Raw genomic sequence first — 84453 nt, 5'->3', positions numbered from 1 at the left:
ATGCGGCGGGGTGCTGCACACGTGGAATACAATACAGGGTTACCTTTTGAACCGGAATTCCCATGTCCCAGTCCGCCGTCCCTGTCGTCACCCCTTCTTCCTACCTGACCCTCCATTACCGGCTGGCGGGAGTCGACGGTAATAACATTGTTAGTACGTTTGACGAAAACCCCGCCACACTGCAACTCGGCACCGGCCAGCTGGCACCGTTTCTCGAGGAATGCCTCCTCGGTCTGCAGGAGGGTACGCAGACCGTGTTCGAGCTGCCGCCCGAAAAAGCCTTCGGCCCGCGCAATCCTGACCTGATCCAGCGTATTTCCCGCGCAACGCTCGATGAAAATTCGGGCGGTGGCGAAGAATATGTTGTCGGTGACCTGATCGAATTCAATGCGCCGAGCGGCGGACAGTTTGCCGGCGTCCTGCGCGCCATCGATGCCGACAGTGCGCTGTTTGACTTCAACCATCCCCTGGCCGGTCAGACGCTGAAGTTCGAAGTCCGGATCATCGGTATCCTGTAATTTTTGCCCTTGCAGCCAGACCATGGATAAGGAAATCCTGCTTGCCCAGCCGCGCGGCTTCTGCGCCGGCGTCGACCGTGCGATCGAAATCGTCGAGCGCGCCATCGCGGAATTCGGCGCGCCGATTTACGTGCGCCACGAAATCGTGCACAACGCCTACGTCGTCAATGACCTGCGCGCCAAGGGCGCAATCTTCATCGAAGAGCTTGAAGAAGTCCCTGCCGGAAACACCGTCATCTTCTCTGCACACGGCGTGTCGAAGGCGGTCCAGGCAGAAGCCGAGGCACGCGGCCTGCGCGTCTTCGATGCCACCTGCCCGCTGGTGACCAAAGTGCATGTCGAGGTTGCCAAGATGCGCCGCGAAGGGCGCGAGATCATTATGATCGGCCACGATGGCCATCCCGAGGTCGAGGGCACGATGGGGCAGGCGGAAGAGGGCATGTACCTCGTCGAAAACGTCGCGGACGTCGATAAACTGAAGGTTGCCAATCCGGACATGCTGGCCTTTGTCTCGCAGACCACGCTGTCCGTCGATGACACCGCCGATGTCATCGCCGCCCTCAAGCGCCGCTTCCCGAACATCTCTGAGCCGAAGAAGGGCGATATCTGCTATGCCACCACCAACCGCCAGGAAGCGGTGAAGTTCATGGCGCCGCAAGTGGAAGTCGTGGTTGTGGTCGGCAGCCCGAACAGTTCCAATTCCAATCGCCTGCGCGAAGTGGCGGAGAAGAAGGGCGCGGCCGCCTACATGGTCGACAGTGCTGACCAGATCAATCCCGCCTGGATCGAAGGCGCCTCCCGCATCGGCGTCACTGCTGGCGCCTCCGCGCCCGAAGTGCTGGTCGAGGCCGTCATCAACCGTCTCAAGGACCTCGGCGCAAAGAGCGTCCGTCCGCTCCCCGGCGTTGAGGAAAACGTGACTTTCCCCATGCCAAAAGGTTTGACGGCTGCTCGCGCAAGCTGAGCATTGCTGCGGCTCAGCGCCGAAAAGCGGCCGGAATTTAATTCAGGCCGCGTCTGAAATTTCCATCAATTGTTTTTTGCGTTCGTCGTTATGATGCAGCCTGCAATGACAGTGTCATTGCAGGTGCATGCGGCGCTGCTCCAGCCATGGCGGCAGTGACTGCAGGGCGCAGCCGATGAAACAGGCAGGACGGCTACCGCAAATATTCAGGAAGTTTTTTGCAGTTTTGAATATAAAGTAGATAACACGTGTCGCGAATTGATAAAGGCGCGGGTGTTGGCGGAGCGTACTACGGCGGCAGGGAACGTCGATCGTTGCAAGTGTTCCAACAGTTCGAAGGAATTGTTGTTGCTTTCGCAGCGAATGACGTGAAGATGACGCAAAAATGTTTCATATGAGAACAGGTTCGGTATAATGCCGCCCGGTTCAGGTGCGCTCAAAAGGCAACACTAAACTAAAAAAGTTTTTTACCGAAGACGGCATAGGAGACACGATCATGCGCATCCAGACCACCCACGCTATTCGCATTTTCGCTGCAGTTCTTTGCAGATAAACAATGAATTCTCCAGGCGGCACCTCGAGGTAACTCCCCGGGTGCCGTTTTTGTTATCTGAATCGAATTGCTGCGTTTGCACATTGCTTTCGCAATGAAGTTGCAGACCGATTTGAACGATCTTTCATAGAGAGTAGGTAAACCATGGATACATTTATCCAACAAATCATCAACGGACTGGTGCTAGGCAGTATGTATGCGCTGGTCGCGCTCGGGTACACCATGGTGTACGGCGTTCTGAATCTGATCAACTTCGCGCATGGCGATGTGCTGATGATTGGTGCCATGATGGGTGTCACCATCCTGCAACTGCTGCAAAAGGTCGCCCCCGACCTGCCCGGCATCGTCAAGCTGGGTATTGCGATCGTCGGCGCGATCCCGGTCTGTGTGCTTGTCAACATCATCATCGAACGCGTCGCCTATCGCCGCCTGCGCAATGCGCCGCGTCTCGCTCCGCTGATCACCGCGATCGGCGTGTCCATCCTGCTGCAAACCTTCGCGATGATGATCTGGGGCCGCAGCCCCATCCCCTTCCCGCAAGTGATGCCGTCCGAGCCCTTCACCATCGGTGGCGCGCTGATTTCGCCGACCCAGGTCATGCTGCTCCTGCTCGCCACCGCCGCCATGGTTGGCCTGGTGCTGCTGGTCGAGCGCACCCGTATGGGCCGCGCCATGCGCGCCACTGCGGAGAATCCGCGCGTTGCGGGCCTGATGGGTGTCGATGCCAACAAGGTCATCGTGATGACCTTCGCCATCGGTGCCGCACTCGCTGCGGTTGCCGGCGTGATGTGGGGTGCCAACTACTCGTCCGCCCAGTTCGCGATGGGCTTCGTGCCCGGCCTGAAGGCATTCTCCGCCGCGGTGCTCGGCGGTATCGGCAACATCTACGGCGCAATGGTCGGCGGCATCCTGCTTGGCCTGATCGAAAGCCTTGGCGCCGGTTACATCGGTGACCTGACCGGCGGCTTCCTCGGCAGCCACTACCAGGACATCTTTGCATTCATCGTGCTAATCATCGTACTCACACTGCGTCCGTCCGGCATCATGGGTGAACGTGTTGCGGACCGTGCGTAAGCGCAAGTAGAGGAGAGCTTCATGTCAACACTATTCGACGTCAAACACAATCCGCGCAAGGCCTTCACCAGCTTTGCCATCCTCGGCATTGCGCTGGCCGCATTCCCGTTCATTGCCATGCACTACGGCAATTCCTGGGTGCGTATCATGGACCTGGCGCTGCTGTACATCATGCTCGCGCTCGGCCTGAATATCGTGGTCGGCATGGCCGGCCTGCTGGACTTGGGTTACATCGCGTTCTACGCGCTGGGCGCCTACATGACCGGCCTGCTGGCATCGCCGCAATTCGCGACCGTGCTCGAATCCTTCGTCAACCAGTATCCGATGATCGGGGATGCACTGATCTGGATGGTGGGCGAGGAAGCGGCGAAGAACGGCATTCACCTGTCGGTCTGGATGATCGTGCCGCTCGGCGCCGCACTGGCAGCCTTCTTCGGCGCGCTGCTCGGCGCACCGACTCTGAAGCTGCGCGGCGACTACCTGGCCATCGTGACACTCGGCTTTGGCGAAATCATCCGCATCTTCATGAACAACCTGAACGCGCCGGTGAACATCACCAACGGCCCGCAAGGTATCAACCTGATCGACCCGATCCGCATTTTCGGCGTGTCGCTTGCAGGTGAACCTGGCACCAACGCGACGGTGAAGTTCCTCGGCATGTCCATGCCGTCGGTCAATGCGTACTATTTCCTGTTCCTGGCACTGTGCGCGGCGATCATCTTCATTTCCGTCCGCCTGCAGCATTCCCGTCTCGGCCGCGCCTTCGTCGCGATCCGCGAAGACGAAATCGCCGCCAAGGCGATGGGCATCAACACTCGCAACATCAAGCTGCTCGCATTCGGCATGGGTGCTTCCTTCGGCGGTATTTCTGGCGCCATGTTCGCATCGTTCCAGGGCTTCATCTCGCCGGAATCGTTCTCGCTGATGGAATCGATCGCTGTGCTCGCGATGGTGGTGCTGGGCGGTATCGGCCACATCCCCGGCGTCGTGCTCGGCGGCGTGATCCTCGCCGCGCTGCCGGAAGTGCTGCGCCACGTGGTCGAACCGCTGCAACGCCAGTTGTTCGGTGCCGTGCTGATCGATGCCGAAGTGCTGCGCCAGTTGCTGTACGGCCTGGCCATGGTTGTGATCATGCTGTACCGCCCCGCAGGTCTGTGGCCCTCGCCGCAACACGAAGACCGCATGGACGCGAACGCCAAGAAGCGTCACGACGAAAAAGAACCGACGGCGCTGGCTGCATAAGGAACTTTCATGAGCGAACAAACCATTCTGAATATTGCAGGTGTGAACAAGCGCTTCGGCGGCCTGCAGGCGCTGTCGGACGTCAACATCAAGATCATGCGCGGCCAGATCTACGGCCTCATCGGCCCGAACGGCGCCGGCAAGACCACGTTCTTCAACGTGATCACAGGCCTGTATCAGCCCGACACCGGTACCTTCGAACTCGCCGGCAAGCCGTACTCGCCGTCCGCACCGCATGAAGTGGCCAAGGCAGGCATCGCGCGTACATTCCAGAACATCCGCCTGTTCGGCGAGATGTCCGCGCTGGAAAACGTGATGGTCGGCCGTCACGTCCGCACCAAGCAGGGCGTGCTCGGCGCCGTACTGCACCACAAGGCAGCGCGTGAAGAAGAAGCATCCATCCGCCGCCGTGCGATGGAACTGCTCGACTTCGTCGGCATCGCGCAATTCGCAGGACGCACGTCGCGTCACCTGTCCTACGGCGATCAGCGCCGCCTGGAAATCGCGCGCGCACTGGCGACCGATCCGCAACTACTGGCACTGGACGAACCGGCCGCCGGCATGAACGCGACCGAAAAGCTCGCGCTGCGCGAACTGCTGGTCAAGATCAAGGCGGAAGGCAAGACGATCCTGCTGATCGAACACGACGTGAAACTGATGATGGGACTGTGCGACCGCCTCACGGTGCTCGATTACGGCAAACCGATCGCGGAAGGCGTACCGGCCGAGGTGCAAAAGAACCCGGCGGTGATCGAGGCATATTTGGGAGGTGGACACTAATGAGCGAAAACATTCTGAAGGTCAGCGGCCTGAAGATCGCCTACGGCGGCATCCAGGCGGTCAAGGGCGTCGACCTTGAAGTCAACAAGGGCGAGCTCGTCACGCTGATCGGCGCGAATGGCGCGGGCAAGACGACGACGCTCAAGGCCATCACCGGCACGCTGCCGGGCTGCAAGGTCGAAGGAAATATTTACTATTCGGGCAGCCAGATCCAGGGCACCAAGTCGTTCGAGCTGGTCAAGAACAAGCTGGCGATGGTGCCGGAAGGTCGCGGCGTGTTCACCCGCATGACCATCCTCGAAAACCTGATGATGGGTGCTTACATCCGCGACGACAAGGATGGCATCCAGGCCGACATCGACAAGTGGTTCGGCGTGTTCCCGCGCCTGAAGGAGCGTTCCGCGCAGCTGGCCGGCACCTTGTCGGGCGGTGAACAGCAGATGCTGGCGATGGCGCGCGCGCTGATGAGCCATCCGAAGCTGCTGCTGCTGGACGAGCCGTCGATGGGCCTGTCGCCGATCATGGTCGAAAAGATCTTCGAAGTTGTGCGCAATGTGTCGGCGCAGGGCGTGACCATCCTTCTGGTCGAGCAGAACGCGAAGCTGGCGCTGCAGGCTGCGCACCGCGGTTACGTGATGGACTCCGGCCTCATCACCATGACCGGCAATGCCAAGGACATGCTCGATGATCCGAAGGTGCGCGAGGCTTATCTCGGCGAAGGTTAAGCACTTTCTGCATCACATGCAAACCGCCTTGTTCGCTCGCCGGCAAGGCGGTTTTTCTTTGGCCGGACGCTTCAGGCGCATCCGGTTCACCGATGGCATAATCAGAAAAATAACCAGGAGCCCACCATGCAATTTGCCATTCCCCAGCCACCCGTAGCTACTGTTCCCGTTGCCGGCAGCGATGCCGTTTTCCCGGTACATCGCATCTACTGCGTCGGCCGCAACTACGTCGAACACGCCAAGGAGATGGGCGCAACCGGCCGCGAGGCGCCGTTCTTCTTCATGAAGCCGGCGGATGCCGTTCTGCCGGTGCAGCATGGCGCGGTGGGTGAAATGCCGTACCCGCCGATGACCGCTGACCTGCACCATGAAATCGAACTGGTTGTTGCAATCGGCAAGGGCGGGAAGAACATTGCCGCCGCAGATGCCCTGCAACATGTTTGGGGCTACGCCGTCGGCCTCGACATGACCCGTCGCGACCTGCAGGGCGAAGCGAAGAAACTGGGCCGTCCATGGTGCACCGGCAAGGGTTTTGATTTCTCCGCGCCAATCGCGCCTCTCCATCCAGTGTCCGAAACCGGACATTACGCCAAGGGTGAGATCAAGCTCGATGTGAACGGTGCAAGCCGCCAGAAGAGCGATGTCGAAAAACTGATCTGGAACGTCGCGGAAACCATCGAGCACCTGTCGAAGTACTACGAGCTTCGCCCAGGCGACCTGATCTTCACCGGTACCCCGGAAGGTGTCGCTGCGGTAAAGCAGGGCGACCTCCTCGAAGGGGCGATTGCCGGCCTGGGCGAACTGAAGGTGCGAGTCGTTTGATTGTGCAGGGACCGGAGGCCGGAATGAAGCTGTACAGCTACTTTCGCAGTTCGGCATCGTATCGCGTGCGTATCGCGTTGAACCTGAAGGGGCTGCCGTATGAGGTGGTCCCGGTCCACCTGTTGCGCAACGGGGGAGAGCAGTTCAGCCCGGAATACCGGAAGCTGAATCCCGATGCCCTCGTGCCTGCGCTGGTTGACGAGGTGGATGGCGTGCAGAGGGCATTGACGCAGTCGCTTGCCATCATCGAATACCTCGACGAGACGCATCCCGCGCCGCCGCTTCTTCCCGGCGATCCGATCGACCGCGCCCATGTACGCGGTATCGCACTGTCAATCGCCTGCGATATCCACCCGATCAACAACCTGCGCGTGTTGCGCTACCTCGTCCGCAATCTTAAGGTGAGCGAGGACGACAAGAATGCGTGGTATCGGCACTGGTGCGAACAGGGCCTTGCCTCCATCGAAACCATGCTGGCGCGCGACGAACGCACCGGGCGGTTCTGCTTCGGCGACACGCCCACGCTGGCGGATTGCTGCCTCATTCCGCAAATCGCGAACGCACGCCGGCTGGAATGCGACCTATCCGCCATGCCGACGATCCTGCGTATCAATGATGCTTGCCTGACGCTCGATGCATTCGCCAAGGCGGCGCCGGCCAGCCAGCCCGACGCCGAATAGCCGCCGTATCAGGCCGCCTTGTAGGCAACGACGGACTGGCGCTGTTCACCCAGCCCTTCGATTCCCAATACGAGTTCGTCCCCGCGTTTCAGGAACTGCGGCGGCTTCATGCCCATGCCGACGCCCGGTGGCGTGCCGGTGGTGATGATGTCGCCCGGCATGAGTGTCATGAAGCGGCTCACGTAGCTGACCAGCTTGGCGACGGAAAAGATCATCGTTTTCGTATTGCCGGACTGTACGCGCTTGCCGTTCAGGTCCAGCCAGAGTTCGAGGCGCTGTGGATTCGGCACTTCGTCGCGTGTCACCAGCCAGGGGCCAACCGGGCCGAAGGTGTCGCACCCCTTGCCCTTGTCCCATTGCGTGCCGCGCTCGAGCTGGTACTCGCGCTCCGATACGTCATTGACGACGCAATAGCCGGCCACATGGGACAGCGCATCTTTTTCGCTCACCGAGCGTGCGACCGTGCCGATTACGACACCCAGTTCCACTTCCCAGTCGGTCTTCTTCGAGCCCTTCGGCAGCATGACCGGATCATCCGGGCCGGAGAGGCAGGACGTTGCTTTCATGAAGACGATCGGTTCCTTTGGAATCGCCATGCCGGCTTCCGCCGCGTGGTCGGAATAATTCAAACCGATGCCGATGAATTTGCCCACACGGGCAAGCGGAACGCCGCGGCGCGGATTGCCGCGCACCAGCGGCAGCGACTCTGGTTTGATCTTTGCAAGGCGCTTCAGCACCTTGTCGGAAAGCTGGTCGGGGCCGATGTCATCGACCACGCCCGACAGGTCGCGGACGCGACCCTCCGCGTCGATCAAACCAGGCTTCTCCTTGCCGCTGCGGCCGTAGCGCACGAGTTTCATGCAATCTCCTCGAAGTGTTTGTTGTTGGAAACAATTTGGACATTGCAATATATGGTTTGCGCGCAAGCTTGTCCATCGCGCTTGGCTTGGCGTCAGAGGTTCGCGCCACTCACGCGCTTGGCTTCGGAAAGGTCGTCGTAGAAATGCTCACGCGCTTCCCTGGCACAGTGGCTGAAATGCGTCTCCTGCATTCTTCGGCAGCGGGCGATGGTTGCCCGGAAGATGGCATGCGCTTCGCGTTCGAGGGCGCGGTATTCCGCGTACGAAGACGCATCTCGCAGCTCCATCATGGTCTCGACGCGGCTGTCGGTATTGCGTGTGGCCTGGCCGAGAATGGCGGAAAGGCATATCGCCCCGGCCACGAGGGATGCCAGCATTTTCCACAAACGAATCACACGATCTCCTACTCGGACGGGGACGGTTTTCGCAGGAAAGGGACGCAGAGGAATGGCTGATGGCCGGGGCTCTGGCCATCGTGGGTGGCGTCAATAGGTCCGCCGGTTCTCACGATGGACGAGGCGTTGTTACATGACCAGGAAGGCCACGAATAAGCCCGGCATGGCACCTTCCAACAGCATGACAGTCATTTAGGCCGGCACGCGCGTCCAAAGTTTCGCGTCAGCCCTTCCAGGCGCTCACCGCGAACCGATCTGTGCCTTGAAATTCGTCAATATGAAAATTCCCCGAAAAATCATGAACATGTATTTCGCCCGGGACACTTGTCCACAGACTTGACCACAATTTATGTGAGTAACGCCGCTATGGCGTCGGGGGAGGGGGAATGATCAGTTTGCCGAGGATGCTGAGGCGCTTCGATAACTCGGACGCACTTTCCTCAGGATGTACCGTTGCCGCCTCCTCCGGGGGAAGGTATTCGGTGGCTTCCTCGGGTGCTGGCGGGATGGATGCTTGTTTTTGGTTGGGTGTCGTCGGCATGTGTAACTCTGCTGAATAAGGATAGAGTCATCTTACTGCCGGCGGTCCTGAGCATCTTGAGTTTGCTCAGGGCGAACGGAGTGCCGCCAAAGCTTGCTTATCGGCTCCACACTGAACCGGTCCAGCCCGGTCCGCCTACTTGCGAACCAGCAGCATTGCCGGAGCGCAGCCGTTGACGCGGGCCATGCGGACCCCTGCGGAAACCTGTGCCGGACTGGATTTGCATGCTGAAGGAAGGTACCGGGGCGGCATAAACGGGCGGCCCGACGTAGACCGGGGCGGGGGCGACATAGTAGGCAGGCGGCGTGGTGTAGTAGGTCACAGGGCCATGGCCGTAGTCGCTTGCCGAAACCTGGTATCCCGGATGCGACTCATAGACTGCGCAGCCATTCAACAGGACGGCGGCAATGACGATGGATGATGCGAGCGGCTTGGACATGATACGGATTCTCCCAAGCTTTATTATAGGAAGCCGGAAGAGGCGATCGGCGAAAGTTACCGAACGTTACACATTGGGGAGGAAAAAGGGGGAGATTGGTCCCGCCGACAGGAATCGAACCTGTATCTAGCGCTTAGGAGGCACTCGTTCTATCCATTGAACTACGGCGAGACGCTTGACTGGCTGCATGACAGCCAAGGCAGGATTATAGCCGAGTCGGCGCAAGCAAATGCGCTTTCCGGCAGCGCGAGTCGGTACAATGCGTGCTTCTTCTCTCATTTCGGCTGTCCGGCCTCCCGTGGCAGCCTGCATCTGGCGTATCTATGGCTGTCATTTCCCTTTCCAATGCCCAGCTCGCGTTCGGGCATGCCGCATTGCTCGACCACGCAGAGTTCTCCCTTGAATCCGGCGAGCGCGTCGGCCTGATCGGTCGTAACGGCACCGGTAAATCCTCGCTCCTGAAAATCATTGCCGGCACATCGAAGCTCGACGACGGCCTGCTCGTGATGCAGCAGGGCGTCAAGATCGCGTATGTCGAGCAGGAGCCGGCGTTCGAACAGCAGGCGTCCGTGTTCGATACCGTAGCGGCCGGCATGGGCGAAACGCAGCGTTTGCTCGACGAATACAACGACTTGACCGCGCGCCTCGGTGGACATGAGGACGAGGCCCTGATGGACAGGCTGCATGTGCTGCAGGCGAAACTCGATGCGGGCGATGCATGGAACCTCGGCAATCGCGTTGAGACCATTCTCGCACGGCTGAACCTCGACAAGACGGCGGCGATCGGCACGCTCTCGGGTGGCACGCAAAAGCGCGTCGCACTCGCGCGCGCGCTGGTCGGCGCGCCCGACGTGCTGCTGCTCGACGAACCGACCAACCACCTCGACTTCAACTCCATCATCTGGCTGGAAGCGTTGCTGCGTGAATTCAAGGGCAGCATCCTGTTCATCACCCACGACCGCTCCTTCCTCGACAACGTCGCCACCCGCATCGTCGAACTCGACCGCGGCCGGCTACTGTCTTTCCCCGGCAACTTCAGCGCCTATCAGACGCGCAAGGCCGAGCAGCTCGAAATCGAAGCGATCGAAAACGCCAAGTTCGACAAGTTCCTCGCGCAGGAAGAAGTGTGGATCCGCAAGGGCGTGGAAGCGCGTCGCACCCGCAACGAGGGACGCGTGCGGCGGCTGGAGCAGCTCCGCGTCACGCGCAACCAGCGGCGTGACCAGCAGGGCCAAGTCCGGCTGGACGTCGCCGAAGGCGAGCGTTCCGGAAAGATCGTCGCCGAACTCATCGGCATCCACAAGCGCTACGGCGACAAGACCATTGTGCGTGACTTCACGGACACGATCCTTCGCGGTGACAAGGTCGGCCTGATCGGGCCGAACGGCGCCGGCAAGACGACGCTGCTCAAGCTGATCCTCGGCGAGGAGACGCCGGATGCGGGAACTGTGCGCCAAGGGGCCCGCCTGCAGGTCGCGTACTTCGACCAGATGCGCGCCCAGCTGAACGAAGAATCGAGCCTCGCCGACACCATCTCGCCGGGCAGCGACTGGGTGGAGATCAACGGCCAGCGCAAGCATGTGATGAGTTACCTAGGCGATTTCTTGTTCGCACCGGAACGCGCGCGCTCGCCCGTGAAGTCGCTCTCGGGTGGTGAGCGCAATCGCTTGCTTCTCGCGCGCCTGTTCGCGCGTCCCGCCAACGTCCTCGTGCTGGACGAGCCGACCAACGACCTTGACATCGACACGCTCGAATTGCTGGAGGAATTGCTCGAGGATTACAGCGGCACCGTATTCCTTGTCAGCCATGACCGCATGTTCCTCGACAATGTCGTGACGCAGGTCATCGTTGCCGAAGGCGAAGGACTGTGGCGCGAGTATGTGGGCGGCTATACCGACTGGGAACGCGTGCGCGCGGCGAGCCAGCAAGCGCCGAAGCAGGTCGCCAAAGCCGAGGCCAAGCCGGTGGAGAAGCCCGCCGCACAGAGTCCGCAGAAAACCAAGAAGCTGAGTTACAAGGAGCAGCGCGAACTCGAAACCCTGCCGGGCCTGATCGCGGGCCTGGAAGCAGAGCAGAAGACGATCTCCGAGCAGCTCGCGGATCCGGAGCTGTACCGGCAGCGTCCTGACGAGGTGCAAAAGCTCAACGCGCGCTTCGCCGAAATCGACGAACTGCTGATGGAAAACCTGGAGAAGTGGGAAGCGATCGAAGCGAAGGCGAAAGGTTGAGTCAATTCATGCGCTTGCTGGCTTCGCGCAGTTCCGGCAGCTTGCTGCGCAGTACATCCGCGTCCGGCGCATAGGGGCATTCCGCGAGATAGGCTTCGAGGTCGGCCAGCGCTGCCTGCGGACATTCGAGGTTCGCATAGGCGAGGCCGCGGTCGCGCCTTTCGGTGATTTCTCCTGGAAGCAGGATCAGCAGGCGCTGCTGCACGCCCAGCACGCGCTGCCAGCGCATGTGTTCGACGAACAGCGCCTTCAGGTTGCGCAGCATGCGCACGAGAATCTCCCGCGGATGCGCGGCATGCAGGTAATAGGACAGCGGAATCGCGCCAGGGTAGCTGTGGTGTTCGAAGTAGGGCTCCAGCCTTTCCTCGAGTTCTTCGCGCGACAGGCTCACACCATTGAACGGATCCAGCACGATATCGCCGGACTGGATCGACAGTTTCATCAGGAAATGCCCGGGGAAGGAAATTCCCTTCACATCCAGCCCGATCTGCTGCGCCAGTTCCATGTAGAGCACTGCGAGCGAGATCGGAATGCCACGCCGGGTGCTGATGACCCGGTGCAGGTAACTGTTGTCAGGATCGTAATAGTCGTTCACATTCCCGGCGAAGCCAAGTTCCCGATAGAAAAAGTGATTGAGCATTCGCAGCTTCTGCACGCTGGATGCATCGGGCGCGAGACGCCGCTGGAGCCGCGCCGCAAGGATGTCCACTTCCGCCTGCGTTGCCGCCAGGTCCAGCTGAGGGTCGACGTCCTGCGCGATGGCGAGCGCCGCCTCGAAGAGTGGGATGGAGTCGTCCTCCTGTACAAGCGACGCGAAGTAGTCGAGGGATTTGAGCACCATACATGACCATCATAAACCATGCCGCAGCCATTGAAAGGGCGGCATGGCAAGGCGTGGATAAATACGGCGCGCGGGAACTTTTCTCAAGACGAGACCCGCTTGAAGTCGCGGAAGCGGAATCCCATGGCGATCAGCGCCCCGAAATAGGTGACGCCGCAGGCAAGCATGACGAGCGTTAACGCACCGACCCGCTTGAGGGGCACGGACTGCATCGCAATCCAATCGAACTGTCCGGCCGTCCACAAGGCAACGCCGGCGAGCAGGAACAGCGCACCGGTCAGCTTTGCGAGGAACAAACCCCAGCCCGGCAAGGCCTGGTAAATGCCCTTGCGGCGCAGTCCCCAATAGAGGAAGGCTGCGTTGAGACAGGCTCCCACGCCAACGGAGAGCGCCAGACCTGCATGCTCGATCCATGGAACAAACGCATAGTTCATCAGCTGTGTCGCCACCAGTACGCCAATGCCGATTTTGACTGGTGTGCGGATGTCCTGTTTGGCGTAGAAGCCCGGCGCAAGGATTTTGACGACGATCAGGCCGATCAACCCGACACCATATGCGATCAGTGCGCGGCCGGTCATGACGACCGACTCGACATCGAACTTCCCGTAGTGGAAGAGCGTCGTGGTCAACGGCTCGGACAGGGTCAGCAACCCGACTGCCGACGGTAGCGCAAGCAGGAAGGTCAGCCGCAGACCCCAGTCCAGCAGCGAAGCGTATTCCTCATGGTCACCCTCGGTGTGCGCCTTCGAGAGGCTGGGCAGCAGGATGGTGCCCAGTGCCACGCCGAGCAGCGCGGTCGGAAATTCCATCAGGCGATCGGCATACGACAGCCAGGAGACACTCCCGTTTTCAAGGCGCGACGCAATGTTGGTATTGATGATGACGCTGATTTGCGCCACCGACACGGCGAGGATAGCGGGCACCATCTGTTTCAGGACGCGGCGCACGCCGGCATCGGCCAGGGCGGCTTTCACATTGATGCCCACGCGCGGCAGCATGCCGATCTTGCGCAGTGCGGGCACCTGGACCGCGACCTGCAGGATGCCACCGACGACCACGGCAAACGCCAGCGCATAGACTGGCTGTTCCATGTGCGGTGCGACCAGCAGTGACGCCGCGATGAAGGAGAGGTTGAGCAGGACAGGCGTGAACGCAGGTACGCGGAACTGGCGCCAGGTATTCAGTATGCCGCCGGCCAGCGCGACAAAGGCCATGAATCCGATGTACGGGAACATGATCCGAGTCATGATGACGGCCGAGTTGAAGGCGGTCGGATCGGACTTCAGGCCGGTCGCGATGAAGTAAACGATGACCGGGGCGCCGATAATGCCGACCAGGCAGGTCAGTAACAACGCCCAGATGAGAACGGTGGCGACATGATCGGTAAGATCTTTGGTGGCCGCCTCGCCCTTCTGGTTCTTGTATTCCGCAAGGATGGGCACGAAGGCCTGCGAAAACGCGCCTTCGGCAAACAGCCGGCGCAAGAGGTTGGGGATGCGAAAGGCGACGAAAAAGGCGTCGGTATAGGCGGAGGCGCCGAAGGCGCGGGCAATCAGCAGCTCGCGCAGCAGCCCCGTCACCCGCGACAGCATGGTCATGCCGGAGACGGTCGCCAGCGTTTTGTGGAGTTTCATGGGCCGCAATTATAGCCGCTTGCCATTGGCCGGCTCGTCCAGCGCCCAAGCAAGGTTTGCGCAAACGCAGTGCGACATTGTCACGGATTTCTGGCACAATGGCGCAAAGCGTTGAATCCATTGCCCATATCCCAAAAAAAGGCTATACTCGACAGCTTTACAGAATTTTGTCTCGCATCCCGCGAACACATAGCCCGATTTCGAATTAGGAAAGATACATGGCAAATACCGCACAAGCGCGCAAACGTGCCCGTCAAGCAGTCAAGCAAAACGCTCACAACTCCAGCCAGCGTTCCACGCTGCGCACGGCAATCAAGGCTGTCCGCAAGGCTATCGACGGTGGTGACAAGGCAGCTGCTGCGCAAGTATTCCAGGCTTCCATTTCGACGATCGACCGTATCGCCGATAAGAAGATCATCCACAAGAACAAGGCCGCTCGCCACAAGAGCCGCCTGGCAGCTGCCCTGAAGGCACTGGCAGCCTAAGTTGCCGCCTGAACCGCCGCGCCAGTCGCGGTGGCAGCAAGGATAAAGAAAACCCGCGATGCTTCGGCATCGCGGGTTTTTGTTGTTCTTGAGTTTTGTGATCTGCCTTCACCGCGGCAAACCTTCGATGCTCATGCCCGGCTTGATGTTCTTCTGCCGGAACCACCCCAGGTTCATTTCCAGCGCGTAGTGGACTTGCTTCTTCGCGCAATGCGAATCCGTCGTTTGCGGCTGCATATCTTCGATATTGACAATTTTGCCATCCTGGTCGATGAAGGCCACGGAAAGCGGAATCAGCGTGTTCTTCATCCACATGCATACCGATGCAGGCGCATGAAACATGAACACCATGCCTTCGTTCGGCCCCATCTTTTCCCTGAACATCAATCCTTGTTGCCGTTCAGCATCGGTGGATGCCACCTCGGCGCGGATTACATGCATGCCGGCAGTGAGCGAAACAACGGGGAACCGGCTGGGTTGCTGGGCAGAGGCAAACGGGCTTGCAATGGTCAGCAGCAAGGCGAGTGAAGAAATCAGCGGGCGAACAGTCATCGGCAATTCAAAAGATGGAATGAAGCGGAAAGCATAAAACAAAAAAGGCAGGACGCGCCTGCCTTTCTTGCACTGCATGAAGCCGTTTTACTTGGCGGCCGCAGCTTTCTTGGCTTTCTTGGCCTTCTTGGCCTTCTTCATCTTGGGTGCCGGGGCATCGGCGGATGCGGCGGGAGCAGCAGCAGGAGCGGCTGCCGGGGCAGCAGCGTGGCTGGCGGCGAAGGAAGCGGAGGCGAACAAACCAGCAACGAGAGCAGCGATCAGTTTCTTCATTTTTTATCCTTCATGTTCGATGTTGATGGAAACCATGATTCTTCCGAATCAACTTCATTAACGAAGTGTTTCTGTAATGGTTGACATGTTTATCGTGAAAATATTTATTGCCGTGCAACATATACGGTCTTTCCTGGCCTGCTTGTAAAAATTGCAGCAGCGCCAAGCGAGTTGCTATGATCCAGACTTTCGCTCGGCCATCCGGCCTGCGTTGTCACCTTCGGATCAACATGAATCACCGTCTCCTTGCAGCGCTGTTCGCCCTGTCGTCATGGACGACCTTTGCCGATGCAGTTCCATATCTTCCGAAATCGGACTCCCAGGTGCTGGAGCGGCTGCCCTTCAAGCCGAATGACCCGTTGGCACGTGAGCTTTCCCAGCTCCGCGCAGCCTTGCGACGTGACCCTAATAACCTGGACGTTGCCGTTACATTGGCCGGTCGGTACTACGGCCTGGTGGGGGAAGAAGGGGACCCGCGCTATCTCGGCTATGCGCAGGCAGCGCTCGCGCCATGGTGGGATTTGCCTCGTCCGCCGATCGACGTGCAAGTCCTGCGTGCCGGCATTCGCCAATTCCGGCATGATTTTTCCGGAGCGATTGACGACCTGAACGGGGTACTTGAGCGCGAACCGCACCATCCTCGAGCACTCGCGCTGCGCGCGATCATCCATATCGTCCAGGCGCGCTATTCACAGGCGCGCGTCGACTGCGAAACCCTGCGGCAGGCGGGCAGCCCCCTGGTTGGTGCCGGATGCGAAGCGATGGTCGATGGCCTGACCGGAAAGGCTGTCCCAGCCTATGCAGCCCTGAGCGCTGCTGTCGGAAAGACCGCCGATCTTGCGCCACAGGACATGCTGTGGCTCCAGGTCCGACTGGCTGAATTGGCGCAACGACAGGGATTGGATGAACAGGCGGAATCCCATTTCAAGAAAGGGCTGGCCCAGGGGCTCAGCGATACTTTCCTGCTCGCCGCCTACGCTGATTTCCTGCTCGACAAGAAGCGGTATGCGGACGTCGTATCCCTCCTCAAGGACAAGAGCCGGTCTGACGTCCTGCTCCTGCGCCTGGTGTTTGCTGAACGGGCGCTGTCCCTGCCGACGGCAAAGGAAAGGGAAGCTGCGCTCGCCGCACGCTACGCCGCGTCGCAACTGCGCGGCGAAACCGTTCACCAGCAGGAAGAGGCGCGCTTCGAACTTGAAGTGAACGGCGATGTAAAGAAGGCGCTTGCGCTTGCGCAGGAGAACTGGAAGGTCCAGCGCGAGCCGCGGGATGCACGCATCTTTCTCGAAGCGGCAATCGCGGCAAAGGATGCCGCAGCGGCGCAGCCGGTGCTGCAATGGCTCGATGAAAGCAGGATCGAAGATGCCTACCTGATTGGTCTGGGCCGCCAGCTGAAGGGAATGCGCAAATGATCGCGCGCTTGCTCCTTTCGCTTGCGCTGCTGCTGGGCATGTTGCCAGCCCATGCGCACAAGCCGAGCGACAGCTACCTGACCCTGTCCGTTGACGGCCAGGTTGTCAACGGACAGTGGGACATTGCCTTGCGCGACCTCGATTTTGCCGTCGGCCTCGACGCGAGCGGCGATGCAGAAATCACCTGGGGCGAAGTCAAGGCAAAGCATGTGGAGATCGCCGCTTACGCCATGTCGCGGCTAACGTTGTCGGCGGAGGGTAAGCCGTGTCCCTCGACAATTACGGGGCACATGATCGACGATCACACCGATGGCGCCTATGCAGTCCTGCAGTTCCGTGCGGACTGCAGCGGCGCGTTCCGGGCGCTGCAGGTACGCTACGTACTGTTCTTCGACATCGACCCGCAACACAAGGGACTGCTGCGACTTGAATATCAGGGAAGTTCGCGCACCGCCATCTTCAGCCCGGACAAGCCCAGCCAGGAATTCAGCCTCGAAGTGCCGAGCAAGTGGGCGCAGTTCATCGATTACCTGCGTGAAGGCGTATGGCATATCTGGATCGGTTTCGACCATATCCTGTTCCTGTTGGCCCTGCTTCTGCCAGCGGTTGTCATGCGGGCGCATCGCAGCTGGGAGCCGGTCGCAGCCTTCCGCCCTGCATTCTGGAATGTCTTCAGGATCGTCACATCATTTACCGTCGCGCATTCGATCACGCTGTCGCTGGCGACCCTCGGTGTCGTCAGCCTGCCGTCGCGTCTCGTCGAGTCAATCATCGCCGCGTCGGTCGTCATTGCCGCACTGAACAATGTAATCCCGATTTTCCAGGAGCGCCGCTGGGCGATGGCGTTCACGTTCGGCCTCGTGCATGGCTTTGGCTTCGCGAGTGTGCTGGCCGACCTCGGCCTGCCGCGAGATGCGCTGGTACTTGCGCTGGTGGGATTCAATGTCGGCGTCGAGCTCGGACAGCTGGCGATCGTTGCGGTTTTCCTGCCGATTGCGTACGCCTTGCGCCGCACTGTTTTCTACAGGCGGCTGGTGCTGATCGGCGGATCTCTGCTGATTGCGCTGCTTGCAGCTGCGTGGTTTGTCGAGCGGGCGTTCGACCTGAAGCTGTTCTAGCCGAGTTCGGACGCCTGCACTTCGCGCAGTTCACCCGGCCACAGCGGATGCGTCGCGAGTGCAAAGGGCCCGATCGCGATGCGGACCAGGCGCAAGGTCGGCAATCCGACCGCTGCCGTCATGCGCCGCACTTGCCTGTTTTTTCCTTCAGACAGCGTCACCGCCAGCCAGCTCGTGGGGATATTCTCCCGATGCCGGATCGGCGGGTCGCGCTCCCACAGCCAGTCGGGCGATGCGATCGCACTGACCTTGCACGGCTGCGTCACGAAATCCCCCAGGTCCAGCGGGCCGGTAAGCCGGTCAAGTACCTGCGCGTCCGGGGTTCCTTCAACCTGCACGATATACGTCTTCGGCTGCTTGCTGTCCGGGTGGCTGATCCGGTGCTGCAACTTCCCGTCATCCGTAAGCAGGACCAGGCCCTCGCTGTCCGCATCGAGGCGGCCCGCAGGATAAATGCCGGGAATGTCGACGTAATCCGCCAGCGTGGGACGGGTCGGGTGGGGCGAGAACTGGCACATGACCTGGAACGGTTTGTTGAACAGAAAGAGCGCCATGCAATCTCGCAAAAAGTAATCGTGGTCAAGGAGGCCGTATTTTACGCTTTGAATGTGCCGTACTTTGGAGCTAATCTGGTAGGCGTCATTGCCGGACCCTCCCTTCGTATTCCAAAACCTGCTTCCGGTTATCCGGAGTCGGGTTGACGTTTTTGCATGAATGTTGACGTAAGTAAAAACTATGGCAGCTCGTAAAATTGTCGTGCATAATACGAAACGTAGTCTTATGTCTTATATAAGACCTGTGCTTCGCTTTAAAACAAAAATTTAAAGTCAGGATCGGTCTTCCCTTTTCCTCCCCAACCCCGGAGCCTACGATGTATCAACATATCAAAGTGCCTGCCGACGGCAAAAAAATCACAGTCAATGCCGATTTCTCCCTGAACGTTCCCGACAATCCGATCATTCCTTACCTGGAAGGTGACGGCACGGGCGTGGATATTTCCCCGGTGATGATCAAGGTTGTTGACGCTGCAGTTGCCAAGGCTTACGGCGGCAAGCGCAAGATCAGCTGGATGGAAATTTTTGCAGGCGAAAAGTCGACCAAGGTGTACGGTCCTGACGTGTGGCTGCCGGAAGAAACCCTCGGTGCGCTGAAGGATTATGTTGTTTCGATCAAAGGTCCGCTGACCACCCCGGTTGGTGGCGGCATCCGTTCGCTGAACGTCGCGCTGCGCCAGGAACTCGACCTGTATGTCTGCCTGCGTCCCGTGCGCTACTTCAAGGGCGTGCCCTCGCCGGTGCGTGAGCCGGAAAAGACCGACATGGTCATCTTCCGCGAAAACTCCGAAGACATCTATGCCGGTATCGAATGGGCTGAAGGTTCGGACGGCGCCAAGAAGCTCATCGATTTCCTGATCAAGGAAATGGGCGTCAAGAAGATCCGTTTCCCGGGCACCTCCGGCATCGGCGTCAAGCCGGTTTCCCGCGAAGGCACCGAGCGCCTCGTGCGCAAGGCAATCCAGTACGCGATCGACAACGACAAACCGTCCGTTACCCTGGTCCACAAGGGCAACATCATGAAGTACACGGAAGGCGGTTTCCGTGACTGGGGTTATGCGCTGGCACAGAAGGAATTCGGCGCCGAGCTGGTCGATGGCGGACCGTGGTGCAAATTCAAGAATCCGAAGACCGGCAAGGAAATCACGATCAAGGATTCGATCGCCGACGCGTTCCTGCAGCAGATCCTGCTGCGTCCGGCCGAGTACAGTGTGATCGCCACGCTGAACCTGAACGGCGACTACATCTCCGATGCACTGGCAGCGCAAGTGGGCGGCATCGGTATCGCTCCGGGTGCCAACCTGTCCGACTCCGTCGCGATGTTCGAAGCCACCCATGGCACCGCACCGAAGTATGCAGGCAAGGACTACGTGAACCCGGGTTCGCTGATCCTGTCCGCTGAAATGATGCTGCGTCACATGGGCTGGGTTGAGGCGGCAGACCTCATCATTACCTCCATGGAGAAGTCGATCACCTCGAAGAAGGTGACCTACGACTTCGCACGCCTGATGGACGGCGCCACCCAGGTGTCGTGTTCCGGCTTTGGTGACGTAATGATCTCGAACATGTAATTCGAGCGAAGCAAGAAAGAAGGCCGGACATTGTCCGGCCTTTTTTATTTGATCTGCGTCTGTTCGAGCGCGAAGCGGATCAGGTCAGCCTGTCCTTCGATGCCGAGCTTGCGCTTGATGTTGAGACGGTGCGTTTCAACCGTGCGCACACTCAGGCTCATTTCGCGCGCGATGTGCTTGTTCGATTTGCCTGTCGCGATGAATTGCAGGACTTCGCGTTCGCGAGGCGTCAGCAGCATGGCCGGCGGCATGGGCCGGGAAAGCTGTTTCGCCAGCCCTGCGCTGTAATAGATGCCGCCCGACATGACCGTGTCGATCGCCGTGATGATATCGGTTGCCGGCGCATCCTTCAGCACATAGCCGCGTGCGCCGGCCTGGATCGCCTGCATCACGTACTCGGCCTTGTCGTGCATGCTCAGCATGAGCACCGCGATCTCCGGAAAGAGCGTGTTGAAACGTCCCGTCAGTTCTATGCCGTTCAGTCCGCCGGCGAGGTTGATGTCCATGAGCGCGAGGTCGATGTTCTGTTTGCCGGCCTGCTCCAGCGCTTCGGTGGCATTGCCGGCTTCGGCGACAACCGCGAAATGCGGGATGGTTTCGAGGCGGGCGCGCAATCCGTCGCGCACCAATGGATGGTCGTCGACAAGGAGGATGTGGACAAAAGGCTGGGTAAGCATGGCGTTCAGGACCGGGATAGGGTTGCTGTAACTTGCGTGCCTTCAGCGGACGAAGCCAGTTCGAGCTTGCCGCCAATGGCATTGACGCGTTCGTGCATGTTGCGCAGGCCGATACCGCGCTTGGGATGTTGGGCGATGCCGGCGACGTCGAAGCCGACACCGTTGTCCGCGACCACCAGCTTCACCGAAACCTTGTCGCCCTCCAGGCGCACGCGGGTATTCGATGCGTTGGCGTGGCGCTTGATGTTGGTCAGTGCTTCCTGGGCGATGCGGAACAGGACAGTGTTAGCCACATCGTTCAAGCCTTCGATCGTACCTTCCACTTCAAAATCCGTTGCAATGCCGGTGCTGTCACTGAATTCGCGAGTCAAGTGGTCGAGCGCGGGAGCGAGGCCGAGGTCGTCCAGGAGGGCGGGGCGCAGGTCGTGGGAGATGCGCCGGACTTCGCCAAGCACGTCGTTGAGCTGATTTGCGGCGCGGTCGAAGGAGGCGCGCGCCACTTCGGGTTTGCCGGCCTGCGCGGCCAGCTTGGCGATGCCCGATTCGACCTGCAGCTTGATCGACACCAGCCACTGACTGATGCCGTCGTGCAGGTCGCGAGAGAGCCGCGCGCGCTCTTCTTCCTGCGAGCGCACGACGCGCTGGGCAAGCACGCGGAGCTTGGCGTCGGCGACGCGGTATTCGCTGATATTCAACGCTAGGCCGGACAGGGCGATCACGAGGACGCTGGCAATGGCGATTCCTGCAATCCACAGCATCGTATTGCGGATATTTCCGGAGATTTGCGTGTCTATCTTTGCCAGCGCGGCGTCGACGTCGTCGAGGTAGATGCCGGTGCCGAGCATCCATCCCCAGCGGTCGACCTTGACGACATAGCCAAGCTTGGGCGCCACCTTGCCGGTGGATGGCTTTTCCCAGAGATAGCGGACATATCCGCCGCCTGTCTTGGCTTGCGCGATCAGCCGCTGAATGGTCGGGCTGCCTTTCGTGTCGCGCAATTCCCAGAGATTGCGGCCGACAAGCTCAGGCTGGCGCGGATGCATGAGATTGCGGCCCTCAAGGTCATAGAGAAAGAAATAACCGTCGTCGCCATAGTCGAGCTTGGCCAGGATGGCCTTGGCCGCATCCTTGGTGGCTTCGTCGTTGCGACCGGAATCCACGAGATCGGCGATGGAGCGTTCCGCGAGCGACACATAGTGCTTGAGTTCGGCTTCCTTGCTGGCGAGGTAGGCGGCTTCAACCGACGCTCGCTGCTGCTGCGCCAGGATGGTCGCCTGGTAGCGGACGGCGAGAGCAAGGGCGATCAGCGCCACAATGAGCGGCGCGATGGCCAGGACAATGATCTTTTGCCGGAGTTTCATGGGGCGTTACTTTACAGCTATTTCAGCGGAGAGGCGGGCGCATGCTTGAACGGAATCCGCAAGGAGCAATCAAACATACCTGCATGTCCCGCGGAAGAGGGCGGGCAAAAAAAAACCCCGCTTTGCGGGGTTTTTGTGGAGCTCTTGCCAATCTCGGGGTGATTAGGCGCCCTGGATGTTGGAAGCCTGCTTGCCTTTCGGGCCTTGCGTGACTTCGAACTGGACTTTCTGACCTTCTTTGAGGGTCTTGAAGCCGTTCATCTGGATTGCGGAAAAGTGGGCGAACAAATCTTCACCGCCGTCATCCGGAGTGATGAATCCGAAGCCTTTGGAATCGTTGAACCACTTGACGGTACCTGTTGCCATAAAAGCGTCTTTCAATTTAATGACTAATCACACGAGCCGTAAAAGCAAGAAGCCTCGCGACACGCTGCCCCCTCTTTATAACTTGCTCACTTCTGTATTGACAATCCCATAACGCCGGTGTTGTCAATCGATACCATTGTTCCTTCAAAAATTACAAAAGTCAAGGCAGTGTCAAGACGGTTTTTGACATATTACAAGGAATTTGCACATGAATACGCCTTGAATTCGCCCTTTTAAGCATCATCTGCGCTTTGAGCAGAAACGGCGTAATATCAATATACAGATGGAATATCCTTTTCTTTCGCTCATGGCGACAGGTTGAACGCTTTAGAATAGACGAATGGCAACTCAGCACGATAACGGTACGGTACTTGCTAGGCAGGAGCAGAAGCTCAAGCCGCCACCGATGTACCAGGTCCTGCTCTTAAACGATGACTACACGCCGATGGAGTTTGTCGTAGCGATCATTCAGGAGTACTTCAACAAGGATCGGGAAACCGCGACGCAGATCATGCTCAAGGTGCACCGCGACGGCAAAGGAATGTGTGGAGTCTATCCAAAAGACATAGCGTCCACTAAAGTAGAATTAGTCTTAACCCACGCTCGAAAGGCAGGGCATCCCCTGCAATGCGTGATGGAGGAAGCATGATTGCGCAGGAACTGGAAGTTAGTTTGCACATGGCGTTTGTCGAGGCTCGCCAGGCCCGCCATGAGTTCATCACCGTGGAGCACTTGCTGCTGGCGCTGCTCGACAATCCGTCGGCCGCCGAAGTGCTGCGTGCATGCGCAGTCAATATAGAAGATTTGCGCAAGACGCTGACCAATTTCATTAACGACAACACGCCGACCGTGCCGGGCACGAGCGAAGTGGACACGCAGCCGACGCTCGGCTTCCAGCGCGTGATCCAGCGCGCGATCATGCACGTCCAGTCTGCGTCCAACGGCAAGAAGGAAGTGACCGGCGCCAATGTGCTGGTGGCGATCTTCGGTGAAAAAGATTCCCATGCCGTGTATTACTTGCACCAGCAAGGCGTGACGCGCCTTGATGTGGTGAATTTCATTTCGCACGGTGTGCGCAAGGACCAGCAGGCCGATCCGCAGAAGGCGCCGGAAGGCAGCGAGGAAGCCCAGGCAGAAGGCCAGCAGAAGGAAAGCCCGCTCGACCAGTTCACCCAGAACCTGAACAAGCTGGCTGCCGAAGGCAAGATCGATCCGTTGATTGGCCGCGAGTCCGAGGTGGAGCGCGTCATCCAGACGCTGTGCCGCCGTCGCAAGAACAATCCGCTGCTCGTCGGCGAAGCCGGTGTTGGCAAGACGGCAATCGCGGAAGGCCTCGCCTGGCGCGTGACCCAAGGCGACGTGCCCGAAGTGTTGCAGAACGCGGTCGTGTACTCGCTCGACATGGGCGCACTGCTGGCCGGGACCAAGTATCGCGGCGATTTCGAACAGCGCCTGAAGGCGGTGCTGAAGCAGTTGCGCGACAACCCGCACGGCATCTTGTTCATCGACGAGATTCATACGATCATCGGCGCGGGCTCCGCATCGGGTGGCACGCTGGATGCGTCCAACCTGCTGAAGCCGGCATTGTCCAGCGGCCAGCTGAAATGCATCGGCGCGACCACGTACACGGAATTCCGCGGCGTGTTCGAGAAGGATCATGCGCTGTCCCGCCGCTTCCAGAAGATTGATGTGACCGAGCCGACCGTCGAGCAGACGGTGCAGATCCTGCGTGGCCTGAAATCGCGCTTCGAGGAGCATCACGGCGTGAAGTATTCCGCTTCCGCGCTGACCTCCGCGGCGGAACTGGCTGCACGCTTCATCAATGACCGTCACCTGCCTGACAAGGCGATCGACGTGATCGACGAAGCGGGCGCGGCACAGCGCATCCTGCCGAAGTCGAAGCAGAAGAAGACCATTGGCAAGTCGGAGATCGAGGACATCATCTCGAAGATCGCGCGCATTCCGCCGCAGACCGTCAACCAGGACGACCGCACCAAGCTGCAGACGATCGACCGCGACCTGAAGAACGTGGTGTTCGGGCAGGATCCGGCGATCGAAGCGCTGGGTTCCGCGATCAAGATGGCGCGCGCCGGCTTGGGCAAGACGGACAAGCCGATCGGCTCCTTCCTGTTCTCCGGCCCGACGGGGGTCGGCAAGACCGAAGTCGCGAAGCAGCTGGCGTTCATCCTCGGTATCGAGCTGATCCGCTTCGACATGTCCGAGTATATGGAGCGTCATGCAGTCTCCCGTCTGATCGGCGCGCCTCCGGGCTACGTCGGTTTCGACCAGGGCGGCCTGCTGACCGAGGCGATCACCAAGAAGCCGCATGCGGTGCTGCTGCTCGATGAAATCGAGAAGGCGCATCCGGATATCTTCAATATCCTGCTGCAGGTGATGGACCACGGCACGCTGACCGACAACAACGGCCGCAAGGCGGATTTCCGCAACGTGATCATCATCATGACCACGAACGCGGGCGCCGAGAGCCTGCAGAAGCGTTCGATCGGTTTCACCGAGAAGAAGGAAGCGGGCGACGAGATGGCGGACATCAAGCGCATGTTCACGCCGGAGTTCCGCAACCGTCTCGATGGCATCATCAGCTTCAAGGCGCTCGACGAGGAAATCATCCTGCGCGTGGTGGACAAGTTCCTCATGCAGCTGGAAGAGCAGCTCCACGAGAAGAAGGTGGAAGCCATCTTCACGGAGAACCTGCGCAAGTACCTCGGCAAGAAGGGTTTCGACCCGCTAATGGGGGCGCGCCCGATGTCTCGCCTGATCCAGGACATGATCCGCAAAGCGCTGGCAGACGAACTGCTGTTCGGCCGCCTCGTCTCCGGTGGCAAGGTGACGGTGGATCTCGACGAAAACGAGCAGATCAAGCTCGACTTCGCCGAGGGCGATGCACCACCGCCGGCTGCGCCGGAAGAGACGCTGGAAGTCGAATAAGCGATTGCTTGTTCAGGGCAGAAGCCCGGATCCGTGAAAGCGGGTCCGGGCTTTTTACTTGGGGGTTTAGCGCGACTTGCGAAGGGCGGCAGCGCACTCTTTGACCAGGGCCGGGCCGCGGTAGATGAGGCCGGTGTAGAGCTGGACCAGCGACGCGCCAGCAGCCATTTTTGCTTGTGCGTTCTCACCGGAGAGGATGCCGCCCACGCCGATGATCGGCAGCGCATCGCCTAGTTCGGCCTTCAAGGCGCGGATCACGGTGTTGGACATCTCGAATACCGGCGCGCCCGACAGGCCGCCAGTTTCTTCCGCATGGGGCATTCCCTTGACCGCATCGCGGGTGATCGTGGTGTTGGTCGCGATGACGGCGTCCATCTTGTGCTGGAGCAGGGCGGAGGCGATGGATTTCACCTGTTCGCCATCGACATCCGGCGCAATCTTCAATGCGATCGGCACATAGCGCTTGTGCTTGTCGGCGAGGCGCTGCTGTGCATCTTTCAGCTGCGAAAGCAGCGCGTCCAGTTCCGAACCGCCCTGGAGCTGGCGCAGGTTCTTGGTGTTCGGCGAGGAAATGTTGACCGTCACGTAACTGGCGTAGGGGTACACCTTCTCCAGGCATTGCAGGTAATCGTCGGCAGCACGCTCGATCGGCGTGTCCGCATTCTTGCCGATGTTCAGGCCGAGCACGCCTTCCTTGTTCCGGAAAAATTTCGAAGCCTGCACATTGGCAACGAAGGCATCGACGCCGCCATTGTTGAAGCCCATGCGGTTAATAACGGCATTCGCCTGCGGCAGGCGGAAAATGCGCGGTTTCGGATTGCCGGGTTGCGCGCGCGGCGTCACGGTACCGATCTCGATGAAGCCGAAACCCAGTGCCGCCAGTCCGTCGATGTAGGCGCCGTCCTTGTCGAGGCCGGCGGCGAGGCCGACCGGATTGGGAAAAGTGATGCCCATGACAGTGCGCGGATCGGCCGCCGGTTTGCCGGCGAGCGCGGTCAGGCCCATCGCGGCCGCGTTCTTCAGTGCCGGCAGGGTGAGGTTATGCGCAGTTTCCGGGTCGAGCGAGAACAGCAGGGGACGGGTGAGGGCGTAGAGCAGTTTGTCGGACATGGGAAGGCGGCGTGCGCGCGGGGCGCGGTGAAAAGGCCGTATTTTACTATTGCCGGCGGGTAAAGCCGGAAATCAGTGGTCCGCCTGCCACGCTTGCCAGCGGCCGCGCTGGAGGGCTTCGAGCGGCTGGAAGTTTACCTTGTATGCCATCTTGCGGCTGTCGCGGATCCAGTAGCCGAGATAGACGTAGGGCATGTTCAGGCGCCGTGCCTGCTCGATCTGCCACAGCACGTTGTAGGTGCCGTAGGACGCGCCTTCCATGTCAGGGTCGTAGAAGGTGTATACCGACGACAGGCCGTCATTCAGCACGTCGATGATGCTGACCATACGCAGCGTACCGTCCGGTTCGCGGAATTCGACCAGGCGGGTGTTCACCTTGCTCTGCAGCAGGAACTGCGCGTACTGGTCGCGGCTGTCCTGGTCCATGCCGCCGCCGGCGTGGCGAGCCGCCTGGTAGCGCAGGTAGAGCTCGTAGTGTTCTGGGACGAAGGAGAGCGTCGTGACCCAGGTTGTCATCTCTCCGTGCCGCTTCCATGCGCGGCGCTGGCTGCGATTGGGCGTGAATTCGGCTGCGCGGACGCGCACCGGGATGCAGGCGTTGCAACCGTCGCAGTAGGGGCGGTAGGTGAAGATGCCGCTGCGGCGGAAGCCGTTCTTGACCAGCTCGGAATAGACGTCGGCGTTGATCAGGTTGGACGGCGTGGCGACCTGCGAGCGCGCCTGCCGTCCCTCGAGATAGCTGCACGGGTACGGCGCCGTTGCGTAAAACTGCAGTGTTGCAAAAGGCAGGTCTTTAAGGTGCGTCATGTGCGTGAAGCCTGACTGCGATAATCGTAATTTACACTGTAAGCGAAAGCCCGTCCCAGCGCTATCAGAACGGCCCTGCCGGCTGCCATGTTTCGATGGGCGGAAGCGCGGTTGCATGGCGCAGGTGCCGGAGGAACTCCGCGCGCGTCACCGGGGCGGCGCCCAGCGACGCGAGATGCGCCGTCTCCTGCTGGCAGTCGATCAGTTCGACACCGTTTTGCCGCAAAAAGTGCACGAGGTACGCGAGGGCGATCTTTGATGCATCCGTGGCCCGCGCGAACATCGACTCGCCGTAGAACATGCGTCCAATGCATACACCATAAGCGCCGCCGACCAGGCGCCCATCGAGCCAGACTTCGGACGAATGGGCATACCCCTGGCGGTGCAGGCCGGTATAGCCATGCACGATGTCTTCCGAAATCCAGGTACCTGCGCCATCCCTGCGCGGCGCCGCGCAAGCCCGCATCACCTGCTCGAACGCGGAATCGAAACGGACTTCCCAACGGTGGTCGCTCGCCATACTGCGTTCTACTTTCTTCAGCGTTTTTTTCAGACTGTGTGAGATGCTGAAGTGTTCAGTCCGCAGCACCATGCGCGGATCAGTGCTCCACCACAGGATGGGCTGGCCTTCCGAAAACCACGGAAAAATCCCGTGGCGATAGGCTTCAAGCAGCCGCGCCGGCGACAGGTCGCCACCCGCGGCGAGCAGGCCGGGCGCGCCGTCTTCTTCCGTCAGCGCCCGCGACACATCCGGAAAAGGCGAGTCCGTCTCCAGCCACGGAATCACGGCGACTCCCCAAACTGGGCTGCGAAAATGCACCTGAACAGTGCATTTACATCAGGGGAAAGTATTGTCAAAATAATTTCCGTATATAAATCAAATAGTTGCTGAGCTGCACCAAAATGGAATAATTATTGCTTCATAAGTGGGCATTAGATTGATTTTGCACACTAACAGGGAGAGTCTTTTTCATGGATGCGCTTAAAAACGGTGCCGACGCCTTATTCATTTTGCTCGGCGCCATCATGATTCTTGCCATGCACGCCGGGTTTGCATTTCTGGAACTCGGCACTGTCCGCAAGAAAAACCAGGTCAATGCACTCGTCAAAATCTTAGTCGATTTTGCCGTGTCGACGATTGCCTATTTCTTCGTCGGCTACACCATTGCCTACGGCGTGGACTTCTTTTCCGACGCCGGCACCCTGGCGCAAAAGAACGGGTATGAGCTGGTCAAGTTCTTCTTCCTGCTGACGTTTGCGGCGGCCATCCCAGCCATCATTTCCGGCGGCATCGCCGAGCGCGCCAAGTTTTATCCCCAACTTGCCGCGACGGCACTCCTGGTCGGCCTGGTTTATCCGTTCTTCGAGGGCATCGTCTGGAATCAGAAGTTCGGCATCCAGGCATGGCTGAAAATGGCATTTTCGGAGGAGTTCCATGATTTTGCCGGTTCGGTCGTGGTCCATGCGGTGGGTGGCTGGGCGGCATTGCCGGCTGTGCTGCTGCTCGGCGCGCGTCGCGGACGCTATTCCAAGGATGGTGCAATTGCCGCGCATCCGCCTTCAAATATCCCTTTCCTCGCACTTGGCGCATGGATCCTGACGGTTGGCTGGTTCGGCTTTAATGTGATGAGTGCGCAGGCGCTCGACAAGATGAACGGCCTGGTCGCGCTCAACTCGCTGATGGCGATGGTCGGGGGCACCTTGGTGGCAGTCTTGCTGGGCAAGAATGACCCGGGCTTCGCCTACAACGGCCCGCTGGCGGGACTGGTGGCGGTGTGCGCGGGTTCCGACCTGATGCATCCGCTTGGCGCATTGATCACTGGTGGCATTGCCGGAGCGATTTTCGTGTGGATGTTCACGCTGACGCAGAACAAGTGGAAGATCGACGACGTGCTCGGTGTGTGGCCGCTGCACGGCCTGTGCGGGGCATGGGGCGGAATCGCCGCCGGCATATTCGGTCTCAAGGCGCTGGGCGGTGTGGGCGGCGTGTCGTTCGTGTCGCAGCTCGCCGGCACCTTGATGGGCCTGACGATCGCCGCGCTCGGCGGTCTGGTCATCTACGGTTTGCTGAAAAAAGCCTTCGGCTTGCGCCTCGACCCCGAGCAGGAATTCGACGGTGCTGACTTGTCGATCCACCGCATCAGCGCGACTGCGGAACGCGAGACGAGCTGGTAAGAAACCGTGTTGCAGTGTTCGGGACACTTTCCCGAATACTGCAACAGCCTCAAGAACCCTCCCCCTCATCAACCGTAGCCGGCTCTTGCCGGCTACGGCACCAAAATCCAGTCGTCAGGATCGATACCAAAAATCGATACATAACGACCATCGAGCAGTAAAGAACCGCATTTTTCGATCTGATTCTCCAGCGCGACATCACGCGTCTCGAATAGATGCGCGCCAGCATCGCTGAAAATCCCATGGATGAGTTAAATCAAAATGCGCACGCTCTCCTCACACACACTTGAATCCCAGTGAATCATCCGATCGGCGCCATATCTTGTCGAGGGAGCGAGATGAAATCAAAAATAGCCATCATGCAGCCGTACTTGTTTCCATACCTGGGGTACTTCCAGCTGATCGCCGCAGTGGACACCTTTGTAATTTATGACGACACGCAACTGATCAGCCGTGGTTGGGTCAATCGAAACAGAATTTTGGTCAATGGAAAGCCGAGCTTCATTACCCTGCCATTGAAGAAGGCGCACCTCGAAGAAAATATCAACGCGCGTTATTTCGTCGACGACATCGAGTGGCACAAGCAAAAAATACTGAAGGCCGTTCGCATGTCCTATTCGCGTGCGCCGTACTTTAAAGATCATTTTCCGTTGATTGAATCGATCATTCATTGCACGGAAAAAAATATCGCGACGTTCAATGAAAACGCGATACGGAAAATCTGCGAATACCTCGCTATCCCCACGACAATACAAGTCTCTTCCAGGCAGGGATTCGGAATCGAGCTGTCGGGGAAGGAGCGGGTGCTTGCCATACTAAAAGGCTCGGGGGCCACATCGACAATCAGTCCTATCGGCGGTCTTCATTTGTACAGCTGCGATGAGTTCATGCAGCACGGGATCGAGTTGAAATTCATAAAGATGAATGACATCGTTTACCGTCAATTCGGCAATGCTTTCCTGCCTAACCTATCGATCATCGACGTCTTCATGTTCATGGACCGATCCGAAATCCAGGAGCGCTTATCCGACTATGCATTGACGGATAACCTGGGCGTCAATTTCGACGAGTATTCAGCATTGTCTGTCGACGGATAAGGATAGGGGGGATGCCGGCGGGTTCCGGCGTATCGCGACAGTAATGCGACCGAATTGTTTTCATTGCGGCCGACAAGCCTTTGATACCTCGGTCACTCGCAAAAGACGACAAAAAATGACAGGGTGTAAGGCTCTTTTACATTTCTCAAATCCTCTGTACATCCGCCTTCATGGACGCGTGTACTTTACTGTATAACCAGCAGGATAACTTCCTATAACAGTACCTCCGGAGTTTTTACTTGTCAGGAGTTATTCATGCTGTCCAAACAAATCAGCAGGCGAGCTTTCGTTAAGGGGTCGTTATCTGCCCTGGCGATCGCTTCGCTTCCGGCCACAACCGTATTCGGCCAGACCACAACCCGGCTTCGGCAGGAATGGCGCGAATTCAGAAGCAGTCCCAACTATTCATCATTCATCGACGCGCTTCGGATCATGCGCGCAAATACGGATGCAAACAGCCGGTCGAGCTGGCGCTACTGGACGAACGTCCACGTGAATTATTGTCCGCACAGCGCTCCCTATTTCCTCGCATGGCACCGGGGTTACATCTATTATTTCGAACGGCAACTCCAGATTGTTTCCGGAAACAGCAACCTTGCACTTCCATACTGGGACTATTACACCTATCCAACCATACCGTCGGAATTCACCGATCCGGCGACCGGCAATCCTTTGTATATTTCCGGACGCGTAAACACAAATGTATATAGCGCGCTGTCGCTGTCACCGTTCGCTTCGACGGTCTGGAATTTCGAGCGGGGACGACCCAATGCATTCGAACCGCTGATCGAGTCGAAGCCGCATAACCCGGTGCACAACATTATTGCCGGAGTAATGGCCACGATGGAATCACCGCTCGATCCGATTTTCTATCTGCATCACGCCAACATCGACCGGCTTTGGCACGCGTGGGCACTCCCGGACGGCAAGGGAATACCGGCGGCTACGTCTCCTTACTGGTCAGGAAATTTCACCTACGCCCCGGACCTTACCTTGGCACGCTCCCAGTGTTATCACCCCCTGCGCCTTGGCACCACCTATTCCAACAACAACAAGCCTACCTCGCTTCCAGCACAGGGAATGTCGGCACGACTCATTCGCGTCCAGGCGCAAATTCCAGGCTCGGGAGATACGTTCCCCGCAGTTCCTCCCGGTCCCAGTGGAAACGATGCGCGAAAGCTCGGAGGTGGGCGGAAGGTCACATTGGCCGGAAGCACGGTTCGTGTGCGCATACCGGTTCTGTCGGAGGACGGACAGACATTGCGTGGAATCGCTGCGGCAGAGGCGGCTCGCGGCGCGTCACGGGCGGTGCCGTCCAATGCGTACAAGTCGGTACAAGTCGTGCTCGACGATGTGCGACTGCTGGATGCAGGCATGCTTGGAGGCTTCTACTACAACGTATTCTTGAGCGTGCCGGAAAGAGGCGAGCCTTCCGAGCCGGAGAATTTCATCGGCACGATCGGTCCGTTCGAAATCAATTCGGCTTCTCATCACGGACCGGCCCGATTGACCTTCCCGGCAACACAAGTGCTTGGGAACGTCGCGCCGGGGGACATCCGGACACTGGCCGTGACCCTGGTACGTGTGAGCGGCCCGAACTCGCCGCAAGCACCAACGATTGAAATCGGAGAACTTCGCGTCGAGGTGTCGAGAAAAGAGCCGTATGACACCAGCCCATTGATCACGAAACCTGCAGGAGAACCCTACCGATAATCGACAAGGATGCCGGCCATTGCCGGCAGACTCCTCGTCACAACCAGGACGAGCAGGTATTCATGCACGGCCGCAAAAGTTCGACCGCGAATTTTTGCGGCCGTCAGTTTTTTTCCAGCGATAAGCAGCTCTGCATCGCAGTGTCCCCGCCCCAGAATTTGCATCTAAAAACTCAATGTAAAAACCTGGATCGACCCACCAGGAATCGAAATTTCGTACTTATTTTTTCAGGGCCACCCGGGTAAATTGATAGCGTTGGACTCAACCAGCATATGCCAGCGTCCGATCGAACCCGGATGAGGAAGCGTATCAAATAGAATCGCAATATAAAAAGCAAGGGTTCCATGGCGTGAAGCATGACCACCGGATTTCTCCGAACGACTCGCATGTATCGATGCAGTCACTCATTCCAATTCAGCCACCATGATGAATCCGACTACCAATCAACTTCAAACCCACATCATTGAAGAAGACGATACGGTTGACCTGGCCAAATATCTCGGGTTTTTCTTTGACAATCGATGGCTGATCGCCGGCGTGGCCTTTGTTGTCATGCTCCTCGGCCTCGCCTATGTGCTTGTTGCGACGCCGATCTACAAGGCCAATATGCTCGTGAAGGTGGAAAGCGATTCCGCACGTCCGAAGAGCATGCCGGTCGAACTGGCGGGCAGCGAGACCAACCACGACACGAAAGCCGCTGTCGCGGCCGAGATGGAAGTGCTGCGCTCCCGCGCGGTGATCACGCGTGCCGTGGACAGCGGCCGATTCTATATAAGCGTCAAACCCAAGTACTTTCCACTGATCGGGGAATGGATTGCGCGCCGTAGCAAGCAGATCTCGGAACCCGGGCTCTTCGGCCTTGGCGGCTATGTATGGGGATCGGAACAGGCGAAGGTGTCCGAGTTCAATGTGCCGGAAGAGCTGGAAGGAAAACCGTTCATCCTCACTGCGAATGGCAGTGGCGGCTATCGCCTGACGCAGGATGAATATGGAATCGACGTCGCCGGCAAAGCAGGAGACACGCTGACGAACAAGACCGGACAAGGCGTGCTCGAGCTGCGCGTGGATCAGTTGAATGCGAAGGCGGGCGCGCAGTTCACGCTCTCGCGCGCCGGACGGCTGGAAACGGTGGAGAGGCTCCAGGAGGGGCTGAATATCGGCGAAAAGGGAAAGCAGTCCGGCATTATCGACGTTGCATTGGAGGGGCCGAATCCGAAGTTGATCAGCACGATTCTTAACGAGATCGGACGTGAATACGTGGCGCTGAACATCGACAAGAAAGCAGAAGAGGCAAAGAAAACTCTCACCTTCCTCAATACCCAGCTGCCCGAGCTGAAAAAGGAACTCGAACAGTCGGAAACAAAATACAACCAGCTTCGCAACAGCCGCGGGACAGTCGACCTGGGAGAAGAAGCGAAGAGCGCGCTGTCGCAGTCCGTGATGACCCAGACAAAGCTGCTCGAGCTGAAGCAAAAGAAGGACGACCTGCTGACGCGCTATCAGCCGAACCACCCCAGCGTACTTGCGCTCGACCAGCAGATGGACGGACTGCGTCGCGAGATCGCGGGCATCGAAGCAAGAATCAAGAAACTGCCCGACGTGGAGCAGAACGTCTTGCGTCTCAATCGCGATGTGAAGATCAATACCGACCTGTACACGGCCTTGTTGAGCGCTGCCCAACAGCTTCGCGTCGCCACCGAGAGCAATGTGGGAAGCGTCCGTGTCCTCGATACCGCCGTGGTACCGCTCAGGCCGATCAAGCCAAAGCGCAGCCTGGTGCTCGTGCTGACCGGCATGGTCGGGATTGTCCTTGGAATCATGGCTGCGCTCGCACGCAAGTCGATCTACGGCCGCATCGACGGGCCGCGCGAAATCGAAGAACGGCTTGGATTGCCGGTGACCGCCACCATTCCCCATAGCGCGAGCCAGGACAAGGTGCACGCCAGGCTGCAGCACGACAAGCAGGGTGCGGCGGTACTGCCGCTGGATGTTCCCTACGACGGGACGATCGAGAGCCTGCGCAGGTTCCGCACATCCCTGCAGTTTGCAATGCTGGAAGCGAAGAACAACATCGTGATGATCGCAGGCGCGACCCCAAGCGTCGGGAAGTCGTTTGTCTCCGCAAATTTTGCGGCTGTGCTCGCGTCGATCGGCAAGAAGGTGCTGCTCATCGACGGCGACATGCGCTCCGGGCATCTGCACCGATACTTTGGAATGGAACGATCACCAGGTTTGTCGGAAGTGATTACCGGTGAAGCGATGTACGGGAAGGCGATTCGCAGGGACGTCGCGGAAAACGTGGACTTCCTGTCCTCGGGACAAATCCCGCGCAAGCCTACAGAATTGCTTGCGCATGACAACTTTGGAAAACTGCTCGAACTGTTCTCCGCGCGTTACGACTACATCCTGATTGATACGCCGCCTCTTCTCGCCGTGTCGGACGCCCTGGTCGTCGCCTCGCACGCCGGCGCTATCTTCAATGTTGTGCGCGGCGGACAAACAACCACCGGCGAGATCGAGGAAACGGTCAGGCGCTTGAATCAGGCAGGCCACAAAGTCACCGGTGTCGTATTCAACGATTCCAAACAGCGCTTTTCCCGCTATGGCTACGATGCAGCGTATGGAAAGTACGGCTATGTAGCGAGTGAGGGCAAGGCGTAAACCGATATGCGGTAACGAAGCGCGTCAAAGCGCGTAGACGACGATTCGCATCCATGCGACGCGCCCTCTACGCGATTCCAATATCCCCCTGAAGATGCAGGCGCACCAGCCATGCATGCACGTGCCGGTCGACATGACCTGCCAGACGCATTCGCTCTCACTGAATCTCCGGAACACGACCGGCATCACCGCCGAAGTGTCGGCCTGCGTGAATGAAATCCGGCCGCGCAATCGATTCAAAAAAACGGATGGATTCTATCGAAGGTAACGATAAACCATCGAAATTTCGTACTTATTTTTTGCCCCCCACCTCAGTAGAGTGATAACCATCGCAGCCTTGGTCGCAAAGACGACCGGCCTGTGTTTTCTCGAAGGGAGTCAGTTCCAGATGCAGATTTCGCGTGCATTCATTCGCCCGGTCAGCCTTGGTTCGCGGTCATTTCTCCTGCGCGCACCAGCGGAACACCCGGCCAGCTTCGTCCTCAAGTGCGTCCCGAATCGAGGATAGAGAGAAACAGTTTCGCGTGGTGCAAACATGATCTCATTCACGAACATGATCGATATCGCGGCATTCGCCGCGCTGGCCAGCTTCATCGCAAGCTTGCTGATTATCTTTACCCAGAACTGGCATGGCAAGCATTCACTTGACCTGACCATCGGCGGGATACAGAAAATCCACAATCAGCCCGTGCCGCGTGTGGGCGGAATCGCGCTGCTGGTCGGGATTGCCTCTGTCGTGACGGCCCAGGCGATCGACGATGGATTCGCTGTGCAACTGGATACGTTTGAACTAAGCAAACTGCTGCTGGCCTCCACACCCGCATTTCTCACAGGGCTTGTCGAGGACCTGACGAAAAAGGTCTCGGTGAAGGCGCGCTTGATGGCGACGCTTGCCAGCGCGCTGCTCGCGGCCTGGTTGCTGGACGCATCCTTGTCGCGACTGGACCTCTGGGGTGTTGACGCGATCCTGCAGCTGATACCGCTGCTTGCAGTCGCTGTCACCGCCGTGGCCGTGGCCGGCGTCGCAAACTCGATCAATATCATCGATGGGTTTCACGGTGTCGCCGGCAGCGCGGTCGTCATCATGCTTGCCGGATTGGCCTACCTTTCATGGCAGAGCAACGACGTATTTGTCATGCATCTCGCGATGCTCGGCATCGGCGCCGCACTTGGATTCCTCCTTGTTAACTATCCGACCGGCCGGCTGTTCATGGGGGACGGCGGCGCCTACTTCCTCGGATTCTGGCTGGCAGAAGTGGCGGTGCTGCTCGTCATCCGAAATCCAAAAGTCAATGCGTGGCAGGTTCTGGCTGTCTGCGCCTATCCGGTGATTGAAGTGCTCTACAGCATGTACCGCAGGAAGGTCATTCGCAGGACCAGTCCTGGCGCTCCGGACAGGCTTCATCTTCATACGCTCTTCTATCGACGCGTAGTGTGCTTGCGCCTGGCACGCAATGACCAGCGCCCGTGGGCCAGGAATGCGGTGGTCGCATGCTTTATGAGCGGCTGGATCGCGTCAACCACGCTGGTCACCGTCCTGATCGGGGACACGGTCGGCAATGCTGTTGGGGTCCTGGTCGCACACGTACTGATTTACATCGCCGTGTACACACGCCTGGTCCGCGGGCGGTGGGATCCCAATCCTGCAATTGCCCTTGGCTTCTTTCGGTCGCAGTCTGTTGCAAGGGAATGGCAATGAATGGAACGACGGCGGCGTGGTACCTCGTGCAGACAAAGCCGCGGCAAGAGTTGCGTGCGGTGGAGCAGCTTCGTAACCAGGATTTCACCTGCTTTTTGCCCACGCTCGCCGTTGAGAAACTGGTGCAAGGCAAGCTCGAAGAGTGTGTCGAACCGATGTTCTCCCGCTACCTGTTTATCCGGCTCGACCTCGGACGCGACAACTGGTCCCCGGTCAGGAGCACGCGCGGCGTCAGCAAGCTGGTGTCTTTTGGCGGCCGGTTTGCGACCTTGCCGGACGACTGCGTGGCAGCGCTGCAAAGCGCACAGGAAGAGCGTCCTCGCCGGCTCTTCGAACCTGGCGATCGTGTCAGCGTCATTCAGGGACCGTTTGCCGGCCTGGAGGGAATTTATCAGATGCACGATGGGGAGGCGCGCGCCCTGGTCTTGATCGAGCTGATGAACCAGCCGCACAAGTTGAAGCTCGCAGTACAGATGCTGCGAAAGGCTGCTTAACCAGGGATTTAAGGCTGTTTTTCAAGGCGGGTCATCATCGGTAGCGCGTGCGCCGGGATCATCCGGACAAACGACCTGGACCAGGTTCCAGTGAATGCAGTGGGCCGCTAAGGCAAGGCGATCTCGCAATCGTCTCGTTGTGCAAATGTGATTGATCGAAGGATATGGATGATGACCTTTAATCCAAGGGCGGTAGCGTGCCCGGTCGATGCGTAAAGGTTGTCAACAACGACTGTGCGTACTTGAAGATAAGAACCGGCTAATCATGAAAATATCGAAAAACACCTGTATCGCAATCATCGGCCTCGGTTACGTCGGACTGCCTTTGGCCGTGGAATTCGGCAAACATTATCCGACGATCGGATTCGACATCAACAAGCGCCGGGTCGATGAACTGCGAAACGGTTCGGACGTGACACTCGAGACAAGCCGCGGGGAACTCGAGGAGGCTCTGCGCCTGAGCTTCTCCACGGATGTCGAGGATTTGCGGCGTGCGACAGTGTATATCGTGACCGTACCCACGCCGGTCGACGAGCACAAGAACCCTGACCTTACGCCACTCAGGTCGGCGTCGGAAACGGTGGGCAAGGTCATCAAGCCGGGAGACATCGTCGTGTACGAGTCCACGGTGTATCCGGGAGCGACCGAGGAGTACTGCGTTCCTGTCATTGAACGCGTGTCGGGACTTGTGTTCAACAAGGATTTCTACGCCGGCTACAGCCCGGAACGCATCAATCCGGGCGACAAGGAGCACCGCCTGACCACCATTACAAAGATCACGTCCGGATCCACGCCAGAGGTCGCGGATTTCGTCGATGCCCTGTATGGCAGCATCATCGCCGCCGGAACGCACAAGGCTGCTTCGATCAAGGTCGCCGAAGCGGCAAAGGTGATCGAGAACACGCAACGCGATCTCAACATCGCACTGATGAACGAGCTGGCCATCATCTTCAGGAAGATGGGCATCGACACGGAAGATGTGCTGAAGGCCGCCGGGACAAAGTGGAACTTCATGCCGTTCCGCCCCGGCCTCGTCGGCGGGCATTGCATCGGCGTGGACCCTTACTACCTGACCCACAAGGCAGAAGCGCTCGGTTACCACCCGCAGGTGATCCTGGCGGGCCGGCGCATCAACGACAACATGGGCGGCTATGTTGTCGGCCAGCTCATCAAGCAGATGATCCGCCGCCGCATCCAGGTTGAAAACGCCAACGTGCTCGTGATGGGCCTGGCCTTCAAGGAAAACTGCCCCGACCTGCGCAACACCAAGGTGGTCGACAGCATCAACAAGCTGAAGGACTACAACATGAATGTCGACGTCTACGATCCCTGGGTCAGCCCCGAGGGGGCGCAGCACGAGTACGGCATCACCCCGATTCGCTCTCCCGAACCCGGAAAGTATGACGCGATTGTCCTGGCCGTCGCCCACCGGCAGTTCAAGGAACTGGGAATAGGCGGCGTGCGGCAATTCGGCAAGGAGAGGCACGTGCTCTTCGACCTGAAGTATCTCCTCCCCAAGTCAGCGTCAGACCTGCGCCTGTGACAGAAGAAATGAAACCGGATCCGCACGAGATCAATCTCAAAATCCACGAACACGGCACCGCAAGGCCATCAATGACCGGACTTGAACAACTCCAGATCACGCTCAATGGCAAACCACGGAAATGGCTGGTAACGGGATGTGCCGGATTCATCGGGTCAAACCTGCTTGAAACCCTTCTGCAACTCAACCAGACCGTTGTCGGCGTCGACAATTTCTCCACCGGCTACCAACGCAACCTCGATGAAGTCCGGGAGCTGGTCGGCGAAGAACGATGGGCTAGGTTTGCCTTCATCCACAGCGACATTCGCGACCTGGAAACCTGCCGCCGGGCAGTGCGGGGAGTTGACTACGTGCTGCACCAAGCTGCGCTCGGTTCCGTCCCGCGTTCGATTGCCGATCCTCTTGCAACGAATGACGTGAATGTGACCGGCTTCCTCAACATGCTGGTCGCATCGCGCGACGCCGGTGTGGTGTCGTTCGTGTATGCCGCGTCCAGTGCAACGTACGGCGACCATCCCGGCTTGCCGAAGGTAGAGGAGCACATCGGCAAGCCTTTGTCGCCCTACGCCGTGACGAAGCTTGTGAATGAGCTGTACGCAGAGGTATTTGCGCGCACCTACGGCTTTAACAGTATCGGCCTGCGGTACTTCAATGTGTTCGGCAAGCGACAGGATCCTGATGGTGCTTATGCCGCTGTCATACCGAAGTGGATTGCTGCAATGATTCGCAATGAAGACGTGGTGATCAATGGGGATGGACAAACTTCCCGCGATTTCTGCTTTGTCGATAACGCCGTACAGGCGAACCTTCTTGCGGCCGTGGCGGCCGAGGGCAGCAAGAATGCCGTATATAACGTCGCCGTCAACGACGTGACCACGCTGGATCAGTTGTTCGTCTACCTGAAGACGGAATTATCAAAGAGCGATATCAAGTTCAACAAGGAACCGCTATACGCGGACTTCCGAAAGGGCGACGTCAGGCATTCCCTTGCCGATATTTCGAAGGCTGTCCGGCACCTCGGATATACCCCTGCGTTCAAGATCAAGGACGGATTGGCCGCAGCCATGCCGTGGTACATCGACCATGCCGGCCAGACCGGAGCCTCCCGTGCGAGTGGCTAGTTGGTTTCTTCACACTATCAAAGCGCTTCATCCATTCCGTCCTGACGGAATTGTCATCACAGGTTTTGCGAGGATACGATGATCAAGAGCAATGCCGTTTATGCCTTCCCGGCGCGTGACGACCGGCCGATTTATGTCACGCAGCCCCACTTGCCGCCGCTGGCGGAATACATTCCTTATCTGGAAAAGATCTGGAACAGCAGGGTCTTGACCAACGGCGGGCCGTTTCACCAGCAGCTGGAACGGGCGCTTTGCGAGTACCTGGGTGTCGAGCACATTGCCTTGTTCTCCAACGGCACGCTGGCACTGGTCACTGCGTTGCAGGCGTTGCGCGTTACCGGCGAGGTGATCACCACGCCGTATTCCTTTGTCGCCACCGCACACTCCCTGCTGTGGAACGGCATCAAGCCGGTGTTCGTCGACATTGATCCGGTAACGCTTAACATCGACCCGGCAAAGATCGAGGCGGCGATCACGGCGGATACCACGGCAATCATGCCCGTCCACTGCTATGGCCGACCATGCGATGTCAACGCGATAGAAAAGATCGCAGACAACTACAACCTGAAGCTCATATATGACGCGGCGCATGCGTTTGGGGTGAAGGATGACGGTGGAAGCATATTGCGGCACGGCGACCTTTCGGTGCTCAGCTTTCACGCGACAAAGGTATTCAACACCTTCGAGGGCGGCGCGATCGTATGCCCTGATGCCAAAACAAAGCAGCGCATCGACCACTTGAAAAATTTCGGGTTTGTCGACGAAGTGACGGTGGTCGCGTCCGGCATCAACGGAAAGATGAGCGAGCTGAATGCCGCACTTGGCATCCTGCAGCTGCAATATCTCGAAGACGCGATGGCGCGCCGCAAGGCGATCGCCGAGATGTATTGCGAACTTCTGGACGGCATACCGGGCATTCGCTGCGTTGGACATTGCGGCGAGACGGTGGCGAATTATTCCTATTTTCCAATACTCGTGGAACGAAACTATCCGGTGAGCCGCGATGCACTTTATCAACTGCTTCGCGAGTCGAATGTTTATGCAAGGCGATACTTCTTCCCGCTGATATCGGATTTCCCCATGTACCGCGGGCTGCCGTCGGCAGCGCGGGAAAACCTGCCGATCGCAGCCGATATTGCAAACCGGGTCATCTGCCTGCCAATTTATCCGGGCCTGGAGGAGCAGCAGGTCAGGACGGTCGTGCAAGTCATTTCAGATGTCTAGACTGGGCAACGAATCGAAGCGGAGCTGAACATTGAACATTCATGGAAAGAGAGTGGTTCTGCGTGCGCCGGAAATGCGTGATGCAGAGACATTGAATGATTGGGCCAACGATACGGATGTCTGGAAAATCATGGGCGGCTGGCATTTTCCGTACAGCCGTCAATCCACGGAGAAGTGGATCTTGAACCAGGACAATGCCAACCTGGCCGGGCATCGCTTCTGCGTCGAGGCTGAAGACCTCGGGCTGATTGGTACGGCAAGCCTTATCAATATCGATTGGAAAAACAGGCATGCATGGCACGGCATGATGCTGGGCAGGGCGCAGGCCCGTGGCAAGGGGTTCGGACTGGACACTGTGATGGCTGTCATGCGGTATGCGTTCGATGAGCTGGGATTGGTGCGCCTGGATAGTGCGGTCATGGAAACAAATACCCGTTCCCTCGGGTTCTATACCGAGTCGTGCGGATGGGAGGTCGAAGGGCGGAGGAAAAACTGGTTCTTCGGCGACGGTAAGTATCACGACCAGATCATGATCGGGATAACGCGCGAAAGCTACCGCGAACTGATTGAGAGAACCGGATATTGGCATGCGTAGCATGTCCCTGAAACATAACGTTATCGCCAATTACGTCAGCCAGTTCTATGGAACGGCGATCGGCGTTGTCATGGTGCCGGCGTATATACGTTATATGGGCATCGAGGCCTACGGTCTCGTCGGCTTCTTCGCGACGCTTCAGGTGTTGTTTCAGCTCGTCGACATGGGGATGACGCCCACCCTGGCGAGGGAGGTCGCGCGATTTCGCGGGGGCGCCATCGATGCATTCACCCTGCGCAGCCTGATGCGCGCACTCGAAGGCATATTCCTCGCGCTGGCGGTTGCCGGCGCGTGCGTGATGATTGCGGGGGCGGATTACATTTCTGCCAGCTGGTTGAAGGCCCAGCAGCTTCCGCACGCAGAGGTGCGTGACGCCATTTCACTGATGGCGCTGATCGTGGCACTTCGATGGATGGGCGGCCTGTACCGCGGCGCCATCGGCGGGTATGAACGGCTGGTGTGGCTGAGCGGATTCAATGTCGCGGCGGCGACCGGCCGTGCCGTGCTGGTGATACCGTTTTTCATCATCGCAGGGGCGACTCCGACGACCTTCTTCGGCTATCAGTTGGCCGTGGCGGTGATTGAACTGGTGATTCTGGTATCCCAGACCTACCGCATGATTCCGCGCATGGAGCACAAGGTGGACTGGGAATGGAAGCCGCTGCGTGGCGTCGTGAAGTTCTCGCTCGGCCTGGCGTTCACGAACTGTGTGTGGATCGCCGTGACGCAGACGGACAAGCTGGTCCTGTCGAGACTGCTCACCCTGACCGACTATGCCTACTTCACGCTTGCCGTGCTAGTGGCGAGCGGCGTGACGATCATTGCCGGTCCGATCAGTATTGCCCTGCAACCGCGGCTCACCCGGCTTGAAGCCGAAGGAGACGGCGACGGCCTGGTGCGGGTATACCGGAACGCGACGCAAGTTGTCGGCGTGATCGCTATTCCGGTGGCGGTTGTGCTCTCGTTTTTCTCGGAGCAGGTGCTTTGGGCCTGGACAGGCAATGCGGACATCGCAGTCAATGCCGCGCCAGTCCTGACACTCTATGCGCTAGGTAACGGCGTGCTTGCGCTCTGCGCGTTTCCCTATTACCTCCAGGTCGCCAAGGGAGACTTGAAGCTCCACCTGATCGGCAATCTGCTCTTCGTCGTGTTTCTCATTCCCGCGCTGGTCTGGGCAACATGGAGCTACGGAATGGTCGGTGCCGGTTTTGCCTGGCTCGCTTCGCATCTTGCCTATTTTGCGTTCTGGACGCCGCTGGTGCATCGGCGCCTGGTCAAGGGCTTGCACCGGCGGTGGCTGCTGGAGGATGTGGGCGGCACTTTCCTGCTGACGATCAGTGCTGCCGCGGCCGCGAGATGGCTGGTGCATTGGCCGCAAGAGAGGATACCGGTGGCGCTTGCCGTCGGCGCCCTGGGAATGGGATTGCTTGCCATCGCCGCAGGGGCGTCCTCCTGCGTACGCGGCGCGATCCGTCAATGGTGAAATGATGACGAGGATGACGATGCAAACAAATGAACAGCGCCCCTTTGTGTCCGTATGCGTGGTGACCTACAACCAGGAAAAATACATTCGGCAGTGCCTGCAGAGCATTGTCGATCAGGAAACGGACTTCGATTTCGAAGTGATTGTCGGCGACGATGGCTCGACCGACGGGACACGCGAGATCGTCAAGGAATTTGCTGAAGCCTATCCGGCCATTGTGAAACCTGTTTTGCAACCCAGGAATATCGGTCCCACGCAGAATTACCTGAGCGTGCACAACAAGGCGCGTGGCCAGTACGTCGCACATGTGGACGGTGACGATTACTGCCTTCCCGGCAAGCTGCAACGACTGGCAAGCTTCCTCGAGCAGAATCCCGAGTGCCGTATCGTGTGGCATCGCGTGCATATCATCAATGAACATGGACAATCGGCTGTCGGCATGCCGGTCAAACCAATGCGCGAATTCGTTCCGGGGAACAGGCTCTACGCGAGGGATCTGGCCAAGTATTACGGCATGACCGGCTGCCATTCGGGCAGCATGTATCGGGCGTCCGCAAGAAAGGTTTTCAAGCTGACGGAGGAAACGCTCGATTATTTCTTCTCGCTGTCCTTCGTCATCGACGGCGGCTACGCATCGTATATCGATGAGCCGTATGGGGTTTATCGGTTTTTCTCATTCGAGAACACAATGACCCGCGCGAAAGGCGGCGTCGTGACGGGCAGGGGAAAACTGAGCCTCATCAAGGTCTATCTTGCAACGAATCCCGAGCTCGCCAGGCAGTTTGCAGCACAGTGCCTGTTCGAATTTCTCCGCCGCAGCTATCTCAGGTACCCGCTCAGGTGGGATTACCTGAAGCTTTTCTTCCGCTGCCGCGCCATCCCCGCGCCGAGCGACCTCATCCTGATCGCGAGAATTTTCGCATCGAACCGGAACAGCAGCCTGGTTCGCGAATTCTCCAGACGCACCACACCATTCGTACCGGCGTAATGGAGAGAGGTCCGGGAATGAAAAGCGTCCTTCGAAGGTCTCGGGGAGAACGGTCTTGAGCGGCATTTATATAGCCATGTACTTCCTGGCGACTTGCCTGATATGTATGGTACTTGTCAGCGCAGTCAGGTACTCCGCCTTCGGCGTGCTGCTGTGCGGGGTGCTGGTCTGGTTCCTGATTGGCGACTGCGTCTATCCGCTGTTTTATTTTTTCGGGAGCTTCGAGCCTTACGGCGAGGTTGCGGATTTCATTTCGCGGCATGGGGCCCCGGGATTTGCGGCGGCGCTCCACATACTGCTTACCGCTGCCGGGATGGCGTGCGGGTATTTCCTTCGGCCGCGTATCGGCTTGCCGGAACGCGTGGTCGATTTTGCTTCCGCGGCGCTCGCCCGTGCCTCGGAAAAACGCATCTGGCTTGCATCGATCCTCCTTGGCGTCGCGGCCTACGCCCTGTATTTCAAGCTGGTTGGCGTGGATGTGGCACTGACGAATGCAGCCGCCGCGCGCGGTGGCGACTTCGAGGGCTTTGGGGAAAAGGATGCCTACATGTTCCTCAAGACCGTCGCGGCAATCGGGCTCGTCGCCCAGTGCTTCGCGGCGATTGCCTTGATCGAGAAAAACAAGCTGTTCATCGCTGCCTACATCATGCTTGTGGCAACCGCTTACGCGAATTCGATCAGCAGAAACCTGTTGCTGTACACCGCCATCGTCCCAGTTCTTGTCTATCTGCGCCTCAAGCCTGACGTCAGCAAAAAGAGATATGGGCCGATGGCCTATGCAATCCTGATCGCGCTCATTCCGGCCGCGTTCCTGATCATGACCTATGGCAAGGTCATGGGCCATTACATCAGCGCCTATTTCACCGGCGATTACTACTCGGTGGTCGATGAAATCGGCGAGGTCGGCGTTATCGATACCGTCTTGAACAACTTCGGTTTCCAATGGGTGTCGGTGCAGGCTGGAATTGACCACTTCAACCATACCGGCATCCCGCTCATCACGCGCGAAAATGCATTGGCGACGCTGTTCGGGGCGATCCCGTCGCGCGTGCTCGGCGCCTTCGGGCTGGACTTCCTCTACTACGGAAACGTGACCCCGACACTCGCGTGCATCAACACAGAAGCATTCGGGTATGACAAATGCACGGTCCCGCCGCTGGCCGTCGCCTATTCGGCGTACCTGCTGCCAGGTGCGGGCGGCTTCCTGATGGGCTATCTCTGGCTCAGGAGCTACGTCGCGGTCGAGCGCCAGTGGATATCGATGCAAAAGCAGAATTGGCGCAAGCTCTGGATACCGTATTTCTGGTGGGGGTTCATCGTCAACCTCTTCACATTCATTCCGTCCACAATTGCGGTCGCCATGACGCAGTTGCTGTGGTTGGCTGTCCTGGCTCTTTTGCCGCGCAAGGTGGTTTGGCGTCGCAAACGACAGCGTCCCGCAGTCGAGGGGACGACGCTTGTTGCGCGAGGATGAAGCAGGACAATGAAGATTGTCTGCCTTGCCAGTTCGCTCGATTCCGGTGGTGCTGAGCGCGTCCTGACGGGACTGTGCAATGCATGGAGCGCACGGGGCGACGAGGTAACGCTGGTGGCCACGTATTCCGGCGGCGGGCGGCCTTTCTACCAGGTATCCGACGCAGTCGAGCTGGCCTATCTCGCCGAGCTGGTGGGCATGCGCAGGCGCACGGCGCTCGGCTATGTGCGGCGGCTGTATGCATTGCGGCGCCTGATCCGGGCACGATCGCCGGACGTCGTGGTCTCTTTCCTGCCAAACGTGAATGTCGCCACCATCGCTGCGACCGTGCGACTGCGCGTGCCTGTGATCGTCTGCGAACGAACAGACCCAACCGCCCGGCGTGCGCGCGACTTCTGGCACATCTGTTCGAGATTGACCTATCGCTTCGCTGACATGCTGACCGTGCAGACAGAGTCGGTCGCCGCCAGGGCTCACGCAATTTATCCGGGATTGCGCGCGGTGCGCGTCGTGCCGAACCCCCTGCCGGATGGCGTTACCGCGTATCGCGCAGGAAACGGAAATGAACGAAAGGTGCTGCTGAGCCTTGGTCGCCTGACGCGGGAAAAGCAGGTCGATAAGACAGTCGAGGCATTTGCGCAACTTGCTTCACGTTTCAGCGATTGGGACCTGCATATCTACGGCAACGGCCCGCATCAGCAGAACCTGGCATCGCGGATTGCGTTGCTTGGCATGCAGGACCGGATTTTTTTAAAGGGAAGCACGGGCGAGCCTTGGCAAGTGATGGCGGGTGCCGATGCCTTTGTGATGACCTCGAAGCGCGAGGGCTTTCCGAATGCATTGCTCGAAGCAATGTCAGTCGGCTTGCCGTGCGTCGTGTTCGATTGCCCGAGCGGGCCGCGCGAGATAACGCGGGAGGGACGGGATGCCTTGCTGGTCCGCTTGAACGACCAGGACGCCCTGGTATCCGCGCTGGCCGACATCATGGCCGACGAGGACCTTCGGTGCTCGTTGGGTAGCCGGGCAATGGATTCGGTACGCGCCCGGTTTGGACAGGCGGAAATCATCGGGTTGTGGGACAGGCTTTTTCATGAGGTCGGGGCCATTCAGTGAGAAAGACGGACGCGCGACAGACAAGGGGAATGTGGGCATGCCTCGCGTATTGCATGTGATTGCTGGACTGGATGTGGGCGGTGCGGAGATCGCGCTCTACCGGCTGGTTGCCGGAACGCGTGAAAGCGAATATACGCACGCCGTGGTTGCGCTGACGACGGGTGGCCCCATGGCGGCACGCCTGCGTGAAGCAGGCATCGACGTCACCACGCTCGACTTCAAGGCGGCGCCCTTTGCCGGTTTCCTCAAACTGGTGTCCATCATGCGCATGGAACGGCCGGACATCGTCCAGACATGGATGTACCACGCCGACATGCTGGGAGGACTTGCAGCGCGGCTGGCCGGCATTCGGAACGTCATATGGGGCATCCGCACCTCGGCACTGGGAAGTGGCGATTCGCGGGCGACCGTATTTGTGCAGAAGCTCTGTGCCTGGCTGTCGCGCAGGATTCCACACACGATTGTCTGCGTCGCCGAAGCGGCACGACAGAATCATGTAGCACACGGATATGACGCAAGGCGCATGGCGGTGATTCCCAACGGCTTCGACCTGGCGCAGTTCACGGCGCAGAAGAGCGAGGGAGCGTCCGTGCGCATGCAATACGGCATTGGCGAGCAGGACGTGCTGATCGGCATGGTAGGGCGCTTCAATGCCAATAAGGACCAGCACAACTTTGTCCGTGCGGCAGGTTTGCTGGCTCGGCATCAGGCCAACGTCCGTTTTCTGATGGTGGGACGCGACATCGATGCGGCCAACGCCGAGCTCATGTGCTGGATCGCGCAGACCGGCCATGCAGAACGATTCGTCCTGCTGGGCGAGCGCAGCGATGTACCGGCTTGCCTGCAGGCGCTGGACGTGTTCTGTCTGTCGTCCCGTACCGAGGGATTCCCGAATGTCGTGGGTGAAGCGATGGCCATGGGCGTGCCTTGCGTGGTGACGGATGTCGGCGATGCGGCCATGCTGGTTGGCCGGACCGGCATCGTGGTCCCCAAGGAAAATCCCGGGGCGCTCGCGGAAGGCATGGCGGCGCTGTTGGCAATGAAGCCGGACGTCCGCCAGCGCCTGGGGCAGCAGGCAAAGGCCCGCATTCGTGAAGAGTTCTCGGCGGAACGTGCCCGCCAGCGATTCGAAGCGCTCTATCAAACTCTGACCAGGGAGAATGAAATCCAATGTGCGGCATAGCAGGTTTCCTGAGCGGCGTTCCGCTCCACAGTGAAGGGGAAGGCATTGCTTTCGTCAAGCGCATGTCCGCAGCCATCCAGCACAGGGGGCCGGACGACAGCGGTTGGTGGCAGGACGGAGTACATCCCTTGTTCCTCGGGCATCGCCGCTTGTCCATCGTTGACCTGTCACCGGCGGGGCATCAGCCGATGCATTCGTCCAGCGGGCGATATGTGATCGTATTCAACGGCGAGATCTATAACCACCTTTCGCTGCGCGAAAGAATGGAATCGGAAGGCCGCGCACCCGACTGGCGCGGACACGCGGACACCGAGACGCTGCTCGCCGGTTTCGACGCATGGGGTATCCAGTCCACGGTTGAACAGGCGATCGGCATGTTCGCATTTGCCGTCTGGGACCGGCAGGAGCGCGTGTTGACGCTTTGCCGGGACAGGCTTGGGGAAAAGCCGCTCTACTATGGCTGGCAGAGGCAAGGCCGGCATCACGCATTCCTGTTCGGTTCGGAGCTGAAGGCCTTGCGCGCGCATCCCGCTTTCGAGGGAACGATAAATCGGGGAGCCCTTAGCCTGCTGCTCCGGTACAACTATGTGCCCGCTCCGTATTCCATTTACGAAGGCATTGCAAAGCTGCCGCCCGGCTGCCTTCTTGCCATGTCACCGGATTCCCGTGAAACGAAACTGACGCAGTATTGGTCGGGAACCCAGGCTGCAGGGCAGGGCGTGGCAAATCCGTTCACGGACAGTCCGGAGCAGGCGGTCGATGCGCTCGAGAATCTGCTCAAGGATGCGGTACGCCGGCAGATGATGGCAGACGTGCCGTTGGGCGCCTTCCTGTCGGGTGGCATCGATTCCACAACGATCGTCGCGCTGATGCAGTCTCAGTCCTCGCGTCCGGTAAAAACCTTTTCCATCGGCTTTCATGAGGAAGAATTCAACGAGGCGGAGCGCGCAAAGGCCGTTGCCCGCCATTTGGGCACCGACCATACCGAACTCTATGTGACGGCGGATCAAGCAATGCGCGTTATACCGAGCCTGCCTGCACTGTACGACGAGCCGTTTTCCGATTCATCGCAGATTCCCACCTATCTCGTCGCCCAGCTAGCCAGAAGGCACGTGACGGTATCACTGTCAGGTGACGCGGGCGATGAACTTTTCTGTGGCTACAACCGCTATCAAGTGACGGCCACGCTGTGGAACAAGATTGCGGCCGGTCCGCTGGCGTTGCGCAAGCTGGCGGCAAGCGGTTTGACCAGCGTGTCCCCGCAGACATGGAACAGTCTTGCGAGATCGGTAAGCGGGTTGATCCCTCGCTCGATGCGCTTTGCCAACGTTGGCGATAAGCTCCATAAGGGAGCCGAGGTCCTGGGAAGCGACTCGGTGGATGCGCTTTACCTGAAACTCGCGTCGCATTGGCACGACCCGGCAGCGGTGGTTCTCGGTGGCAGCGAGCCGCCGGCGCTGTTGACCCGCGATGCGCACACCGTGGCAGGGCTGGACAGTGTCCAGCGCATGATGCTGCTGGACATGCTCACTTATCTTCCGGATGACATACTGGTCAAGGTGGACCGCGCTGCGATGGCGGTGTCACTCGAAACCCGCGTTCCTTATCTCGATCACCGCGTCGTCGAATTCGCGTGGAGCTTGCCGCAGTCGGTGAAGCTGCGCGATGGACAAACCAAATGGGTGCTGCGCCAGGTCCTGCAACGCCATGTTCCTGAAGCGCTGGTCAGCCAGCCGAAGATGGGCTTTGGCGTGCCGATTGGCGCCTGGCTGCGTGGTCCGCTGCGCGCTTGGGCAGAATCCCTGCTGGATGAATCCCGCCTGCGGCGCGAAGGATTTTTCGATCCTGCGCCAATCCGGCAAATGTGGAACGAGCATCTGGCGGGCAAGCCACGGCAGTTCTACCTGTGGGACGTGCTGATGTTCCAGTCCTGGCTGGAGCATCAGTCTGGATCACGCGATATTCCGGCAGAAGAACTGCTCTCCGCTAGCGTCGCCTGACGCGCGCAACGCAAGACACATCCACGGTCATTCGACAACGCACGCATTCTAGACGCCACAATGGCAAAAATCATTTACGCCTGCAGCAGGAAGTCGTCCTTCGGTCAGGAGGATGAGCGCAGATTGAGGAAGATCTGCGAGCGGCTTGAGCCTGACAACCTGCGGTTGCCCGTGACGCATCGGATAGCTGTCAATGGTTCTATCGCCTTCGCCATCGTCAATGACCGCGGTTCTACCGTGGACGGAAACAGCGTCTTGCTGGGATGCCTGTTTGAAGGCGCAGAGCGCTGGTCATACCCAGGCGAGCCTTGCCCGGATGGGGCGTTCGCGCTGTTTCGCGAAAGCGGTGCTGCGCTGGAAGTGGCAAGCGACGCTGCCGGTTCTCGCACCATCTGGTATTGCTTCAATGACCAGTATTTCGTCGCATCGACATCGCAGCGGGCAATCGTCATGTTCCTCGGCGCGTTCCAGTTCAACGAACAGGTCACGCCATGGATATTGTCGACCGGCGCCCTTGGGCCGGGCTTTTCCTGGGACAGAAGGATAAAGCGCCTGCCTCCCGAATCCTCGGTCATGCTCGACAAGCACACCTGGTCGCTGTCGCTTCAGCGGCATGCCATCGCGTTTTCTCCTGTGGAACGGTCCCGTCGAGCAAGCAAGGTGTTACTGACGAAGGATATAAGCAGCGTGATTCACTCCCTGGGAGAGTCCGCAGGCATCGACTTCAAAAAATATGTCCTGCCGCTGTCCGGCGGCTACGACAGCCGCGGCATCCTTTGCTTTCTTGCCCGCCGCGGCATAGCCGGCGATCTGAGGACGATTACCTGGGGCCTTGCGGACAACCTCGACCGTGAGAAAAACGATGCCGCAGTGGCCAAGGAGCTGGCGGCCCGGCTGGGCGTGAAACATCGCTACCACCACACCGACATGCGGAGCGAGCCGCTCGCGCGAGTGATCGACAGGTTCATCTGCTGCGGTGAAGGACGCGTGGACCATCTTGCAGGATACCTGGACGGCCTCGAGATCTGGCGGAAGCTGCTCGAAGACGAAAACTGCAGCGGAATTATCCGGGGCGACGAAGGCTTCGGATGGGTTCCGGTGTCCTCCGAGTTGACCGTAAGGCTCAGTGTGGGAATCGGCTTGTGCAGCGACTACCGCAACCTGAAAGACCTCATCCGGAAATTTGGTCTTCCGGCGCAGGAGTTTCCCTCCAGCCTGCAAAGGCAGGAAGGCGAAACGCTCAGCGGCTGGCGGGACCGGCTCTATCACGCATACAGGCTGCCGACGATCCTGGCTGCGCTGTCCGACGTCAAATACAGTTATGTCGAAATCGTCAACCCGCTGCTCGCCGGGAAGGTCCTGCACCGCGTCCGCGAACTACCGGACCGGCTCAGGACCGACAAGGCATTGTTCAAGGACATCGTGGACACGATCTCGCCCGACGTGCCGTACGCGACCGAGGGCGCAAACGCGAGCATGGGCAGCGTATTGAGGAAGCGTGAAATTGCCGGGCTGATGCGCAACAAACTGCTGTCCGAACAGGCTCGGCAGCAATTCGGCACGGAATTCCTGAACGAAGTGGCACGCGGCATCCGGGATGAGGGATTCTCTCCTGCAAAACGTCCTGGGACGCGCGCAAACGTCATCAAGTCGCTCGTGCCCCGAGCGCTGAAAAACTGGATCAGGGATCGTGTCGCGAAACCCAGCCTGGATCCCAATGTCCTTGCTTTTCGTGTGTACATGATTCTCAGGATGCGCGAGATTCTCGAAGAGGATTGCGCGGCGATGGAATCGCGTCATCCCCGGCTGGACACGCGCATGTCGGCAGCCGGCTGAATTCCTCCCGGCTTGCAAGGCAGTCCCACTAATCGAAGGTCGTCGATCACCCGCTGATCGACCCCATTCCGCAGCCCGCTTCGCGTCATCTTCATCCGGGCCGCATGCCCGTTTCAAGGCTTCCCCGGCCCGAGGATAGCCAGTCCACTGATTCACACCACCTGTTTGCTTTTCCTTTAACGCATCGCCTTCGTTGGAGCGAGTGACAATGAATCGCAAAATCATCATCTCGATCAATACCGCGTGGAACATCTACAACTTCCGCTCCGGCTTGATCAGGGCCTTGACCCAGCATGGCTATGAAGTGGTTGCACTGGCGCCGCGAGACGACTACGCGCACCGGCTCCCCGCGCTCGGTTGCCGCTTTATCGATCTCCCGATGGATAGTAACGGCACGCACCCGGGGCGAGACCTGGCGCTGCTGATCCGCTATTTCCGCGTACTGCGCGAGGAACGTCCGCTTGCCTACCTCGGGTATACCGTCAAGCCGAATGTATACGGATCCATGGCTGCGCAGCTGCTCCATATCCCGGTTATCAATAATATCGCCGGCCTTGGGACGACATTCATCAATAACAGCTTCCTGACTCGCATCGTGCGCATGCTGTACCGCGTTTCCCTGCAGCGTTCCGGGCGAATTTTTTTCCAGAATGCCGATGACCAGAAACTGTTCATCGAATCGCAGCTGGTTCAACCGGATCGAACGGACAGGCTTCCGGGATCGGGGATGGACTTGAGCCGCTATCAGCCATCCCCGCCCTTGCCGCCGTACGGCAGGCCGTTCGTCTTCTTGCTGGTTTCGAGGATGCTCAAGGACAAAGGGATCGAAGAATTCGCCGGTGCTGCACGAATCGTGCGGCAGGGCTTTCCGAACGTCGAGTTTCGCCTGCTCGGATTCGTGGACTCCGCCAATTCCAACTCCATCTCCATGGAACAAATCCGGGCGTGGGAAGAAGCCGGGACCGTCCGCTATCTCGGCCAGACCGACGATGTGCGGCCGCATCTGTCTGCGTCCGATTGCGTCGTGCTGCCGTCTTACCGGGAAGGCATCCCGCGTTCCCTGCTGGAGGCCGCGGCGATGGCGCGTCCGATCATCACGACCGATACCGTCGGGTGCCGCGATGTCGTCGATCACAAGGTCAACGGCTTGCTATGCAAAGTTCGCGACACATTGGACCTTGCTGAAAAAATGAACCAGATGCTGCGGCTGCCTCCTGCGACGCGAATGGAAATGGGAATGGCGGGACGAAGGAAGGTCGAGGCCCAGTTTGACGAAAAGGAGGTGATACAAAAATACCTGAACGCGATCAACGACCTTGCCGGCGCCGCGCCTCGCCCTGGCGAACACATCGGGCGTCTTGTCCCCGTGTCGGGAAGTGATACGCGAAAACCGTGATTCCACATGTCTATCGTAGAGGTGAATTGTGATACTAGTGACGGGCGGTGCCGGATTCATCGGTGGAAATTTCATACTCGAGTGGCTGTCCAACCAGGAGGAGCCTGTCGTCAATCTGGACAAGCTCACTTATGCCGGAAACCCCGAGACCCTCGCCGGCGTGAGGGACAGCAGTCGATATTTCTTTATCCAGGGCGACATAGGGGATCGCAAGCTGGTCGCCGCGCTCCTCAGAAACTACCGGCCGCGCGCGATACTCAATTTTGCGGCGGAATCGCATGTGGACCGGTCTATCAAGGGACCGGGCGATTTCATCGAGACCAACGTTGTAGGGACCTTCGGCCTGCTGGACGCGGTACGCGATTACTGGTCGCACCTGCGGCCCGCCGGACAAGAAGCATTCCGCTTTCTCCATGTGTCGACGGATGAGGTTTACGGCTCTCTCGCGCCGGATGACGCGCCGTTTTCCGAATCAAACCGCTATGAGCCGAACAGCCCGTACAGCGCGAGCAAGGCGGCCAGCGACCATCTTGTCCGGGCCTGGCACCACACCTATGGTTTGCCCGCCATCACGACCAATTGCAGCAACAATTACGGCCCCTACCATTTTCCAGAAAAGCTGATCCCGCTTTGTATCCTCAACGCGTGCGCCGGCAAACCACTGCCGATCTATGGTGATGGAATGCAGAGGCGCGACTGGCTGTACGTAAAGGATCACTGCCACGCGCTGCGCCGGGTGGTCGAAGATGGTGTGCCGGGCGAAACCTACAACATCGGTGGCAATTGCGAAAAGGCGAATCTGGAGGTGGTGCAGACAATTTGCGCTGTACTGGATGAAGTGCGGCCGCGCGAGGATGGAAAGTCTTACGCCGAGCAGATCACCTTCGTGCAAGACCGCCCGGGGCACGACCGGCGCTATGCGATCGACGCCTCCAGGATAGAAAGCGAACTCGGATGGAAACCATCGGAGACTTTTGAGACAGGCATCCGAAAGACTGTCCTCTGGTATCTGGAAAACGAGGGGTGGGTCCAGAACGTTACCACCGGCGCGTACCGCGACTGGGTGCGCGAGCACTACGGAACCTGACGGAAGCGCAGTTGAAATTTACTTGTCAATCACGTGCACAGCCATGATTACTATGAACAGAAGCAGACGCAAAGGCATCATCCTCGCTGGTGGATCAGGGACTCGTCTCTATCCTGTCACCCGCGCCGTGTCGAAGCAATTGATGCCGGTATACGACAAGCCGATGATCTATTACCCGTTGGCGACACTGATGCTGTCGAACATCCGGGACATCCTGCTGATATCGACGCCGGAGGATACTCCCCGGTTTCAAGATCTCCTGTCGGACGGAAGCCAATGGGGGCTGAATATTGAGTATGCTGTCCAGCCTCGGCCTGAAGGCTTGGCCCAGGCGTTCATTATCGGCCGCAAGTTCATCGATAACCGACCCAGTGCACTTGTCCTCGGTGACAACATATTCCACGGGCATGAACTGGTCAGCATACTCACGCGTGCGAACGAGCAGGAGAGCGGCGCTACCATTTTTGCCTACCATGTGCATGATCCGGAACGCTATGGGGTGGTCGAGTTCGACCAGGAACTGCGCGCAAGATCGATCGAGGAAAAACCGCTCAAGCCGCGTTCCAACTATGCGGTGACCGGCCTGTATTTCTACGACAACCAGGTATGCGATATCGCGGCAAGTATCGGACCATCCGCTCGCGGCGAGCTTGAAATCACGACCGTCAACAAGTCATTTCTCGAAATGGGAACGCTCAATGTGGAGATTCTCAGCCGCGGAATCGCATGGCTTGATACGGGGACCCATGAATCGCTGCTCGACGCAGGCCAGTTCATCGCCACGCTGCAAAGGCGCCAGGGCCTGATGGTCTCATGCCCGGAAGAGATCGCCTATCGCAAGCGCTGGATCACGGCTGAGGATGTCGAGCGGCTTGCCGATCCACTGGCGAAGAATGGATATGGAGAGTACTTGCGCAGCCTCTTGAACCAGTAGCCGGCGGATGCCCGATCGTTCGATATGTTGAATAGGCGAATGCCGATGCAATTTGTGATGCATCAAGCGCGCATTTTCGGCGCTCATGCAAGATGCGGTTACCGGCCGCGCAAAGCCGCCTCGATCGAAATCGCGCTGGTTTCGTTGCGTCGATGCTGGCATGCGGGCCGGACCAGGATGTCGAGCAGGACGTCGGATAGGTGTTCAAAGAATCGCCGACGTATTTTCTGCCCTGACAGCAGGGCCGAAGTTTCTGGGAGGGGTGGCCGAGTGGTTAAAGGCAACAGATTGTAAATCTGTCCTCTTAAGAGTTCGCTGGTTCGAATCCAGCTCCCTCCACCATTACTCGCAGTAGAGTCAGTCAGGCTGGCCGGCTCCCAGAAAATTGCGCCGGTTTGCCCGATGGAGTGAATGTCGGAAAGAGATCATGAAAAGAGTTGGAATGATGCAGCCGTACCTGTTTCCCTATCTCGGCTACTTTCAGCTGATTTCTTCTGTCGACGTGTTCGTTCTCGGGGACGACTTGCAGTATGTGAAGGAGTCCTGGATCAATCGCAATCGCATACTCATGAACGGAAAGGACAAGCTCATCACCTTCCCACTGAAAAAGGGATCTCTTCGCGCGAATATCAACGAGCGGGAATTCTGCGACGATTTCGATGTTGAAATGGACAAGCTGCTGAGGGTGATTGCCAGCGCTTATTCCAAGGCGCCCTATTTCAAGAAGGTGTTCCCGATGCTGCAGGCGATCATCAAGCATCCGGAGCGAAACCTGGCCAGGTATGCGGAGCATTCGATCAGGCAGATCTGCAATTACCTGGACATTCACACACCAATCATTGTCGCATCGGAATTGAATGTGACCGATGTGATCGACAAGCAGGACAGGGTGATAAGGACTGCGAAGAAGGTGGGCGGAGACGTCTACATCAATTTTATTGGCGGCATGAGCTTGTACGACTTCGAGTACTTCAAGCAGAATGGGTTGACGTTGAAATTCCACAAGATCAACGAGATCACCTATCCACAGTTCGGAAACGTGTTCGTTCCGCTCTTGTCGATTATCGACGTGATGATGTTCAACGACCAGCCTGAAGTGAAGAGGCGGCTAGGCTGTTACTCCCTGCTCGACGCGCCGGACCACGCCGTATCGGTGTGTGACCACTGCACCGCTTGCCTCGAGGCGAAGGCCGAAGAGGGCCGGATTGCAAGGCAGGAAGGCAGCGCAGACGATGGCAGCATTGCTGTCGACGGGCAGCAGCAAGCGGCGAGCAGTGTTTGCAATGGGTGAGATCGACCAGCGACGGCGCACACTGTTTCTCCTTGGGGCCGCGGCACTCTTGCCGCAATTTTCTCCTTACGCCCATGCCAGAAGGCCGGATCAAGGAAATGACAGCCAGGTCAATCTGGCCGACCATGGCGGTGTCCCCGGTGCCGACCCCGAAACGATTATCGATGCATTTCACCAGGCATTTGCGCAGCTCAAGCGCAGGGGCGGAGGTACCCTTCACGTCAGCGCCGGCGTTTACGATCTCGGCAAGAGAGGCAACGGGACGGCAGTCACGGCGGCAGACCTGAGCAACGTGGCGATTTCGGCATACGGGGCAAAACTGACGATGACTACAGAGGGAACAGGCACGGTGACGCCTGTTTTTTTTCGCTTTATCAATCCCGACAACATCACTATTTCAGGAATGGCTTTCACGGATTCTGGAACCGACCTCACCGTCAATTGGTTTGGGGCCATCTGCTTCGTGGTTGAAAGCACAAGGCCGTGCCGCGGTTTCAGGACCGTCGATTGTCTCGCGGAGAACGTCGTCCGCCTTCTGATGGCATCCCAGCCGGAAAAAGATAGATATACCTTCGAGGGATTCGATCTGCACGCGACGATCAGGAATGCCTATTACGGCGCAGGCTGTGTATTCAATGGCGCCAACTCTAGGGCCGACCTCACTGTGCATAATGTACGGCGTGCTTTCATCGGCTACGGAATGCGGAACTGGGAGCTGAATATCAAGGCGAGCGCGGATGGCGTGGCGCCTGGCAGCAATGCGCTCGTGGAGCTGGCCGCGGATCACCGGGGCCATGCCGAATCGATCAAAGTGAATCTCGCCGTCTCTGGCAACCTTAAAAATTATGGCGGCCTCGTCACCTTCTATCTCCAGGGACCACCCACCACGACCACCTTTATTCGCAATGTGAAGGCAAACGTAACGCTCAATAACGTGTCGGCCAAGGCTGGCGCGGTATTCCTGTTCCCCTATGAGGCGCCCGGTGCGGGGGGGTATGCTGACACGACAGCGAGTACATGGGAGGAGATTCGGCTGAGCGGGAAAGTTATCGGCAGCTATTCCGGCACTATGATCAAGAATCCATCAGTTTCGACAGGCAAGACGAACTCGATCTATGTTGACCGTGATCTCGTCGGTTACATGAAAATGGCAATGCTGCCGGACTATTTCCGGAGAATGCTGCCGCGGACTGGGGATGTGCCGGATCGATGATTCGACGCGATAATGCCGGCATTGCAGCCAGGACTTCGCGGGGAGGGAAGGGAGCGTACGAGGTGAATACTGCTGCCCGTCCGGATGGGACGGGCATCAAGCGAGGGCAGCGAATCCGCCAACAGGCAGTCCGCTTCCATTATTGCTCACATGATCATGCGCTGCACTGCGTGATGACGTGGAAGTAGTTCGGCAGTGCCGACATGTTCTGGCGTGCAGCCAGGCCGGACGCGACATTGATCGACGTCGTGGATGCGGACGAGATCGACGGGTTCTTGATGAACGTTCCGGTATAGCTGCCAACGACGGCAGCGTTCAGCTGGATCTGCTCCCACGCGGCGAGCGTGGTAGAGGCGAACACGCCGGTGCTCGGGGCTTCGTACGGGAACAGGAACACTGCGCCGGCCGGGGACGTGACGTTGTTGAGTGTCACGTTCGCCTTCACATTGCGGATGTGGGTGGCGGACGTGCTGCTTCCCTGCATGTAGAAGTTAACCAGGCCAACGTAGTTCTTCATGTTGCCGGTGGCAGTCAGGTTGACCTTCACAGTGTCGGCGGATTCACGGTTGTCGGCGGCGATTTCCACAAACGCGTTGCTGCCCGGCCAGATGCCGTCGGCGCTCGCGTTGATGGTCAGGTCCCAATTGCGCAGGCCATATCCGATAAATGCGCGGCGTACGTTGTGGACGGTGAGGTTGACCTTGGAATTTGCACCGTTGAAGATGCAGCCGGCGCCGTAGTAGGCATTCTTCACGGTACCGTGGAGATCGAACCCTTCAAAGGTATACCGGCCGGTGTCCGGCTGGGACGCCATCAGCAGTCGTACGACACTGTCGGCAACGACGTCGACCGTCTTGAAGCCGGAGCAGGACACGGACGAGGTGATGTTAATGCAGATCAATCCGTGGTTTGCCGAAGCACCGGAATTGATCGCACCGTAATCCTTGAAGCTCATCCCCGCGATCGTGATGTTGTTGGGGTTATTGAAGGTGAAGAAGACAGGCGTAACAATTGCAGTGTCGGCTGTCGTCGTCATCGTCATCTGTGCACCATAGGCAGAGATGAGCACGTTGCTCAGGCCGCTTGCATAGACCAGGGTGCCTGCACCGCGTGTGCCGAAGTCGTAGACGCCCGGGCCCACTTGCAGGGTGCCGCCGCCCAGCCCCTTCAACTGGGTCAGTGCCTGGTTGAAGGCGCTGATGATCGTTGCGGCTGCCGCACCGGGAACGCCGCCGTAGTCCGCGAGCCGGACCACGTTTGCAGGAATCGGCCTCGGCGTGGTGACGACAGTCGTCTCTGCGGCATAGACATTTGTCGCGCCGGTGGCGCCGGAAGCCGAAGAGGCGTTAGCCGCTGACGCCGTAGAGCCGATGTCCTCGGCTGAACCGCCACCGCATGCCTGGAGGAGGCTGGACGCACCGACTGCGAGGCCACCGAAGATCAACTGACGGCGGCGGTTGTCGAAAGATTTGTTTTTGATGTCGTTCATGGAAATTCTCTCTTGCTTTATCTGGATTGAATAGAGTCGCCGGTGTCTTAGCAGGCGGAATAACCGGTAGTCGGAGCAGGCGCTGGTGCCGGAGCCGGTGCGGGAGCAGGCGCTGGTGCCGGAGCGGGCGCAGGTGCCGGGGCCGGTGCGGGAGCAGGCGCTGGTGCCGGAGCGGGCGCAGGGGCCGGAGCCGGTGCGGGAGCGGGCGCTGGAGCCGGTGCGGGAGCGGGCGCTGGAGCCGGCGCCGGCGCCGGTGCCGTCGTCGACGAAAGGGTCTGGCTGAGGGCGGCCGAGGTTTGCGTCGGCGGATCGGTATTCGTGATGAGATTGATGCCAGCAGGGGATCCCAGGTCAGTACGTGCAATAGTGACGCTGGCGCTTGATGTGCCGAGCGTGTAGCCAACACGCTTCACATACGTCCACGACCAGTTCGTGCCGGTGCCCGCGTAGCGGTAGAGGCTACCGTTTTCGACCAGGTGGCTTGCGCCGATGGTGCCCACGCGGTAGCCGGTGGTGGCGCTGCGATCCGTATCGAGGTACACGCGCACCCAGCTCGGGGTGCCGCTGAACGGAATTGTGTAATACACGTTGGTCGCGTCGCTGGTTGCGGTAGGCGCCGGAACGGTGAACGTCTGGGTGATCTTTGCCGACGTCAGTGTCGGCGGCGTCGTATTGGTCATCAGGTCGAGAGCGGCCGGAGAACCCAGGTCAGCACGGGCCACGGTGACACTGGCAGAGGTGGCACCGGCCGAGTAGCCGACGCGCTTCACCAGGGACCAGGACCAGTTCGTGCCGCCGGTACCGGTATAGCGATACAGGTTGCCGTTCTCGATGAGGTAACTCGCGCCGATGGTGCCGAAGCGATAGCCGGTCGATGCGTTACGATCGGCATCGATATACACGCGAACCCATTGCGGCGTGCTGGAATACGGGATGCGATAGTAAACGTTGGTCGCGTCGTAAGTCGCTTGGGTATTCGCGGTCTGTGCCATCGCACCCTGTGCGATGCAGATGCCGGCAGCAAGCAGGACTGCGTGCGAGCGACGGTAGGAAAACGGCGGGCGTTGGTTGAGGGAGTGGTGCATATTAATGGTGCCTTTCTAAGAAAACAGGCGTGACTGGCCCTTCACCTCGCGCGGCGAGGCGATGACAATCAGCGATCACTACGAAATAACGGGAGAGGAAACCTAGGCCTTGCCTGCTAGTCGCGGCAGGATGAGGGCGGGCTTAAATTCCTGAACTGCGTGCTGCGACTAATCCCTACTTCAGCTGGAGGCTGCAGCACGGAATCGGGAGCGGGCAGATGCCACCTTCCTGCATTGCCCGGTCTTGAAAAAACGTGGGAGGTACTTGCATTGCGCGGTGAGCCGACACAACAAGCGAGCTTGGCTGCGTACTGCGGTCTAATCCTTCCTTGATGCGGCGGACGCGGAGTGATTCTCCGTCTACTGATGTCGCGCACAAACTGTAGGTTAAGCTTACTCATAGTCACATCTCACTGATTGATCTTCATTTCCCGCCGGTTAAAACACGAAGCTCACATTTCTCCAGGCAATACTTGCCCTGCACAGGCGTCGCCTGCACGTTGAAAGTGTCGGAACCAAGTGGGAGGTAAGTTGCCAGATGAAGCCGAGAGCAAATTTGCTCATTCAGCTGCGGTCAGGCAGCGCTTACAAAGATCAATAAAATAATCGCAATTAAAGTGAAGTTAGAATACGTTAAACGTTTTTAACTGTTGTTTCCGCGAAGAATATTACGTTGGGTAAATTGGTTTCGCAAGGAAATCTGCTAGCAAATTCGATTTATATTTTTCGCGCTTCCGGGAACTAAAAGTAGAGAAGAGAGCTCCTCAAACCCGCTTGAAATGGTCGCGAAAATGTAACTTCGTGTTACTAACCTCGCTTTTCTTTGTGAATAAGCCGCTCACTGATGCTTCGTGTCGCCAGTGATTGCCGATGGCGTACGATCCTGAGTTGGGACTTCTGCTTCGCCCTTCATTCCTTCTTTGAATCCCCTGATGGCCTTGCCCAAGTCAGAACCTGCATTGCCCAGTTTTTTTGTGCCGAAAACCATTAGCAGCACGGCCAGTACGATCAGCCAATGCAAAGCGCTAAATGAACCCATTTCATTCTCCTCGCGGACATTCAAGTCTATGAACCAATAAATGCGTCCGGCCTTTCCTGCTTGGGGCGGCTGTTGGCCTGCGGACGCGCGCTGGATGTGAACAGGTGGATGAATACCGCCAGTCACTTCAAGGCATTAGTCCTTGATCTGAGGAAATAGTTTCTTGCTGGATGCGTAGTCGATTGCCGACTAGCGGTTTGAGGGGGGGGCTTGCCGGATCTTTAACGATGGCGTGATATGGACTGTGGCAAGCGGACGATTAATCCTTCTGTCGCATCGGTGTGCGGACGTCGCGTGTATGAAGGGCGAAGGTTCCGCCTTCCTTCCTGATCCTCGCTAGGTCAGCGAAAAAGAATTTCAGTGTCTGTCCCACGGTTGGAAAGGCGATATCGTCCCACGGAATTTCGGATTCTGAAAACAGTTTGACCTCCAGGCTTTCGGTTCCGGCCTGGTAGTCCAGGTCGCGCAATGTCGCGCGATAAAACATATGTACCTGATGCACTTGCGGCACGTTGAGCAGTGCGAAAAGCTCGTGCAACTCCACGCGCGCGCCGGCTTCTTCGTAGGTTTCGCGCAGGGCTGCTTCGGTAGTTGTCTCGTCGTTTTCCATGAAGCCGGCGGGCAGCGTCCAGTAGCCGTAGCGTGGCTCGATGGCGCGTTTGCACAGAAGGATGCGTAGTTCACCGTCCTGCTCCCACACCGGAATCGAACCAATCACCATTTTCGGATTCTGGTAATGAATCGTTCCGCATTGGCTGCACACATAACGAGGCCGGTTGTCGTCCGGCGGGATCTGAAGTGATACGGGATGCGCGCACTCGGAGCAGAATTTCATAAGGAAGTGGAAATGCGATTCGGAATGGCTGCCGGTGCTGCGCGATGTGCTGCACTCGACGATGTGGATCGGAAATTATCGATACAAGTTTATCATCGTCTTGGTTGTGCGATTGAATTTGCGTTATCTGAGCAGGCAGACTATAATCACTGTTTCCAGACGCGGGGTGGAGCAGTCTGGCAGCTCGTCGGGCTCATAACCCGAAGGTCGCAGGTTCAAATCCTGCCCCCGCAACCAAGTCTTTAGTCTCATCGATTCCCGCCTAAATTAAACCTCCAACAAATCAGGCGTCGGAAAAAGCATCAACAGGTTCTCTGGCCAGGCGGCATTCAAATACCTGCCGTTGGCGATAACTTCTGCACATTGCTGGTAGAAAACAAGACGCTAGAAAATGAACACTATTGAGGCGAAGAAAGTCCTCGAAACCGCGTTGCTTTGCGCCCACGAGCCCTTGTCGATTAACGACATGAAGAAGCTCTACGCGGAAAACGGCGAAGCCGACGAAAGCGTCGGTGCCGATACGATCAAGTCGATGCTCGAAGAGTTGCGCAATGACTGGGCCGACAAGGGCATCGAGATCGTCAGTCTTTCGACCGGCTGGCGTTTCCAGAGCAGGCCGGAAATGAAAAAGTACCTGGAGCGCCTCAATCCCGAGAAGCCGCCCAAGTACACTCGCGCGACACTGGAAACGCTGGCGATCATCGCCTATCGCCAGCCTGTCACACGCGGCGACATTGAAGAGATCCGCGGAGTGACGGTCAACTCGCAGACGATCAAGATGCTTGAGGATCGCGGCTGGATCGAGTCGATCGGGCATCGCGACGTGCCGGGGCGTCCGGCGCTGTTTGCGACGACCCGGCAGTTCCTCGATGATCTTGGGCTGACATCGCTCGAACAGCTTCCGCCGTTGCAGGACGTAACGAAGGAAGGGGCTCAGGGTGGCATGCTTCCGGAGTTACAGGCGCTGGGCGGTGAAATCCAGGCAAACCTGGATCAGGCGACCATGGATTTCGCGCCGGCTGAGCAGCCCGCTGCAATATCGGCGGATGTGGTCGAAGAGGGCGAAGCGGCAGCGGAAACCCTCGCGGAAGATGTCGCCGTGGTCCTTGAAGACAATAATTTTGTAGAAGACGTGCAGAACGCCGGCAGCGAATCCGGGTCTGACGCGAACACCGGGGCCGATGAGCCCGTTTCCACCGAAGCTGAACCGGCCCTTGCCGAAGACGCCGCACCCGCGGACGACGAGCAGGAAATTGCGGCGCCAGGCCAGCATAATCAAGAATCCGACGATGAATCTGCCCAACCACAATGATTCCCACGTGGTCATAGCCACTGAATCCAACAGCCGTGCCGACTCTGAAGGTGATCAGGCACTGCCGCATGGCGAAGCTGCTGCCGGTGACGGCCAGGCGGAGCAAGGCAAGAAAAAGCCTGCCAAGCGCGGTGTGCGCGGTCCCCGCAGCCTGAGACGCGCCCGTGCGGCCCGTGAAGACAACGGCGAAGGCCCGGCGAAAGTCGATGCGGCTCCGGTCGACGGGGCGGAAGTCCAGCAGTCCGAAGAGGCCGCTGCTGAAGGCGACAAGGTCCAGCGTGGCAATCCGCGCAAGCGCGAGGAGCGCCAGAAGGGCAAGCCGGCCCAGAAAGGCCGAGCCAAGCAGGCTGGTGGTGCGCCGAAGCAGAAGCAGGGCACGAAATCGACTGACGCGGAAGACGTTTTCTCTTTCGTTACGTCGGCTGCTTTTGATGCCGCCGGCGACGAGGATCGCCGCAACGGGCGCAATGGGCAGCAGAAGGCTGTGCGCCGCGACCTGACGGCGGAAGACGACGCGCCGAAGCTGCACAAGGTGCTCGCCGACGCGGGCCTCGGTTCGCGCCGCGACATGGAAGAATTGATCATCGCCGGCCGCGTGTCGGTCAACGGCGAGCCCGCCCATATCGGCCAGCGCATTCTGCCGACCGACCAGGTGCGTATCAACGGCAAGCTTATCCAGCGCAAGATCGCCAAGCGTCCGCCGCGCGTGCTCGTGTATCACAAGCCGGCCGGCGAAATCGTCAGTCACAGCGATCCCGAGGGCCGTCCCTCCGTCTTCGACCGGCTGCCAAACATGAAGGCCGGAAAGTGGCTGGCCGTAGGACGCCTCGACTTCAATACGGAAGGCCTGCTGCTGTTTACCACGTCCGGCGACCTGGCCAACCGCCTGATGCACCCGCGGTACAACATCGAACGTGAGTATGCGGTGCGTACCCTCGGCGAACTCGAGGAAGGCATGCGCCAGAAGCTGCTGAGCGGTGTCGAGCTGGAAGACGGCGTGGCACAGTTTTCGAAGATCGCCGATGGCGGCGGTGAGGGTGTGAACCGCTGGTACCGCGTGGTCATCGGAGAAGGCCGCAACCGCGAAGTGCGCCGAATGTTCGAGTCGGTTGGCCTGACCGTCTCGCGTCTGATCCGGACGCGCTATGGCACGATGACCTTGCCGAGCACGCTCAAGCGCGGGCGTTGGGAGGAGCTCGACGAGAACGCAGTGCGCAGCCTGATGACCGCGAGCGGCCTCGAAAAGCCCGCGAGCCAGGCGAAAGGCCGCGGCGAGCAGGGTCGTGGTGACCGAAATGGCAATGTCGCAGACAGGACTCAAGGCCAAGGGCAGAAGCGTGGGCAGGCGCGCGCGGGCAATGGTGCCCGCGGCCAGCAAGGCCAGCAGCAGCGCAGTCGTCAACCCGATCCTTTGCAAACCGCGCTGGGGTTCCCGGACGTCGGTCGTCCCCGTCGCAGTGGGGGCCAGATGCGCACTGGCACCGGTTCTGGGCTGGGCATGCAAGGAATGGCGCGCAGGCGTCCCAGGGGTTAAGCGGCGAAAATCGCCATTTGGTTTCTGAGTGGAAAGAGTGTGGCCTCCGGTTTTTGCCGTCGAGGCCGCCTTTTCATTGCGGTGCGCCAAATAATTGTTTATAATTAGTGAGTTAACAAAGGTCGGCCCGTGACCGGGGGTGCCTAGGAGTCTTCTGGGTAGGTGCGGGAGTGATTAAAAAGAGATGGGCAGATGCCCATTTTTTTTTTCTTGAACGCTTTGTGCGCGAGCACAGCCAGCCTTGAACCCGAGCTGTATTTGGAGAATTGTTTTGCGGTTGCTGGATTTGATTGAAAAAACCGTTGCCGGCATGGGCTACGAGCTCGTCGATTTCGAGCAGGCAGCCCATGGCTTGCTGCGCGTGTACATCGACTTCCCGCCGGAAGATGCGGACAAGGGAAACATCACGGTGGAAGACTGCGAAAAAGTCAGTCACCAGCTGTCGCACATGCTGACGGTTGAAAACGCGAATTACGAGCGCCTGGAAATCTCGTCGCCCGGCCTCGACCGCCCGCTGAAGAAGCATGCCGATTATGTGCGCTTCGAGGGCCACGAGGCAGTCGTGAAGCTGCGCATGCCGATGCCGGGCGCGGCCAACCGCAAGTCGTTCCAGGGCATCCTGCATGTGCCGGAAGGCGATACGCTCAAACTGGAATTTGAAGGAAAAGAAGGCCCGGCGATGCTGGATTTCACGCTCGCCGATGTGGATAAGGCACGCCTGGTGCCAAAAGTGGACTTTAGGAGTCGCAAAGCATGAGTCGCGAAGTTTTGTTGTTGGTCGATGCGCTGGCACGAGAAAAAAACGTCGATAAGGAAATCGTCTTCGGAGCGCTCGAGCATGCGCTCGCGCAAGCCACCAAGAAACGCTACGACGGCGAAGTGGACATCCGCGTGTCTATCGACCGCGAATCCGGCGAGTTCGAATCCTTCCGCCGCTGGCACGTAGTGCCAGACGAAGCCGGCCTCCAATTGCCCGACCAGGAAGTGCTGCTGTTCGAAGCAAAAGAACAGATTCCCGATATCGAAGTCGACGACTATATTGAAGAACCGATCGAGTCGGTCGAGTTCGGCCGCCGCTTCGCCCAGGACACCAAGCAGGTCGTGCTGCAGCGTATCCGCGACGCCGAGCGCGAGCAGATCCTGCAGGACTTCCTGGCCCGCGGCGATGCGCTCGTCACCGGTACGATCAAGCGCATGGAGCGCGGCGATGCGATCGTCGAGTCCGGCAAGATCGAAGCGCGCCTGCCGCGCGACCAGATGATCCCGAAGGAAAACCTTCGCATCGGCGACCGCGTCCGTGCCTTCATCCTGCGCATCGACCGCAATGCCCGCGGCCCGCAGGTGATCCTGTCGCGCACCGCGCCGGAATTCATCATGAAACTGTTCGAGCTGGAAGTGCCGGAAATCGAGCAGGGCCTGCTGGAAATCAAATCCGCCGCCCGTGATTCGGGTGTGCGCGCGAAGATTGCCGTTTTCACTAACGACAAGCGCATCGACCCGATCGGTACCTGCGTCGGCATGCGCGGATCGCGCGTGCAGGCGGTGACTGCCGAACTCGGCGGCGAGCGCGTGGACATCGTGCTGTGGTCGGAAGATCCGGCGCAGTTCGTGATCGGGGCACTGGCACCGGCAAACGTCACTTCCATCGTGGTGGACGAAGAAAAGCACGCGATGGACGTCGTGGTGGACGAAGAAAATCTCGCTATCGCCATCGGCCGCGGCGGCCAGAATGTGCGCCTCGCGTCCGAGCTGACGGGCTGGCAGATCAACATCATGACCGCGGAAGAGTCGGCCGACAAATCTGCAGCGGAGAGCGCAGCCATCCGCGCGCTGTTCATGGAAAAGCTGGATGTGGACGAAGAAGTCGCCGGCATCCTGGTCGACGAAGGTTTCTCGAGCCTGGAAGAAATCGCCTACGTGCCGATCACCGAAATGCTCGACATCGAAGCCTTCGACGAGGATACGGTCAACGAGCTGCGCAACCGTGCCCGCGACGCGCTGGTGACCGAGGCGATTGCTTCCGAGGAAGGCCTGGAAGGCATGGACGATGCGCTGGTCAACCTCGACGGTATCGACCGCATTACCGCAGGCAAACTCGGCCTTGTAGGCATCAAGACGCTGGATGCGTTCGCCAACATGGCCTATGACGAATTCGGATCGATCCTGGCATTGCCGGTCGAACGCGCGCGTCAACTGATCGATAACGAATTTGAAGATGTGACCGATGATGAAATGCGGCTCATCGACGCCAAGTACGACGACCGGGCACGGGCGTTGCAAGCGAAAGCGCGAGAACTGGTCGAGGCGAAGTAAGCCGGACTGCCCCAACATCATCTGCCATGCCACATAGAAAAGAGGACTGAATGGCGAGTACCAACGTTGCCCAATTTGCCACCGAACTGAAGATGCCTGCGGACCTCCTGCTGACGCAGTTGCGTGCAGCCGGCGTCGAGAAGAGTTCGGCGTCCGACTCCTTGTCCAAAGAGGACAAGGACAAGCTCCTGAACCACCTGCGCCGCTCCCATGGCGCTTCGCCGGATGGCGAGAAGCGCAAGATCACGCTGACTCGCAAGGAAACCACTGAAATCAAGCAGGCGGATGCGACCGGCAAGTCCCGCACCATCCAGGTGGAAGTGCGCAAGAAGCGCACCTTCATCAAGCGCGATGAGCCGGCGGTTGAAGAAACTGTCACTGCGGCACCCGCTGCGCCGGTGGTCGACGAGGCTGAAGTCGCGCGCCGCGCGGAAGAGGCTCGCCGCCAGGCTGAATTGATCGCACGCCAGGAAGCGGAACTGCGCGAAAAGCAGGAACGCCTTGCCAAGCTCGAAGCCGAGAAGGAAGCGCAAGCCAAGGCCATGCGCGAAGCGGCAGAGGAAGCCGAGCGCCGCGCTGCTGCTGAAGCTGCCGCCGCCAAGGCCGAGCAGAGCCGCAAGGAGACGACGGTTGCCGATGAAGCCAAGCGCGCCGCCGACGAGGAAGCGCGCAAGAAAGCTGCCGAACAGGAAGCCCGTGAAGCCGCCGAACGCGCGGCCGCGACCGAGCGTGCCCGCAAAGCGGTTGCCGATGAAGTCGCGCAGATCAAGGCCATGATGAGCGCCCCGCGCAAGGTGATGAAGGCGCCGGAACCGACGCCCGCACCGGTCGCCAAGGCCGCCGAAGGCACCCTGCACAAGCCGGCGGACAAGAAACCCGCCGAGAAGAAGGACGACAAGAAGCCGGCTGTCGGCGACAAGAAGTCGATCAAGTCTGCAAATGTGTCGTCGACCTGGCAGGACGACGCCAAGAAGCGCGGCGGCATCAAGACCCGCGGCAATGGCCCTGCATCGACGAGCGGCCGTGACGGCTGGCGCGGTGGTCCGAAGGGACGCCGTTCCCATGGTCACGACGACCAGCGCGAATCGAATTTCCAGGTGCCGACCGAAGCGATCATCAAGGAAGTGCACGTGCCGGAAACCATCACTGTCGCCGAGCTGGCGCACAAGATGGCTGTCAAGGCATCCGAAGTGATCAAGCACTTGATGAAGCTGGGCCAGATGGTCACCATCAACCAGGTGCTGGACCAGGAAACCGCGATGATTCTGGTCGAGGAAATGGGACACAAGGCATTTGCCGCCAAGCTCGACGATCCGGAAGCAATGCTGGAAGAAGCCGGCACGCACGCCGATGCCGAACTGCTTCCGCGTGCGCCGGTCGTGACCGTCATGGGTCACGTCGACCACGGCAAGACCTCGCTGCTCGACTACATCCGCCGTGCCAAGGTGGCGGCCGGCGAAGCAGGCGGCATTACGCAGCATATCGGCGCCTACCACGTCGAAACGCCGCGCGGCATCATTACCTTCCTCGATACCCCGGGTCACGAGGCGTTCACCGCCATGCGTGCCCGCGGTGCGAAGGCAACCGACCTCGTCATCCTGGTGGTGGCGGCCGACGACGGCGTGATGCCCCAGACCAAGGAAGCAATCGCCCACGCGAAGGCGGCAGGCGTGCCGATCGTCGTGGCGATCAACAAGATCGACAAGCAGGGCGCGAATACCGACCGCGTTACGCAGGAACTGATCGCGGAAAGCGTGGTGCCGGAAGCCTACGGCGGCGACGCCCCGTTCTGCCCGGTGTCGGCGAAGACCGGCCAGGGCATCGACGAGCTGCTGGAAAACGTCCTGCTGCAAGCCGAAGTGCTGGAACTGAAGGCTCCGGTCGACGCCCATGCGAAGGGTCTCGTGATCGAAGCTAAGCTGGACAAGGGCCGCGGCCCGGTGGCGACGGTGCTGGTCCAGGCCGGTACGCTCAAGCGCGGCGATGTCGTGCTCGCCGGCTCGTCGTATGGCCGCGTGCGCGCGATGCTGGACGAGAACGGCAAGAACATTTCCGAAGCCGGCCCGTCCATCCCGGTAGAGATCCAGGGCCTGACCGAAGTGCCGGCTGCCGGCGAGGAAGTCATGGTCATGGGCGACGAACGCAAGGCGCGCGAAATCGCACTGTTCCGCCAAGGCAAGTTCCGTGACGTGAAGCTGGCCAAGCAACAGGCCGCGAAGCTGGAAAACATGTTCGAGCAGATGGCGGAGGGCGAAGTCAAGAACCTGCCGCTCATCGTCAAGGCGGACGTGCAGGGCTCGCAGGAAGCGCTGGTCCACGCGATGCAGAAACTGTCGAACGACGAAGTGCGCGTGCAGATCGTGCACGCGGCAGTCGGCGGCATCAGCGAATCCGACGTCAACCTGGCGATGGCTTCGAAGGCGGTCATTATCGGCTTCAACACCCGCGCCGACGCATCGGCGCGCAAGCTGGCGGAATCCAGCGGCATCGACATCCGTTACTACAACATCATTTACGATGCGGTGGACGAGATCAAGGCTGCGATGTCCGGCATGCTGGCGCCTGAAAAGCGCGAAGCGACACTGGGCCTGGTGGAAATCCGCCAAGTGTTCCACGTCAGCAAGGTGGGCTCGATCGCCGGCTGCTACGTGCTCGACGGCCTCGTCAAGCGCGGTGCCTCGGTCCGCCTGCTGCGCTCCAACGTGGTGATCTGGACCGGCGAACTCGATTCGCTCAAGCGCTTCAAGGATGACGTGAAGGAAGTGAAGGCCGGCTTCGAGTGCGGCCTGTCGCTGAAGAACTTCAACGACATCCAGGAAGGCGACCAGCTCGAGATCTTCGAAGTCCAGGAGGTTGCTCGTACCTTGTAATGCCGGCAGCGGTTTGCCGGTTGCGTAGCCCGGATGGAGGCGCAGCCGCAATCCGGGAATGAAACACTTCCCGGATTGCGCTTCGCTTCCATCCGGGCTACGGACTTTAAGGGACGCATCATCATGGCTAAACACAGCAAATCCATTCCCGGCCGCGGCGTACGCGTGGCCGACCAGATCCAGCGCGACCTGGCGGAAATCATCGCCTACGAACTGAAGGACCCGCGCGTCGGCATGATCACCATCACCGAAGTCCAGCTTACGCCGGACTATGCGCATGCGAAGGTGTTTTTCACGACGCTGGTCGACAATGACGAGGCGATGCAGAACACCCTGGCCGGCTTGCGCAAGGCGGCGGGTTTCATCCGTGGCCAGCTCGGCCGTCGGCTGACGATCCACACCATTCCCGAACTGCACTTCGTGCATGACATTTCCACCGCGCGCGGCATCGAATTGTCGAAACTGATCGACGAAGCCAACGCAACGCGCGCCAAGGACGCCGAAGGCTGAACGCTTTCGGCGCCTCCGGCAGGCGCAATTTTCGAATGTCCACCATGGCGCAATCTTCGCCCAAGAAACCCCGTGTGCCGGTCGACGGCGTCCTGCTGCTGGACAAGGCGGCGGGTTCCTCCAGCAATGATGTCCTGATCAAGGCCAAGCGCCTGCTCAATGCACAGAAGGCGGGCCACACGGGAACGCTCGACCCGTTCGCAACCGGACTGCTCCCGCTCTGCTTCGGCGAGGCGACCAAGTTTTCGCAGGATCTGCTCGAGGCCGACAAGACCTACGAAGCGGTGGTCCACCTCGGCGTGACGACGACGACTGGCGATACCGAAGGCGAAGTCGTGCAGCAGAAGGACGTGGATGCCACGCGCGAGCAGATCGATGCCGCGGTGGCGCAATTCCGCGGCGAAATCGACCAGGTTCCGCCCATGTATTCCGCCCTCAAGCGCGACGGCAAGCCCTTGTACGAGTATGCGCGTGCCGGTGTTGTCCTTGAACGTGAAGCGCGGCGCGTGGTCATCCATGCGCTTGATGTGCTTGGCTACGAAGCGCCTTTCCTGCGCCTGCGGGTGTGCTGCAGCAAGGGAACGTATATTCGCGTGCTCGGCGAGGATATTGGCGCGGCGCTGGGTTGCGGTGCCCATCTCCAGGCCTTGCGCCGAATCCAGGTTGGTCCGCTGACGCTCGAGAATGCACTGACCCTCGATACGCTGGCGCACATTCCTGACGCGGAACGGGAGCAGTCGCTGTCGCCCGTCGATGCGTTGTTGTTAACTTTTCCGCCACTTCGCCTGCCGGAAATGCTGGCAAAGCGTTTCATGCACGGCCAGCGCATTGCCCTGGGTAAGGAAGGACTTTCCTATCCTTCATACCAAGGTCGTGCGCGGGTGTATGCTGACGCCGATGGGCGCCTGCTCGGCACAGCGCACCTCATGGAATACGGCATTCTCGCCCCCGAGCGGCTGATTGCCGACCGAAGCGGCCGCTGATGCCGCCTGTCCTGCGCGCAACTCATTGAAAATCCAGTGGTTTCCGGTTTCTTGCGTCGCAGCATGCTATACTGTTGGGTTCTCCGAATCCTGCATTGACGTACTGGACCACCATGTCAAATACCAAGCGCGCTCTGCGCAACATCGCCATCATCGCCCACGTTGACCACGGCAAGACGACCCTCGTCGACCAGCTGCTGCGTCAGTCCGGCACCTTCCGTGAAAACCAGCAGGTTGACACCCGCGTGATGGACTCCAATGACCTCGAAAAGGAACGCGGCATCACGATTCTCGCGAAGAACTGCGCGGTCGAGTACGAAGGTACCCATATCAACATCGTCGACACCCCCGGCCACGCCGACTTCGGCGGCGAGGTGGAGCGCGTGCTGTCGATGGTGGATTCGGTGTTGCTGCTGGTCGACGCGGTCGAAGGCCCGATGCCCCAGACGCGTTTCGTGACGCGCAAGGCGCTCGGCCTCGGCCTGAAGCCGATCGTGGTGGTCAACAAGATCGACCGTCCGGGCGCACGTCCTGATTGGGTTATCAATGCGACCTTCGAACTGTTCGACAAGCTTGGCGCGACCGAGGAACAGCTCGACTTCCCGGTGGTGTACGCCTCCGCGCTGAACGGTTATGCAAGCCTCGACCCGACCGTGCGCGAAGGCACGATGAAGCCGCTGTTCGACGCCGTGCTGGAACACGTGCCGGTGCGCGACGACGATCCGGACGGTCCGCTGCAGCTGCAGATTTCCTCGCTCGATTACTCTTCCTACGTCGGCAAGATCGGCATCGGCCGTATCAAGCGCGGCCGCGCAAAGGCCCTGCAGGACGTGATCGTGCTGAACGGACCGGATTCGACGCCGATCAAGGCGCGCATCAACCAGGTGCTGAAGTTCAAGGGCCTGGAGCGCCAGCTGGTCGATGAAGCGCAGGCCGGCGACATCGTGCTGATCAACGGTATCGAAGAAGTCGGTATCGGTTCCACCATCTGCGCGCCGGACGTACCGGATGCGCTGCCGATGCTGAAGGTGGACGAGCCGACGCTGACCATGAACTTCCTGGTCAACAACTCGCCGCTGGCCGGCCGCGAAGGCAAGTTCGTCACCAGCCGCCAGATCCGCGACCGCCTCGACCGCGAACTGAAATCCAACGTCGCGCTGCGCGTAACCGATACCGGTGACGACACCACATTCGAAGTGTCGGGCCGCGGTGAACTGCACCTGACCATCCTGCTGGAAAACATGCGCCGCGAAGGCTACGAGCTGGCCGTGTCGCGTCCGCGCGTGGTGTTCAAGGAGGTCGATGGCGTCAAGTGCGAGCCGTATGAGCTCCTGACCGTCGATGTCGAAGATGCGCACCAAGGCGGCGTGATGGAAGAACTCGGCCGCCGCCGCGGTGACTTGCAGAACATGGAACCGGACGGAAAGGGCCGCGTGCGCCTCGAGTACCGTATCCCGGCGCGCGGCCTGATCGGCTTCCAGTCGGAATTCATGACTCTTACGCGCGGCACCGGCTTGATGAGCCACATTTTCGACGACTACGCGCCAGTCGATTCCACAAAGCCGGAACTGGCCGGCCGCCGCAATGGCGTGCTGATCTCGCAGGACGACGGCGCTGCCGTGGCCTATGCGCTGTGGAAGCTGCAGGATCGCGGCCGCATGTTCGTCACCCACAACGATCCGGTCTACGAAGGCATGATCATCGGCATCCATTCGCGCGACAACGACCTCGTGGTCAACCCGATCAAGGGCAAGCAACTGACCAACGTCCGTGCCTCGGGCACCGATGAAGCAGTGCGCCTGATTCCGCCGATCCAGCTGACGCTGGAATACGCGGTGGAATTCATTGAGGACGACGAACTGGTCGAAATCACGCCGAAGAGCATCCGCCTGCGCAAGCGCTTCCTGAAGGAACACGAGCGCAAGCGCGCGTCGCGCGAAGCGGCGTAAGCGGAACACCCGACGCGGGTGGAACGGACCAGGCCCGGCCTTCCGCAAGGAGTGCCGGGCCGATTTTTTCTGGAAAGGCTATGCAACTGATGACATCGCACCAGCGGGCAATCCTGCTGATGATCATTGCGCCGACCTTGTGGAGCATGGCCGGCGTCATGACGCGCCACCTCGAATCCGCACAGGGTTTCGAGGTGACGTTCTGGCGCAGCCTTTTCTCCGCATTGTTCGTCGCCGGTGCATTGCTTTACCGCCAAGGACTGCCGAAGACTGTCGATACCGTACGCAAGGGCGGCGGGCTGGGCGTGCTCAGCGGCATGATGTGGAGCGTGATGTTCATCTGCTTCATGGTTGCGCTCACGCGCACGACCGTCGCCAACACGCTCATCGTCATGAGCGTTGCGCCGTTGCTGACCGCATTCCTCGCATGGCTGATCCTCAAGGAGCACGTCGCGCCGCGTACTTGGCTGGCGATCGGCGCGGCCTTCGCCGGGATCTCCTGGATGTTTGTCCACGGCATGAGCGAAGTGGATGGCCAGCATCTCACCGGAATGATGATCGCCGGCGCCGTGCCGGTTGCGGCAGCGATCAACCTGATTGCAATCAAGCGTGCGGGACATGGCGTGGACCTCGTCCCGAGCGTTTTGCTGGGGAGCGTGTTTGCGGCCGCGCTGATGCTGCCGGTAGCCTGGCCGCTGGAAACTTCGCTGCACGACATCGCGATCCTGGCGACACTCGGATTTTTCCAGCTCGGCCTGCCGTGCATGTTGATGGTGAAGGCAATGAAGAACCTGACCGCGCCGGAAGTCTCGCTGCTGTCCCTGCTCGAAGTGCTGCTCGGCCCCCTGTGGGCGTGGCTGGGCGCGGGCGAAGTGCCGGCGCAGGAAACGCTGGTCGGCGGCGCTGTCGTCATGGCGGCGCTGGTGTTCAATGAACTGGCGCCTTCCCGCCGTCCGCAGAGTACTGCATTACAGTAAAAGACGATCATGACCTCTTCCGCCAAATTGCCCTCGCGCCGCCTGTCCGTGGCGCCCATGATGGACTGGACTGACCGCCACTGCCGGGTGTTCCACCGCCAGATCACGCGCCGTACATGGCTGTACACGGAGATGGTGACGACTGGTGCGCTGGTGTATGGCGATGTCGCACGTCATCTCGATTTCAATGACGTGGAGCATCCGGTTGCCCTGCAACTGGGCGGCAGCGAACCCGCCGACCTGGCGAAGAGCGCGAAGCTGGGCGAGCAGTGGGGGTACGACGAGATCAACCTCAATTGCGGCTGTCCGTCGGAGCGGGTGCAGAAGGGCGCGTTTGGCGCCTGCCTGATGGCCGAACCGAAGCTCGTGGCGGACTGCGTGAAGGCAATGCGCGATGCCGTCTCCATCGACGTGACCGTCAAGCATCGCATCGGCATCGACCACGTCGAGACCTACGACTTCGTGCGCGATTTTGTCGGCACGCTTGCCGAAGCCGGCTGCAAGACTTTCATCGTGCATGCACGCAATGCCATCCTGAAGGGACTTAGCCCGAAGGAAAACCGCGAGATTCCGCCGCTCAAGCCGGAGTATGCGTACCAGCTCAAGCGCGACTTCCCGCAACTCGAAATCCTCATCAACGGCGGCATCAAGACGCTGGAAGAAATCGACCTCCACCTGCAGCACGTCGATGGCGTCATGCTGGGCCGCGAGGCGTACCATAACCCCTGGGTCATGGCGACATTCGATGCGCGTTATTACGGCGACGAGGCGGCGCCGAAAACGCGTGCGCAGGTGATCGAGGCAATGGTGCCCTACATCGAGGAACAGCTCGCGCGCTACGGCAACAATGGCACGGGCCTGCGGCTCAACAGCATCACCCGGCACATGCTCGGGCTGATGGCCGGGCTTCCTGGTGCGCGCGCGTTCCGCCAGACGCTTTCCGATTCGAAGAAGCTTGCCGCGGGCAACCCGGCACTGCTGCTGGAAGCACTCTCCCGCATGCAACCGCTCGCGGCATAACATCACAGGCATGAATCCTGCGCCGCCATTCGATTTCCATTGGAGATCGAACATGGCGAGCAAGGAAATTCCCGCGCAGCACCAGGACCATCAACCCGGCTCGGAAGCGGCAATGACGCCGAAACCGAAGGCGGAAATGCAGGATTACAAAGGCAGCGGCAAGCTGCTGGGCAAGGTTGCCCTCGTGACCGGTGGTGACAGCGGGATCGGGCGCGCGGTGGCAATTGCCTTTGCCAAGGAAGGCGCGAACGTCGTCATTGCCTACCTCGACGAGCATGAAGACGCCAAGGAAACGCAGCGTCACATCGAGGCGGCCGGCCGCGATTGCGTAACGATTGCTGGCGACGTTGGCGATGCCGCATTCTGTTCGAAGATGGTCGACACCGCGATGTCGAAATTCGGACGGCTCGACATCCTCGTCAACAATGCTGCCCAACAATATCCTCAGCAGAGCATCGAGGACATTACCGAAGAGCAGTTGCTCAAGACATTCCGCACCAACATCTTTGCGATGTTCTTTGCGGTGAAGGCTGCCATGCCGCACCTCAAGCCAGGCGCGCGCATCATCAACACCACATCGGTGACCGCCTATCGCGGCAGTTCACACCTGCTCGATTACTCTTCGACGAAGGGGGCAATAGTTGCCTTCACACGCTCGCTGTCGCAGCAGTTGATCGACAAGGGCATTCTCGTCAATGCCGTCGCGCCCGGGCCGGTGTGGACGCCACTCATTCCATCGAGTTTCAGCGAGAAGGAAGTCGAAGGCTTCGGCGAGAAGGCACCGCTAGGCAGGGCGGGACAGCCGGACGAGATTGCGCCGTCTTATGTGTTCCTTGCTTCGAGCGATGCTTCATTCATGTCAGGACAGGTGCTGCATCCGAATGGCGGGGAAGTCGTCAACACCTAGGGCGCACCCGATTAATATTCCTTCAACCGGTTGTAAAGCGTCTTCAGGCTGATCCCGAGCGCCTCCGCCGTGAGGCGCTTGTTGCCGCTGTAGTGCTTCAAGGTGGCAAGGATGATTTCCTTCTGTGCATCCGCCAGGGGCGTCCCGACAAAGAAGTTGAGGTAGCCCTCGTGCACCGTCGGCTTCTTTGCGGCAAGGTCGGAAATGCATTCTTCGATGTCCAGCGTATCAGTCGCGAGGATGAAGGCGCGCTGCACCACGTTCTTCAACTCACGCACGTTCCCCGGCCAGGAGTAGGAACGGATCACATCGAGGGAATTGCGCGAGAAGACTTTCTGCGTGCCTTCCTTTTCGTTCAGCGCCTCGAGGAAATGCAGCGCGAGCATCTCGATGTCGCTGCCGCGCTCACGCAAGGGCGGCACGCGCACCGGGAATACGGCAAGGCGGTACATCAGGTCTTCGCGCAGGTTGCCCTGCTTGACCGCGGTGTCGAGGTCGCGGTTGGTTGCCGCCACGAGGCGTACGTCGACCTTCACTTCCTCATCGCCGCCCACGCGCAGGAAGGTGCCTGCTTCAAGAACGCGCAGCAACTTTACCTGCATGTCGACCGGCATCTCAGTGATTTCATCCAGGAACAGCGTGCCACGCGATGCGTGTTCGAAATAGCCGATGTGTTGCCGCGACGCGCCCGTGAAACTTCCCTTCTCGTGTCCGAAAAGCGCGGCCTCGATCAGGTGCGCGGGAATGGCGCCGCAGTTAACCGCGACAAAGGTTTCGTCGCGGCGAGCGCTGGCATGATGGATCGCGTTGGCGATCAGTTCCTTGCCTGTTCCGCTTTCGCCGACGAGCAACACCGTGGCATCGGTCGAGGCGACCCTTTCCACCTGCTGATGGAGCTGCTCCATCGCCGTGGAGGAACCGTAAAGAATTCCGAAGCGTTTGAATGAGTTGTCGATGGTCATGGGGGGCGTCCAGGCATTGACCGGGGCTGCGATCAAGTTACACCAAAGCCTGAAGAGTCTCTTGCGTTAATTCAGTTCCCTCGCGCAAAAAGCACCTCGAAGTGTGCGCGGTAGCGGAGATGGACAAGTCAACGATACACGATATCGCTTCATGCGTGTATGCAGTGCTCACCTCTGTCCAAGTAGCATTGCGGGCGATGTAATGCTTACGCCGCGCTGGTAAGTTTTACGCTGCTGCGCGCGCACAGTTTTCAGTCACGCAGTGCCAGCCTCGCGCAATGCGCTGGCATGGAAGCTGCCTCTTGTTGGTGGCCCGCTTTGCGAAAAAGTTAAGAACTTATCGCAAATGATCTGGTCAAGTACGAGGCACCGTTAACTTTTCGTGAAAGGAACAAGAATGAATGCACTCAAGACCACTTCCAAGATCTTGTTGGTTGTTGCCGCACTCAGTCTGACGGCCGCCGGTTGTGAACGCCGTGCCGGTGACCAGAGTTCTGGCGCAAGCGGATCACCTGGCAGCTCCAGCTCCTCGGGCAGCTCCGGCGGCGCGATGGGATCGGGATCCTCCGGTACCTCCGGTTCCGGCTCCGGCTCTTCTTCCGGATCTGGCTCGAAGTAATCATCTCCGCAAAGCGTTCGCCGATTCCGGAGCGGATGCTCCGGCGGTGAGTGCTGAACTCTCGTGATTCGGGACGCCGGCCCTGACCGCTACCGGCGCCGCGGAGAACAACATCGCTGTCCGCTGTTCTTGCTCAATAAGCGCTGCGACGCGCCCTTGGACAATGGCGGCAAGGGACATATGCTGTGAAAGTCAGGCCACAAAACGACGGCATCCCGATGTAGCAGCCGGCCCCAAGATTCTTTTCCCCATGACATGCATTGGCATGCGCCTGTACGGCGCAGGCATTGATGCATGGCGCGCCTGACAACGTATTGCCGGACAACATAGAGAGAGCGGTTTATATGCCCCATGTATTGATCGTTGACGATGACGTCAACACGCGAGAAGCGCTAGTCGAGATCACCGGTGCCGAAGGATTCAGCACGGCGGTGGCGGGCAACATCAAGGAAGCGCAGGCGCAGATCATGCGCCAGCGCCCCGACGTCGTGCTGATCGACCTGAATCTGCCGGACGGCAGCGGGATGGATTTGTTCAACGACATCGAATCGCGCGCCACCACCGAGATCGTCCTGATCACCGGCCACGCCAGCGTGGAAACCGCGGTCGAGGCTTTGCGCTTGGGGGCGGCCGACTACCTGACCAAGCCGATCAATTTCCGACGCCTCAAGGCCTTGCTGTCGCGCATTCCGCGCACGGTCGATTTGAAGGAAGAAATCGGCGTGCTGCGCAGCGAATTGCGGCGCCTCGGCCATTTCGGCCAGATGCTGGGCGTCGCCCCGGCAATGCAGAAGCTTTACAACCACGTCGCGCGCGTCGCGCCGACGGAGGCAACGGTATTGCTGCTCGGCGAGAGCGGCACAGGCAAGGAATTGGCCGCGCAGACCATCCATGAACTGAGCCTGCGCTCCAAGCATCCCTTCCTGCCGGTCAACTGCGGCGCGATCTCGCCGCAACTCATCGAGAGCGAAATCTTTGGCCACGAAAAAGGCAGCTTCACCGGTGCGGACCGACAGCACAAGGGCTATTTCGAACGTGCCAACGGCGGTACGCTGTTCCTCGACGAGATCACCGAGATGCCGATCGAGTTGCAGGTGAAACTGTTGCGCGTGCTGGAGACCGGATCGTTCATGCGCATCGGCAGCAACCAGCAGATCGAGACCGACGTGCGCGTGATTGCGGCCAGCAATCGCGATCCCGAACAGGCGGTCACGGATGGCAAGCTGCGGCTGGACCTCTATCACCGGCTCAACGTGTTCCCGCTGAAGATTCCGCCGCTTCGTGAGCGCGGCAGCGACGTCGAGCTGCTCGCCGAGCATTTCCTCGAACAGCTCAATGCCGCCCATGGCACGAGCAAGGTACTGTCGCCCGATGCACTGGCTTGCCTGGGCAACTACCACTGGCCGGGCAACGTGCGCGAGTTGCGCAACTATGTCCAGCGGGCATTCATCCTGTCCGACCATACGATCGACGCTGCTGCCCTGGCGCCGGTTATCACCACCCAGTCGCCGGTGGGCCTCACACTGGCGATTCCGGTGGGAACGTCACTGGCCGACGTCGACCGCAAGCTGATTTATGCGACGCTTGAGCTCTGCGGCGGTGTGAAGAAGCGCGCCGCGGACATCCTCGGGATCAGCCTGAAGACGCTGTACAACCGGCTGGAGGAATACGGGCCGTATGAGGGAGCGATGCAGAAGAAGGATGATGCGTCGATGCAGGGGAGCAGCAGCGATTCGTATCACTAGCGGATCGTCCGGAGAAACGAGTAGGGTGGGTAGAGCGAAAGCGAAACCCACCGTGCGCTCAAGAGACGGCATCTGGTGGGTTTCGCTGCGCTCTACCCACCCTGCGGGCCGTTGTCGTTGAGTCTTCCGGCCTGCTCTTGAAATCTATTTCCGCGTCACCATCGTATCGATCACCACGATCAATTCTTCCGGCGCAACCGGTTTCGTGACATGCATCTGGAAGCCGGCCGTCAGCGCGCGGATACGGTCTTCGCGCTGCGCGAAGGCTGTCAGCGCGAGGGCAGGCATGCGCCGCAGTGGCGAGCCGCCGTCGGCCGCCTTCCAGTTGCGCAGGCGGCGCAAGGCAGAGTAGCCGTCCTCGCCCGGCATCGCGATATCGCAAACCAGTACATCGGGCAGGCAATCGGCCTGGCATTCGTTGAGCAGCGCAATCGCGTCTGCCGACGAGGCGGCGGCAAATACCTTCGCGCCCGCGCCGGTGAGCACCATGGTGAGTGATTCGCGCGCTTCTTCCTGGTCGTCCACCAGCAGGATGCGCAAGCCTTCGAGCGAAGGCAATGGAACGCCGGCGGCGCTGATGTCGGGTGGGCCAACCGTAAGGTATTGCTCCATGCGCGCACGCAACGGAAAGCGCACCGAGAAGGTCGATCCCTTGCCTTCACCTTCGCTCTCCGCGCTCACTTTCCCGCCATGGAGCTCGATCAGGTGTCTCACCAGAAACAGGCCCAGCCCCAGGCCGCTGTGGTCGCGCGTGCTCGAGGTGTCTTCCTGGCTGAAGCGGTTGAACAGGTGTGGCAGGAAGTCGGGCGAGATACCGACACCGTCATCGCGGATCGTGACCAGGATTTCGCCGTTGTTGCAGGATGCGGTGAGCCACACATTGCCGTCTTGCTGGGTGAACTTGATGGCGTTGGACAGCAGGTTCCAGAAGATCTGCTGTACGCGGTCGGCGTCGCCTTCCACCTGCTCGCTGGTAATGCGGTAGGAGCAGTTGATGCTGATGCGCTTGGCGGCGGCGAGGGCACGGACGCTCTCGACCGCGGCTTGCAGGGTCGGCAGCAGCGCAAGCGGCTGCTTCACCAGCCGCAGCTTGCCGCTCATCATGCGCGTGACGTCGAGCAAGTCCTCGATCAGCCGCACCTGCTGTCCCACGCCCGTCTTGATGCCTTGCAGGGCGCGCTGGGCAAGCGGCGCCGATGCAACATCCTTCACATAGTTTTCCAGGACGTGCGCCCAGCTCTGGATGCCATTGAGGGGTGCGCGCAGTTCATGCGAGACAATGGCAAGAAACTCGTCGCGCGCCCGTGCCGCGGTTTCGGCCTGGATGCGCGCGGTGCGCTCGCGCGCAAGGATCTCGTCGCGCTCCTTTTCCATGCGCGCGCGTTCGGTCACGTCGTAGGCAATGCCGATCACTGACTCGATATTGCCGTAACGGTCGATCTCCGGCACCACCCGGCCGGAAAAGTAATGCATCTGCCCATCGATGATATGGTCGAAGTCGAGTCGCTGGTCGGCGCCGGTTTCGAACGCGGCGCGCGCGGCGTCATCCCAGGCGCGCACGACGCTGCGCGGCATGCCCAGTTGAGCCTTGGTCTTGCCAAGGACTGCCGCGGCCTTCAATCCGGTCAGGCGTTCGATGGCGGGGTTGGCATAGACGTGGCGCATGTGGCGGTCGATGCGTGAAATGATGTCCGGCGAGTTCTCGACCAGCGTCTTGAATTCACGCTCGCGCCGCTGCAGCCGCTCCTCGGTGACGCGCAGGCGGGTGGTGTCCGTGATGGCAATGACAACGCCGCACACTTCACCGTGTCCGCCATGCTCGGGGACGTACATCATGTGCAGCGTGCGCTCGGGCGGCCCATACGTGGACAGGGTGATTTCATGTTCCTGGGGTTGCCCTTGCAGGGCTACGTCAATGTATTGCCGGATACTGGCAAAGGTTTCCTCGCCCATCACTTCGGGCAGGCGCTTGCCTAGGGCGGTCTGTGCTTCGATTGCGTAACGGTCGGCGAACGGTTTGTTCACGAAGACCAGCCGGTACGCATTGTCGCAACTTGCAACCTGGACCGGCAACGCATCTGCCAGCAGGCGAAGTTGCAGATAGCGCTCCTCGCCCGGAATGGTGCTGTCATTGGAAGAAATGGTCGACATTGATTCAGGGCGCACGCTGCCGGCCGACGGCACGGACGAGTGGCCTTTCTCCCTCTTGGACGATGGCTGCTGGTTTGGAGCGGACATGCTGGAACAAACTCCTCGTACACGATCCGTTCGCCGCGCCGGGGATTCCTGCACGGCGGACGGTTTTACAGGCCGATGCTAGCGCCGCCGCGCACGCTGTCATTTCACACTGCGCAGGAATCGTGGCGGCGACGTTTGAGCTGCAGCAAAGGCATGCACACATTGCAGTTGCCCTGGTATCTGGAATCCCATGAGCCGCACATCCTCATGCGCTCAGGGTTCCGATGTTCTGCTGGAGACCGTCCAGCTTGAGCTTCGACAGGAAACTGCCGAATTCTTCCGCCACTGCAGGATGGCGCAACGCGTGGACGACCACCGCTTCCAGGTAGCCGATCTTCGAGCCGCAGTCGTAGCGGCGGCCCTTGAATTCGTAGGCCAGCACCGGGTACGCGGCAAGCATGTCGGCAATCGCATCGGTAAGCTGGATCTCGCCGCCGGTGCCGGGTGTCACGCGCTCGAGGAAATCGAAAATTTCCGGCGTAAAGACATAGCGGCCTACCACGCCGAGTGTCGACGGGGCATTCTCCGGCGCAGGCTTCTCGACGATTTCGCCCACGCGGTGGATGCGCACGCCCAAGGATTGCGGCTTCACGATGCCGTACTGCTGCGTCTGGTCGAGCGGCACGTTCTGCACGCCAACGACAGAACTGTCGTGCTGGCTGTAGAGATCGATCATCTGCTTGAGCACGGGCACATCGGCATCGATCAGGTCGTCGGCAAGGACGACCGCAAAGGGTTCATTGCCGACCAGCGGCCGGGCGCACAGCACTGCGTGGCCGAGTCCGAGCGCTTCGCTCTGGCGTACGTATGAATAGTGAAGGTTGTCCGGCAACAGGCTCTGGATTTCCTTCAGGAGCTTGACCTTGCCGTGCGAGGCGAGTTCGGATTCCAGTTCGTACGCCTTGTCGAAATGGTCTTCGATCGAACGCTTGCCGCGGCCGGTGACGAAAATCATTTCAGTGATGCCGGCTGCAGCCGCTTCTTCAACGGCGTACTGGATCAGCGGCTTGTCGACAATCGGCAGCATTTCTTTCGGGGATGCTTTCGTAACGGGCAGGAAACGCGTGCCCAAACCTGCGACAGGAAATACTGCTTTACGGATCTTGGTCATTGTCGTCTCTCTTCGGTCCTTGGTTAATCAATCCGGAGGCCGCGTGGGTAACGATTACACCCGAATGCCATTTTTACATCTGGAACATCGGGGCCGGCGAGGGCAACTTTCCGCAAGTGAAAGGAAGGTCGCGCGCTGCGCAGTAAAACGTCCGCGGCAAGCAGGCGAACAAGCAGGAAGCGTACCGGAGGCGGTGCGCACATGGCCGCGATGCCGGCTTGCGCGGCATCAGCGCGGCGGGAAACGGTGCTTCGTATAGTGGTTCCGCAGGCATCGGCACAGGTCTTGCCTCTGGATCAGCCAAGCGTGTGCCGCAGGCACATGCTTGTCCGCACCGTGCGCGCAGGCTTTGGAGTCCGTGCGCCGCTTGTTTCCGCTTCACTGTTCTAACATGCCCTGCCAGCGGCAGGGATGAGGAGAAAGCATGGCTTCGGCAATCATCGTGTTTTCGCATGTGCGCTGGGATCTTGCATTCCAGCGGCTGCAACATCTGTTGTCCCGTCTGGCTGCGCGCCATCCTGTGGTCGTGATCGAAGAACCATTGTTCGACGAGGCGCGCACATTCCTGCATACCTGCATGCCTGTCCCGGGCGTACTCGTATGCCAGCCGCATACTCCGGTTGCCCATCCCGGTTTCCACGATGAGCAGTTGCCCTATCTGCGCAACATGGTGCAACAGGTCGTTGCGGACTATCCCGACCATATCGCCTGGTTCTGCACGCCGATGGCACTGCCGCTGCTGCAGGAAATGCAGGCCGAACTGGTGGTGTATGACTGCATCGAACATCTCGCGGCCGCGAGCCATGCGCCGAAGCAGTTGGCACAGCGCGAGAGCGCTTTGCTGAGGACGGCGGATATCGTCCTCGCCGCCAGCCCCGGCCTGCATCGTTCGCGATGCGAACTCCACCCCAATGTGCATTACGTACCGGCCAGCGTCGATGCCCGCCATTTCCTGCGCTCGCTGGACCGCGCCAATTCGCATCCCGCGCACAAGGACATCCCGGGGCCGCGCCTCGGCTATTTCGGCGTGCTCGATGAACGCATCGACATGGATCTGATTGCGCGGCTCGCCGACGCGCATGCGCAATGGCAGATCGTGCTGGCGGG

At 59.5% G+C, this 84453-nt stretch carries 71 protein-coding genes and 3 tRNA genes; 52 read left to right on the top strand and 22 right to left on the bottom strand.

Going from position 1 to position 84453, the window contains the following annotated elements:
- Window positions 1–62 precede the first annotated feature (62 nt).
- The 8 genes from AYR66_RS25220 to maiA all read left to right on the top strand — a co-directional run bounded on the left by AYR66_RS25220 (window position 63) and on the right by maiA (window position 7358).
- Window positions 63–518, top strand: a complete 456-nt coding sequence (locus AYR66_RS25220; protein WP_088710333.1) for an FKBP-type peptidyl-prolyl cis-trans isomerase — start codon at window positions 63–65, stop codon at window positions 516–518.
- A gap of 22 nt (window positions 519–540) precedes the next feature.
- Window positions 541–1482 (top strand): 4-hydroxy-3-methylbut-2-enyl diphosphate reductase, encoded by a 942-nt coding sequence (gene ispH, locus AYR66_RS25215; protein ID WP_088710332.1) that lies wholly within the window; start codon window positions 541–543, stop codon window positions 1480–1482.
- Between the two features lie 697 nt (window positions 1483–2179).
- Window positions 2180–3109, top strand: a complete 930-nt coding sequence (locus tag AYR66_RS25210) for a branched-chain amino acid ABC transporter permease (protein WP_088710331.1) — start codon at window positions 2180–2182, stop codon at window positions 3107–3109.
- A gap of 78 nt (window positions 3110–3187) precedes the next feature.
- Window positions 3188–4351 carry an ABC transporter permease subunit gene (locus AYR66_RS25205; protein ID WP_420093143.1) on the top strand — a complete coding sequence of 388 codons (1164 nt, stop codon included), beginning with the start codon at window positions 3188–3190 and terminating at the stop codon, window positions 4349–4351.
- A gap of 9 nt (window positions 4352–4360) precedes the next feature.
- Window positions 4361–5131, top strand: a complete 771-nt coding sequence (locus tag AYR66_RS25200) for an ABC transporter ATP-binding protein (RefSeq protein ID WP_088710329.1) — start codon at window positions 4361–4363, stop codon at window positions 5129–5131.
- On the top strand, window positions 5131–5856 hold the full coding sequence (locus AYR66_RS25195) for an ABC transporter ATP-binding protein (protein ID WP_088710328.1): 726 nt from the start codon (window positions 5131–5133) through the stop codon (window positions 5854–5856). The genes AYR66_RS25200 and AYR66_RS25195 overlap by 1 nt, the downstream gene beginning before the upstream one ends.
- A gap of 126 nt (window positions 5857–5982) precedes the next feature.
- A complete protein-coding gene (locus tag AYR66_RS25190; RefSeq protein WP_088710327.1) occupies window positions 5983–6678 on the top strand; it encodes a fumarylacetoacetate hydrolase family protein in 696 nt (231 codons plus the stop codon).
- Between the two features lie 23 nt (window positions 6679–6701).
- Window positions 6702–7358: a maleylacetoacetate isomerase gene (maiA, locus tag AYR66_RS25185; protein ID WP_088710326.1), complete on the top strand. Its 657-nt coding sequence runs from the start codon at window positions 6702–6704 to the stop codon at window positions 7356–7358.
- 8 nt (window positions 7359–7366) lie between these two features.
- Here maiA and AYR66_RS25180 read toward each other — a convergent pair whose 3' ends face one another.
- From AYR66_RS25180 to AYR66_RS25165, 4 genes are all read right to left on the bottom strand, one after another.
- The gene (locus AYR66_RS25180) at window positions 7367–8218 is read right to left on the bottom strand and encodes a fumarylacetoacetate hydrolase family protein (protein ID WP_088710325.1); all 852 of its coding nucleotides are present in this window, start codon (window positions 8216–8218) and stop codon (window positions 7367–7369) included.
- A gap of 92 nt (window positions 8219–8310) precedes the next feature.
- On the bottom strand, window positions 8311–8613 hold the full coding sequence (locus AYR66_RS25175) for a hypothetical protein (protein ID WP_141104330.1): 303 nt from the start codon (window positions 8611–8613) through the stop codon (window positions 8311–8313).
- A 638-nt stretch (window positions 8614–9251) separates the two neighbouring features.
- Complete coding sequence (locus AYR66_RS25170; protein ID WP_088710323.1) at window positions 9252–9593, bottom strand: hypothetical protein; 342 nt, start codon at window positions 9591–9593, stop codon at window positions 9252–9254.
- 96 nt (window positions 9594–9689) lie between these two features.
- Window positions 9690–9764, bottom strand: a tRNA-Arg gene (locus AYR66_RS25165).
- A gap of 152 nt (window positions 9765–9916) precedes the next feature.
- Here AYR66_RS25165 and AYR66_RS25160 point away from each other — a divergent pair.
- Window positions 9917–11821, top strand: coding sequence for an ATP-binding cassette domain-containing protein (locus tag AYR66_RS25160; RefSeq protein ID WP_088710322.1), 1905 nt, complete (start codon window positions 9917–9919; stop codon window positions 11819–11821).
- Window position 11822: 1 nt separating this feature from the next.
- On the opposite strand, the gene AYR66_RS25155 is transcribed toward AYR66_RS25160, so the two are convergent.
- Both AYR66_RS25155 and murJ read right to left on the bottom strand, forming a co-directional pair.
- The gene (locus tag AYR66_RS25155; protein ID WP_088710321.1) at window positions 11823–12662 is read right to left on the bottom strand and encodes a SirB1 family protein; all 840 of its coding nucleotides are present in this window, start codon (window positions 12660–12662) and stop codon (window positions 11823–11825) included.
- Window positions 12663–12745: 83 nt separating this feature from the next.
- Window positions 12746–14296 carry a murein biosynthesis integral membrane protein MurJ gene (gene murJ, locus AYR66_RS25150; protein WP_088710320.1) on the bottom strand — a complete coding sequence of 517 codons (1551 nt, stop codon included), beginning with the start codon at window positions 14294–14296 and terminating at the stop codon, window positions 12746–12748.
- Between the two features lie 218 nt (window positions 14297–14514).
- On the opposite strand from murJ, the gene rpsT reads away from it, so the two are divergent.
- Window positions 14515–14781: a 30S ribosomal protein S20 gene (rpsT, locus tag AYR66_RS25145; RefSeq protein ID WP_088710319.1), complete on the top strand. Its 267-nt coding sequence runs from the start codon at window positions 14515–14517 to the stop codon at window positions 14779–14781.
- A gap of 108 nt (window positions 14782–14889) precedes the next feature.
- On the opposite strand, the gene AYR66_RS25140 is transcribed toward rpsT, so the two are convergent.
- Both AYR66_RS25140 and AYR66_RS25135 read right to left on the bottom strand, forming a co-directional pair.
- Entirely contained in the window at window positions 14890–15333 is a 444-nt protein-coding gene (locus AYR66_RS25140; RefSeq protein WP_088710338.1) for a DUF192 domain-containing protein, read from the bottom strand.
- Window positions 15334–15420: 87 nt separating this feature from the next.
- Window positions 15421–15606 (bottom strand): hypothetical protein, encoded by a 186-nt coding sequence (locus AYR66_RS25135; protein WP_088710318.1) that lies wholly within the window; start codon window positions 15604–15606, stop codon window positions 15421–15423.
- Window positions 15607–15836: 230 nt separating this feature from the next.
- Between AYR66_RS25135 and AYR66_RS25130 the strand changes: the two genes are divergently transcribed.
- The gene (locus tag AYR66_RS25130) at window positions 15837–17018 is read left to right on the top strand and encodes a tetratricopeptide repeat protein (protein ID WP_088710317.1); all 1182 of its coding nucleotides are present in this window, start codon (window positions 15837–15839) and stop codon (window positions 17016–17018) included.
- Window positions 17015–18136 carry a HupE/UreJ family protein gene (locus AYR66_RS25125; RefSeq protein WP_088710316.1) on the top strand — a complete coding sequence of 374 codons (1122 nt, stop codon included), beginning with the start codon at window positions 17015–17017 and terminating at the stop codon, window positions 18134–18136. Before AYR66_RS25130 ends, AYR66_RS25125 begins: the two co-directional genes overlap by 4 nt.
- Here AYR66_RS25125 and AYR66_RS25120 read toward each other — a convergent pair.
- Complete coding sequence (locus AYR66_RS25120) at window positions 18133–18690, bottom strand: pseudouridine synthase (protein WP_088710315.1); 558 nt, start codon at window positions 18688–18690, stop codon at window positions 18133–18135. The genes AYR66_RS25125 and AYR66_RS25120 overlap by 4 nt on opposite strands.
- 317 nt (window positions 18691–19007) lie before the next feature.
- Between AYR66_RS25120 and icd the strand changes: the two genes are divergently transcribed.
- Complete coding sequence (gene icd / locus AYR66_RS25115) at window positions 19008–20261, top strand: NADP-dependent isocitrate dehydrogenase (RefSeq protein ID WP_088710314.1); 1254 nt, start codon at window positions 19008–19010, stop codon at window positions 20259–20261.
- A 44-nt stretch (window positions 20262–20305) separates the two neighbouring features.
- Here the strand turns inward: icd and AYR66_RS25110 are convergent, their stop codons facing one another.
- From AYR66_RS25110 to cspE, 3 genes are all read right to left on the bottom strand, one after another.
- Complete coding sequence (locus AYR66_RS25110) at window positions 20306–20938, bottom strand: response regulator transcription factor (RefSeq protein ID WP_088710313.1); 633 nt, start codon at window positions 20936–20938, stop codon at window positions 20306–20308.
- 5 nt (window positions 20939–20943) lie between these two features.
- Window positions 20944–22299, bottom strand: coding sequence for a cache domain-containing protein (locus tag AYR66_RS25105; RefSeq protein WP_088710312.1), 1356 nt, complete (start codon window positions 22297–22299; stop codon window positions 20944–20946).
- A gap of 162 nt (window positions 22300–22461) precedes the next feature.
- Window positions 22462–22665, bottom strand: a complete 204-nt coding sequence (gene cspE / locus AYR66_RS25100) for a transcription antiterminator/RNA stability regulator CspE (protein ID WP_088710311.1) — start codon at window positions 22663–22665, stop codon at window positions 22462–22464.
- A gap of 340 nt (window positions 22666–23005) precedes the next feature.
- Here cspE and clpS point away from each other — a divergent pair, with 340 nt between their 5' ends.
- On the top strand, window positions 23006–23314 hold the full coding sequence (gene clpS / locus AYR66_RS25095; RefSeq protein ID WP_088710310.1) for an ATP-dependent Clp protease adapter ClpS: 309 nt from the start codon (window positions 23006–23008) through the stop codon (window positions 23312–23314).
- Complete coding sequence (gene clpA, locus AYR66_RS25090) at window positions 23311–25611, top strand: ATP-dependent Clp protease ATP-binding subunit ClpA (RefSeq protein WP_088710309.1); 2301 nt, start codon at window positions 23311–23313, stop codon at window positions 25609–25611. Before clpS ends, clpA begins: the two co-directional genes overlap by 4 nt.
- Before the next feature lie 66 nt (window positions 25612–25677).
- Here the strand turns inward: clpA and AYR66_RS25085 are convergent, their stop codons facing one another.
- The 3 genes from AYR66_RS25085 to aat form a co-directional block, all read right to left on the bottom strand.
- Window positions 25678–26721 carry a quinone-dependent dihydroorotate dehydrogenase gene (locus AYR66_RS25085; RefSeq protein WP_088710308.1) on the bottom strand — a complete coding sequence of 348 codons (1044 nt, stop codon included), beginning with the start codon at window positions 26719–26721 and terminating at the stop codon, window positions 25678–25680.
- A 72-nt stretch (window positions 26722–26793) separates the two neighbouring features.
- Window positions 26794–27528 carry an arginyltransferase gene (locus AYR66_RS25080; RefSeq protein WP_088710307.1) on the bottom strand — a complete coding sequence of 245 codons (735 nt, stop codon included), beginning with the start codon at window positions 27526–27528 and terminating at the stop codon, window positions 26794–26796.
- Between the two features lie 64 nt (window positions 27529–27592).
- Complete coding sequence (gene aat, locus AYR66_RS25075) at window positions 27593–28315, bottom strand: leucyl/phenylalanyl-tRNA--protein transferase (RefSeq protein ID WP_088710306.1); 723 nt, start codon at window positions 28313–28315, stop codon at window positions 27593–27595.
- A gap of 185 nt (window positions 28316–28500) precedes the next feature.
- Here aat and AYR66_RS25070 point away from each other — a divergent pair, with 185 nt between their 5' ends.
- The 23 genes from AYR66_RS25070 (at window position 28501) to AYR66_RS24960 (ending at window position 57848) form a co-directional block, all read left to right on the top strand.
- Window positions 28501–29703: an ammonium transporter gene (locus AYR66_RS25070; protein WP_088710305.1), complete on the top strand. Its 1203-nt coding sequence runs from the start codon at window positions 28501–28503 to the stop codon at window positions 29701–29703.
- 338 nt (window positions 29704–30041) lie between these two features.
- A complete protein-coding gene (locus AYR66_RS25065) occupies window positions 30042–30800 on the top strand; it encodes a WbqC family protein (protein WP_088710304.1) in 759 nt (252 codons plus the stop codon).
- Window positions 30801–31055: 255 nt separating this feature from the next.
- Entirely contained in the window at window positions 31056–32513 is a 1458-nt protein-coding gene (locus AYR66_RS25060; RefSeq protein WP_088710303.1) for a tyrosinase family protein, read from the top strand.
- Between the two features lie 423 nt (window positions 32514–32936).
- On the top strand, window positions 32937–35174 hold the full coding sequence (locus AYR66_RS25055; RefSeq protein ID WP_088710302.1) for a polysaccharide biosynthesis tyrosine autokinase: 2238 nt from the start codon (window positions 32937–32939) through the stop codon (window positions 35172–35174).
- 553 nt (window positions 35175–35727) lie between these two features.
- Complete coding sequence (locus tag AYR66_RS25050) at window positions 35728–36873, top strand: MraY family glycosyltransferase (protein WP_170942364.1); 1146 nt, start codon at window positions 35728–35730, stop codon at window positions 36871–36873.
- The gene (gene rfaH / locus AYR66_RS25045) at window positions 36870–37367 is read left to right on the top strand and encodes a transcription/translation regulatory transformer protein RfaH (protein ID WP_206047333.1); all 498 of its coding nucleotides are present in this window, start codon (window positions 36870–36872) and stop codon (window positions 37365–37367) included. Before AYR66_RS25050 ends, rfaH begins: the two co-directional genes overlap by 4 nt.
- Before the next feature lie 265 nt (window positions 37368–37632).
- Window positions 37633–38910 carry a Vi polysaccharide biosynthesis UDP-N-acetylglucosamine C-6 dehydrogenase TviB gene (gene tviB / locus AYR66_RS25040; RefSeq protein WP_088710299.1) on the top strand — a complete coding sequence of 426 codons (1278 nt, stop codon included), beginning with the start codon at window positions 37633–37635 and terminating at the stop codon, window positions 38908–38910.
- A gap of 71 nt (window positions 38911–38981) precedes the next feature.
- A complete protein-coding gene (locus tag AYR66_RS25035) occupies window positions 38982–40031 on the top strand; it encodes an NAD-dependent epimerase/dehydratase family protein (protein WP_088710337.1) in 1050 nt (349 codons plus the stop codon).
- A gap of 78 nt (window positions 40032–40109) precedes the next feature.
- On the top strand, window positions 40110–41255 hold the full coding sequence (locus AYR66_RS25030) for a DegT/DnrJ/EryC1/StrS family aminotransferase (protein WP_088710298.1): 1146 nt from the start codon (window positions 40110–40112) through the stop codon (window positions 41253–41255).
- Window positions 41256–41286: 31 nt separating this feature from the next.
- On the top strand, window positions 41287–41850 hold the full coding sequence (locus AYR66_RS25025) for a GNAT family N-acetyltransferase (RefSeq protein ID WP_088710297.1): 564 nt from the start codon (window positions 41287–41289) through the stop codon (window positions 41848–41850).
- Window positions 41843–43333 carry an oligosaccharide flippase family protein gene (locus tag AYR66_RS25020; protein ID WP_234815085.1) on the top strand — a complete coding sequence of 497 codons (1491 nt, stop codon included), beginning with the start codon at window positions 41843–41845 and terminating at the stop codon, window positions 43331–43333. Before AYR66_RS25025 ends, AYR66_RS25020 begins: the two co-directional genes overlap by 8 nt.
- A gap of 19 nt (window positions 43334–43352) precedes the next feature.
- Window positions 43353–44321, top strand: coding sequence for a glycosyltransferase (locus AYR66_RS25015; protein WP_170942363.1), 969 nt, complete (start codon window positions 43353–43355; stop codon window positions 44319–44321).
- Between the two features lie 106 nt (window positions 44322–44427).
- Window positions 44428–45795 (top strand): hypothetical protein, encoded by a 1368-nt coding sequence (locus AYR66_RS25010; protein WP_206047331.1) that lies wholly within the window; start codon window positions 44428–44430, stop codon window positions 45793–45795.
- Between the two features lie 9 nt (window positions 45796–45804).
- Window positions 45805–46908, top strand: coding sequence for a glycosyltransferase family 4 protein (locus tag AYR66_RS25005; RefSeq protein ID WP_088710293.1), 1104 nt, complete (start codon window positions 45805–45807; stop codon window positions 46906–46908).
- Window positions 46909–46945: 37 nt separating this feature from the next.
- Entirely contained in the window at window positions 46946–48091 is a 1146-nt protein-coding gene (locus AYR66_RS25000) for a glycosyltransferase family 4 protein (protein WP_088710292.1), read from the top strand.
- Window positions 48079–50091, top strand: a complete 2013-nt coding sequence (asnB, locus tag AYR66_RS24995) for an asparagine synthase (glutamine-hydrolyzing) (protein ID WP_088710291.1) — start codon at window positions 48079–48081, stop codon at window positions 50089–50091. The genes AYR66_RS25000 and asnB overlap by 13 nt, the downstream gene beginning before the upstream one ends.
- Window positions 50092–50151: 60 nt before the next feature.
- On the top strand, window positions 50152–51927 hold the full coding sequence (locus AYR66_RS24990) for an asparagine synthase-related protein (RefSeq protein ID WP_088710290.1): 1776 nt from the start codon (window positions 50152–50154) through the stop codon (window positions 51925–51927).
- Between the two features lie 208 nt (window positions 51928–52135).
- Entirely contained in the window at window positions 52136–53323 is a 1188-nt protein-coding gene (locus AYR66_RS24985; RefSeq protein WP_088710289.1) for a glycosyltransferase family 4 protein, read from the top strand.
- 28 nt (window positions 53324–53351) lie between these two features.
- Window positions 53352–54410, top strand: a complete 1059-nt coding sequence (gene rfbB / locus AYR66_RS24980; protein ID WP_206047329.1) for a dTDP-glucose 4,6-dehydratase — start codon at window positions 53352–53354, stop codon at window positions 54408–54410.
- Window positions 54411–54462: 52 nt separating this feature from the next.
- Window positions 54463–55344 (top strand): glucose-1-phosphate thymidylyltransferase RfbA, encoded by an 882-nt coding sequence (gene rfbA / locus AYR66_RS24975; RefSeq protein WP_420093142.1) that lies wholly within the window; start codon window positions 54463–54465, stop codon window positions 55342–55344.
- A gap of 256 nt (window positions 55345–55600) precedes the next feature.
- A tRNA-Tyr gene (locus AYR66_RS24970) sits at window positions 55601–55686 on the top strand.
- Window positions 55687–55771: 85 nt separating this feature from the next.
- Complete coding sequence (locus AYR66_RS24965; RefSeq protein ID WP_206047327.1) at window positions 55772–56635, top strand: WbqC family protein; 864 nt, start codon at window positions 55772–55774, stop codon at window positions 56633–56635.
- The gene (locus AYR66_RS24960) at window positions 56628–57848 is read left to right on the top strand and encodes a hypothetical protein (RefSeq protein ID WP_088710286.1); all 1221 of its coding nucleotides are present in this window, start codon (window positions 56628–56630) and stop codon (window positions 57846–57848) included. The genes AYR66_RS24965 and AYR66_RS24960 overlap by 8 nt, the downstream gene beginning before the upstream one ends.
- A 154-nt stretch (window positions 57849–58002) precedes the next feature.
- Here AYR66_RS24960 and AYR66_RS24955 read toward each other — a convergent pair whose 3' ends face one another.
- The 4 genes from AYR66_RS24955 to AYR66_RS24940 form a co-directional block, all read right to left on the bottom strand.
- Window positions 58003–59337, bottom strand: a complete 1335-nt coding sequence (locus AYR66_RS24955; protein ID WP_088710285.1) for a glycoside hydrolase family protein — start codon at window positions 59335–59337, stop codon at window positions 58003–58005.
- 47 nt (window positions 59338–59384) lie between these two features.
- Window positions 59385–60422: a hypothetical protein gene (locus AYR66_RS29755; protein ID WP_206047325.1), complete on the bottom strand. Its 1038-nt coding sequence runs from the start codon at window positions 60420–60422 to the stop codon at window positions 59385–59387.
- Between the two features lie 838 nt (window positions 60423–61260).
- Complete coding sequence (tatA, locus tag AYR66_RS24945; RefSeq protein ID WP_088710284.1) at window positions 61261–61461, bottom strand: Sec-independent protein translocase subunit TatA; 201 nt, start codon at window positions 61459–61461, stop codon at window positions 61261–61263.
- 259 nt (window positions 61462–61720) lie between these two features.
- Window positions 61721–62296, bottom strand: a complete 576-nt coding sequence (locus AYR66_RS24940; protein ID WP_088710283.1) for an NUDIX hydrolase — start codon at window positions 62294–62296, stop codon at window positions 61721–61723.
- Window positions 62297–62456: 160 nt separating this feature from the next.
- Between AYR66_RS24940 and AYR66_RS24935 the strand changes: the two genes are divergently transcribed.
- The 12 genes from AYR66_RS24935 (at window position 62457) to AYR66_RS24880 (ending at window position 76671) form a co-directional block, all read left to right on the top strand.
- Window positions 62457–62533: transfer RNA gene (locus AYR66_RS24935), tRNA-Met, on the top strand.
- A gap of 229 nt (window positions 62534–62762) precedes the next feature.
- On the top strand, window positions 62763–63608 hold the full coding sequence (gene scpB / locus AYR66_RS24930; protein ID WP_420093141.1) for an SMC-Scp complex subunit ScpB: 846 nt from the start codon (window positions 62763–62765) through the stop codon (window positions 63606–63608).
- A complete protein-coding gene (rluB, locus tag AYR66_RS24925) occupies window positions 63586–65142 on the top strand; it encodes a 23S rRNA pseudouridine(2605) synthase RluB (RefSeq protein WP_088710281.1) in 1557 nt (518 codons plus the stop codon). Before scpB ends, rluB begins: the two co-directional genes overlap by 23 nt.
- 271 nt (window positions 65143–65413) lie before the next feature.
- The gene (gene rimP, locus AYR66_RS24920; protein WP_088710280.1) at window positions 65414–65899 is read left to right on the top strand and encodes a ribosome maturation factor RimP; all 486 of its coding nucleotides are present in this window, start codon (window positions 65414–65416) and stop codon (window positions 65897–65899) included.
- Entirely contained in the window at window positions 65896–67455 is a 1560-nt protein-coding gene (nusA, locus tag AYR66_RS24915; RefSeq protein WP_088710279.1) for a transcription termination factor NusA, read from the top strand. The genes rimP and nusA overlap by 4 nt, the downstream gene beginning before the upstream one ends.
- Window positions 67456–67505: 50 nt before the next feature.
- A complete protein-coding gene (infB, locus tag AYR66_RS24910) occupies window positions 67506–70325 on the top strand; it encodes a translation initiation factor IF-2 (RefSeq protein WP_088710278.1) in 2820 nt (939 codons plus the stop codon).
- 123 nt (window positions 70326–70448) lie between these two features.
- Window positions 70449–70835: a 30S ribosome-binding factor RbfA gene (gene rbfA, locus AYR66_RS24905; protein WP_088710335.1), complete on the top strand. Its 387-nt coding sequence runs from the start codon at window positions 70449–70451 to the stop codon at window positions 70833–70835.
- A gap of 44 nt (window positions 70836–70879) precedes the next feature.
- Window positions 70880–71818, top strand: coding sequence for a tRNA pseudouridine(55) synthase TruB (gene truB, locus AYR66_RS24900; protein WP_088710334.1), 939 nt, complete (start codon window positions 70880–70882; stop codon window positions 71816–71818).
- A gap of 113 nt (window positions 71819–71931) precedes the next feature.
- Window positions 71932–73767, top strand: coding sequence for a translational GTPase TypA (typA, locus tag AYR66_RS24895; protein ID WP_088710277.1), 1836 nt, complete (start codon window positions 71932–71934; stop codon window positions 73765–73767).
- A gap of 80 nt (window positions 73768–73847) precedes the next feature.
- Complete coding sequence (locus AYR66_RS24890; RefSeq protein ID WP_088710276.1) at window positions 73848–74744, top strand: DMT family transporter; 897 nt, start codon at window positions 73848–73850, stop codon at window positions 74742–74744.
- Window positions 74745–74753: 9 nt separating this feature from the next.
- A complete protein-coding gene (dusA, locus tag AYR66_RS24885; RefSeq protein ID WP_088710275.1) occupies window positions 74754–75764 on the top strand; it encodes a tRNA dihydrouridine(20/20a) synthase DusA in 1011 nt (336 codons plus the stop codon).
- 52 nt (window positions 75765–75816) lie between these two features.
- Window positions 75817–76671: an SDR family oxidoreductase gene (locus AYR66_RS24880; RefSeq protein ID WP_088710274.1), complete on the top strand. Its 855-nt coding sequence runs from the start codon at window positions 75817–75819 to the stop codon at window positions 76669–76671.
- An 11-nt stretch (window positions 76672–76682) separates the two neighbouring features.
- Here the strand turns inward: AYR66_RS24880 and AYR66_RS24875 are convergent, their stop codons facing one another.
- Window positions 76683–77633 carry a sigma-54 interaction domain-containing protein gene (locus tag AYR66_RS24875; RefSeq protein ID WP_088710273.1) on the bottom strand — a complete coding sequence of 317 codons (951 nt, stop codon included), beginning with the start codon at window positions 77631–77633 and terminating at the stop codon, window positions 76683–76685.
- Between the two features lie 963 nt (window positions 77634–78596).
- Between AYR66_RS24875 and AYR66_RS24865 the strand changes: the two genes are divergently transcribed.
- Window positions 78597–79997: a sigma-54-dependent transcriptional regulator gene (locus AYR66_RS24865; protein ID WP_088710271.1), complete on the top strand. Its 1401-nt coding sequence runs from the start codon at window positions 78597–78599 to the stop codon at window positions 79995–79997.
- A 144-nt stretch (window positions 79998–80141) separates the two neighbouring features.
- Here AYR66_RS24865 and AYR66_RS24860 read toward each other — a convergent pair whose 3' ends face one another.
- Both AYR66_RS24860 and galU read right to left on the bottom strand, forming a co-directional pair.
- The gene (locus AYR66_RS24860; RefSeq protein WP_088710270.1) at window positions 80142–82235 is read right to left on the bottom strand and encodes a hybrid sensor histidine kinase/response regulator; all 2094 of its coding nucleotides are present in this window, start codon (window positions 82233–82235) and stop codon (window positions 80142–80144) included.
- Window positions 82236–82440: 205 nt separating this feature from the next.
- A complete protein-coding gene (gene galU, locus AYR66_RS24855) occupies window positions 82441–83346 on the bottom strand; it encodes a UTP--glucose-1-phosphate uridylyltransferase GalU (RefSeq protein WP_088710269.1) in 906 nt (301 codons plus the stop codon).
- A gap of 424 nt (window positions 83347–83770) precedes the next feature.
- Here galU and AYR66_RS24850 point away from each other — a divergent pair.
- A partial coding sequence (locus AYR66_RS24850; RefSeq protein WP_141104328.1) for a glycosyltransferase family protein occupies window positions 83771–84453 on the top strand: 683 nt, incomplete at its 3' end.

Source organism: Noviherbaspirillum denitrificans (assembly GCF_002211445.1).
Taxonomy (GTDB): domain Bacteria; phylum Pseudomonadota; class Gammaproteobacteria; order Burkholderiales; family Burkholderiaceae_D; genus Noviherbaspirillum; species Noviherbaspirillum denitrificans.
This window is presented reverse-complemented; position numbering and strand designations above follow the sequence as displayed.

Excerpts from the sequence above, each read along its gene's own strand:
- AYR66_RS25155 (WP_088710321.1), bottom strand. The coding sequence starts at position 12,662 with ATGGTGCTCAAATCCCTCGACTACTTCGCGTCGCTTGTACAGGAGGAC.
- typA (WP_088710277.1), top strand. The coding sequence starts at position 71,932 with ATGTCAAATACCAAGCGCGCTCTGCGCAACATCGCCATCATCGCCCAC.
- AYR66_RS25190 (WP_088710327.1), top strand. The coding sequence starts at position 5,983 with ATGCAATTTGCCATTCCCCAGCCACCCGTAGCTACTGTTCCCGTTGCC.
- AYR66_RS24860 (WP_088710270.1), bottom strand. The coding sequence starts at position 82,235 with ATGTCCGCTCCAAACCAGCAGCCATCGTCCAAGAGGGAGAAAGGCCAC.
- clpA (WP_088710309.1), top strand. The coding sequence starts at position 23,311 with ATGATTGCGCAGGAACTGGAAGTTAGTTTGCACATGGCGTTTGTCGAG.
- clpS (WP_088710310.1), top strand. The coding sequence starts at position 23,006 with ATGGCAACTCAGCACGATAACGGTACGGTACTTGCTAGGCAGGAGCAG.
- AYR66_RS25060 (WP_088710303.1), top strand. The coding sequence starts at position 31,056 with ATGCTGTCCAAACAAATCAGCAGGCGAGCTTTCGTTAAGGGGTCGTTA.
- AYR66_RS25015 (WP_170942363.1), top strand. The coding sequence starts at position 43,353 with ATGCAAACAAATGAACAGCGCCCCTTTGTGTCCGTATGCGTGGTGACC.
- AYR66_RS25085 (WP_088710308.1), bottom strand. The coding sequence starts at position 26,721 with ATGTCCGACAAACTGCTCTACGCCCTCACCCGTCCCCTGCTGTTCTCG.
- AYR66_RS25170 (WP_088710323.1), bottom strand. The coding sequence starts at position 9,593 with ATGTCCAAGCCGCTCGCATCATCCATCGTCATTGCCGCCGTCCTGTTG.
- AYR66_RS25125 (WP_088710316.1), top strand. The coding sequence starts at position 17,015 with ATGATCGCGCGCTTGCTCCTTTCGCTTGCGCTGCTGCTGGGCATGTTG.
- infB (WP_088710278.1), top strand. The coding sequence starts at position 67,506 with ATGGCGAGTACCAACGTTGCCCAATTTGCCACCGAACTGAAGATGCCT.
- cspE (WP_088710311.1), bottom strand. The coding sequence starts at position 22,665 with ATGGCAACAGGTACCGTCAAGTGGTTCAACGATTCCAAAGGCTTCGGA.
- AYR66_RS25005 (WP_088710293.1), top strand. The coding sequence starts at position 45,805 with ATGAAGATTGTCTGCCTTGCCAGTTCGCTCGATTCCGGTGGTGCTGAG.
- AYR66_RS25030 (WP_088710298.1), top strand. The coding sequence starts at position 40,110 with ATGATCAAGAGCAATGCCGTTTATGCCTTCCCGGCGCGTGACGACCGG.
- truB (WP_088710334.1), top strand. The coding sequence starts at position 70,880 with ATGGCGCAATCTTCGCCCAAGAAACCCCGTGTGCCGGTCGACGGCGTC.
- AYR66_RS25010 (WP_206047331.1), top strand. The coding sequence starts at position 44,428 with ATGGTACTTGTCAGCGCAGTCAGGTACTCCGCCTTCGGCGTGCTGCTG.
- AYR66_RS24955 (WP_088710285.1), bottom strand. The coding sequence starts at position 59,337 with ATGAACGACATCAAAAACAAATCTTTCGACAACCGCCGCCGTCAGTTG.
- AYR66_RS25220 (WP_088710333.1), top strand. The coding sequence starts at position 63 with ATGTCCCAGTCCGCCGTCCCTGTCGTCACCCCTTCTTCCTACCTGACC.
- AYR66_RS24875 (WP_088710273.1), bottom strand. The coding sequence starts at position 77,633 with ATGACCATCGACAACTCATTCAAACGCTTCGGAATTCTTTACGGTTCC.
- rbfA (WP_088710335.1), top strand. The coding sequence starts at position 70,449 with ATGGCTAAACACAGCAAATCCATTCCCGGCCGCGGCGTACGCGTGGCC.
- AYR66_RS25000 (WP_088710292.1), top strand. The coding sequence starts at position 46,946 with ATGCCTCGCGTATTGCATGTGATTGCTGGACTGGATGTGGGCGGTGCG.
- AYR66_RS25180 (WP_088710325.1), bottom strand. The coding sequence starts at position 8,218 with ATGAAACTCGTGCGCTACGGCCGCAGCGGCAAGGAGAAGCCTGGTTTG.
- galU (WP_088710269.1), bottom strand. The coding sequence starts at position 83,346 with ATGACCAAGATCCGTAAAGCAGTATTTCCTGTCGCAGGTTTGGGCACG.
- AYR66_RS25140 (WP_088710338.1), bottom strand. The coding sequence starts at position 15,333 with ATGACTGTTCGCCCGCTGATTTCTTCACTCGCCTTGCTGCTGACCATT.
- rfbA (WP_420093142.1), top strand. The coding sequence starts at position 54,463 with ATGAACAGAAGCAGACGCAAAGGCATCATCCTCGCTGGTGGATCAGGG.
- icd (WP_088710314.1), top strand. The coding sequence starts at position 19,008 with ATGTATCAACATATCAAAGTGCCTGCCGACGGCAAAAAAATCACAGTC.
- AYR66_RS24865 (WP_088710271.1), top strand. The coding sequence starts at position 78,597 with ATGCCCCATGTATTGATCGTTGACGATGACGTCAACACGCGAGAAGCG.
- AYR66_RS24965 (WP_206047327.1), top strand. The coding sequence starts at position 55,772 with ATGAAAAGAGTTGGAATGATGCAGCCGTACCTGTTTCCCTATCTCGGC.
- AYR66_RS29755 (WP_206047325.1), bottom strand. The coding sequence starts at position 60,422 with ATGCACCACTCCCTCAACCAACGCCCGCCGTTTTCCTACCGTCGCTCG.
- rpsT (WP_088710319.1), top strand. The coding sequence starts at position 14,515 with ATGGCAAATACCGCACAAGCGCGCAAACGTGCCCGTCAAGCAGTCAAG.
- dusA (WP_088710275.1), top strand. The coding sequence starts at position 74,754 with ATGACCTCTTCCGCCAAATTGCCCTCGCGCCGCCTGTCCGTGGCGCCC.
- maiA (WP_088710326.1), top strand. The coding sequence starts at position 6,702 with ATGAAGCTGTACAGCTACTTTCGCAGTTCGGCATCGTATCGCGTGCGT.
- AYR66_RS24940 (WP_088710283.1), bottom strand. The coding sequence starts at position 62,296 with ATGAAATTCTGCTCCGAGTGCGCGCATCCCGTATCACTTCAGATCCCG.
- AYR66_RS25135 (WP_088710318.1), bottom strand. The coding sequence starts at position 15,606 with ATGAAGAAACTGATCGCTGCTCTCGTTGCTGGTTTGTTCGCCTCCGCT.
- AYR66_RS25200 (WP_088710329.1), top strand. The coding sequence starts at position 4,361 with ATGAGCGAACAAACCATTCTGAATATTGCAGGTGTGAACAAGCGCTTC.
- AYR66_RS25070 (WP_088710305.1), top strand. The coding sequence starts at position 28,501 with ATGGATGCGCTTAAAAACGGTGCCGACGCCTTATTCATTTTGCTCGGC.
- AYR66_RS25105 (WP_088710312.1), bottom strand. The coding sequence starts at position 22,299 with ATGAAACTCCGGCAAAAGATCATTGTCCTGGCCATCGCGCCGCTCATT.
- AYR66_RS24985 (WP_088710289.1), top strand. The coding sequence starts at position 52,136 with ATGAATCGCAAAATCATCATCTCGATCAATACCGCGTGGAACATCTAC.
- AYR66_RS25210 (WP_088710331.1), top strand. The coding sequence starts at position 2,180 with ATGGATACATTTATCCAACAAATCATCAACGGACTGGTGCTAGGCAGT.
- AYR66_RS25110 (WP_088710313.1), bottom strand. The coding sequence starts at position 20,938 with ATGCTTACCCAGCCTTTTGTCCACATCCTCCTTGTCGACGACCATCCA.
- AYR66_RS25065 (WP_088710304.1), top strand. The coding sequence starts at position 30,042 with ATGAAATCAAAAATAGCCATCATGCAGCCGTACTTGTTTCCATACCTG.
- asnB (WP_088710291.1), top strand. The coding sequence starts at position 48,079 with ATGTGCGGCATAGCAGGTTTCCTGAGCGGCGTTCCGCTCCACAGTGAA.
- nusA (WP_088710279.1), top strand. The coding sequence starts at position 65,896 with ATGAGTCGCGAAGTTTTGTTGTTGGTCGATGCGCTGGCACGAGAAAAA.
- AYR66_RS25055 (WP_088710302.1), top strand. The coding sequence starts at position 32,937 with ATGATGAATCCGACTACCAATCAACTTCAAACCCACATCATTGAAGAA.
- AYR66_RS25050 (WP_170942364.1), top strand. The coding sequence starts at position 35,728 with ATGATCGATATCGCGGCATTCGCCGCGCTGGCCAGCTTCATCGCAAGC.
- rluB (WP_088710281.1), top strand. The coding sequence starts at position 63,586 with ATGAATCTGCCCAACCACAATGATTCCCACGTGGTCATAGCCACTGAA.
- ispH (WP_088710332.1), top strand. The coding sequence starts at position 541 with ATGGATAAGGAAATCCTGCTTGCCCAGCCGCGCGGCTTCTGCGCCGGC.
- AYR66_RS24880 (WP_088710274.1), top strand. The coding sequence starts at position 75,817 with ATGGCGAGCAAGGAAATTCCCGCGCAGCACCAGGACCATCAACCCGGC.
- rfaH (WP_206047333.1), top strand. The coding sequence starts at position 36,870 with ATGAATGGAACGACGGCGGCGTGGTACCTCGTGCAGACAAAGCCGCGG.
- AYR66_RS25130 (WP_088710317.1), top strand. The coding sequence starts at position 15,837 with ATGAATCACCGTCTCCTTGCAGCGCTGTTCGCCCTGTCGTCATGGACG.
- murJ (WP_088710320.1), bottom strand. The coding sequence starts at position 14,296 with ATGAAACTCCACAAAACGCTGGCGACCGTCTCCGGCATGACCATGCTG.
- AYR66_RS25160 (WP_088710322.1), top strand. The coding sequence starts at position 9,917 with ATGGCTGTCATTTCCCTTTCCAATGCCCAGCTCGCGTTCGGGCATGCC.
- scpB (WP_420093141.1), top strand. The coding sequence starts at position 62,763 with ATGAAGAAGCTCTACGCGGAAAACGGCGAAGCCGACGAAAGCGTCGGT.
- AYR66_RS25035 (WP_088710337.1), top strand. The coding sequence starts at position 38,982 with ATGACCGGACTTGAACAACTCCAGATCACGCTCAATGGCAAACCACGG.
- AYR66_RS25195 (WP_088710328.1), top strand. The coding sequence starts at position 5,131 with ATGAGCGAAAACATTCTGAAGGTCAGCGGCCTGAAGATCGCCTACGGC.
- AYR66_RS25080 (WP_088710307.1), bottom strand. The coding sequence starts at position 27,528 with ATGACGCACCTTAAAGACCTGCCTTTTGCAACACTGCAGTTTTACGCA.
- AYR66_RS25120 (WP_088710315.1), bottom strand. The coding sequence starts at position 18,690 with ATGGCGCTCTTTCTGTTCAACAAACCGTTCCAGGTCATGTGCCAGTTC.
- AYR66_RS24890 (WP_088710276.1), top strand. The coding sequence starts at position 73,848 with ATGCAACTGATGACATCGCACCAGCGGGCAATCCTGCTGATGATCATT.
- AYR66_RS24990 (WP_088710290.1), top strand. The coding sequence starts at position 50,152 with ATGGCAAAAATCATTTACGCCTGCAGCAGGAAGTCGTCCTTCGGTCAG.
- tviB (WP_088710299.1), top strand. The coding sequence starts at position 37,633 with ATGAAAATATCGAAAAACACCTGTATCGCAATCATCGGCCTCGGTTAC.
- tatA (WP_088710284.1), bottom strand. The coding sequence starts at position 61,461 with ATGGGTTCATTTAGCGCTTTGCATTGGCTGATCGTACTGGCCGTGCTG.
- AYR66_RS24960 (WP_088710286.1), top strand. The coding sequence starts at position 56,628 with ATGGGTGAGATCGACCAGCGACGGCGCACACTGTTTCTCCTTGGGGCC.
- AYR66_RS25020 (WP_234815085.1), top strand. The coding sequence starts at position 41,843 with ATGCGTAGCATGTCCCTGAAACATAACGTTATCGCCAATTACGTCAGC.